The sequence below is a fragment of the Nitratidesulfovibrio sp. genome, assembly GCF_040373385.1.
GTDB lineage: Bacteria > Desulfobacterota > Desulfovibrionia > Desulfovibrionales > Desulfovibrionaceae > Cupidesulfovibrio.
Genome location: NZ_JBDXXH010000004.1, coordinates 115,952 through 231,294 on the forward strand (window position 1 = coordinate 115,952; position 115,343 = coordinate 231,294).

Annotated in this window: 81 protein-coding genes, 2 tRNA genes, 1 pseudogene and 2 riboswitches (1 of these 86 cut by a window edge); of the genes and pseudogenes, 57 read left to right on the forward strand and 27 right to left on the reverse strand. The window is 64.4% G+C overall.

Annotated features, from left to right (window positions below):
- Window positions 1–328: 328 nt before the first annotated feature.
- The 6 genes from ABWO17_RS08885 to glpK all read left to right on the forward strand — a co-directional run bounded on the left by ABWO17_RS08885 (window position 329) and on the right by glpK (window position 13,119).
- Window positions 329–874: a single-stranded DNA-binding protein gene (locus ABWO17_RS08885; protein WP_353117688.1), complete on the forward strand. Its 546-nt coding sequence runs from the start codon at window positions 329–331 to the stop codon at window positions 872–874.
- A gap of 205 nt (window positions 875–1,079) precedes the next feature.
- Window positions 1,080–7,256 (forward strand): P-loop NTPase family protein, encoded by a 6,177-nt coding sequence (locus ABWO17_RS08890; protein WP_353117690.1) that lies wholly within the window; start codon window positions 1,080–1,082, stop codon window positions 7,254–7,256.
- 475 nt (window positions 7,257–7,731) lie between these two features.
- Window positions 7,732–8,694, forward strand: coding sequence for a sugar-binding transcriptional regulator (locus tag ABWO17_RS08895; RefSeq protein ID WP_353117692.1), 963 nt, complete (start codon window positions 7,732–7,734; stop codon window positions 8,692–8,694).
- On the forward strand, window positions 8,691–10,319 hold the full coding sequence (locus tag ABWO17_RS08900; protein WP_353117694.1) for a glycerol-3-phosphate dehydrogenase/oxidase: 1,629 nt from the start codon (window positions 8,691–8,693) through the stop codon (window positions 10,317–10,319). Before ABWO17_RS08895 ends, ABWO17_RS08900 begins: the two co-directional genes overlap by 4 nt.
- Before the next feature lie 386 nt (window positions 10,320–10,705).
- Complete coding sequence (locus ABWO17_RS08905; RefSeq protein WP_353117696.1) at window positions 10,706–11,464, forward strand: MIP/aquaporin family protein; 759 nt, start codon at window positions 10,706–10,708, stop codon at window positions 11,462–11,464.
- Window positions 11,465–11,625: 161 nt separating this feature from the next.
- The gene (glpK, locus tag ABWO17_RS08910; protein ID WP_353117698.1) at window positions 11,626–13,119 is read left to right on the forward strand and encodes a glycerol kinase GlpK; all 1,494 of its coding nucleotides are present in this window, start codon (window positions 11,626–11,628) and stop codon (window positions 13,117–13,119) included.
- Window positions 13,120–13,395: 276 nt separating this feature from the next.
- On the opposite strand, the gene ABWO17_RS08915 is transcribed toward glpK, so the two are convergent.
- Complete coding sequence (locus ABWO17_RS08915) at window positions 13,396–14,190, reverse strand: AraC family transcriptional regulator (protein ID WP_353117700.1); 795 nt, start codon at window positions 14,188–14,190, stop codon at window positions 13,396–13,398.
- Between the two features lie 237 nt (window positions 14,191–14,427).
- Between ABWO17_RS08915 and ABWO17_RS08920 the strand changes: the two are divergent.
- The 9 genes and pseudogenes from ABWO17_RS08920 (at window position 14,428) to thiE (ending at window position 23,466) form a co-directional block, all read left to right on the forward strand.
- A pseudogene (locus ABWO17_RS08920) lies at window positions 14,428–15,461 on the forward strand (bile acid:sodium symporter family protein).
- 232 nt (window positions 15,462–15,693) lie between these two features.
- A complete protein-coding gene (locus ABWO17_RS08925) occupies window positions 15,694–16,731 on the forward strand; it encodes an AraC family transcriptional regulator (protein WP_353117702.1) in 1,038 nt (345 codons plus the stop codon).
- A complete protein-coding gene (locus ABWO17_RS08930) occupies window positions 16,637–17,839 on the forward strand; it encodes a DMT family transporter (protein ID WP_353117704.1) in 1,203 nt (400 codons plus the stop codon). Before ABWO17_RS08925 ends, ABWO17_RS08930 begins: the two co-directional genes overlap by 95 nt.
- Before the next feature lie 573 nt (window positions 17,840–18,412).
- Window positions 18,413–18,829: a universal stress protein gene (locus ABWO17_RS08935; protein ID WP_353117706.1), complete on the forward strand. Its 417-nt coding sequence runs from the start codon at window positions 18,413–18,415 to the stop codon at window positions 18,827–18,829.
- A 262-nt stretch (window positions 18,830–19,091) separates the two neighbouring features.
- Window positions 19,092–19,195: riboswitch (TPP riboswitch) on the forward strand.
- Window positions 19,196–19,291: 96 nt separating this feature from the next.
- A riboswitch (TPP riboswitch) is annotated at window positions 19,292–19,397 on the forward strand.
- A gap of 74 nt (window positions 19,398–19,471) precedes the next feature.
- Window positions 19,472–19,672, forward strand: coding sequence for a sulfur carrier protein ThiS (gene thiS / locus ABWO17_RS08940; protein WP_353117707.1), 201 nt, complete (start codon window positions 19,472–19,474; stop codon window positions 19,670–19,672).
- Window positions 19,672–20,463 (forward strand): thiazole synthase, encoded by a 792-nt coding sequence (locus ABWO17_RS08945; protein ID WP_353117709.1) that lies wholly within the window; start codon window positions 19,672–19,674, stop codon window positions 20,461–20,463. Before thiS ends, ABWO17_RS08945 begins: the two co-directional genes overlap by 1 nt.
- A 126-nt stretch (window positions 20,464–20,589) precedes the next feature.
- Complete coding sequence (thiH, locus tag ABWO17_RS08950; RefSeq protein ID WP_353117711.1) at window positions 20,590–21,834, forward strand: 2-iminoacetate synthase ThiH; 1,245 nt, start codon at window positions 20,590–20,592, stop codon at window positions 21,832–21,834.
- A 115-nt stretch (window positions 21,835–21,949) separates the two neighbouring features.
- Window positions 21,950–22,573 carry a sulfur carrier protein ThiS adenylyltransferase ThiF gene (gene thiF, locus ABWO17_RS08955; RefSeq protein WP_353117713.1) on the forward strand — a complete coding sequence of 208 codons (624 nt, stop codon included), beginning with the start codon at window positions 21,950–21,952 and terminating at the stop codon, window positions 22,571–22,573.
- A gap of 239 nt (window positions 22,574–22,812) precedes the next feature.
- Complete coding sequence (thiE, locus tag ABWO17_RS08960; protein ID WP_353117715.1) at window positions 22,813–23,466, forward strand: thiamine phosphate synthase; 654 nt, start codon at window positions 22,813–22,815, stop codon at window positions 23,464–23,466.
- Window positions 23,467–23,649: 183 nt separating this feature from the next.
- Here thiE and ABWO17_RS08965 read toward each other — a convergent pair whose 3' ends face one another.
- From ABWO17_RS08965 to ABWO17_RS08975, 3 genes are all read right to left on the reverse strand, one after another.
- Window positions 23,650–24,612, reverse strand: a complete 963-nt coding sequence (locus ABWO17_RS08965) for an EF-hand domain-containing protein (protein WP_353117717.1) — start codon at window positions 24,610–24,612, stop codon at window positions 23,650–23,652.
- Window positions 24,613–24,902: 290 nt separating this feature from the next.
- Window positions 24,903–26,093, reverse strand: coding sequence for an EF-hand domain-containing protein (locus tag ABWO17_RS08970; protein WP_353117719.1), 1,191 nt, complete (start codon window positions 26,091–26,093; stop codon window positions 24,903–24,905).
- 289 nt (window positions 26,094–26,382) lie between these two features.
- Entirely contained in the window at window positions 26,383–26,691 is a 309-nt protein-coding gene (locus ABWO17_RS08975; RefSeq protein ID WP_353117721.1) for a helix-turn-helix domain-containing protein, read from the reverse strand.
- A gap of 503 nt (window positions 26,692–27,194) precedes the next feature.
- Here ABWO17_RS08975 and ABWO17_RS08980 point away from each other — a divergent pair.
- Entirely contained in the window at window positions 27,195–28,943 is a 1,749-nt protein-coding gene (locus ABWO17_RS08980; protein ID WP_353117723.1) for a HAMP domain-containing methyl-accepting chemotaxis protein, read from the forward strand.
- A 7-nt stretch (window positions 28,944–28,950) separates the two neighbouring features.
- Window positions 28,951–29,496 carry a chemotaxis protein CheW gene (locus ABWO17_RS08985; protein ID WP_353117725.1) on the forward strand — a complete coding sequence of 182 codons (546 nt, stop codon included), beginning with the start codon at window positions 28,951–28,953 and terminating at the stop codon, window positions 29,494–29,496.
- Between the two features lie 482 nt (window positions 29,497–29,978).
- Here the strand turns inward: ABWO17_RS08985 and ABWO17_RS08990 are convergent, their stop codons facing one another.
- A complete protein-coding gene (locus ABWO17_RS08990) occupies window positions 29,979–33,188 on the reverse strand; it encodes a DEAD/DEAH box helicase (protein ID WP_353117727.1) in 3,210 nt (1,069 codons plus the stop codon).
- A 278-nt stretch (window positions 33,189–33,466) separates the two neighbouring features.
- Between ABWO17_RS08990 and ABWO17_RS08995 the strand changes: the two genes are divergently transcribed.
- Both ABWO17_RS08995 and ABWO17_RS09000 read left to right on the forward strand, forming a co-directional pair.
- The gene (locus ABWO17_RS08995) at window positions 33,467–35,197 is read left to right on the forward strand and encodes a peptide-binding protein (RefSeq protein ID WP_353117729.1); all 1,731 of its coding nucleotides are present in this window, start codon (window positions 33,467–33,469) and stop codon (window positions 35,195–35,197) included.
- A 182-nt stretch (window positions 35,198–35,379) separates the two neighbouring features.
- On the forward strand, window positions 35,380–37,548 hold the full coding sequence (locus tag ABWO17_RS09000; RefSeq protein ID WP_353117731.1) for a RelA/SpoT family protein: 2,169 nt from the start codon (window positions 35,380–35,382) through the stop codon (window positions 37,546–37,548).
- A 365-nt stretch (window positions 37,549–37,913) separates the two neighbouring features.
- Here the strand turns inward: ABWO17_RS09000 and ABWO17_RS09005 are convergent, their stop codons facing one another.
- The 8 genes from ABWO17_RS09005 to ABWO17_RS09040 all read right to left on the reverse strand — a co-directional run bounded on the left by ABWO17_RS09005 (window position 37,914) and on the right by ABWO17_RS09040 (window position 44,683).
- Complete coding sequence (locus ABWO17_RS09005) at window positions 37,914–38,801, reverse strand: flagellin N-terminal helical domain-containing protein (RefSeq protein ID WP_035065360.1); 888 nt, start codon at window positions 38,799–38,801, stop codon at window positions 37,914–37,916.
- Window positions 38,802–39,281: 480 nt separating this feature from the next.
- On the reverse strand, window positions 39,282–39,776 hold the full coding sequence (locus tag ABWO17_RS09010) for a YidH family protein (RefSeq protein ID WP_353117732.1): 495 nt from the start codon (window positions 39,774–39,776) through the stop codon (window positions 39,282–39,284).
- Between the two features lie 553 nt (window positions 39,777–40,329).
- Entirely contained in the window at window positions 40,330–41,673 is a 1,344-nt protein-coding gene (locus ABWO17_RS09015; protein WP_353117734.1) for a PQQ-dependent sugar dehydrogenase, read from the reverse strand.
- Between the two features lie 368 nt (window positions 41,674–42,041).
- Window positions 42,042–42,584: a GNAT family N-acetyltransferase gene (locus tag ABWO17_RS09020; protein WP_353117736.1), complete on the reverse strand. Its 543-nt coding sequence runs from the start codon at window positions 42,582–42,584 to the stop codon at window positions 42,042–42,044.
- Between the two features lie 224 nt (window positions 42,585–42,808).
- Entirely contained in the window at window positions 42,809–43,600 is a 792-nt protein-coding gene (locus ABWO17_RS09025; protein WP_353117738.1) for a C40 family peptidase, read from the reverse strand.
- 269 nt (window positions 43,601–43,869) lie between these two features.
- Window positions 43,870–44,187 carry a HigA family addiction module antitoxin gene (locus ABWO17_RS09030; protein WP_353117740.1) on the reverse strand — a complete coding sequence of 106 codons (318 nt, stop codon included), beginning with the start codon at window positions 44,185–44,187 and terminating at the stop codon, window positions 43,870–43,872.
- A 10-nt stretch (window positions 44,188–44,197) separates the two neighbouring features.
- The gene (locus ABWO17_RS09035) at window positions 44,198–44,476 is read right to left on the reverse strand and encodes a type II toxin-antitoxin system RelE/ParE family toxin (protein WP_353117742.1); all 279 of its coding nucleotides are present in this window, start codon (window positions 44,474–44,476) and stop codon (window positions 44,198–44,200) included.
- A 129-nt stretch (window positions 44,477–44,605) separates the two neighbouring features.
- A tRNA-Pro gene (locus ABWO17_RS09040) sits at window positions 44,606–44,683 on the reverse strand.
- 297 nt (window positions 44,684–44,980) lie between these two features.
- Between ABWO17_RS09040 and ABWO17_RS09045 the strand changes: the two genes are divergently transcribed.
- The 8 genes from ABWO17_RS09045 to ABWO17_RS09080 all read left to right on the forward strand — a co-directional run bounded on the left by ABWO17_RS09045 (window position 44,981) and on the right by ABWO17_RS09080 (window position 54,343).
- A complete protein-coding gene (locus ABWO17_RS09045) occupies window positions 44,981–46,087 on the forward strand; it encodes a protein-glutamate methylesterase/protein-glutamine glutaminase (RefSeq protein WP_353117744.1) in 1,107 nt (368 codons plus the stop codon).
- A gap of 169 nt (window positions 46,088–46,256) precedes the next feature.
- Window positions 46,257–48,182, forward strand: coding sequence for a HEAT repeat domain-containing protein (locus ABWO17_RS09050; protein WP_353117746.1), 1,926 nt, complete (start codon window positions 46,257–46,259; stop codon window positions 48,180–48,182).
- Entirely contained in the window at window positions 48,182–49,060 is an 879-nt protein-coding gene (locus tag ABWO17_RS09055) for a CheR family methyltransferase (protein WP_353117747.1), read from the forward strand. The genes ABWO17_RS09050 and ABWO17_RS09055 overlap by 1 nt, the downstream gene beginning before the upstream one ends.
- 46 nt (window positions 49,061–49,106) lie before the next feature.
- Window positions 49,107–49,256 carry a hypothetical protein gene (locus ABWO17_RS09060; protein ID WP_353117749.1) on the forward strand — a complete coding sequence of 50 codons (150 nt, stop codon included), beginning with the start codon at window positions 49,107–49,109 and terminating at the stop codon, window positions 49,254–49,256.
- Window positions 49,241–50,014, forward strand: a complete 774-nt coding sequence (locus ABWO17_RS09065; protein ID WP_353117751.1) for a ParA family protein — start codon at window positions 49,241–49,243, stop codon at window positions 50,012–50,014. Before ABWO17_RS09060 ends, ABWO17_RS09065 begins: the two co-directional genes overlap by 16 nt.
- Window positions 50,011–50,691 (forward strand): chemotaxis protein CheW, encoded by a 681-nt coding sequence (locus tag ABWO17_RS09070; RefSeq protein ID WP_353117753.1) that lies wholly within the window; start codon window positions 50,011–50,013, stop codon window positions 50,689–50,691. The genes ABWO17_RS09065 and ABWO17_RS09070 overlap by 4 nt, the downstream gene beginning before the upstream one ends.
- Window positions 50,692–50,701: 10 nt before the next feature.
- Window positions 50,702–51,070 (forward strand): response regulator, encoded by a 369-nt coding sequence (locus ABWO17_RS09075; protein WP_353117755.1) that lies wholly within the window; start codon window positions 50,702–50,704, stop codon window positions 51,068–51,070.
- 159 nt (window positions 51,071–51,229) lie between these two features.
- Window positions 51,230–54,343, forward strand: a complete 3,114-nt coding sequence (locus ABWO17_RS09080) for a chemotaxis protein CheA (protein ID WP_353117757.1) — start codon at window positions 51,230–51,232, stop codon at window positions 54,341–54,343.
- Between the two features lie 88 nt (window positions 54,344–54,431).
- Here the strand turns inward: ABWO17_RS09080 and ABWO17_RS09085 are convergent, their stop codons facing one another.
- Window positions 54,432–55,388, reverse strand: a complete 957-nt coding sequence (locus tag ABWO17_RS09085; RefSeq protein WP_353117759.1) for a hypothetical protein — start codon at window positions 55,386–55,388, stop codon at window positions 54,432–54,434.
- Between the two features lie 376 nt (window positions 55,389–55,764).
- Here ABWO17_RS09085 and ybgF point away from each other — a divergent pair, with 376 nt between their 5' ends.
- The 6 genes from ybgF to ABWO17_RS09115 all read left to right on the forward strand — a co-directional run bounded on the left by ybgF (window position 55,765) and on the right by ABWO17_RS09115 (window position 62,331).
- Window positions 55,765–56,643, forward strand: a complete 879-nt coding sequence (gene ybgF / locus ABWO17_RS09090) for a tol-pal system protein YbgF (protein WP_353117761.1) — start codon at window positions 55,765–55,767, stop codon at window positions 56,641–56,643.
- Between the two features lie 17 nt (window positions 56,644–56,660).
- Window positions 56,661–58,346 (forward strand): DNA-processing protein DprA, encoded by a 1,686-nt coding sequence (dprA, locus tag ABWO17_RS09095; protein ID WP_353117763.1) that lies wholly within the window; start codon window positions 56,661–56,663, stop codon window positions 58,344–58,346.
- Window positions 58,347–58,400: 54 nt separating this feature from the next.
- Complete coding sequence (locus ABWO17_RS09100) at window positions 58,401–58,904, forward strand: hypothetical protein (RefSeq protein ID WP_353117765.1); 504 nt, start codon at window positions 58,401–58,403, stop codon at window positions 58,902–58,904.
- On the forward strand, window positions 58,901–59,740 hold the full coding sequence (locus ABWO17_RS09105; protein WP_353117767.1) for an HDOD domain-containing protein: 840 nt from the start codon (window positions 58,901–58,903) through the stop codon (window positions 59,738–59,740). Before ABWO17_RS09100 ends, ABWO17_RS09105 begins: the two co-directional genes overlap by 4 nt.
- 232 nt (window positions 59,741–59,972) lie before the next feature.
- Window positions 59,973–61,046 (forward strand): diguanylate cyclase, encoded by a 1,074-nt coding sequence (locus tag ABWO17_RS09110; protein ID WP_353117769.1) that lies wholly within the window; start codon window positions 59,973–59,975, stop codon window positions 61,044–61,046.
- A 175-nt stretch (window positions 61,047–61,221) separates the two neighbouring features.
- Window positions 61,222–62,331, forward strand: coding sequence for a tyrosine recombinase XerC (locus ABWO17_RS09115; protein ID WP_502914906.1), 1,110 nt, complete (start codon window positions 61,222–61,224; stop codon window positions 62,329–62,331).
- A 213-nt stretch (window positions 62,332–62,544) separates the two neighbouring features.
- On the opposite strand, the gene ABWO17_RS09120 is transcribed toward ABWO17_RS09115, so the two are convergent.
- From ABWO17_RS09120 to ABWO17_RS09145, 6 genes are all read right to left on the reverse strand, one after another.
- Window positions 62,545–63,666 carry an NAD(P)H-dependent flavin oxidoreductase gene (locus tag ABWO17_RS09120; protein ID WP_353117773.1) on the reverse strand — a complete coding sequence of 374 codons (1,122 nt, stop codon included), beginning with the start codon at window positions 63,664–63,666 and terminating at the stop codon, window positions 62,545–62,547.
- A 342-nt stretch (window positions 63,667–64,008) separates the two neighbouring features.
- A complete protein-coding gene (locus tag ABWO17_RS09125; protein ID WP_353117775.1) occupies window positions 64,009–67,356 on the reverse strand; it encodes a PD-(D/E)XK nuclease family protein in 3,348 nt (1,115 codons plus the stop codon).
- A complete protein-coding gene (locus ABWO17_RS09130) occupies window positions 67,353–70,757 on the reverse strand; it encodes a UvrD-helicase domain-containing protein (RefSeq protein WP_353117777.1) in 3,405 nt (1,134 codons plus the stop codon). The genes ABWO17_RS09125 and ABWO17_RS09130 overlap by 4 nt, the downstream gene beginning before the upstream one ends.
- 295 nt (window positions 70,758–71,052) lie before the next feature.
- Window positions 71,053–72,399 (reverse strand): ATP-dependent 6-phosphofructokinase, encoded by a 1,347-nt coding sequence (locus ABWO17_RS09135; protein WP_353117779.1) that lies wholly within the window; start codon window positions 72,397–72,399, stop codon window positions 71,053–71,055.
- A gap of 440 nt (window positions 72,400–72,839) precedes the next feature.
- The gene (locus ABWO17_RS09140) at window positions 72,840–73,835 is read right to left on the reverse strand and encodes a glycosyltransferase family 2 protein (RefSeq protein WP_353117781.1); all 996 of its coding nucleotides are present in this window, start codon (window positions 73,833–73,835) and stop codon (window positions 72,840–72,842) included.
- Between the two features lie 145 nt (window positions 73,836–73,980).
- A complete protein-coding gene (locus ABWO17_RS09145) occupies window positions 73,981–74,538 on the reverse strand; it encodes an HDIG domain-containing metalloprotein (protein WP_353117783.1) in 558 nt (185 codons plus the stop codon).
- A gap of 299 nt (window positions 74,539–74,837) precedes the next feature.
- On the opposite strand from ABWO17_RS09145, the gene ABWO17_RS09150 reads away from it, so the two are divergent.
- Window positions 74,838–76,520 (forward strand): regulatory iron-sulfur-containing complex subunit RicT, encoded by a 1,683-nt coding sequence (locus ABWO17_RS09150; protein ID WP_353117785.1) that lies wholly within the window; start codon window positions 74,838–74,840, stop codon window positions 76,518–76,520.
- Window positions 76,521–76,683: 163 nt separating this feature from the next.
- Window positions 76,684–78,669 carry a methionine--tRNA ligase gene (metG, locus tag ABWO17_RS09155; protein WP_353117787.1) on the forward strand — a complete coding sequence of 662 codons (1,986 nt, stop codon included), beginning with the start codon at window positions 76,684–76,686 and terminating at the stop codon, window positions 78,667–78,669.
- A gap of 206 nt (window positions 78,670–78,875) precedes the next feature.
- On the opposite strand, the gene ABWO17_RS09160 is transcribed toward metG, so the two are convergent.
- From ABWO17_RS09160 to ABWO17_RS09170, 3 genes are all read right to left on the reverse strand, one after another.
- Window positions 78,876–79,625 carry a TVP38/TMEM64 family protein gene (locus ABWO17_RS09160; RefSeq protein WP_353117789.1) on the reverse strand — a complete coding sequence of 250 codons (750 nt, stop codon included), beginning with the start codon at window positions 79,623–79,625 and terminating at the stop codon, window positions 78,876–78,878.
- A 175-nt stretch (window positions 79,626–79,800) separates the two neighbouring features.
- Window positions 79,801–80,223 carry a hypothetical protein gene (locus ABWO17_RS09165; protein ID WP_353117791.1) on the reverse strand — a complete coding sequence of 141 codons (423 nt, stop codon included), beginning with the start codon at window positions 80,221–80,223 and terminating at the stop codon, window positions 79,801–79,803.
- Between the two features lie 70 nt (window positions 80,224–80,293).
- On the reverse strand, window positions 80,294–81,016 hold the full coding sequence (locus ABWO17_RS09170) for a glycosyltransferase family 2 protein (protein ID WP_353117793.1): 723 nt from the start codon (window positions 81,014–81,016) through the stop codon (window positions 80,294–80,296).
- 111 nt (window positions 81,017–81,127) lie between these two features.
- On the opposite strand from ABWO17_RS09170, the gene ABWO17_RS09175 reads away from it, so the two are divergent.
- Window positions 81,128–81,204, forward strand: a tRNA-Met gene (locus ABWO17_RS09175).
- Window positions 81,205–81,844: 640 nt separating this feature from the next.
- Here ABWO17_RS09175 and ABWO17_RS09180 read toward each other — a convergent pair.
- Both ABWO17_RS09180 and ABWO17_RS09185 read right to left on the reverse strand, forming a co-directional pair.
- Window positions 81,845–82,666 carry an alpha/beta fold hydrolase gene (locus ABWO17_RS09180; protein ID WP_353117795.1) on the reverse strand — a complete coding sequence of 274 codons (822 nt, stop codon included), beginning with the start codon at window positions 82,664–82,666 and terminating at the stop codon, window positions 81,845–81,847.
- 968 nt (window positions 82,667–83,634) lie between these two features.
- Window positions 83,635–84,045 (reverse strand): hypothetical protein, encoded by a 411-nt coding sequence (locus tag ABWO17_RS09185; protein ID WP_353117797.1) that lies wholly within the window; start codon window positions 84,043–84,045, stop codon window positions 83,635–83,637.
- Between the two features lie 228 nt (window positions 84,046–84,273).
- On the opposite strand from ABWO17_RS09185, the gene ABWO17_RS09190 reads away from it, so the two are divergent.
- From ABWO17_RS09190 to ABWO17_RS09210, 5 genes are all read left to right on the forward strand, one after another.
- Window positions 84,274–85,884, forward strand: a complete 1,611-nt coding sequence (locus ABWO17_RS09190; protein WP_353117799.1) for a sigma 54-interacting transcriptional regulator — start codon at window positions 84,274–84,276, stop codon at window positions 85,882–85,884.
- Between the two features lie 80 nt (window positions 85,885–85,964).
- Window positions 85,965–87,095 (forward strand): FtsX-like permease family protein, encoded by a 1,131-nt coding sequence (locus ABWO17_RS09195; RefSeq protein WP_353117801.1) that lies wholly within the window; start codon window positions 85,965–85,967, stop codon window positions 87,093–87,095.
- The gene (locus ABWO17_RS09200) at window positions 87,095–87,790 is read left to right on the forward strand and encodes an ABC transporter ATP-binding protein (RefSeq protein ID WP_353117803.1); all 696 of its coding nucleotides are present in this window, start codon (window positions 87,095–87,097) and stop codon (window positions 87,788–87,790) included. The genes ABWO17_RS09195 and ABWO17_RS09200 overlap by 1 nt, the downstream gene beginning before the upstream one ends.
- Entirely contained in the window at window positions 87,787–88,848 is a 1,062-nt protein-coding gene (locus ABWO17_RS09205; protein ID WP_353117805.1) for an HlyD family secretion protein, read from the forward strand. The genes ABWO17_RS09200 and ABWO17_RS09205 overlap by 4 nt, the downstream gene beginning before the upstream one ends.
- A 49-nt stretch (window positions 88,849–88,897) precedes the next feature.
- Complete coding sequence (locus ABWO17_RS09210) at window positions 88,898–89,590, forward strand: CAAX prenyl protease-related protein (RefSeq protein ID WP_353117807.1); 693 nt, start codon at window positions 88,898–88,900, stop codon at window positions 89,588–89,590.
- Window positions 89,591–89,841: 251 nt separating this feature from the next.
- On the opposite strand, the gene ABWO17_RS09215 is transcribed toward ABWO17_RS09210, so the two are convergent.
- Window positions 89,842–90,705, reverse strand: a complete 864-nt coding sequence (locus ABWO17_RS09215) for a THxN family PEP-CTERM protein (RefSeq protein ID WP_353117809.1) — start codon at window positions 90,703–90,705, stop codon at window positions 89,842–89,844.
- Between the two features lie 306 nt (window positions 90,706–91,011).
- Window positions 91,012–94,053 carry an N-acyl amino acid synthase FeeM domain-containing protein gene (locus tag ABWO17_RS09220; RefSeq protein ID WP_353117811.1) on the reverse strand — a complete coding sequence of 1,014 codons (3,042 nt, stop codon included), beginning with the start codon at window positions 94,051–94,053 and terminating at the stop codon, window positions 91,012–91,014.
- Window positions 94,054–94,101: 48 nt separating this feature from the next.
- On the opposite strand from ABWO17_RS09220, the gene ABWO17_RS09225 reads away from it, so the two are divergent.
- From ABWO17_RS09225 to ABWO17_RS09300, 16 genes are all read left to right on the forward strand, one after another.
- Window positions 94,102–94,785 (forward strand): PilZ domain-containing protein, encoded by a 684-nt coding sequence (locus ABWO17_RS09225; RefSeq protein WP_353117813.1) that lies wholly within the window; start codon window positions 94,102–94,104, stop codon window positions 94,783–94,785.
- 820 nt (window positions 94,786–95,605) lie between these two features.
- Complete coding sequence (locus ABWO17_RS09230; protein ID WP_353118220.1) at window positions 95,606–98,218, forward strand: tetratricopeptide repeat protein; 2,613 nt, start codon at window positions 95,606–95,608, stop codon at window positions 98,216–98,218.
- A gap of 20 nt (window positions 98,219–98,238) precedes the next feature.
- Complete coding sequence (locus ABWO17_RS09235; protein ID WP_353117815.1) at window positions 98,239–99,633, forward strand: TIGR03013 family XrtA/PEP-CTERM system glycosyltransferase; 1,395 nt, start codon at window positions 98,239–98,241, stop codon at window positions 99,631–99,633.
- 1 nt (window position 99,634) lies between these two features.
- A complete protein-coding gene (locus ABWO17_RS09240) occupies window positions 99,635–100,441 on the forward strand; it encodes a polysaccharide biosynthesis/export family protein (protein ID WP_353117817.1) in 807 nt (268 codons plus the stop codon).
- Between the two features lies 1 nt (window position 100,442).
- Entirely contained in the window at window positions 100,443–101,948 is a 1,506-nt protein-coding gene (locus ABWO17_RS09245; RefSeq protein WP_353117818.1) for an XrtA system polysaccharide chain length determinant, read from the forward strand.
- A 13-nt stretch (window positions 101,949–101,961) separates the two neighbouring features.
- Window positions 101,962–102,864 carry an XrtA-associated tyrosine autokinase gene (locus ABWO17_RS09250; protein ID WP_353117820.1) on the forward strand — a complete coding sequence of 301 codons (903 nt, stop codon included), beginning with the start codon at window positions 101,962–101,964 and terminating at the stop codon, window positions 102,862–102,864.
- Window positions 102,865–102,876: 12 nt separating this feature from the next.
- Complete coding sequence (locus ABWO17_RS09255) at window positions 102,877–104,070, forward strand: XrtA/PEP-CTERM system-associated ATPase (RefSeq protein WP_353117822.1); 1,194 nt, start codon at window positions 102,877–102,879, stop codon at window positions 104,068–104,070.
- A gap of 69 nt (window positions 104,071–104,139) precedes the next feature.
- Window positions 104,140–105,504 carry a TIGR03016 family PEP-CTERM system-associated outer membrane protein gene (locus tag ABWO17_RS09260; protein WP_353117824.1) on the forward strand — a complete coding sequence of 455 codons (1,365 nt, stop codon included), beginning with the start codon at window positions 104,140–104,142 and terminating at the stop codon, window positions 105,502–105,504.
- A gap of 54 nt (window positions 105,505–105,558) precedes the next feature.
- Entirely contained in the window at window positions 105,559–106,410 is an 852-nt protein-coding gene (locus tag ABWO17_RS09265) for an XrtA system polysaccharide deacetylase (protein WP_353117826.1), read from the forward strand.
- Window positions 106,403–107,449 carry a FemAB family XrtA/PEP-CTERM system-associated protein gene (locus ABWO17_RS09270; RefSeq protein WP_353117828.1) on the forward strand — a complete coding sequence of 349 codons (1,047 nt, stop codon included), beginning with the start codon at window positions 106,403–106,405 and terminating at the stop codon, window positions 107,447–107,449. The genes ABWO17_RS09265 and ABWO17_RS09270 overlap by 8 nt, the downstream gene beginning before the upstream one ends.
- A 104-nt stretch (window positions 107,450–107,553) precedes the next feature.
- Window positions 107,554–108,909, forward strand: a complete 1,356-nt coding sequence (locus ABWO17_RS09275; protein ID WP_353117830.1) for a DegT/DnrJ/EryC1/StrS family aminotransferase — start codon at window positions 107,554–107,556, stop codon at window positions 108,907–108,909.
- Complete coding sequence (locus ABWO17_RS09280) at window positions 108,906–110,099, forward strand: glycosyltransferase family 2 protein (RefSeq protein ID WP_353117832.1); 1,194 nt, start codon at window positions 108,906–108,908, stop codon at window positions 110,097–110,099. Before ABWO17_RS09275 ends, ABWO17_RS09280 begins: the two co-directional genes overlap by 4 nt.
- 230 nt (window positions 110,100–110,329) lie before the next feature.
- A complete protein-coding gene (locus tag ABWO17_RS09285; protein WP_353117834.1) occupies window positions 110,330–111,565 on the forward strand; it encodes a sugar-transfer associated ATP-grasp domain-containing protein in 1,236 nt (411 codons plus the stop codon).
- Window positions 111,566–111,644: 79 nt separating this feature from the next.
- Entirely contained in the window at window positions 111,645–112,925 is a 1,281-nt protein-coding gene (locus ABWO17_RS09290; RefSeq protein WP_353117836.1) for an O-antigen ligase family protein, read from the forward strand.
- Window positions 112,922–114,391: a lipopolysaccharide biosynthesis protein gene (locus ABWO17_RS09295; protein ID WP_353117838.1), complete on the forward strand. Its 1,470-nt coding sequence runs from the start codon at window positions 112,922–112,924 to the stop codon at window positions 114,389–114,391. Before ABWO17_RS09290 ends, ABWO17_RS09295 begins: the two co-directional genes overlap by 4 nt.
- 31 nt (window positions 114,392–114,422) lie before the next feature.
- Window positions 114,423–115,343: the 5' portion of a glycosyltransferase gene (locus tag ABWO17_RS09300; RefSeq protein ID WP_353117840.1), read on the forward strand. Its footprint extends 264 nt past the window's final position; 921 of the gene's 1,185 nt are visible here — the first part of the coding sequence; its start codon is at window positions 114,423–114,425; the stop codon falls past the right edge of the window.

The following is a 115,343-nucleotide window of genomic DNA, read 5'->3' on the forward strand; positions in this document are numbered from 1 at the left end:
CCCTTCCCCTCCCACAAACTTTTTGGTTGGGGGTAGGGGGGCGGAAAGGGCGGGCAGTAAGCATTCAGGCCGGTGTGCGGCCCCGCTCGGGCAGAGCGGGAGGGGGGACTGAAGCCCGTGGCGCGGCGCGAAGTGTGCCGTGGCATGTATTCCCCGCAGCGCGTGTCCCAGGGGCGTCGCCGCCGGAACGTCGCCGCCGATTCCCCGGCCCGTCTTCGCCGCGCATCACGGTTGCGACAAAACGCATCCCACGGTATCACCCCATAGGGATGGCGCACGCCGTCCCGCCCCCCACGCATACAAAGCAGACCATCGCAAGGAAATACGCATGCTCAACAAGGTCATGATCATAGGACGTCTCGGCCGCGACCCCGAACTGCGCTACGCCCAGAACGGCACCCCCATCGCCAACCTGCGCATCGCCACCGACGAATCGTACACCGACCGCGACGGCAACAAGGTCGACCGCGTGGAGTGGCACACCGTGGTGGTCTTTCAGCGCGCGGCGGAAAACTGCGCCAACTACCTCGGCAAGGGCAGCCTTGTCTTTGTCGAAGGCAGCCTGCAAACCCGCAAGTGGCAGGACCAGAGCGGCCAGGACCGCTACTCCACCGAAATCAAGGCCCAGCGCGTCCAGTTCCTCGACCGGCGCAGCGAAGGCGCGGGTGCCCAGCCCGCCGAAGGCGGCGGTGCTCCCCGGCGGTCCTATCAGCAGCCCGCCGGTCAGGGTGGCCAGGGCGGTGCCCAGGCCGGTCAGGCCGGGCAGGGTGGCCAGCGCCGCCAGGCCCCGCAGGGCGACCCCTACGGCGCGGACGAGGATCTCGGCCCGGCCTTCCCCTCCGAAGCCAGCGGCATGGACGACGTGCCGTTCTAACCCAACGCGCCAAGATGTTGGTTGATAAATCAGGCGAAGCCATGTTCATGGCTTCGCCTGATTTTTTGTGTCATTGTTAAATGTATCTAGTGTGTTGCTAATGTGTTCGTAGAAGGATGGATCGCTTATGAAAAGGTCAGACTTCGTGCGGCCAAGTCGCGACGGGGACCAGTTCCATTATCATTGGGCAGCTCGGCAATGCCTAATGCTATTGTCAGAAGCGAGTGGTTTGGTCGCTGTAACTGTAGAGGGTGCTTCGGCTATTGAGTCCGATGGAGTCGTCAATGAGGGGGATGAGCTAATTGACGTTGGACTTTATTATGGGTCTGAATATTTTTCCGATGCAAAACTTGTGCGTTATATCCAGTTAAAACATTCTACTCGGCGACAATCTGTCGCATGGGGCCTGCGAGATATTGAGAAGACATTGCAGGGTTTCGCAAGAAGATATGCGGAACTTTTAAATTTTTTTTCTTCAGAATATCTGGCGCAAAAGGTGCGATTCGAGTTCACGACAAATCGACCCATCGCGGCTGATCTGTTGGCGTTTCTCAAGAGTCTTACGACAGGAGATGAAATCTGCCCTCATGCGCTCCATGATATTGTGGGTGATTGCGTTGGTCTTGATGAAAAGCAGAGTGTTGCATTTTTGCACACTTTATCTCTTTGCGGTGGTGAGCCAGATCTTTGGAATCAGCGTAATTTGCTTGCTGGAGATATTGGAGCATATCTTCCAGGTGCAGATTCTGATTCACCTATACAACTCAAGGAGCTGGTAACGCGTAAGGCGACGACGGAATTTGAGTCAAATCCGTCAATCAGGCGGCATGATGTCTTAAGGGTGCTTAAGGTGACCGAGGAGGATCTTTTTCCTGCCCCAAACCGTATCGAACCGGTCAGTGCTGCATTGCCTCGCGAGAGGGAGGCGGAAATTCTTGAGGAGATACTTGTTGAAGATCGACCGGTAGTCATTCATGCGGAGGGCGGTGTTGGAAAGTCGATGCTCGTATCGCGGCTTGCGACTATGATGCCCCTTGGTTCTGTGGCTATTGTATATGACTGTTTTGGTAATGGATTGTATAGAAATTCGCTACATCTTAGGCATCGGCATTGCGATGTCTTAGTTCAAATTGCAAATGAGCTTGCGTCGCTAGGGCTTTGTTACCCTCTGATTCCATCGTGCAAGTGTGATGTTAAACAATATATGCGTGCTTTTGTTAGTAGGTTGAATCAGGCCGTAGGCTTTTTGCGTGCGAGTAATTCTGACGCAAGTATTTGTATTTTTATAGATGCTGCGGATAACGCTGTTTTGGCAGCTGCTGAACGCCATGAGCCTAGCTTTGTTCGTGATTTGATAAGGGAGGCTCTCCCAAAAGGAGTTCGAATAGCGTTCACCTGCAGGACGCATAGACGTGAGAGCTTGAATGCGCCTCCAGGAACGCGCGAAATTGAGCTTTTGCCTTTTAATGAAAGTGAAACGGCAAGTCATCTGCGCTCATTCTATCCTGATGCTAGTCAAAAAAATGTAGAAGAGTTTGCATTCCTCACAAGCTCAAATCCGCGCGTTCAAGCCTTGGCCCTTATGCGTGATTTGCCGCTTGATAACATGCTAAGATTATTAGGGCCTGAGCCAACAACTGTAGATGGAGCGATAGGAGAACTGCTTCAGCGTGCAGTGGATAATATTAAAGATCAGGTTGGTGAAGCTGAATCAGCACAAATTGATATGATATGTCGTGGATTGGCTGTATTGCGACCATTAATTCCGATCGCGGTGTTAGCACATATTTCTGGAGTGTCTGAGAGTGCCGTGCGCAGCTTCGCGCTTGATTTTGGGCGCCCTTTACTTGTGAAGGGTAGTAGTCTCCACTTTTTTGATGAACCAGCAGAAACTTGGTTTCGTGAAAAGTTTGGATCTGACCGCGAGGGCTTGCGAACCTTTGCTAAACACCTCAGGACGATAGCGGCAAGCAGTGCTTACGCGGCTTCGGCATTGCCACAATTGCTTTTGTCCGCAGGTCAGATTGATGAGCTTGTCGAGTTGGCTCTTTCAGGTGGTGAATTGCCGACAGATAGCCCCCTTGAGAAGAGAGACGTAGAGTTACAACGGGTCTTATTCGCCTTGAAGGCCTGTCTTGACCAAGGTCGCTACGTGGCGGCCGCAAAGTTGGCGCTTAAAGCCGGTGGAGAAGCTGCTGGGCAGTCGCGTCAGAATGGGCTCATTCGGGAAAATACCGATATCGCAGCCATACTGCTTTCTCCTGATCGTATCGATGAACTGGTTTCAAGGCGTACGTTTGATACAGGTTGGATTGGGTCTCATCACACCTATGACGCAGGCTTGCTTTCGGGACGTGGTGAGTTTGCTGCTGAGGCAATGAGTAGGCTGCGCATGGCCATTGATTGGCTATATGCATGGGCGGGGCAGCCTCATGACCAAGGAACACATGAAAAGTTTGATGATCGTGATCGAGTCGAGCTTGCGATGGCTCTTTTGCGTTTGCGAGGGGCCAGGGCCGCAGCAAATTTTTTAAGAGGGTGGAGGTATCGGCCTATTGCCTTCACATGTGGAAAGCTTCTAGCCCGGCGCCTTATGGATATTGGTGAACATGAGCGGTTTGATGAACTTGCCCTTGCAGCGGGCAACGATGTTTGGCTCCTTCTTGGTTTGGCGGTTGAGGGTGAACGTGTCGGGCGTCACTTGCCTGTTGTGTCCTTGGCGCGACTCCTGCGGCTGCTTGCGGACCGGCGCGTAAGGTTGGCAGAATTTAAGAGCTGTACAGAGGGCTGGGATATCCTTTGCTCGGTGCGTGCGGTGGTCGCATCCGCAGTTCGTGTGTTTCCAGATAAAGCGGAGCGTTGGTGCAAGGTCTTGCAGCGCTATCTTCCTGTCGCGCCGCCAGCAACCCTAGCTGGGCGATTCGGGTTTGATCGAATGCCATTGTTACGGGCTTATGCCTTGGAATCGGTATTGCTCGGCAAGTCACTTGTCTTGCTTGACGTTGCCCCGCCCGAAGTACGTAAGGAACTAGAGGATAAGAGTGGATTTCTGCGGAGTGGTGATGCGAGCACCTTTGCAAATGAGATGGGCGGCCTATTGCCGTGGCTTGTGCTCTCCGCTGAGATTATGTGTGGTCACCTCGTCTCTGGCTTGCATGAGCGCATTAGCGCCGCTGTAAAGGCGACTGCCGCTGCTGAGCGTGCTGACTACTATCAGCGTTATAATTTCCAGAGGGATGCTGCGTTAGAATGGCTCCAAATATTGCGGGGAGTAGGTGCGACCGACAGTGTCACGATAGATGCTTACCGCGCATGGTTGAAAGACCGAGACCAAGCGTTAGGAGTAACAACCCTAACAACAATATGCCGGGGCGCTGCCAGAGCCAAGGGGTTAGAGGGCCTTGCCACGGATATTGCCCTGGCGGTCTATGGCTCTCTGGAGAGGTCACGCGAGGATGCAGAAACTAGGGCGAATTTGTATCTGGAGCTGGCACGGGCAATTTTTCCTGTAAACAACGCCGAGGCTGCTGTGTATTTCAATCGCGCTGTTGAAATATCTAGCCGGATTGGTGAGGAAAACTTAGCCCGATGGGATGCGCTGCTAAATCTAGCAGAGGCTGCCGCTCAAAAGGAATGCCCGCGTCCACAATCTGCCTATCGCTTGGCCAGGGCTGCGGAGTTAACCTATGAATATGTGGTTCGTGATAAACACTTTGCCTGGATAGGAACGGTAGACGCGTTGACAGGCCTCTGTGGTGCCTCCGCGTTAGCAATCTTGAGTCGTTGGCGGGACCGGCGGTTTGGGCAAATTGAGCGCCTCCTGCCGGTGGCAGTGTATCATCTCAGGGAAAATGGTCTTCTGCCGAGTCATGTGCCGATCGTGTTGTCCGGGCTTGATGTTGAGTGGGCTAGGTTGGCTGATCTGGAACATGCCTTGGCCGGTGAGAGCCAGGTGCTCAAGCAGCGCCTGCTCGCCCTGGTTGCGTATCGGTATATGCGCTGTCAGGCACACAAGCCCTCGACCTGGGAGCGGCTAGGTCAAATTGGCGACAGTTTGGAAGTCGATTTTCCTGAGATTAAACGATTGGCCTGCCTTAGCCAGTCCACGGTGTCGTCGGATCAGGCGGAATCCTACGGTGGCAATAAGGCAGTAGATCGGAATAAGCCAGATTGGGAGAGGTTCTTTGATGGCGTTGATATGACAGATTCTGTTGCGCTCAAGGTGGCTTATGACAGTTTAAGGAAATACGATCCACCGTATGAGTTTGAAGAGTTTTTCAAGGTTGGGGTAGCTCGTTGTGGGGTTGGCGCAGCGCCAGCATTTGTCAATGCAGTTGCGGGTTGGTGTGATTTTGGAGTTTTCACGCTGCGTAATCTTCTTGATGCTGTTTTGAATTCTTCAGTCATGATGATCTCAATGCGCAATGCAATTCGTAATGCTGTGTTGGCAGGGTGTCGGGAGGAACCATGGCTTGCGGTGAGAGACGGGTGGGGGGCTCTTTTGCCTTTCAAGGATCTTTATAATGAGGGCATCGTTACGGAGCGTGATGTTGTAAAAGCCAGCCTTGACGGGTTTTCAGAGTGTGTGGAGTTTCTTGGCGCCGAGAAGATATTTCAAATTATTGACCCATTGGCCGCATGCCTTTCGCCTTGTGACGCGAATGAAGTTTTGAATTTTGGCCTTGATTTGCTGGAAGACGCACTTCTTCCCGAAGATGGTGACGGTGTTTGGCATGATGCGCTCCAACCCCCGACTTCGTGTGTTGATGCGCTTGCTGGCTTTGTTTGGGCAGGGCTCGGGTCGCCGATAGTTGCAACGCGTTGGGAGCACGCACATGTAGTGAGAATTGGTGTCGAGCTTGAGTGGACTGACTTTTTAGTTGCTTTGGCCCGACGCGCTGTAGAAAGAAAGGCATTTCCGTTTGTTGATAGTGGGTTTGTGTTTTATGAATGGGATGCCCGTCAGTGGCTGCTTCTTGGGCTTGCGAGGGGCGCGCTTGATCAGAAGGTGGCTTTGTTGCCATTCTTGCCATTTCTTAAGGACGCGGTTGCGGAGGAGCATGTTGTTATAAGAGAAATAGCATCGAGAATTTTGAGTGCTTTTCTTGAATCTGAAGTGGTAGACTCGAAAGATGTGGTGTGTGTTGATGCTGTTAATGTTTCGCCTTTTCCGAATAAGAAATATAAAAAATGGGCTATAACAACGTATGATAAAGATGTTTCTGATGAATTTGATGGCAGGGGTGAGGAGTGTTTTTATTTTGGGATAGACGTGGCGGCTTATTGGTTTGCCCCATTGGGGGATGCTTTTGGAGTTAGTCGAGACAGTATAAAGGCGTATGCTAGTCGGGTGTTGCGAGAAAGGTTTGATACTGGTCGCGGGGGGGGGCAGGATGATGCACGGCATAAAAAGGGTATATTTCAAGCTGGTGAGGCATGGCATTCTCATGGAGCTTTGCCACGTACCTATGATCTTGCCACGTATCAGGCTTACCATGCGATGATGATAGTGGCCGCTAGGTTGTTAGCTAATCGCCCAGTTCGTAAACGTGTAGGGGGTTCCGCTAATGATTTTCAAGTTTGGCTCCGGGAATATTTGATCACATGCCCTAGCGGGCGTTGGCTGGCCGATTGGCGAGGCCCGCGATTTGTTTGCGACCCTCCTAAAAAAAATAACTATAACGACAAAACCTGGTGCTGGGGCGTTACAGCGGATTATTTGGACAAGCAATTGATTACAGATGACGGGCTCTTTGTATTTTGGGGTAACTGGAGCAGTGGCTACGGGCGTGATGCTGAATCGGTTAGTGTTCGCAGTTCGTTAGTTCCACGAACAAAAGCGCTTGGACTGCTGCGCAAACTCCAAGCAAGGCAGGAGGTTGATGATATTCTGTTACCTAGCGCTGCTCCCCATGAGCGTCCGAGAGGTTGCTATTCTTCCATGGTTGGCTGGGTTGACGATGAAGATGAAATGCGTGGAGTTGATCGAGATGATCCTTGGGCGGTCGGCTTACACTATCCAGGACCACGACCATGTATTGAGGCTGTAAAGCGACTCGGAATCATTCAGTCGGGGACAGGGCAGGTCTGGGAGGCAGGGGGAGGCGAACTCCTTCGCAGGGAGCTGTGGGCGGATGTTGTGGGATATGGCCGTGAAAAAAGTGCTGTTTTAGGTTCTCGCTTAAGTGGAAATTTGGCATTTGTGCGACTGCTGCGTGAAACGTATCCTGATGATTCTCTCGTTCTGAGTGTGTCAATCCGGCGTGCGCTGCCGGATGATCTCCCTAGCAGGGATGAGTGTTGGCGCTATTGGAAGCCGTATGTGCAATATTATGTGATGGGGAATGATGGGGTGATCCGTTCGATATCATGCGTGGAATAGTTTTTAATTTGTTTTTTAGTTCAGAGGCTGTGGTTCCTAAGTTATAGCGGACTGCTGTTGTGCTGAGCTAGATTGCTTGCTTCCGGGGCCGCCGCAAGGCGGCCCTTTCACATTTCCAGTCCCGGCGGCTTTCCGGAGCCTCCGGGATTTTTTTTGTGATTTGCACGCCAACACCGTAGACGCATTCAGGAATAAGAGTAGGTGCACTCGTTGCGGTTTGGTGGGATGGATGCTGCAACATGCTAAAAACAGGATGTTTTAACTTTTATGTCAAAAAAAACTTGTGCGCCGTTCCAAGTTTTTTATTGCCATGACACAGAAAGGTGACATATGTACATTCCGTGAACAAAAGTGCCGGGCAGGCCGCGCGCCATGACGAAAGCCGGTGTTTCGCACCGCTTCCGGACCAGCAACAGGGAACGCGCGCAGGGTCTGCGGTACCACCTTCCGCCGCCGTGCGCGGCAGGAGACGCAGATGATGCACGACCCCATGGAACGCGCGCTGCTCAGCCGCATAGCCTGGGCCTATTACGTCGAGGGCATGACCCAGTCCGACGTGGCCGACTGGCTGGGCATCAGCCGGGTGCGCGTCAACAGGCTGCTTCAGGTCTGCCGCGACGAAGGCTACGTGCAGATTCTGGTCAACGCCGACCGGGCCGTCTGCTACGAGCTTGAGCGCAGCATGGAGGCCGCCTTCGGCCTGCGCCGCGCCGTTGTCATACCCACCCCGCCTTCGCAGAAATCGCTCAATCGCAATCTTGGCCACGCCGCCGCCCAGTACCTTTCCGGGGTGCTGCGTGATGGTCTGTCGTTGGGCCTCGGCTGGGGCACCACCGTTGCCGCCGCCGCCACCTCCGTGCCGCGCAAGCCCGCCCAGGGCCTTACCGTGGTTTCGCTGTATGGCGGCCTGCCCTACAGCGTGGTGATCAATCCCTATGAAATCGTGGCCACCTTCGCGCGGCGCCTGTCCGCCTCGCAGACCTACTACATTGCCGCGCCCATGTTCGCCCCCAGCCCGGAATCGTGCCGCCTGCTGAAGTCGCAGGAGCTGTTCCGTTCCGTGTACGCACGGGCGGTGCGGGTGGACGTGGCGCTCATCGGCATTGGCCAGCTTGCCACCGACGCCACCAACGTGGTGCTCGGCGCCATAACCCAGGATGACGTGCGCTCGTTGCAGCGCACCACGGCCGTCGGCGAGGTGTTCGGCACCTTCGTCGACGCTTCCGGCGTGCCCGTCGAACACCCCATGAACGCCTGCTTCATGGGGCCCAGCCTCGACGAGGTGCGCTCCATACCGATGACCATCGCCGCCGCGGGCGGCGAGAACAAGACTGCGATCATAAAGGCGGCGCTTACCGGTGGTTTCGTCAACGTGCTGGTCACGGACGAGGGCACCGCGCTGCGCCTGCTCGATCGGGAACACGGAGGAGATGCATGAACAGGTCAGGGTTGCTGGAACGACTGAAGTCCGGTCGCGAATTCGATCTTCTGGTGATCGGCGGCGGGGCTACCGGTTGCGGCGTGGCCGTGGATGCGGCAACGCGCGGGCTGGACGTCGCGCTGGTCGATCGGGCCGATTTCGCGCAGGGCACCAGCAGCCGCAGCACCAAACTGGTGCACGGCGGGGTGCGCTACCTGGAAAAGGCGGTGCTGCAATGCGACCGCGAACAGTTCGGCCTGGTGCGCGAAGGCCTGCGCGAACGCGGCTTTCTGCTGGCCAACGCCCCCCATCTGGCCCACGCGGTGCGCCTGCTGACGCCCGTGCCTAGCTGGAAGGACGCGGGCTACATGTTCGCGGGGCTTACCCTGTACGACCTGCTGGCCGGGCGCCTTGGGCTTGGGCACAGCAGGTTCGTGAGCAAGCGGGCGGCGGAACGCATGTTCCCCACCTTGCGCATGGGCGACTACAAGGCCGCCGTCACCTACTGGGATGGCCAGTTCAACGACGCGCGCATGGCCGTGGCCCTGGCCCGCACCGCCAACGCCCACGGCGCCACCTGCTGCAACCACGTGGAAGTCACCCACCTGATCAAGGAAGGCGGGCGGCTGCGCGGCGCGGAACTGCGCGACATGCTGACCGGCGAAACGTGGACCCTGCGCGCCAGGGGCATCATCAACGCCACCGGTCCCATGGCCGACACCGTGCGCCGCATGGACGACCCCGGCGCGGATGAAATCCTCAAGGTCAGCTCGGGCATCCACATCGTGCTCGAGGCGGGCTTTACCCCGCCGGACCTGTCGCTGATGATTCCCAAGACCGAAGACGGCCGCGTGCTGTTCATGATACCATGGCAGAATCACGTGGTGTTCGGCACCACCGACGAGCACGCCAACCCCGAGCACGACCCCGTGCCCGACGTGGCCGACATCGACTACCTGCTGCGCTACGCCAGCAAGTACCTGTCGCGGCCCGTCACGCGCGGCGATGTGCGCGCGGTGTGGAGCGGGCTGCGGCCACTGGTGTTTGCGCCCGGCAAGGGCAGCACCCAGGAACTGGCCCGCACCCACGTCATCGAGGTCTCGCCCGCCGGGCTGCTGACCATAGCGGGCGGCAAGTGGACCAGCTATCGCATGATGGCCCAGGACACCGTGGACCGCGCCGACGTGGCCTTCGGCCTGAACCTGACGCGCCCCTGCGTGACCCGCCACCTGAAGGTTGTCGGCGCGCGCGGGTTCATCCCCGGCGGCCACACCGAAATCGCGCGCGAATACGGCGTGCCGGTGGAACTGGCCAAGGCGCTGCACGGTACCTACGGCGACGAGACCGGGCAGGTGCTGGCCATTGCCCGCGACGAGAACCTTGGCGACCGGGTGCACCCCGACCACCCGCACATCATGGCCGAGGTTGCCTTCATCGTGCGCAACGAACTGGCCATGCGCCTGGTGGACGTGCTGGTGCGCCGCCTGCCCATGGGCCTGCTGGACGTGGAACACACGCTTCAGGCCGCACCGGGCGTTGCCCGGATCATGGCCGCCGAACTCGGTTGGGATGCAGCCCGGACCGACGCGGAATTGCAATACCTCGAAACGTATCTTTCGGGGTGGCGCGCGCCCAGGGATTAAGGTTTGCCACGCGGGGCGGGGGAAGGGATGGGCCCTGCCCGCCCCGCGATACGGAAGATGCGCGCGGCGCAAGGGTCGCCACGGGACAGTCACCGTGCCATGCCAGGCAGAACATTCCGGGCGGTTGTCCGGAACATGGCACGAGGCGGCCCGCCCCGCCGCGCAGGCGAGGTTCGAACTGTCAACGGATTCACCGGGTTGGTGCAGACCCGGCGTGTCGCAAGGAGGGACGCAACTCCCAGGCCGCCTAACCCGCCCGACATCCTCGACATCAGATTTCACGGATGGACGAGGCGGGATGCGCACCCGCAAGGGTGCCGACCACAGCGCGGAGAACGCAGGGTACTCCGCGTATCCAAGAGAGGGTGTACCATCAGGAGGATTCTATGAAGGAGCTTTCGCTGGGACGGGAAATGGTGTCCGAATTCATGGGCACCATGGTCCTGATCATCTTCGGTGCAGGCAACGTGGCCATGACCGTGCTTTTCGGCAAGGGCCTGAACATCACCTGGGACAACATAACCTTCGGCTGGGGTCTCGCCGTGCTGCTGGGCATCATGGCTGGCCTGCCCTCGGGCGCGCACATCAACCCCGCCGTAACCCTGGCGCTGGCGGCCACCGGCCGCTTCCCCTGGAAGAAGGTGCTGCCTTTCTCCATCGCGCAGGTGGCGGGCGGCTTTGTCGGCGCAGCCATCGTGTTCATCGACTTCCACGCCAAATGGATTGGTGCCGACCCGCAACTGGCCAGCACGGCGGGCATCTTCTGCACCTTCCCGGCCATCACCACGTCCTACCTGCCGGGCTTCATCGACCAGATCATCGGCACTGCCGTGCTGATGTTCGGCATCCTCGCCATCGGCGACTTCGCGGGCAAGAACAACATCGGCTGGATCGGCGGCATCCTGGTGGCGCTGCTGGTGGTGGCCATCGGCATGAGCCTTGGCGCCATGCACGGGTACGCCATCAACCCCGCGCGCGACTTCGGTCCGCGCTTCTTCGCCCTGGTGGCGGGTTTCACCCAGCCCAACCTGATGGAACCCGGCATCGTGCTGGTGCCCATCGTCGGCCCGCTGATCGGCGGCCCGCTCGGTGCGTTCATCTACGATTGGACCACGGGTGCCGTGCACAAGGCCCAGTCTGCCTGATGGTGGTGCAAACCGCCCTTTTTCCGCCATGCCAGGCCGGTTCGTTCTGGCAGCGGAGAGAAATTCCGGTTTGCATTCGTTGAAAGTGTTTCCGGCGGGCGGCCGGGTACAACCCCCGAGCCGCCCGTGCCGCAATCCCCCAACCCAGGGAGTAGCACGACATGACCAAGTACGTTCTCGCACTTGACCAGGGCACCACCAGCTCTCGCGCCATCCTTTTCTCGCGCGAAGGCGACATCATCCAGATTTCCCAGAAGGAATTCACCCAGATATACCCGCAGCCGGGCTGGGTGGAACACAACGCCAACGAGATTTTCGACACCGAATCGTGGGTCATGCGCGACTGCCTGAAGCAGGCGGGCATCGACGGTTCGCAGGTGGTGGCCGCAGGCATCACCAACCAGCGTGAAACCACGGTGGTCTGGGACAAGGCCAGCGGCGCGCCGGTGTACAACGCCATCGTGTGGCAGGACCGCCGCACGGCGGGCTTCTGCGACGAACTGAAGGCGCGCGGCCTGGCCGATACCTTCCGCCAGAAGACCGGCCTTGTGCTCGACGCCTACTTCTCCGGCACCAAGGTGCGCTGGATTCTCGAAAACGTGCCCGGCGCCCGCGCCAAGGCCGAAAAGGGCGAGCTGCTGTTCGGCACCATCGACACCTGGCTCATCTGGAACCTGACCAAGGGCAAGGTGCACGCCACCGACGAATCCAACGCCAGCCGGACCCTGATGTTCAACATCAACACCGGCCAGTGGGACGACGAACTGCTCGGCATTCTCGGTGTGCCGCGCTCCATGCTGCCCACGGTGACCCGCTCGTCCGAAGTGGTGGGCGAGATTCATCCGGAATTCCTGGGCAAGGCCATCCCCATCGCCGGCAACGCGGGCGACCAGCAGGCCGCCACCTACGGCAACGCCTGCCTGAAGCCCGGCATGGCCAAGAACACCTATGGCACCGGTTGCTTCATGCTCATGAACACCGGCAAGGAAGTGCACGCCAGCAAGAACAACCTGCTGACCACCGTGGCCTGGGCCACCCCTTCGGGGCGCTATTTCGCCCTTGAAGGCAGCGTGTTCATCGCCGGTGCGGTGGTGCAGTGGCTGCGCGACGGCCTTGGCATCATCAAGGACGCCCCCGAGGTGGAACAGCTGGCCCTGAGCGTGCCGGACAACGGCGGCGTGTACCTGGTGCCCGCCTTTGCGGGCCTTGGCGCGCCGCATTGGGACCAGTACGCGCGCGGTACCATGGTGGGCATCACCCGTGGCTCCACCAAGGCGCACATCGCTCGCGCGGCGCTGGAATCCATCGCCCTGCAAACCCTGGACATCATGGATTGCATGCAGAAGGATGCGGGCATCAAGCTGGCGGCCCTGCGCGCCGACGGCGGCGCCACCCGCAACAACCTGCTGATGCAGTTCCAGGCCGACGTGCTGGGCGTGCCGGTGGAACGGCCCAAGGTGACGGAAACCACGGCGCTGGGCGCGGCCTACCTGGCCGGTCTGGCCGTGGGCTTCTGGAAGAGCGAAGAGGAAATCGAAGCCATGTGGCAGCTCGACCGCCGCTTCGAACCCAACATGTCCGCCGAGACCCGTGAAAAGCTGGTGTACGACTGGCAGCGGGCTGTGGAGCGGGCCAAGGCCTGGGCGCAGGAATAGGGACCGTTTCTAAATTGTCTTTTCGCCCGTTGGCGTCGTCAAACGTCGCCTACCATGTCGGTCGAATACGATAAGAGTATACTCCCTCATGGCAGGCTAGTTTTCCTCGCCAACGAACGAAAATCCTGCTTTAGAAACAGCCCCTGAAGACAAAGCTGCATAGGCGCCAACGTATGAACGACGCCGGGAAGGGTACCCTTCCCGGCGTTTTCGATTTGTTGGCAGGGCTTGTTGTTGGAGGCCGCCGACCTTCGCATTCAGTCTTGGCGGGCGCGACTATTCCCGTGCCGTAGGGCTGAAGAATTCTCCCGGCGTGCGGCCCATCAACTGGCGGAAGGCGGCGATGAACGCCGAGGTGGAATCGTAGCCCATCTCCAGGGCCACGGCGGTAACCCCGCGTCCGCGCTCCAGTTCCGGCAGGGCGGCCAGCATGCGCGCCCGCTGGCGCCATTCGCGCAGCGATAGTCCCGTCTCTGCCCGGAACAGCCGGGTCAGGGTGCGGTCGCTCATGCCTGCCCGCGCGGCCAGGCGCGGCAGCGAATGGTCTTCGCCGGGGGCGTCCAGCATGGCCTCGCACAGGGCGGCCAGCCGGGCATCGGTGGGCAGCGGCAGCGACAGTCCGGCCTCCGGCAAGGCCACCAGTTCGTCCAGCAGCACCCGCACCAGCCGCCCCGGTGCGCTGCGTTCGTCATAGTCCGCGCGCAGCCGGGTGAAGGCCAGCACCAGTTCGCGGGCCAGCGGCGTCACCTCCACCACCCGGCAGTGGTCGGGGGCGGTGCCCCACAGCGGGGACAGCGCGACGGGGTCGATGTACAGGCTGCGCTGCTCCGCCGGGCCGCTGGTCATCACCTCGTGCGGCAGACCGGCCGGTATCCAGATGGCCCGCTGCGGCGGGGCCATGTGGCTGCCCTGGCGGGTGCGCACCTCCAGCACGCCGTGCACGGCATAGCTGAACTGCACCCAGTCATGGCTGTGCGGATGGGTCCACGACCCGGCGGACAGCGATTCCGCACGGGCGAACACCGGGCGGGGCAATGCGGCGATGTCGGGTATGGCGCGGGGGATGGTCATGAGCGGTCCGTGGGGTGGTTGCGATGCGTTGCGTGGGGTGGGGGGAGAGGGAGAAACCATGCGTTGGCGTATTTTCGACATATCTTGTCCCCGTGTCGATAGCAGGAAGACGCACGGGCGGCTAGATGTCTGGTGCGGGCGGCGCAATGGCCGCCACCTACCCACAGACTTCATGGAGAGACGACCATGTTTGCGAAGTACGCACGACGAATGGCCAGGGACTGGTTTCTGGCTGGCATGCTGGGCGCCGTGGCCCTGGCCACGCTGCTGCCCGGTCTGGGGGCCAGCGGCGGCACCCTGCACGCCGACATGCTGGGCAACGCGGGGATATTCCTGATCTTCCTGTTCCACGGGGCGGGCATTTCACCCGAAAGCATGCGCCACGGCATGTCCCGCTGGAAGCTGCACACCATGGTGCAGTTGACCACCTTCGTGGTATTCCCGCTGTTGTGGTTCGGCTTCCGCTTCGCCTTCGACGACCTGATTCCGGCAGACCTGATGCTGGGCTTCCTGTACCTGTGCGGCTGCCGTCCACCATTTCCTCGTCGGTGGCCATGACGGCCATCGCCCACGGCAACGTGCCGGGGGCCATCTTCAACGCCACCCTGTCCAGCCTGCTGGGCATCTTTTTGACGCCGGTCATCATCGCCCTGGCTGCCGGGGCGCAGGGCGGGGCGCTGTCGCTCACCGACGCCATGATCAACATCGCCGGATTGCTGTTCCTGCCCTTCGTGCTGGGGCAGTTGGCCCGCCCGTGGCTGGGCACCTTCATGGCCCGCCACAAGAAGAAGGTGAATACCTTCGACAAGGTGGCCATCCTGATCCTGGTCTACAACTCGTTCTGCGATTCCGTGCTGGGCGGCCTGTGGCGCGACCACGGCATGGACCTGCTGGCCCTGACCATCGGCGGCGCGGCCCTGATCCTGCTGGTGGTGCTGGCGCTGAACACCGTGGTGGCCCGCGCGCTGGGTTTCGACAAGCCCGACGAGATCGCCGCCGTGTTCTGCGGCTCCAAGAAGACCCTGGCCTCCGGCGTGCCCATGGCGCGGCTGCTGTTCGGCGCGCATCCGGCGCTGGGGGTCATCGTGCTGCCCATCATGTTCTACCACCAGTTGCAGTTGTTCGTGTGCTCCATTCTGGCCGAACGCTACGCCCGTACCATGCTGCAACTGGAACGGGAGGGGCGCGACGCTGCGGCGGGCCGGGCGGAAGGGACCGCTGTGGCCGCAGCTCCCGTTGCCGCCGCCATGGAAGCCGCCAGCCGTTCATAGGCGTTCGTACAGATGTCTGCCGGAGCCGCAAGGCCTCGGCACGGGGCGGGACCACGGACCCGGGGAGAACCGCGCGATACTTACCCCGCGCGGCGTGGCCCGCCCCACCACATCGGCCTCGACGGCCGATGTTCCCTGCCTTCTCCCTCCGCCTCATCCCCCTTGCAGCCCCTCTGCGTGCCCGCACGCGGAGGGGCTTGCGTTTCCGCGCCGTCTGCCGCACAGGAGGGATATGCGTACCCGCACCGCCATATCCGATGCTTTGCCCGCACCCCGTGCCCCACGGGACGATGTGACCTGGACAGCCGCCTCGCGCCTGCCGGGGCTGGACCTGCTGCGGGCGCGCTACACGCGGCAGGTGTTCGCCCGGCACTTTCACGAGGGCTACGCACTGGGCGTCATCGAAGGCGGGGCCTTGCGCTTTCGCTATCTGGGGCGCGACCATGTGGCCGTGCGCGGCGCGGTGAACCTGGTGGCCCCCGGAGAGACGCACGACGGGCATGGCGTTGGCGATGCGGGCTGGGCCTACCGGATGTTCTACCTCGACCCGGACATCGTGCGCATGGCCGGAGAAGAGGCGGGCCTGCCGCACGGCGCGTTGCCCGATTTCGCCAGCGGCGTGCTGGATGACCCGGAACTTGCGGCGGCCATCGATGCCCTGCACCGCGACATGGAACGCGCCGGACCCTGCATGCCCACCCTGGCGCAGGAAACGCGCCTTTCCGCCGTGCTGGCCCGCTGGATAGCCCGCCACGCGGCCCAGCGCGTGCCCGCCGCCCGCCCGCTGCGTACAGGGGGAGAACAGGCGGCGGTACGCCGCGCCCGCGACTATCTGGACGCCCATTGCGCCGACGACGTGCGGCTGGCGGACCTGGCCGGGGTGGCCTGTCTCAGCCCGTTCCACCTTGCCCGCGCCTTTGCCGCCGCCGTGGGGCTGCCCCCGCACGCCTATCTGGTGCAGGCGCGGGTGCGCCGGGCCCGGCAACTGTTGTCCGCAGGCTCCACGCCCGCCGATGCGGCGGCAGCGACGGGCTTTGCCGACCAGAGCCACCTTACCCGCGCCTTTCGGGCGCAGGTGGGGGTAACCCCGGCCAGATTCCGCAAGATGCTTCAAGACGCGCACGGCACATGGGCCGTAGCCTTCGTGGAAAATCGCCTTTCCACGGAGGATTCCCATGACCACGCAAACACCGCGCCGAATGGCAGGGCAGGCGCAGACGCCTGCCGCCCCGGTGCCGGAGACGGCGGGGGCAACGTCACACGCCGCTGATATCCGGACTTCGGGCGCCGCGCCTGGCGATGCCGCCCCTGCCGTCGCCACGCTGTGCTCGACGCCTGATGCCGTGGCCGTTGTCACGTGCCCAGCCACGTCCCCCCCGGCGCTCACGCCATCGGTCCCCACGTCATCGGCCCCCGCCTCCGCACCCACGCCCCGCGTCACCGTGTGCCTGCCGCAGTCCGCTGCCGCGCCTTCACACGGTCCCGCATGGCGCGCCTATCTCGACCTTACCGCCGCCATGGTCATCGTGGGTTCGTCGGTGGCAGCGGCGCGTTTCGTCTCCCTGACGTTGCCGCCGCATCTGGTGCAGGAACTGCGCTTTCTGGTGGCCGCGTGCATCGCCGTGCCGCTGCTGTACCGGCGCGAAGGCGGCCTGCCGCGCCTGCCCGCGCGCGACTGGGGCGTGCTGTTCCTGCAGGCCGCCGCCGGTTCGCTGCTGTTCAACGTGCTGCTGCTGGCCGGGGTGGCCCGGCTGGATGCGGCGGCGGCGGGGGTGGTTACCAGCACGACCCCTGCGGTGATGGCGCTGGCCTCGCTGGTGCTGCTGCGCGAACGCCCCGGCCCGCGCACACTGGCGGGCATTGCCTGTTGCGTGGCGGGTGTGCTGGTATTGCGGCTGGCGCCCGTTTCCGGCGCGGCGGCTGCGAATGCGCCCGGTGGGGCGGGCACGTCCGGGGTGGACGGCCTGGGCCTTTTGCTGGTGCTGGGCGCGGTGTGCTGCGAAACCCTGTTCCTGCTGCTGGGGCGCACCCTGCGCACGCCCGTGTCGCCGCTGGCCGCGTCCACGGCGTGCACCCTGTTCGGCGCTGTGCAGTTTCTGCCCCTGGCCCTGCCACAGGCGCACCGCGTGGCGGAACTGGACGTCACCGGCTGGCTGTTGGTGGGCTACTATGGCGCGGTGATCACCGTTGCCGCGTACATCTTCTGGTTCAGGGGCGTTGCCCGCGTCAACGCCGGGACGGCGGGGGCCTTCACCGCCGTGCTGCCGGTGAGCGCGTTGGGCTTTTCCGCGTTGCTGCTGGGCGAGCCGGTGGGCTGGGCGCATCTGGCCGGGGTGGCCTGCGTGCTGTGCGGCATCTGGTGCGTGACGCGGCGCTGATGCCGTGCCGATGCTGTGGGTGACGCGCCCCCCAGGCTGTGCTGACGCGGCGCACGGCGAAGAATGGCGCCCGGTGCCGGGTACCATCCCTCGCCGTGCATCCCTCTGTTACGCATCGCATTGCCATGATGGCATGCCACGGTGGTGCGTCCTTCTCGCTGCTGTTCCGATGTCGGCTCGCTGCTGTTCCGATGGCGGCCCGCCGCTGTTCCGATGTCGGCCCGCCGCCGTTCCGATGCCGGCCCGCTGTTGGCTGGACGTTGGCGTCGCCGGTCTTTGGCGGAAAGATGCGGGCGCAGCGCGAAAACCCATTGCCGCTGGCGGCATCACGTCATATACGAAGAGTGAGGGAGAGTGTTTACTTTCTCCTTGCGTCCGCGCTTGTTCTTGTTGTCACAAGATCGGCCTGCCCGCTCCGCCACTGTCCGCCCCGCCACTGTTCGCCCTGACAAGGCCCCGCCGACACCCACTCCGCCTGACGCATCACGGACGCTTCCTCCGCTGCCACGCGGGCCGCCCGTTGGGGTGCGGTCCGCTTAGACCGGAACGCCGGAACATCGGAAAGGAGGAGCCATGAAGATTCTCGTTGCCGTAGATTCGTCGCAGTTTTCCGAAAAGGCCCTGGCCAAGGCGGTGGAACTCGCCCAGAAGGGCGGCGCGGAACTGATTGCCCTTGCCGTGGCCGAACAGCCCCTGGACATGGGCGAGATCGCCGTACCCGTCGATCTTTCCACCCATTACAAGGCCGTGGCCGCCAAGGCGCTGGAAAAGGCCGCCGAAGTCGCCAAGTCCAAGGGCGTTGCACTGCGCCCGGTGCTGGAAGGCGGCAGTTCGCCCGCCGACAACATCATCGAACTGGCGAAGAAGGAAGGCGCGGACCTGATCGTCACCGGCAGCCGTGGCCGCACTGGGCTGGAAAAGTTCCTGCTGGGCAGCGTGGCCTCCAAGGTGGTGTCGCACGCCGCCTGCTCGGTGCTGGTGGTGCGGTAGGTTCGTTCCGCGCGCCCGGGTGCATTCGGGAGCATTCGGGTGCATTCGGCCTGCCGCCCTGTCTGGTCATGATTTGCAGGAGGCGGGCGCGCTTGTCGCGCCCGCCTCGATTACACGCCCCGGGAACGGCGAACGTTTTTTTCGCGCGCACCATGCCGGATGCATTGGCAATATTTGCCAGTACGGCGCAGCGGGGCGCCACAGGCGCGCCGCCGTCGCCACTTGTGACTTTACATCCCCCCGCACCGGGGGTATTGATCGCTCATTCAGCTAGGGGAGCCCGTAGGGCTGAGAGTGGAGCACGCCTCCAGACCCTCTGAACCTGAAGCAGTTCACACTGCCGTAGGGAAGCTGAGCGTACCGCGCCCGAAATGCCGGAAACGCCCGTCCACCCTGCGACGGGCGTTTTTTGTTCGCCCGCCGCAGGCGAATGCCGACAGGCCGCACGGTGGGTGCGCCATAACGCGAAGCTGGGGGAGCCCGTACGGGCTGAGAGGGAAGGGCAGCCTTCCGACCCCGAGAACCTGATGCAGGTCATCCTGCCGTAGGGAAGCTTCCTCGCCTTCGGGCATCAAAAGGGGAGCTTGCCATTCGCAGGCTCCCTTCGCTTTCTCGAACGTCGCGGCAGCGGAGATTACGGCAATGACGATACGCGTGAACGGACAGCAGATGGAATGCGAAACCGGCACGACGCTGCTCCAGTTGCTGGAGCGGATGACCCTGCGGCCCGAGGCCGTGGTGGTCGAGCGCAACGGCGCCATCGTGAAGTCCGGGGAGTACGGGGCCACCCGGCTCGATCAGGGAGACGAACTCGAACTACTGCACTTCGTGGGAGGGGGCTAGTGACGCACGACACACACGACAACGACACGCTGGTGATCGGAGGGACGGCCCTGACGAGCCGACTCTTCATCGGCACCGGCAAGTACGGCACCGACTCCCTCATCCCTGACGTGGCCGGGGCCTCGGGCTCCCAGGTCATCACCGTGGCGCTGCGGCGCGTGGACCTGGCCAACCCCAGGTCCAACGTGCTGGCCCACATTCCGCCGCACATGCGGCTGCTGCCGAACACCTCCGGCGCGCGGACGGCCGAAGAGGCCGTCCGCATCGCCCGGCTGGCGCAGGCCGCCGGGTGCGGCAACTGGATCAAGATCGAGGTCATTTCCGACAGCCGCTTCCTGCTGCCGGACGGCTACGCCACGGCCCGCGCCACGGAAACGCTGGCGAAAGAAGGCTTTGTGGTGCTGCCGTACATGAACCCCGACCTGTACGTGGCGCGCGACCTGGTCAACGCCGGGGCCGCCGCCGTCATGCCGCTGGGCGCGCCCATCGGCACCAACCGGGGGCTGCGCACCGCAGAGATGATCGGCGTGCTCATCGAGGAAATCGACCTGCCGGTCATCGTGGACGCGGGCATCGGCAAGCCCTCGCAAGCCTGCGAGGCCATGGAGATGGGCGCTGCCGCGTGCCTCGTGAACACGGCCATCGCCACGGCGGGCAACCCGGTGACCATGGCCCGCGCCTTTGGAGAGGCGGTACGCGCCGGGCGCGCGGCATACCTTTCGGGCGCGGGGCCGGTAGCCACGGGCGAGGCCAGCGCCTCGTCGCCGCTGACGGGTTTTCTGGGGGAATAGCGCACCGGGGCGGGCGTCGGGACATGCCCGGCGTGCCCGAATGCCGGCCTGTCTGCGGGCCTGTCTGGCCGATTTGGCTTACCCGCGTCCGCCGTCCCCCGCGTCTTCCCGCACAAGGAGCAGGACATGAGCATGTACGACGTGGTCCGTGAATGGACCCCCCGCGTGGCGGACGCCCCCCTGCGCGCGGTGATGGAATCGGCCACGGCGGACGATGTTGCCCGCGTGCTGCGCAAGGGGCGCCTTTCGCCGCACGACCTGCTGACCCTGCTTTCTCCGGCGGCGGCCACCCAGCTGGAGGCCATGGCCCGACGCGCCCGCGAGCTGACGGTGCGTCACTTCGGGCGCACCATCCAGTTGTTCACCCCGCTGTACCTTTCCAACCACTGTACCAACCAGTGCCGGTACTGCGGCTTCAACGCGCGCAACCACATTCCCCGTCAGCGCCTGACGGATCAGGAAATCGTGGCCGAGGGCCGGGCCATTGCCGCCACCGGGCTGCGCCACCTGCTGCTGCTGACCGGCGATGCGCGGCAGGTTTCCGGGCCGGAGTACATCGCCCATGCCGCGCGGTTGCTGGCGCCGCTGTTTCCCTCGCTGTCGGTGGAGGTCTATTCGCTGACGGACGCGGAATACGCGCTGCTGGTGGAGGCGGGCATCGAGGGCATGACCATGTTCCAGGAAACCTACAACGAGGCCCTGTACCCGGAACTGCACCCCGCAGGCCCCAAGCGCGACTATCATTTCCGTCTGGGCGCGCCGGAGCGCGCCGCCCGCGCGGGCATGCGTGCCGTGGGCCTTGGCGCGTTGCTGGGGTTGGACGACTGGCGGCGCGACGCCTTTTTCACCGCCCTGCACGGCCACTGGCTGCAACGCAATTATCCCCATGTGGACGTAAGCTTTTCCGTGCCGCGCCTGCGCCCCCACGCCGGGGCCTTTCAGCCCGCGCACACGGTGTCCGACCATGAACTGGTACAGGTCATCCTGGCCTACCGCATCTTCATGCCCAGCGCGGGCATTACCGTTTCCACCCGCGAACGGGCAGACCTGCGCGACAACCTGATCCCCCTTGGGGTCACCCGCATGTCCGCAGGGGTCAGCACCGCAGTTGGCGGTCACGCCACGCATACGGATGCGGACGGGCAGGGGGATGGGGACGGCGCCACCCCGCAGTTCGAAATCTCCGACCCGCGCAGTGCCGATGCCATGGCCAGCGCCATCGCCGCGCGCGGCTACCAGCCGGTGTACAAGGACTGGGAATCGGTGCTGGACGGCGGGTACGGGTGTGGGATAGCGTGCGCCGCGCGACGCACCCCGTCCGGTGAACGTGCCGGGGCACCCACCCCGGCAGCCCCCCACGCCACGGCCTGATTTTCGGAACGGCACCATCCCCCCGGAACTGCCAGCATTCTTCGGAACAGGCCCCTGCGCGCGGGACAGGCACGGTGGGCATTCGCCGTCGCAATTCCCTCCTTCAGGAGCTTTCGTGAGCATTCTTTCCGATGGTCTTGCCCGGTATCTCGAACATGACCACCTTGAACGCATGGCCGCGGCCCGCGTGGGCATCGCGGGGGCAGGGGGCCTTGGCTCCAACTGCGCCGCCATGCTGGTGCGCAGCGGTCTGCGCCGTCTTGTGGTGGCCGACCGCGACGTGGTCGAACCCTCCAATCTCAACCGCCAGCAGTATCAGCCGTTCCACCTCGGCAAGTCCAAGGTGGACGCGCTTGCCGAAAGCCTGCGCGTCATCGAGCCCCGCCTTGTGGTCACCGCCCGGCGCGTGGACCTGACCCCCACCAACGTGGCCGATGTGTTCGTGGGCTGCGACATTCTGGTGGAAGCCCTGGACGAACCCGAGGCCAAGCGCATGTTCGTGGAAGCCGCGCTGGAAATGGGCGCCTTCGTGGTGTCCGCCTCCGGCATGGGCGGCTGGGGCGGCCCGGCCATGCAGATGCGCCGCATGGGCGACCGCATGGTGCTGGTGGGCGACTTCACCAGCGAGGTGGGCCACGACCTGCCGCCGCTGGCCCCGCGTGTGACCATGGCGGCGGCCATGCAGGCGGATGCCGTCCTTAGCCACATACTCGGACCTTGCCCCGGCTTCATGGCATAACGCGCGGGGCGGGACCATATGCTGCGTCAAGCCGCGTCTCCGCTCGGGTCACGTACCAAAGAGTACGCTCCCCTCGCGGAAACGCGGCTTTCCTTGCCTCTGACCCCGCCGCGCGCGTTACGCGGTTGTGCCGAAGCTAGGGGGGGACAGTGCTCGGCAAAATGCACTTTTGGCTTTGATGCTATTAACGGCTTAATGAAGCAGGAATATTCAGCTTCCCCAAACCCAAGGAGCATCCCATGCCGCGCATCCTTCCCGGCAGCACGCCGGAAGCCGACATCTACTGCCTGACCGACGACGGGCTGTCGCGGGGGCGGTCCGCCGTGGACGTGGTGGGCGCCATGCTGCGCGGGGGCGCGCGCATCGTGCAGTACCGCGAAAAGGACAAGCACGCCGGGGACATGCTGCGCGAGTGCATGGAGTTGCGCCGCATGACCCGCGAGGCCGGGGCCTGCTTCATCGTCAACGACCATGTGGACATCGCCGTGCTGTGCGATGCCGACGGCGTGCACGTGGGGCAGGAGGACCTGCCCGTTCAGGCGGTGCGGCAGTTGGTGGGGCCGGGGCGCATCATCGGGTTGTCCACCCATTCGCCGGAGCAGGCCCGCGCCGCCGTGGCGAGCGGGGCGGACTACATCGGGGTGGGGCCGATCTTCGCCACAAAGACCAAGAAGGACGTCTGCGCGCCGGTGGGCTTTGAATACCTGGACTGGGTGGTGGGCAACATTGCGCTGCCGTTCGTGGCCATTGGCGGCATCAAGCTGCACAACATCGGGCAGGTGGCCGCACACGGCGCGCGGTGCTGCGCGCTGGTCTCTGAAATCGTGGGCGCGGACGATGTTGCCGCCTGCTTCGCGGACGCGCGCGCGGCCATGCGGGCTGGGCGGGGGTAACCCGTTCCAACTCCTGAACTGCGTGCGCGCGACGACTGTCCCCCCTGGCCTCCGTCTGTTCCCGTCTTTCTCCGTCCTTCTGCATGTGGCACGCAAAAACGCGGCGCTCCCGAAAGGGCAGCGCCGCGTTGTTCATTGCACGCGGCAACGTTGCGGTGGCTTCGCCAGACAGGGTGCCGCCGGTCAGGCGATTTCCTCCAGCAGGCCGGAGACACCAGCGGACGTGGTCGTCGAATCGCCAGAGGAGAACAGGCTGGCGAAATCGAAGCCGCCCGAGCTGCCGTAGGCGTTCATGGCCCGCCGCAGTTCGGAGGTGGAAGAATCGGACCCGCTCTCGCCGCGCGCCAGGCGCAGGGCCTCGGCATAGCCGGGAATGGCGGCGGCCAGTTCCTCGGTGGAAACCGTGCCGTCCTTGTTGGTGTCCAACTCGTCGTATTCTTCCTCTTCCTCGTCTTCGCTCGATGAACTGCTGGCCGCCGAGCTGGAAGCCGCTGCGGTCAGGCTGGAATCGGACGAAGAGGCCACGCCGTTCTCGATGGCGGTGGACAATTCGTCACCGGTGATCACGCCGTCGCCGTCGAGGTCGAACTGGTTGAAGGTATCTTCATCCAGCCCGGATTCCTCCTGGGTCAGGTCGCCGCTCTGGTCGGAATCCGCAAGGCCCATGATCATGGCAGTGAGCGATGCATAGGCCTGCGTGGCGGCGTCGGACGCGGCAGAGGCATCCACCGAGAGGGTGCCGTCATCACCGATGCTGGCAACGCCCGAGTTCAGGGCGTCTTCCAGTTCGAAGCCGGTCACCGTGCCGTCGCCGTCTGCGTCAAGCGCGTCGAACGACTCCTGCTCCAGCCCCGATTCCTCCAGCGAAAGCCCGCCGTTGATGTCCGTGTCCAACTGCCCCAGCAGCGAGGCGGTCTGGGCGAAGGCCGAGCCCTCGTCCCCCTCGCCCAGCATGGCGATGAGCTTGTCGCGGTTGCTGAACAGTCCGGTGGCCTGGGTGGTGCTTTCGCTGTCGTCCGACTCGCCGAACAGGCTGGTCAGCGACGACGTGCCCCCCTGGGTAATCTGCGACGTCTGGTCGCTGCCCCAGGACGCCAGCAGTTCCTGTAGCGTGGAACTGCTGGAACTTATCCCTGATATGCTCATGAGTACCTCCTATCGTACCTCATGTGCGCAGCGCCGTGCTCGCCCGCAGCCCGAGGGCAGGAAAAGCGTGCCGCACCATGCGGCACGGTCGCGAAGAAGCAAGAATCGCACCAGCGGCAAAGCTTGCCGGGTGGTGCGAAGGGGGGCGCGGGGGATGTGCATGATGGCGCGGGCGACAAGCATGCGGGGCGGGCATGCGTTTGTCCGCATGACCCGCCGGGCGGCATGGCGTGATGGGCCGCAACGAGCCCGCCCGGCAGGCGATGTGTGTGCGAGGCCAGGGCCCCGTGCTAGGCAGCGCTTTCGGCAGCCCCGGTGGCGGCCCCCATGCCTGTCTGACCAGCTTCGGCGGCGGCTGCGTCCGCCAGCACGTCGGCAATGTCACCCACGGCATCGGAAGAGGCATCGGTGGTGGTGCCCGCGTCACCCGACGCCGAGCCGCCGGTGGCGGCAACGGCACCGGATGAGTCGGTGGTGGTGCCCGTGCTGCCGGTGGGCGCGGTTTCGAACAGGGCGGTCATCAGGCCGCCCATGTTGCCCTCGTACCGGTCCATGGCATCGCGTGTTGCCATGCCGTAGGCCCTGCGGCCGTAGTTGTTGCGCGCCACGGAACTCAGCGCGTGCAGGGCGCCCATGACGTCCAGCATCTGCTGCAACGATCCGCCGAATTCGCTGGCGGTGACGCTGCCGTCGCCGTCCGTGTCGATCTGCGCGAAGCGGTCCTGGTCAAGGCCCGATTCCGACTGCGACAGGCCGCCGCTGTCATCGGCGTCCAGCGTTTCCACGATGCGCTGGGCAATGCGCGAGGCCATGGCCCCAACCGTGCCCGCCTGGGTGGACGCGGTGTCGGTGGCTGTAGCCCCGGCGGCGGTGGTGTCGGTGCCCCCGTCGGTTGCGTCGGTGGTGTCGGCATCCTGCTGGGCGGCGGGAACCGTCAGGCGCACGGCCAGCTTGCCGTCCAGGGTGGCGGCGATGGTGCCCGCCAACGCGGCGCTGGAAAGCTCGCCGGAAGAGAGCAGCCCGTCGCCGTCGGTGTCCAGGCTGGTGAACACGTCGCCCGCAAGGCCGGTTTCCGTGGCGGAGAGCGCGCCGTCGCCGTCGGCATCGCCCTTTTCCACAAGCAGTCCGGCCATGGCCGCCGCCTGTTCCGCCGTGGGGCCAGCGGGAGCGGGCGTTTCATCCGTACCGGGTTCGGCGCTGGTTTCGGAGTTCATCAGGTCAATCAGTTCGTCGCGTTTGCTGCGCAAACCGGCGCGCAGTTCACGGTTGGTAACGGCGCCGTCGCCGTTCTTGTCCAGTGCGGCGAACGCCGATTCGGACAGTTGCGACTCGGTGGCGGAAAGGCTGCCGTCGTCGTCGGCATCCAGTTCCTCCATCATGGCGTTGGCCAGGCGGGCAGTGGCCTTGCCCATCCTTCTGCCCCTGCCGTGCCACGGGTCCCACCCGGTGCTGGAGATTCCTCCGTAGTTCTCGATGCTCATGCGTCCTCCGTCTGCCCTCCCAGGTCTGCCCGGGGCATGGCCCCGGGTATCAAGCCGCAACACGAACGGCGGCGGAAGGTTTTGCCCGGTCTTCGGGCTGCGTGGGAAGGGGCAAGTTTCGTACCGGGGGCGTTATTTGCCGACCCCGCGCGCAGGGCGCAATGGGCGTGGCCTGATTGGAAGTACCCCCGCCAGAAGGCCTGAGGGCAGCCGGAAGGATGGGCATGGCCAAGGCGGAGGCCGCAGGGGGCTCTCCATGGAATGGCGGGAGCGGGCGCGGCGGGTGGGCTCAGCCCTGGTCCGCTCCGCCATCGGGTGCCGTGTCATCGGGGCAGCCGGAAGTTGTAGCAGCGGTGCTGGCGGGAAAGGCCCTGTCGATGAGCCTGCCCGGCGATATTCCCATGGCCTCGGCTATGGCAAGAATGTTCAGCAGGCAGAGATTGCGTTCTCCCCGCTCCACACCGCCGATGTAGGTGCGGTGCAGTTCCACTCTTTCGGCCAACTGTTCCTGTGACCAGCCGAGTGCTTCACGAATCTGGCGAATGGCCGTTCCTAGCGCGACAAGGTGCTGTTTTTCTTGAGCAGAATATCCTGGCATGGTTTCCTCCGGTGGCTGCGGGAATCCATTCAGGTTCTGCGTTGACGACTATAAGTCTACAGACTATAAGTATCACACACCATCTTTGATCCCATGCGCCGAGTATCCAGTGTCCTATTTTTTGTGTTGCTGTGACGGTGTATGGTGACGTGGCACGAGTGTAAGTGCATGCTTACTTTTGGCGGTGTTGCGGTCGTTTTGCAGCATGCTGTGCAGGTAAGATGTCCTGCTTTTTTTATGTGGTGTGCGGTATGATGATGTGACGGAATGATATTTGTTGATCTTGTTTATGCAGGCGTGTCGATTTTGAATGCTTTTATTGGGTTATGTTTGCGTTTTCATTGCGTGTTTTGACAATAGAAATCGGATGTCTTGCTGATATCTTTACGATGATGCTTGCTTTTTTTGTATGAGTTGAAATGACCTTGGTTTTCTGAGTGGATGTCAAAAGTTTGTGTCAGGGGCGCGTGATATGTTGTGATGAAGCTGCTGTGGGGTTTGAAATGACGTTGAAAGCAAAGTTGATCTCAAGTTTTGCGGTTCTCATTGTTCTTCTTGCAAGCGTTGGTGGGTATTCGTCTGTTCAGTTGCGTGCGATCCTTGGCGATGTCATGCATCTTACACAGAACTGGATACCCAGCATAAAGGTTGTTGGAGATATTCGCGAAAACCTTAGCGAGGTGCGCAGGCAGCAATTGCAGCACGTGATTTCGGATGAAGCTTCCGAAATGGAAGAGATTGAACGCAATCTGAAGGCGATCAACGGTCGGCGACTGGCCAACAGCACCACGTACGAGAAGTTGATTTCTTCACCCGAGGAACGTGCGGCGTTCAGGGAGTACACGGCAAATTTCGATAAATATCTTGAAGGACTGGATAAGATGATAGTCCTTTCGCGTCAGAACCGCACCGACGAGGTTGTGGCTCTGGATGCGAAGGAGTTGCGCCCAGCGTTCGCGGCCGCCGCAGCCGCCTTGCGCCGCTGCGTGGAGATGAACGACAAGGGGTCCAAGGATTCCGGCGATGCGGCCAGTGAGCGCGTTGCCACTACCCAGCAGGTCAACATCACGCTGGTTGCCATGGCCTTGTTGATCGGCGTGGGGGCCGCCATGTTCCTGATCCGCTCCACCCTCAACCAGCTTGGCGAAGACCCTGGCTATCTGCAGGGTGTTTCGACAGAGATCGCCGCCGGCAACCTGAACGTGAGCTTCCGCGCCGACAGACCCTTGTCCGGCGTGTACCAGGCCATGCAGGCCATGGTGGCCACCCTCAAGGGCAAGATAGCCGAGGCAGACGAAAAGACCGTTCTGGCCGAGGCCAAGGAGCGCGAGGCCATGGCCGCCACCGCAGCGGCGGAAGAAGCCCGCAAGCAGGCGGAAAACGCCAAGCGCGAAGGCATGATCCAGGCCGCCCAGAAGCTGGAAGGCGTGGTGGAAGTGGTGTCATCCGCCTCCGAAGAGCTTTCCGCGCAGATCGAACAGTCCGACCGGGGCGCGGAAGAACAGTCCAAGCGCGTGGCCGAAACCGCCACCTCCATGGAAGAAATGAACGCCTCGGTGCTGGAAGTGGCCCGCAACGCGGGCACCGCCGCCACCTCGTCCGAAAACGCCCGTAACAAGGCCGAATCGGGTGCGGACATCGTGAACAACGTGGTGCGCGAAATATCGCAGGTGCAGCAGCAGTCCATGGACCTGAAGCGCGACATGGAAGACCTGGGCCGCCAGGCCGAGGCCATTGGCCAGATCATGAACGTCATTTCCGACATTGCCGACCAGACCAACCTGCTGGCGCTGAATGCCGCCATCGAGGCGGCCCGCGCCGGTGATGCCGGGCGCGGCTTTGCCGTGGTGGCCGACGAGGTGCGCAAGCTGGCCGAAAAGACCATGCAGGCCACCAGCGAAGTGGGCAGCGCCATCCGGGGCATTCAGCAGGGCGCCCAGAAGAACATGGACAACGTGGACCGTTCGGTGCGCGCCATCGAGGAAACCACCCGCCTGGCCCAGGAATCGGGCGCATCGCTGAAGGAAATCGTGGCGCTGGTGGATTCGGCCACCGACCAGGTGCGCGGCATCGCCACCGCGTCGGAGCAGCAGTCCGCCGCCAGCGAAGAGATCAACCGTGCGGTGGAGCAGGTCAGCACCATCTCTGCCGAGACGGCGCAAGCCATGCGCGAGGCGGCCAAGGCGGTGTCCGAGCTGTCCAATCAGGCCCAGGTGCTGCGTCGCCTGGTTGAAGAGCTGAAGCAGGCATAGGCGCGCCATGGAAACCACCCACGAGACCATTGCGTCCGCCGTATCTGGTGCGTCCGCCGTATCCGGTGCGTCGGGCCAGTTCCGGCTGGGCCAGGAAGACGGCGGGTTGCTGCAACTCGTCACCTTCACCCTGGGCGAAGAGGAATTCGGCGTGGACATCCTGCGGGTGCAGGAGATCATCCGCATGATGCCGGTCACCCGCGTGCCCGCCGCGCCCACGTTCGTCGAAGGCATCATCAACCTGCGGGGCAAGGTCATCCCCGTCATCGACATGCGGGCGCGCTTCGGCCTGCTGGCCGGGCCAGCGGACGAAAAGACCCGCATCATGGTGGTGGAGATGGAAGGCCGCGTGGCCGGATTCATCGTGGATTCGGTGTCGCAGGTGCTGCGCCTGCCTGCCTCCACGGTAGAGGCGCCTCCCGCCGTCATCGAGGGGGGCGGGTCCGACTTCATTCGCGGCGTGGGCAAGCTGGAAGGGCGGCTGTTGCTGCTGCTCGACCTTGATCTGCTGCTGGGCGAAACCGAAAAGGCGGTGCTGGACGGCATCAGGTAGGCTGGAAGCGGCTTCGCGATCGAAGCGCCCCGCGCCGGGCACTCCGTACCGTGGCCTGAGCCCGAGTGGGCAGGGCACAAGTGCGGCCCGGCTGGCGGAGCCGCATCAATAACTGCTCCGTGGGCAAGCCGCGTGCTGCGGCGCGCCAAGCGATCCCCCGCCGTGCCCGGAGGCGCGGCAACGCCCACGCTGCATGGCGGCCCGTCGCCGCCCCGCCACCTTCCCCGACATGGCGGGTCCCCCCAAGGGCGACAGGCTGGCCACGAAGGCGTGGGGGCATAGGACATGCCCCCCGCCTTCGTCCACTTTCGGGCGGATGAAAACGGCGCGCTTCCCGTGGGAGGCGCGCCGTTGTCTTGGTCGTGCGGATGGCGGTACCGAATCGGAGCTGGTCGGAACTGGGCGGAACTGGTCGGAACTGGCCGGAGCCGGGCGCTAAACCGGTGCTGCAACGAGAGGGGGGGGGGCAATTGCCCGGCCAGCTATACGTCGAACAGCATTTCCAGGTCTTCGCGGGTCAGCGACTTCCAGGCCTCCTGGCCGGGTATGATGGCCTCGGCCACGCCGCGCTTCATGTCCTGCAACTTCAGGATCTTTTCTTCCACCGTGTTTTCGCAGATCAGCTTGTAGCTGAACACCTGGCGGGTCTGGCCGATGCGGTGCGTGCGGTCGGTGGCCTGGCTTTCCACGGCGGGGTTCCACCACGGGTCGTAGTGGATGACGTAGTCGGCCGAGGTCAGGTTAAGGCCCGTGCCGCCCGCCTTCAGCGAAATGAGGAAGATGGGGATTTCGGGCGTGTTGTTGAAGCGGTCCACCTGCTCGAAGCGGTCCTTGCTGGTGCCGTCCAGATAGCAGAAGGGAATGGCGTTGATTTGCAGCCACGAGCGGATGATGTGCAGCATCTGCACGAACTGCGAGAACACCAGCACCTTGTGGCCTTCCTCCACGATGTCGGTGATCATGTCCTTGAAGGCGTCGAACTTGCCCGAGGGCAGGTTGGTGGTCAGCCCCGGCATGTCCAGCTTCAGCAGGCGCGGGTGGCAGCATATCTGGCGCAGCTTCAGCAGGGCGTCCAGAATGGACATCTGGCTTCTGGCAATGCCCTTCTCGTCCACGTCGGCCATCACCTGCTCCTTCAGCTTGCGGGCAAGGGCGGTGTACAGTTCCGCCTGCTCTTCGGCCAGGGCGCAGTAGTAGGTGTTCTCGATCTTGGGCGGCAGGTCTTTGGCCACCTCGGACTTGGTGCGCCGCAGGATGAACGGGCGCACGCGCGTGCGCAGGTAGTCCAGCGTTTCGCTGTCGCCGTCCTTGATGGGCTTGATGATGCCCCGCTGGAAGGCGTGCTGCGAACCCAGGAAGCCCGGCATCAGGAACTCGAACAGCGACCACAGCTCGAACAGGTTGTTCTCTATGGGCGTGCCCGACAGGCACAGCCGCATGCGGGCGTTGATGCGCCGCACGGAGCGGGCCGTGATGGTATTGGGGTTCTTGATGTTCTGCGCTTCGTCCAGGATGATCGAGTTGAACTCGTGCTCCTGCAATTCTTCCAGGTCGCGCCGCAACAGGGCGTAGGTGGTGACGACAAGGTCCGATTCGTCGATGCGGCGGAACATGCCCTCGCGCCGGGTGCCGTAGATGATCAGGCGGCGCAGCTCGGGCACGAACTTCTGGGCTTCGCGGTCCCAGTTGGGCAGCACCGAGGTGGGCACCACGATCAGGTTTGGCCCCACGGCCCCGCGCTCCACCATGTGCTGGATGAACGACAGGGTCTGGATGGTCTTGCCGAGGCCCATTTCGTCGGCAAGGATGCCGCCGAACCCGTATTCGCGCAAAAAGTTGAGGTACGACAGGCCCTGCTGCTGGTAGCCGCGCAACGAGGCGGTAAGCCCCCTGGGCGGATCGATGGACCTGATCTCGCGGAAGTTGCGGATCTTGTCGCGCAGGCTGTTCCAGAACGGGTCGGTCTGGGCGTCGGGCAGGTCGTCCAGCAGGCTGTCCAGCACCGGGGCCTCGAACTGCTGGAACTGCTTCTGCGGCGGCTTTTCCGGGTCAAGGCCAAGGGCCTGCAACTTGTGGGCGATGCGCTTCAGCCAGGCCTCGGGCAGGCTGGTGTACGAGCCGTCCTTCAGCTGCACGTAGCGCTTGCCCTGGCTCCACGCCTTCCAGATCTTGTCGATGGGTACCTTCTGGCCATCGTATTCCACGGTGATGTCGAGCGAGAACCACTTGTCTTCCTCGCTCGTTTCCACCTTTGCCGTGATGATGGGCTGCGACAGGCGCACCTTGTAGCGCGACAGGGCCTTTTCGCCGTACACGCGGTACAGTTCCACCAGCTTGGGGTAGGCGTCGAGCAGGAAGTTGATGGCCTCTTCCGGCTCCAGGAACCACATGCGGTTGCTGCGCGGCTGAAAGCGCATTTCGGCCAGCAGCGCGGTAAGCGATGCCTCTTCTTCCTGATGGCGGCGGATGAGGCAGGTGTGGCCGTCGATGGTGTAGCTGCCGGTCTGGAATTCCGGGTTGGGGCCGGGCAGGTAGAATTCGCCGTGCACCGTCTCGTAGATGTTCTGGATTTCCAGCGTCAGCAGGCTGCCTTCCTCGTCCAGGAACAGCTTGGGGTTGTACGTGGCCGGCTGGAAGATGGGTTCCATGTGCTTCAGGAACTCTTCCTGCCCGTACAGGTCGCTGGTGGGCAGCTTGGTCCACACCCGGTCGAGGAATTCGGAAATGTCTTCCTGCGGGATGACCGGGGGCTGGCGGACGAGGTCCTGCACCAGTTGCGAGTTGAGGCTGGTGTGCACGGGGTAGAACCCCTTGTTCCAGCACACCCACAGCGGCATCTGGCCGTGAAAGGTCACCTCGCTGCCGATGATGGAGAACGGCTGCTTGCCCTCGCGGTGCAGCATCACGTCGAACGACAGCCCTTCGTCGGCCAGTTGTGGCTTCAGTTTCAGGCGCATGGAGGTGCGCTCGATGCGGCAGGGCTGGTCGGTGTCGCCCCAGAACAGGTAGTATTCGTTGCGGATGGCCCACAAAAACCAGGTCAGCAGACCGTCCGGCACCTCGATGCGGTGGCCGTAGTAGTCCACGATCTGGCCGATCTGCTGCGCCACCTGCGCGAGCTGGGGCGAAAGCTCGCACCAGTCGGGGTTGCGCAGCACCTGTTCCAGCGTGATTTCATTATGTACCGTGGACAGGCCCGACTTGTTCTGGCGGCCCCGGAACAGTGAAACCAAGAGGCGCCCCGGTTCGGGGTGAAAGCGGAAGATCAGGTAGTGCTGGCCCGCCTCCGGCTCTATGGCGGTGGAGAAGAAGGCGCGAAAGTTCTGCCGCCATTCGGTCTTGGGCCGGGCGGGTTCCTCGCCGCCGGGGCGCGTTTCCAGCGACGCCAGCAGCTTGAGGGCGGTGGCACCCACGTGCCTGCACACGCCGGAAAACGAATCCGGGCAGTTGCAATGGCAGGTGGTGGTGCCTTCGCCAAGGCTGATGGACAGCTTTGGCGAATATATCTGGAAGTCCTCCCCCTGGATGCTCCCTTCAACTTCCCAATAGCCGTCGGCCTTCTTGAGGCTCAATTTCTGCACGCCGCCTTCGGCGAGAATGTCCTGCGATCCGTCCAGGATGTATTCCGGGATGGAATCATGGACGAAGTCCTGCAGGAGCGAACGGACGGATTGCTCCTCGTTCAGTTCCATATGCTCGTGTGCTCCTCTGGAGTCGCAACCGGAGGGAGGGCGCGCATGCCGGATGTGGCCGGGGCGCGCTTCGAATGTGACCCCCCGTACGAAGCGCAATTGACTAGTTTAGTCCAAAATTGCGCCATTATCAATAGCAAGGGCGTTTGCTCACGGCGCGGGACAATGATATCCAACGCGCTCGGGGAAAATCCGGCGCGCCACGCGCTGGGATGTGCCCATGCCATCTTGAAATCATACCCCATCCACGGGAATAGGCAATAGCCGGAGGCAATCGCATGAACCGCACCGCTCCGTCCGCGCCGCGCGCCGCGCGTACCGGCCTGTACCTTCTGGCGCTTCTGCTGTGCCTGCTGTTGTCCGCCTGCGGCGATTCCGCCCCCACTGGCGGCGGCAAGGGCGGCGACAAGAACGGCACCACGGGCGCCAACGCCACCGCCGCCGGGGGCAACGCGCCCCTCCCGCAAGCCTCGCCCGGAGAGCCGGTAACCGGCGACCGCATCATCCTCGGCACCATCGGCGAACCGTCCAACCTCTTGCCGTTCATCGCCTCCGACGCCTCGTCGCACGAGGTCAGCGAGCAGTTGTTCGTGGCCCCGTTGCGCTACGACAAGGACCTGAACATCGAGAAGTGGGCCGCCGCCTCGTACGAAGTGCTGGAGAACGGCACCCTGTTGCGCTTCACCCTGCGCGACGACATCCGCTGGGAAGACGGCAAGCCCCTGACCGCCGACGATGTGGAGTTCACCTACAAGCTGATGGTGGACCCCAAAACCCCCACCCCCTACGCCGAGGACTACCTGGCCATACAGGCATTCCGCAAGACGGGGCCGCTGTCGTTCGAGGTGCGCTACGCCAAGCCCTTTGCCCGCTCGCTGATCACCTGGATGCACGGCATCATGCCCAGGCACCTGCTGGAAGGGCAGGACCTGATGAGCACGCCCTTCTCGCGCAAGCCCGTAGGCGCCGGGCCATACCGGCTGAAGGAATGGGAGGCGGGCACCCGCCTGACGCTGGAGGCCAGCCCCACCTATTTCCTGGGCCGCCCGTACATCGACGAGGTGGTCTACCGGGTCATCCCCGACCTTTCCACCATGTTCCTGGAACTGAAGGCCCAGCGCCTGGACATGATGAGCCTGAGCCCGCAGCAGTATCTGCACCAGACCAACGGGGCCGAGTGGGACCTGGCCTGGCGCAAGTTCCAGTACCTGTCCTTTGGCTACAGCTACCTTGGCTACAACCTGGCGCTGCCCATGTTCAAGGATGTGGCGGTGCGCCAGGCGCTTACCTGCGCCATCGACCGCAAGGCGCTGGTGGCCGGGGTGCTGTTGGGGCAGGGCATGCCCACCGTGGGGCCGTACAAGCCGGGCACCTGGGTATACAATGACAAAATTGATGATTATCCATATGATCCTGCCAAGGCCCGGGAACTGCTGGCCCAGGCAGGCTGGGCCGACACCAACGGCGACGGGGTCATCGACCGGGACGGCGCCCCCTTCGCGTTCACCATCCTGACCAACCAGGGCAACGACCAGCGCATCAAGGCCGCCACCATCATCCAGAGCCAGCTGAAGTCCGTGGGTATCGACGTGAAGATACGTACGGTGGAATGGGCGGCGTTCATTAAGGAATTCGTGGACAAGGGGCGCTTCGACGCCGTGCTGCTGGGCTGGAACATCCTGCAAGACCCCGACCTGTACGACGTGTGGCATTCGTCCAAGGCAGTGCCCGGCGGGCTGAACTTCGTGGGCTACAAGAACCCCGAGGTGGACGACCTGCTGGAGCGCGCCCGCTCCACCTTCGACCAAGCCGAGCGCAAGAAGCTGTACGACCGGTTCCAGCAAATCCTGCATCGCGACCAGCCGTACTGCTTCCTGTACACGCCGTATTCGCTGCCCATCGTCAGTGCGCGCTTTCAGGGGCTGGAACCCGCCCCGGCGGGGCTGACCCACAACTTCACCCGCTGGTGGACGCCGCGCGAGCAGCAGCGGTATCGCATGCAACAGTAATGGCGTGATTCCGGGGCCTTTTTCGGAAACAGCCCCTTAAGAGCGTACATTCAGCTTCTTCCACCGCACCCGGCCCCGCCGCCGGGTGCGCGCGATTTCGCGGTAGTGACCGGCGGGAACACACAGCCAACTCCGGCCATGGCGTCATCCCGCCCTGGCCGACGCACACGGGCCAGAATCGCATGATCCGCATCCAGGACGTTCTCGACAAGGTGGCGTCGGTCAACAAGAACGCCGATCTTGCCCTCATACAGAAGGCCTACGTGTACGCGGCCGCCGCGCACGCGGGTCAGACGCGCCTTTCGGGCGAGCCGTACCTTTCGCACCCGCTGGCGGTGGCTTACACCCTGGCGGAAATGCGCTTCGACGAGGCGGCCATTGCTGCCGGGCTGCTGCACGACACGGTGGAAGACACCACCGTGAACATCGAGGACATCGACACCCTGTTCGGCGAAGAAGTGGCCGACGTGGTGGATGGCGTCACCAAGATCAGCCAGATGACCTTCGAGAGCAAGGAAGAGGCCCAGGCCGAGAACATCCGCAAGATGATCCTGGCCATGGCGCATGACATCCGGGTGCTCATCGTCAAGCTGGCCGACCGCCTGCACAACATGCGCACCCTGGGCTTCCAGAAGTCGCACAAGCAGAAGCTGATCGCCCAGGAAACCATGGACATCTATGCCCCGCTGGCCAACCGGCTGGGGCTGCACCGCATCAAGCTGGAACTCGAGGACCTGAGCTTCCGCTACCTGAAGCCCGATGTCTACGCCCAGATCGACGAATGGCTGGACACCAACCAGGTGGTGGAAAGCCACTACATCGAGCGGGTCATCACCCGCATCCGCGAGATACTGGAGAAGAACGAGATCAAGGGCGAGGTGCGCGGGCGCATCAAGCACAAGTACAGCATCTACAAGAAGATGGTGCAGCAGGACCTGACGCTGGACGACATGCACGACATCATCGCCTTTCGGGTGATCGTGGACGACCTGCGCGACTGCTATGCCGTGCTCGGCCTGATGCACGCCCAGTGGAAGCCGGTGCACGGGCGGTTCAAGGACTACATCTCCATGCCCAAGGCCAACGGGTACCGCAGCCTGCACACCACGGTCATCGGGCCGGAAGGCGAGCGCATGGAAATCCAGATCCGCACCGAGGAAATGCACCGCCTGGCGGAACACGGCGTGGCCTCGCACTGGCTGTACAAGGAAGGCGGCCGGGTGAACCCGCGCGACCTCGAGCAGTTCACCTGGCTGCACGAGATCCTGGACCGCCAGAAGCTGGAGACGGATTCCAAGGAGTTCATGCAGTCGCTGCGCCTCGACCTGTTCAAGGACGAGGTGTACGTGTTCACCCCGCGCGGCGACGTGAAGGAACTGCCGGAAGGGGCAACCCCCATAGATTTCGCCTACCTGATCCATACCGAGGTGGGCAACCACTGTGCCGGCGCCAAGGTCAACGGCAAGCTGGTGCCGCTGGGCACCGCCCTGAAGAGCGGCGACACCATAGAGGTCATCACCGACAATGGTCGGCGGCCCAGCCGCGACTGGCTGAAGTTCGTCAAGACGGCCAAGGCCCGCAGCCGCATCCAGCACTACATCCGCACCGAGGAGCGCGAACGGTCCATCGCGCTGGGGCGCGAGATGCTGGAAAAGGAAGGGCGGCGCATGGGCATCAACATCATGAAGGCCCTGCGCGACGGCGACCTGCTGCCCATTATCAAGGAACTTTCGCTGGGCAGCGTGGAGGACCTGCTGTCCAACGTGGGCTATGCCCGCTACACCCCCAAGAAGGTGCTGAAGCGCCTGTTGCCCAAGGACGAGGAAGCCGCGGCGGAAGAAGCCGCCAAGGCAGCCGAGGCCAGCGCCGCCAGCGCCGCCACGCGCGAGGCCAACCGCCGGGCGGACAGCGTGAGCATCAAGGGGGTGGACGACATCCTGGTGCGCTTTGCCCGCTGCTGCAACCCGCTGCCGGGCGATCCCATCATCGGCTTCATCAGCCGGGGGCGCGGGGTGACGGTACACACCTCGGACTGTGCCAACGTGCAGACCATGGAGCCGGAACGGCTCATCTCGGTGTTCTGGGACGGGCAGGAGGACAAGCCCTATCCGGCGCGCATCCACTTAGTGTGCCGTAACGAAAAGGGTGTGCTGGCCCAGATTACCGCACTGCTGGCCGAAGAGAACGTCAACATTGATTCCGGCAACATGCGTTCCATGGTGGACGGCAAGTCGGAAGTGGACTTTACCGTGGAGGTGCGCGACGTGGCGCACCTGTACCGGGCGCTGGACAAGCTGCGCAAGCTGCCCGAGGTGGTGGAGGTGCTGCGTTCCACCTCGACCATGGAATAGAAACGGGGCGGGCACGGAAGGCATGGTTCCGTGCGTTCCACGCCGGGCTTTTCGCACCGCGTGCGACAAAAGAGGGGCCTCCTTGCGGAGGCCCCTTTTGCTGGCGCTTGTGAGTGGAGAGGCTGGCCGTTTCCCTTGGGTGTGTATGCCCGCGGCCCCGGCATGGTCAGGAAGTCTCGTCGGGATTGACGGGGTCCTTGTCTTTCCCCTGCATCGGGCGTGCTGCAAACCGTCCTTTTCCCCGCTGGCTGCGTCAGGCTTCACCGTCCATTTCGGTCGAATACGGAAAGAGTATACTCCCTCATGCCCGGTTCGCTTTCCTTGCCAGCGGATGAAAAATCCTGGTTTGCCGTCCCGCCCTCCTATTACGTGCCCAACAGGTTCAACGCGAGACGGGGCAGCGAGTTGGCCTGCGAAAGCATGGCCACGGCCGACTGGGACAGAATCTGCTGGCGCACAAATTCCGTCATTTCCATCGACACGTCCACGTCCGATATGCGCGACTCGGCGGCCTGAAGGTTTTCGGCCTGGATCTGCAGGTTGCTGATGGTGTTTTCCAGACGGTTCTGGAGGGCGCCGAGCGAGGCGCGGATCTTGTCCTTGGAGATGATGGCGTTGGTCAGGCCCTCCAGGGCGGCCTGCGCCGCCGACTGGGTGGAGATGGACTTGCCCTTGCCGTCGGCGGCCTGGGCACCCACACCAAGGGCGGACGCGGTCGCGTTGCCGATCTTGATGTAGTAGTAGTCTTCCGCGCAGTCGTTGGCCGAGCCGAAGTGCACCTTGAGCTTGCCGGAGGCTTCGATGCCCGAGCCGTCGTGGGCGCCCGAAAGGTGCCCGTTCAGCAGGTGCACACCGTTGAAGTCGGTGGAGTTGGCGATTCGGGTGATTTCCGAGGCCATGGCCTGGTATTCCGAATCGATGATCAGGCGCTGGTCCGAGGTGTAGGTGCCGGTGGCAGCCTGTTCGGCCAGTTCCTTCATGCGGATCAGCTTTTCGTCGATGACGCCCAGGGCGCCGTCGGCGGTCTGGATCAGCGAGATGGCGTCGTTGGCGTTGCGCGCGCCCTGGTTGAGCGACGCGATGTCGGCACGCATCAATTCGCGGATGGCGAGACCGGCGGCGTCGTCGGCAGCCGTGCCCACGCGCAGGCCCGAAGAGAGCCGACGCACGGAGGTGGCGAGCTTGCCGTACGACAGGCTCAGGTTGTTTGTGGCGTTCATCGCCATCAAGTTGTGATTGATAACCAGTGACATGACCATTCCTCCTTGAATGTGTCGTCACGACTTCCATTGCCAACTAGGGGGACGCGGCCTTGCGCCTGTGGCGCGGAAATCACCTCCGGATGGCCGTAGATTCTCCCCTCCCCACTCGCATGTCGTATCGGCGGCTATAAAAACCCCTTTAGGGCTGGGCGGTAACTTTTTTTGTTTTATCCTGTGGTTTTTGCGTATCATGCTGTGATTGCACATATTATTTGCCGCGTTATTTTCTGAAAAAAGGGGGTGCCAGCGTGCGGGAAAGGTTGTAGGCCGCTCCCCTCGCTTCCCCAGAAGCCACGGGCGCGGCGCGCAGGCATGGGCGTAGCATCCTGCGCCGGGGCAGGGGGGGCGCGCGCTTACCGGCATGCCCTGGCAGATGCAGGAAGGCCCGCACGGCGGATGCCGAACGGGCCGGGTACGGACGGGCAGGCAGGGGAATACGGACGATGTGGCTGCTGGCGGGAGCCGGGTGCGCTATTTCAGGAATTCGGCCAGGGCGCCGTTGCGTTCCTTGAGCAGGCGCAGCATCTGTTCCTGCTGGCGCAGGCGGCGCACGGCCCGCAGCGACAGCCACGTGCCCAGCACCAGCAGGGCCAGGTTCAGTCCGCCCACGGGCAGCAGGAAGTGCAGCACATCTGCGGTGTCGTAGTAGCGCGAGGTGGCGATGAGAAAGGTGGTCAGCGACATGGGCAGGGCCACGATGGCGATGCCGGTGCGCAACGCGGCCAGCGACGTGCGCTTTTCCGCCAGGATAAGTTGCGCCTCGTTGATGATGATGGGCGCGGGGGGCGGCGGGCAGGCAGGCTCGTCATGCCCTGCGGGCGGGGCCGGGGCAACGGCCTGAAAGTCCATGGGGGCGGGCTGTCTGGTCGGGGTGGCGGGCTGGCCTGCGGCAGGGATGGGCGCTGCGGCGTGTTCGCCGCTACGTCCGGATTGTTCGGATTGGGCGGGGTGTGCGGGCTTGGTCATGGTGCGTCCGGCGGGTGCAGGCGTGGCGTGTGAAAGGGTGCTTGTCCGGTGGTGTGGGCGCGGTCAGGAGCGGGAAGTCTTGCCCACGCTTACGTCATACTGGCCGCGTGAGCGCACGACGCAGCCCGGCGCGAGCGCGAGGGCCAGCGCCAACGCGCAGACCAGCACCAACCGGAACCGGCGCGCAGGCCCTTCGGACGCCCCGGCCCCGTGGCGCGGGCCGCAAGCCGAACCACGGGCTGTGCCCGAGGCCATGCCGGACGCCGCTCTGGGCGCGGGGTCTGCCGAACAGGCGGATGCGGGCAGGGTAGCCATGCAAAACCTCTGGTCGTTGCGGTGACGTTTGCGACCCTTGGATAGTAGCGCGCGCCGGGAAAATGGCAACCCCACGCGCTGTCGGTGGCGGCGGCACTCCTCATCCCTTATGCGCTCCGCGCCATGCCTTTTCGTGTCGGGCCGGATTCGGTCCGGAGCCTGTCCGGAGTCATAACGCCACCGGGGCGATACCGGCTGGTATCCGGTGACCCGGCAATCAGGATGCATTCAGGGGGATTCAGCGCCCGGCGTAGCGGATGCGGTAGATGGCCCCGGCATAGTCGTCGGCCACCAGCAGCGAGCCGTCCGGCAGCATCAGCAGGGCTGCGGGCCTTCCCCACGGGGAGCCGCCGCGCAGCCAGCCTTCCGCGAAGGGTTCGTAGGACACGGCCCGCCCCCCTTCCAGCCGCACCAGCGTCACCCGATAGCCGATGCGCGCGGAACGGTTCCAGGAACCATGTTCCGCGATGAACACCTGCCCCCGATATTCGGCGGGAAACTGCCGCCCGGTGTAGAAGACCATGCCCAGCGAGGCCACGTGCGGCCCAAGGTTGCGCGCGGGGGGCGTGGCGGCGGCGCAGCTGCCGAGGCTGCCATATTCCGGATCGGCAATGGTGCCGCCGTGGCAGTACGGAAAGCCGAAGTCCAGCCCCGCCGCGGGGGCGTGGTTCAGTTCGTCGGGGGGCAGATCGTCACCCAGCCAGTCGCGACCATTGTCGGTGAACCACAGTTCGCGGGTTTCCGGGTGCCAGTCGAACCCCACGGTGTTGCGCACCCCGCGCGCGAACACCTCTTCGTCGGTGCCGTCGGGCCGCATGCGCAGGATGACGCCGTGGCGCGGGCCGGTGCGGCAGATGTTGCAGGGCGCGCCCACGGGTACGTAGAGCAGGCCGTCCGGCCCGAAGCCCAGCACCTTGGCGCCGTGGTGCGTTTCCGACGGCAGGTCGGCGCGCACGACGGTCGGTGACGGCGGCGGGGAGGTCCGGTCGGATGCCGGGGCGGCAAGGACGGTCGACGGGGAGCCGGTCTGGGCATGCGCCCATTCCTCCACCCGGTCGTAGCGCAGCAGGCGCGACACGGCGGACACGTACAGCGCCCCCTTGTGAAAGGCCACCCCGGCGGGCAGCGCCAGCCCCTCCGCAAGGCGCAACACGCGCATGGGGCGCAGCGTGTCATCCAGGGGAAGGGCGTGCACCTGCCCCGCGCGCATGGAGCCAACGAACAGGGTGCGCGTGCCAAGGGCCATCTGCCGGCCGTTGGGCACCCGGGCGTACAGTTCCACCGTGAAGCCCGGCGGCAGGCGCAGTTCCCCCAGGGGCAGGTCGTCGGGCACGGCCAGCGCGGCCGGGGCCGGGGGCGCCACGGAAAGGGCCACCAGGGGGCGCGGGGCGGCAAGGGGCAACCCGGTCCGGACCGGGTCGGAAGTGGTGGCCCATGCGCTGCCGGGCGGCGTCATCAGCCAGAACACCGCCACCAGCCAGATGGCCATGGCCGGCATGATGCAGACGGCCAGCCTGTTCGGACGGAGCCGCCCGAGCAGCCCGATCAGCCTCGTCAGTCGGATCAGCCCGAGCAGCCTCATCAGTCGGAGCAGCCCGATCGGGCGGAGCAGCCGGACCGGCACGGACGGCACGGGGCGTCGATGCGGGATGGCGTGTCCGGTGGGCCACGCCGGAGTTGCGGGGTGAGCCTGGCCCGGTGGGCGGATGCATGGGAAAGGGGCGGATGGGGCGGTCACGGTGCGCATGCGGCCTCCCTGCGGGGTGACGGGTGCTGTGCGTGGACGTGATCGGCGGGCGGCACCCGGCACCGGGCGCGCGATACGCGGCGCGGCCCCGTGCGGGGGACCGGTCCGTATGCGTCACCCTTGCAGGGCCGCGTGAAAATGGCAAGCACCGTCGTGCGGGAAAGAACGGCGCGGAAGATCGAGGGGGAGCGGCGCGGAATGCGTCAGCGTTGCAGCGGCAGGGGGCGCCACCAGAAGTCGGTGCCCGGCAGGGCCGCATAGCCGATGCGCTGGTAGAACCTGGTCAGGCTGACCAGCGAGCGCTTGGGGTCCACCCCTATGCACTGCGGGCCGATGAGGGCCAGGTCTTCCGGGCACAGCCAGTCCAGGCAGAATTGCAAGGGGCATGGGCGCAGCAGCGATGCGCCGCAGTCGGCATGCAGCCACGAGCGCTCCAGCATCTGGCGGGCCAGGCCGTAGCCCCGGTAGGCGGGGGCCACCAGCAGCACGTCCACGTACGAGATGGGGGCATCGTGGGTGGCGGCCATGGCGAAGCGTACGGCGTTCACGGCCTCGCGCAGGTCGTCGTGGTTCAGTCCGGCCAGCGCGGCCACGCCTTCGAGGTTGTGGTATTCAAGGACAAAGCCCCGCAGCCGTCCCACCACGCGCCCGTCGTGCAGCGCATCAATGGTATAGGGATGGATTTCCGGGTCGGCAGCGGGTTCGACGGTCAGGTGGGTTACGCAACTGGCGTGTGTGGGGTGCATGGGGGGGAGGGTTTGGGTTGCGGGCGGCGGATGCCGCGCGGTTTCGGCGTATCAGAGCGCGGCCCGGCCCGCAACAACACGATGAAGGCGGGCAGGTTGCGGATGCGCGCGGGCGTGGTGCGGGGGCCGCCCGGCAACGGATGCGGGGGCCGTTGCGGCGTTACCAAAAACGAACGCGCCGGGCAGGCCCGGCGCGCAGGGGTGCGATATGAAAGGCGGCTCGCCTAGAACACCCGCTTGGCCCCGGCCCACTGGTTGCACCACGGCTTGGCGTTCAGTTTCGAGATGACCACGCCGTCGGACGAACTGCTGTGGATGAACTTGCCGTCTTCCAGATAGATGCCCACGTGGTGAATGCGCCGCTTCTTGTTGCGCTTGAAGAACACCAGATCTCCGGTTTGCAGTTGCTCGCGGCGGATGGAGCGCCCTTCCAGAAACTGTGATTGCGAACTGCGCGGCAGATCAACGCCCACGTTCTCGTACACCCAGCCGGTGAAGCCGGAGCAGTCGAAGCCGGTTTCGCCAACGCCACCCCTGCGGTAGCGGGTGCCCAGCTTGGACATGGCCACGTTGACCAGCCGCATGCGGGCATCGATGGCGCTCATGTCGTCGTCGGCTTCTTCCGCCTTGGGGTGAAGTCCGTCGGCTTCGTCCATGGCGGCCAGGGCTTCGTCCAGTTCGGCGATGTCGCTGAGCACGCCGTCGGCCAGGGTGTCGTCGCCGTCCTCCTCGTCCTCGGAAAACCGGGAATCGGTGTCGTCGAGATGGGCGGAAGCCTCGGCGCGGGATGTGATTTCGCAGGATGCCCCGGCCCCCTCGTTGGAGAGGGCGGATTCTGCCGTGGCGGCGGACTGGCCTGCGTCTTGCGCGGCCCGATCGGCCTGAACGGGCTGCCTGGGCTGCCCGAGCTGACGGACACAAGCAGGACCGGCCAGGGCCAGGGCAAGCAGCAGCGGCAAAATGCGGGCGCAGGCGCGGAATAGCGGCGACGGTCCGTGCTTTGTCGTCATGTGCATGGCGGCTCGGTGGTGTTGGCGGTGGTGGTGGCTTGCAGGTCGAATTCGCCGTGTGCGGCGGCACGCCCTGCATTGCTGGGGCCTGCGGCCAACCGGCGTTCTGTGGAGTCGGACAAGGTCAGGCGTACCTACGCGGCAGCGGAACACGGGTGTTTCATGCCGTCGCCTTCTTGGTGCCAAGAAAACGACGTTTTGGCAACCCGCTCGTGACGGGGGGCGCAAGGTGTCTGCCAACGCGCGGGTGAATTCTGAAGAAAAACAGGGGGGTGTTATTGGGGAGGGCAGCACGCCGGGGACGCGCCTGCGGAAGGGTGGGGGCGTATGTGCAGCAGGTCGTCGCCCTTGTCGCGTTCCACTATGGACAGATCGTACGCCGCCTGAAGGTTCATCCAGAACGCGGCGCTGGTGCCGAAGAAGCGCGAGAGCCGTGCCGCCGTGTCGGCGGTGACGCCACGCCGCAGGTGGACGATATCCGAGATGCGCGTGGCGGGCACGCCAAGGGCAACGGCAAGGGCATGTGGCGTGATGCCCAGAGGAGTCAGGAATTCTTCGCGCAGGATTTCGCCGGGGTGGGTACGGGTGCGCATGGCGGCCTCCTTAATGGTAATCCACGATTTCTACAGCGTGGGCTGTTCCGTCTCGCCAGACGAAGCAGATGCGCCACTGGTCGTTGATCCGTATGCTGTGCTGCCCTTGCCGGTCGCCTTTGAGTGTTTCGAGGCGGTTGGCGGGCGGAATGCGCAGGTCGTCAAGGCAGGCAGCGGCGTCGAGCATGTCGAGCTTGCGCAGGGCGACGCTGGCGAAGGCGGTGAATCTGCGGATTGGTGCCCCCTCAAAGAGAGCCCGTGTTTCCTTGCACTTGAATGACGAGATCATTATCCGCCCGGCGTTTACCGTTTAACGGTAAACTAGGCTGTGTGGCCCGGCCTGTCAATCCTGTCCGGCGTGCACGCGCACCAACGGAAAAAGGGCTTGTGGCGGTAACCACAAGCCCTTCGACCATTCTGGTCGGGATGAGAGGATTCGAACCTCCGGCCTCAGCGTCCCGAACGCTGCGCTCTAGCCAAGCTGAGCCACATCCCGTCGAGGAAGTGGTGTTTAGCGCGGGCGGAAGGTAATGGCAAGCGTTTTTATGGGCGGTTGTCAAAAAGAGTGCGTTCACCTATTGTACATACGGCCAAGTTTACTGGCGGCTTCGTGGCCCAGAGGCGCGCAGCGCGGGCGCATCGCCCCGAACGCATCGTGCCTGGGCGGCAGCACCGGGATGCTTGGCCCACGATACGGATAGCCACTGCGAATCGCACGCAAGTTCCGGGGCCGGAACATGTCGTTCCGGTAGAGGGAGGAACCCGACGCCCGGACGTTCCCTAGGAGACCCGAGTGATCACGGTTGTCGTTGTCGATGATTCCGCCTTCATGCGCAAGGCGCTTTCCAGCATGCTCGAAAAAGACCCCGAAATCAGCGTGGTGGCCGTGGGCCGCGACGGTGAGGAAGGGCTTGAACTGGTGCGCAAGCACAACCCGGACGTGGTGACCCTGGACATCGAAATGCCGCGCATGGACGGGCTTACCGCGTTGCGCCGCATCATGATGGAAATGCCCCGTCCGGTGCTGATGGTCAGCTCGCTGACCACGGAAGGGGCGGAGTCCACCCTGAAGGCCCTTGAACTGGGCGCCGTGGATTTCATCCCCAAGCAGTTGTCCAAGGTTTCCCTGGACATCGTGCGCATAGAGGATGAGCTGCGAGAGAAGGTGAAGGAAATTTCGCGCCGCAAGTTTCTGCGTACCCCCCGCTCGTTTCGCGCCCCCCGCCCCGTGGGCGATGGGGGCGCTTTCGCGTCTTCTTCCACGGGTTCCACGGCCACGGGTGGCGACGGTTCGCGCCCGGTGCTTACCCCGCGTACGGGGCGCCCGGTGCGAGACATCGTGGCCATCGGCGTTTCCACCGGCGGACCGCCCGCCGTGCAGAAGGTGCTGTCGCGGCTTCCGGCGGACTTTCCCGCCAGCATCCTCATTGCCCAGCACATGCCCGCCGCGTTCACCGGCCCCTTCGCCAAGCGGCTGGACGGCGTGTGCAGCATAGCGGTGAAGGAAGCGGAAAACGGAGAGCGCCTGCGCCCCGGCACCGCCTACATCGCGCCGGGCGGCAAGCATTTGCGGGTGGACCAGAAGATCAGCATGGTAGAGGTGGTGGTTACCCCCGAACCGACGGAGGCGCTGTACAAGCCCTCGGCCAACGTGCTCATCGAGTCGGTGGCGCAGGCCATGGGCCGCCGTACTCTGGGGGTCATCCTTACCGGCATGGGCAGCGATGGCCTGGAAGGCGTGCGCGTGCTGAAGCAGAAGGGTGGCCGGGCATTGGCCCAGAGTGACGCCACCTGCGTGGTCTACGGCATGCCCAAGGCCATCGTGGATGCCGGACTGGCCGATGAAATCATAGACATAGATGACATGGCCTCTGCCATAATGGCGGGACTGTACAAGTAGCCCAGGCAGGACACCGCGCTGGCGCGGTGCTGCAGGGTGCCCGGTGGGCACGGCGCCGAACGCGACCGGACCAAGACCGATGCGTTCGGGTGCCGGAACAGGGCGGAAAGGCCGCAGGGCGGCACCGGGTCAGGCAATAGGGCCAGCCATTCCACGGAAGGACGGGAGTATGTCCGAACAGCAGATCATCGAGCAACTCCAGGGCGACGACGTCGAGGCAATCCGCGAGGCGGCCTATGCCGCCGGGAACCTTCGGCTGGAAAGCGCCGTACCGCATCTGGTGGCGCACATCCAAAGCCACAACATCGGGGTGCAGGAAGCGGCCGACCGGGCCCTGCGCAAGATCGGCGGGGTAGCCGCCGTGCGCGGGGTGCTGCCCCTGTTGCGGTCGGACGACGCGCCAATCCGCAACATCGCCATGGACGTGCTGCGCGAGATCGGGGCCGACGACTTCGACTCGCTGAAGCAGCTGTTGCATGACGACGACCCCGACATGCGCATCTTCGCATCCGACATCCTCGGCACCTCGGAAAGCATCCTCGCGGTGCCTTCGCTGTGCGACGCCCTGCTGCGCGACCCAGAGGTCAACGTGCGCTATCAGGCCGCCGTCAGCCTTGGCACCCTGGCCTTTCCAGAGGCGGCGGAATGCCTGAACAAGGCCATGATGGACGAGGAATGGGTGCAATTCTCGGTCATCGAGGCGCTGACAAAGATCCGGGCCGAATCGTCGGTCAATGCGCTGGTCAAGGCGCTGGACGCGGCCTCGGACCTGGTGGCCTCCATGATCGTGGACGCCCTTGGCGAGATGGGCAACATCAAGGCCGTGCCGCTGCTGCTCAAACGCCTGGACAAGTCGCCCGGGCCGCTGCGCAACAAGATCGCCAAGGCCATCGTCAACGTGCTGGGCGGCAAGTCGCTGTCCCTGCTGGGCGAGAAGGAGCGGTTGCGCCTGCGCGACTACCTGCTGGCCGCCATGGACGACGAGGACGAGGACGTGCAGAACGCCGCCATGCGCGGCCTTGCCAGCATCGGCGGGGCAGAGGCGACGGAGGCCGTGCTGAAGGTGGCCGTGGCGCTGGACCCCGACCGCGACCACGAGCGCCTGGTGGCCTGCGTGCGCAGCCTGGCCGACATCGGCTTCAACAGCGCGGTGGACCGCCACGTGCGCAGCGACGACGAGCACACCCTGCTCATCCTCGTCGAGGCCATCCGGAGCATGCCCAGCCGCCACGGCATAGACGTGCTGCGCGGGGTGTTCTGGGACAAGCCGCGCGACGCGCAGCGGTCCATGTCCACGGTGCTGGCCGAACGTTGCGACCCCAGCGACCGCGACTTCTTCATCGACGTGCTGGACCGGCACAACGATGCCCACGTGCTGAAGGCGGCGCTGCACTACCTGGGCCGCCGGGCCAAGGCGGTGGAGGCGGGCGAGCGCATGCTGGCCCTGCTGGAACACCCCTACGACGACGTGAAGGAAGCCGCGCTCGACGCGTGCATCGCCCTGAACAACCCCGCCATGAACGCCCGCTTCCGCGAATCGTTTCGCAGCCCCGACCCGCTGCATCGCATGATGGCCGTGTACGCCATGGGGCGCTTTGACGTGGATGAGAACCTGGCCGAACTCACCGAAGCGCTGGAGGACGAAGTGCCCGACGTGCGCAAGGTGGCGCTGGAGGCGGTGGCCAACGTCTGCCCCTTCACCAGCGCGCGGCTGGAACTGGTGGTGCCCCGGCTGCACGACGAAAACCGCGAGGTGCGCCTGGCCCTCATCGAACTGCTGGGCAACTGCGGCGAAGGCAACGTCTTTCCCTACCTGATCCAGGCCCTGGACGACCCCGACGATTGGGTGCGGGTGCGGGCCATCGAGGCGCTGGGTTCGCTGAAGGATGCCGACGCCGTGCCGCAACTGGTGGCCCTGACGGATAGCGCCGGGCACCTGGTGCTGCTGAAGGTGGTGGAGGCGCTGGGCGCCATAGGGGGCAATGTCGCGTTCCGGGCGCTGCTGCACCTGATGGAATCGGATGACCCCGAAGTCCAGCAGGCCGCCGAGTCGGCGGCTGCCCGCATCCACGACGAACAAGGAGTGGATGACTGATGTCCTCGCTGTTCTCCAACTCCATCACGCTGCGCAAGGAACAGAAGATCTCCGACGAGGAGTTCGTGCAACTGCGCGACTTCATCTACCAGCAATGCGGCATCTACATCGCGGAAAACCGCAAGTACCTGGTAGAGAACCGCCTGTCGAACCGCCTCAAGGAACTGAACCTCAAGAATTTCGGCGAATACTATTACTACCTGCGCTACGACGCCAACAAGCGGACGGAGCTCAACCGGCTGTTCGAGGTGGTGACCACCAACGAAACCAGCTTCTACAGAAATCCCCCGCAGTTGCAGATTTTTCAGGAACACGTGCTGAAGACCACCCTGAACGAGCTGCGCGCCAAGGGGCAGAAGCGGTTGCGCATCTGGTCGGCCGGGTGCTCCACGGGTGAAGAGCCTTACACCATGGCCATCATCCTGCACGAGGTGCTGAAGAACGAGCTTGCCAGCTGGGACATCAAGATCACCGCGAACGACCTGTCGGAGGCGGTGCTGGCCTCTGCCCGGCGCGGCGTCTATTCCGACTACGCCCTGCGCACCACCCCCAAGGAGATCGTCGACCGCTACTTCATCAAGGAGGGCACCCAGTTCAAGGTGGACCCCAAGCTGAAGCAGATGGTGAACTTCGGGCAGATCAACCTCAGCGACCGCATGGGGCTGAAGCGGGTGGAGCGCTCGCACATCGTGTTCTGCCGCAACGTGATCATCTATTTCGACGACGAGATGAAGAAGCAGGTCATCGGTTCGTTCTACGACAACCTGTTGCAGGGCGGCTTTCTGCTCATCGGGCATTCGGAATCGCTGCACAACATCACCCGCGCCTTCAAGCCGGAACATCACACCGGCGCCATCATTTACCGCAAGCTTGAGTGACGGCGGCGGCAAGGGAGACGGCAACGTGACGGAACGGAACCTATCCATGCCCAGAGCGGTGGGCATGGCCGGAAAGCCCCCGGCGGACATGGGCGACACGAGCGACACGAGCGACATGGACGACATGGACGACATGGACGACATGGATGACATGGATGACATGGGCGCAAGGGATGGTCGATGGGCGCGCGGGTAGTGGCCATCGCCAACCAGAAGGGAGGAGTGGGCAAGACCACCTCCACCCTGACGCTTGGCGCGGCGCTTGCGCGTCGGGGCAAGCGTGTGTTGATCATGGACCTTGATCCGCACGCCAACGCCTCGGTGCACCTTCGGTTCTATCCGGAGGACCTGGACGTGACCATGTACGATCTGTTCATGGTCGAGGAAACGGCCTGGCCCGGCCTGTGGAAGCGCCTGGTGCGCCGCAACGAAGGGCAGGCCTGGGACGTGGCCCCGGCAAGCATCCAGCTTGCCGAACTGGATGTGGACCTGAAGGGCCGCAAGGGCAAGGGAGCGATACTGCAACAGGCCATCGTGCACGTGCGCGACGACTACGACTTCATCATCATCGACTGCCCGCCGCATGTGGGCATCCTGCTGGTGAACGCGCTGGTGGCCTGCGATTTGCTTGTCATTCCCATCCAGACGGATTTTCTGGCGCTGCATGGCCTGAAGCTGTTGTTCGACACCATCCGGGTGCTCAACAAGGTGCTGCCGCAGCCCATACGGTACAGGGCCCTGGCCACCATGTTCGACAGGCGTGCCAAGGCGTGCAACAGGGTGCTCGAACTGCTGGCACAGAAGATGGGGCCGAAGATGTTCAACACGGTGGTCGGCATGGATACCCGCTTTCGCGAGGCCAGCGCGCAGGGCAGGGTGATCTACGATCTCGACCCCGACAGCCGGGGGGCGCGTGCCTACGACGCGCTGGCCGAAGAGATGCTGCAATCATGACCCAGCGTTCACCCGAGGAGTACTTCCGCCAGCATGATTTCGGCTCGGAAACGGGCACGGGCGGCGGGGGCGAGTTCACCGCCGCCGAACGGGCCTTCATGCAGAAGTATCTTGGTGTAGAGGAAGGCGACATCCTGCGCCGCATCGGCATTGATCCTGCCCGCGCGGGCGGGGCGGGCGTTGCCGCCGGGTTTGAGGACGAGCCGGAATCTCTGGACGCCCGTCTGCGCAACGAGCCGGTGTTGCAGATGGTAGGCTTTTTCCTGGGTGCCCAGGAATTCGCCGTGCCCACGGAAGCCGTGCAGGAAGTGATCAAGTATGCAGCTCCCACGCGCCTGCCTGCCGCCCCGTCGTTCGTGGCGGGCATCGTCAACCTTCGCGGGCGCGTCACGCCGCTGGTGCGGCTGCGCGAACTGCTGGGCGTGTACGAAGGCGGCGATGGCGGCGAGAGCGAGGACAAGTTCATCATCGTCTGCCGCAGGCGCGGCCTGCAAATGGGCATGATGATCGAGCGCGTGCACACCATGTACCGGGTGCCGCAACAGGATATTGACTGGGCCATCGAATCGCATCTCGGTATCAGCGTTGATTTCGTGTCCGGCCTGCTCAAGGCGGACGAGCGCCTGGTGAGCATCGTTTCGGTGGACAAGATACTCGACTGTGTTCTGAAACGCTGAGGAGGCACGCATGAGCAAGCATATATTGATCGTGGACGACTCCAAGACCGTTCGCAACCTGGTTGCCTTCATAATGAAAAAAGAAGGCTTCAAGGTTACCACGGCAGAGGACGGACTCGACGGTCTGGAGAAACTGTACTCCTCCGAAAAGGTCGATCTGATCATCTCCGACGTGAACATGCCGCGCATGGACGGGTTCACCTTCATCAAGACGGTGCGCGAGCAGGATGCCTATCGCGACCTGCCCATCGTGGTGTTGTCCACCGAAGGCCAGGAAAAGGACATCCAACTGGGCATGAGCCTTGGCGCCAACCTGTACATGGTCAAGCCCGCCCAGCCGGAAAAGATGGTCAAGAACATAAAGATGCTGCTCGGTTGACCGATACGTTGCAATGTAGTGGTTCTGAACGCGCGGCACGGCGCCGCGACAAGGCTTACTGGGGGCCCGGGGAAACCGATGGATGCGGCCAGGGCGCCGCGCCGGACGGCTTCACGGCTATCGAGCACGGCCACGCCCCGGCCTACCTGAGGTGAGGGTATGAGTCAGGATTTCATGGATCCGGAAATATTCGCCGATTTCATCGTCGAAGCCAAAGAGCACCTCGAGACCATCGAGCCGAACCTGCTCGAACTCGAGAAGGCACCGGACAATCTCGCGCTGTTGAACGAGATATTTCGCCCCATGCATTCGCTGAAGGGCGCGTCCGGCTTTCTGGGGCTGAACCGGATCAACGGCCTTGCGCACCGTGCCGAAAACATCATGGACGAGTTGCGCAAGGGGGACATGACCGTCACCTCCGAGATCATGGACGTCATCCTCTCGGCCACCGATGCGTTGCGCCAGATGGTGGACAACCTTGATTCCACCGGCGGCGAGGGCGACGTGGAGACGGAATCCATCATCGTCACCATCGATGCCATCATGGCTGGCGGCGCTCCGCCCGTGGCCCCGCGCGCAGCGCCCGCCCCGGTGCCCGCCCCGGCGCCCGATCCGGTGCCCGAACCCGTCACCGTGTCGGCCCCGGAGCCTGCGCCCACGCCAGCACCGGCCCCGGCCCCTGCGCCAGAACCCGCAGCTGCAGTGCCGCCGTCCCAGCCGGAACGCGAAACCTCGGTGGCAGGCAGTGCAGCAGAGTGGATCGCCACGCTGGAGCCCCAGGAGTCCTACGCGCTCACCGCCTTCGGCGAAGGGCACCTCAAGGACTTCATCGACGAGGCCCGCGAGATGGCGGAAAATCTCAGCTCCGGGCTGCTTGAACTGGAGCGCAACCCCACCGAGCAGGGCGAGCTGGTCAACGACCTGTTCCGCTTCTTTCACAACCTCAAGGGAAACAGTGGCATCATCGGCTTTGCCGAACTGAACAGCCTGACCCACGAGGCGGAAACCCTGCTCAACAACGTGCGCCGGGGCGAAATGACCGGCTCGCACGAACTGGTGGACCTGCTGTTGCTGGTGGTGGACCTGCTGGAGGCCCTGGTGGCGCGCATCGACCCCGCGTCCGGCAACGTCACTCCGTTCGACATTTCAGTCATCCTCGACTGCCTGCGCAAGGCCGTGGCTGGCGGTGATATCACCCTGCCCGAAGGCCTTGGCGGTCGCCGCAACGGCGGACCCGCGCCGGAAGCCGCCTTGGCGGCCAGCGCGGACAGCGCGCCCGGTGCGACCGGTGCAGATGACGATGAAGACGCCCCGTCGCCTCCCGTGGCCCCCGGCTACGACCCCGACGACGTGGCCCTGTTCGTCAACACGGTGCGCCAGCAGATGGACAACGTGGGCGTGGCCCTGAAGACCCTTGCCGCCGACGGTACCCAGCGCGAGTACGTCGACGCCCTGTACCGGTGCCTGGTCACCATCCAGAATTCATCCGGCTACATGGGGCTCGACGATATCCGCGTCTACGCCGAACGCACGGCGGGACTGGTGGACCAGGCGCGCTTTTCGGGCATGGATTTCAGCCTGATGGTGGACCTGATGGAGCAGGAAGCCTCCATCATCGGCGACATGCTGGAAAAGCAGATTGCCCGCATCAGCACGCCCCCCCCGGGTTCGGCACCCGCAGCCGCCCCGGCCCCCGCTCCGGTACCGGCACCCGAGGCCAAGGCCGAGTCCGCCCCTGCACCGCAAGCCAAGGCTGATCCCAAGGTCGATTCCAGCGCCGATTCCAGCGCCGATTCCGAAGACGAGGACGCAGAGGACGAAGATACGGCGGTGGTCACCATTTCCTCGGTGACCGGAACCCCCGCGCCCGCCACGGCGGTGAAGCCCGCCGCGTCCGCCGGGGCCGCACCCGCCGCCCCGGCCACGCCGCCCAAGCCCGCCGCTCCGGCGAAGCCCGCCGCCCCGTCCGCCCCGTCCGCGCCTTCGGCTCCGGCAACCCCGCCTGCCCCGTCCGCCCCCTCGGGTGGTCAGGGTGCAGCCGCGGCGGCGCAGGCCCAGCCGGCCGGCACGGCCAAGGCCTCGTCCACCATCCGCGTGGACCACGAGAAGCTGGACCACCTGATGAACCTCATCGGCGAACTGATCATCAACCGCAACCGCTACACCATGCTGGCCCGCAGGCTGGAGGACGACACCAACGTCGTCATCGCGGAAGTGGCCCAGGACCTGTCCGAAACCACCTACGCCATGGCGCGCATTTCGGACGACCTGCAGGACACCATCATGAAGGTGCGCATGGTGCCGGTGTCGTCGGTGTTCTCGCGCTTTCCGCGCCTGGTGCGCGACCTGTCGCGCAAGAGTGGCAAGGAAGTGGACCTGATCCTGGAAGGCGAGGAAACGGAACTCGACAAGAGCGTGGTTGAAGTCATCGGCGACCCGCTGGTGCACCTCATCCGTAACGCGGTGGACCACGGCGTGGAGTCCGAGGACGAGCGCGTGGCCAAGGGCAAGAAGGCCAAGGGCAAGGTGGTCCTGCGCGCCTACCACAAGGGCAACTCCGTCGCCATCGAGATCGAGGACGACGGCAAGGGCATCGACCCGGAAAAGATGCGCGAAGTGGCCGTGCGCAAGGGCATCATCACCCCCGACGAAGCAAAGGCCATGGACGACCGCGAAGCCATGGAACTCATTTTCGCCCCCGGTTTTTCCTCTGCGGAAAAGATCACCGACATCTCCGGGCGCGGCGTGGGCATGGACGTGGTGCGCACCAACATCAAGAACCTGAAGGGCAGCGTCAGCATCCATTCGGAGATCGGCAAGGGCACCCGTTTCACCCTGTCCCTGCCGCTGACGCTGGCCATCATCGACGCGCTGATGGTCAACGTGGCGGGCGAGATGTACGCCATCCCGCTGGACGCCGTGTCGGAAACCACCAAGATCGAGGCGCGCCGCCTGACGGACGTCAAGGGCCGCAAGGCCGTGACCCTGCGCGGCGAAGTGCTGGGCATCGCCTCGCTGTCCGAACTGCTGGGCCTGCCCAAGGGCGACAAGCAGGAAGTGCTGTCCGTGGTGGTCATTCACGACAACGACCGTCGCCTGGGCCTGGTGGTGGACCGCCTGCTGGAACGGCAGGAAATCGTCATCAAGCCCCTGGGCGCCTACCTTGGCGACCTCAAGGGCATCTCGGGCGCGACCATCATGGGCGACGGCAGCGTCATCCTGATCCTGGACCCGCACGAGGTGTACATGATGGCCACTTCCAAGGCCATCTAGTTCCCGCCCAGCCGTTGCCGCGAAATAAGAACGCCCCCGTCCGGAAGCACCGGGCGGGGGCGTTTGTCTTCGGGATCGGGAGGATGCGTCACATGGGCGCGTGCAAACGCACCACATGGGCCAGGGTGCTGGCCTCGCAGCCGCAGGCCACCATCAGCAGCACCAGGGCGGTAACGATGCCCACCTTGTGGCGCAGCGGCGTGGCGGAGCGGATCACCGTGCCCCACAGGCCGCAGGCGGCCAGCGGCAGTACCAGGGTGCCGATCAGGGGCAGCAACGGGGGCAGGACGGTCAGGTCCGGGCTGGTCAATGTGGCGGCGCGGTACAGCACGTACACGCCCACCGGCAGGGCGCACAGGGTGCCGCCCAGGGCCCAGCGGGCGCATACGCCAAGGGCGTAGTTGTAATAGTCGCGGCCAAAGTCGTCCTTGTCGCGGCGGGTCAGCAGCCAGGCCAGGCACAGCGCCCCGGCGGCACCCGCGGCCACGAAGGCCGACTGCCCCAGCACCGGCCACAGCAGCGAATTGACGGGGGCGGCGAGCAGGGCGTTCATGGTGTCTGCGGGGGGCGCGGCGGAAGGCAGGGGATGCCCCGGCAGCAGCAGGGCGCGGGTCAGGGCGAAGCTGGTCACCGTGGCCTCCAGGCCGCCGATGCCCGCAGCAAGACCCACGAAGCGGTGCATGACCGATCCCCGGATGTGCCGCCACCCGAACAGGTAGATGCCCGCGCAGGCCAGGGTACCCGCCAGCAGGGCGGGCGGGGCCAGCAGGGGCACCCGGAACGGTCCTTCCATCAACTCGGGCTGCATCTGGACCATGCGGACCATGATGGCCCCGGACACCGCCAGCAACACGGCGACGGCAAGGACGGCCAGCAGGGCGCCCTGACGGGCCAGCTTGTCGGGGAATGCGGTGCGCTTGGCCACGGACATGCGCTGCCAGGCCAGGCACAGGAACGGCATGCCGGTGACGGCCAGCAGCAGGCAGGCCAGAATGCCGCCCGGCAGTGCCAGCGACCAGACGGCGGCATCGGGAAACAGGATCATTCGCGAACGCTCCGTTGGGGTGATGCGGCGGCGCGCAAGGGCGTTGCCGCACCGGTCTTTTGCCCCAAAACCGCTTGGGGCGCAAGGCGCGGGCCGGGCGCACCCGCTGCGTGCAGCCGTTTGCGTGTGTGGGGCAGTTGGTCGGGGGGCAGCGGGCCAGGCGGGCCGTCGGTCCGGGCCTTGTGCCCCGTGTGCGCGTCCGGTATGGCCGCCCCGTGTGGCCACGAACGGGGCGGGCCGGTGCCGCTGGCGCGGGCGATACCGCGCGCTGCCCGTCCGGAGCGCGGCGGCGCGTGGATTTCCTTGAAAAAATGGCGGCCATCGCCTATGGAAGGTACAGTTCCGTCAACGTACACGGCCAGTTCGGAGATTCCTCATGCAGCATCGGCGGCTTCGCGCATCGGCGGCATTGCTTGTTCCGGCCCTTCTTTTCGCCATGGTCCTTTGCTCCGGCTGCGCCGGACAGGGCGCGGCGCAGGGCAGTACCGAATGGCGGCTGCGCATGCTGGAGGAAAAGTACCTCTCCTACGAAGAGGCCCGGAAGGCCCGCGACGGCGCGGTGGACGAGCGCCTGCGGGCGCTGGAGGAAAAGCAGGCCGCGCTGTCCGCCCGCGTGGACGGCGACCGCGAATCCGACGGCCGCAGGCTGGACGCGCTGGAAGGCGCACTGGTGAGCGGACGGGGGACTTCTCCTGCATCCACTGCGGCATCGGCCCAGGCTTCATCCGTGGCATCGTCAGGCGATGCCACGGCGGTACCGACTGTCGATGCCGACGACCTTGGCGCAGGCGGACGCCGCATCCAGCCGGAACCCGCCAAGGCCGCATCGCCTGCACCCGCCGCCAAAGCCGCGCAAAAGCCGGAGCCAAAGCCCGCCAAGGGCGTCTCGGACAAGGCCGCCTACGAGTCCGCCCTGAACCTGCTGCAACGCGGCAAGACCGACGAGGCCCGCGTCCGCTTCGAAGGGTTTCTGGGCGACTATCCCAACAGTTCGCTGGTGCCCAACGCCCTGTACTGGAAGGGCGAGGCCCTGTACGCCCAGCGCCGCTACGCCGACGCCATCGTGGCCTTCAAGGAGGTCACGGCGCGCTTTCCCAAGCATCACAAGGCGGCGGATTCGTTGCTCAAGACGGCGCTGGCCTACAAACAGCTGGGCGACGACGAGAACGTGCGCTTCCACCTGAAGGCGCTGCGCGAAGACCACCCGGATTCCACGGCCGCCAAGCTGGCCCGGCAGCGCTTCCCCAACGGGTAGCCTGCCCACGACCCGCCATGGCTTCCCAGCCGCCCGCCCCCGAACGCCCGGATAGCGTGGGCTTTAATACCATGACGCCCGGCCCCGTCAGGCTGCCCGCCTTTGCCGATCTGGATGCGGCGGGCCGCGCCGAATTGTGGGCCGCCCTGGCTTTGCGCCACAGCCCCGGCATCGGGCCGCGCACGGTGCGTCGCCTGCTGGCGGGGCTGGGGTCCGCGCTGGCCGCCGTGCAGGCGGCAGACCGGGGCGGGCACGACTGGGCCGGTGCGGGCGTGCGGCCACACATGGCCGCGCCAGTGGCACGCGGCGCATGGCGCGACACGGCCCGGCAGGAATGGGATGCGGTACGCGCCTGCCGCTGCGGTGTCCTGCTGTGGACCGACCCGCGCTACCCCGCCCGCCTGCGCGAAATTTCCGATGCCCCCGCCGTGCTGTACTGCCGGGGCGATGCCTCTTTGCTGGCCAACCACGCCGTGGCGGTGGTGGGTTCGCGCCTGTCTTCTCGTGCCGGGCGCGGTGTGGCCGCCGACATCGCCTACAGCCTTTCGGCGGCGGGCGTCACCGTGGTTTCCGGCCTTGCACGGGGCATCGACCGCGAGGCCCACGTGGCCGCGCTGGAAGAGGTGGGCTCCACCATCGGCGTGCTGGGCACGGGCATCGACGTGGTCTACCCGCCGGAGCACGCGGAACTCTTCGAGCGCATGGAGGCCACGGGGCTGCTGGTGTCGGAATACGCCCCCGGCACGCTGCCCCTGCCCGCGCATTTTCCCGTGCGCAATCGGATCATCAGCGGGTTTTCCGTGGGGGTGCTGGTGGTGGAGGCGGCGGCCCGCAGCGGCAGCCTGATCACGGCGCGCCTGGCCCTGGAGCAGGGCCGCGAGGTATACGCCGTGCCCGGCCCGGCCACGGCCCAGTATACCTGCGGCTGCCGGGGGCTCATCGAGCAGGGCGCGCGGCCCGTTGCCACGGCGGAAGACATGCTGGTGGACCTGGCCCCGGTGCTGGGCATGGAACTGGCCGCGTTGGCCGCACCGTGCCCGCCTCCGGGTTGGAACGGTTGGGACGACGATCCGCTGGACGAGATATTTCCCCCGGCTGCGTCCGATGATCCAGTTCCTCCATCTGCCCCGTCTGCACCATCTGTCATGACCGGCCCGAATGCGTCGGATGTGCCAGTCATCCCAGTCAGCCCGGTCACCCCAGTCATCCCTGTCATCCCAGTCATGCCTGATAGGCCGGGCACGCCAGACATGCCCGGTACGCCATACACGCCGGGCGGTCCGGAAGCCCAGAGCCCTCCCGTCGTCCTGGACGGTATGGCTGGCAGGGATGTTGTCCGCCCTCCGCTGGAGATTTCCGGCGACAGCGCCGATGTTTCCGCAGGGCAGGACGTGCGGGCACCTTTGGAGCCCGCCGCCGTGCCCGCGCCTGTGGTCCGCCCGGCACCGCGCCCCGCGCGCCCCCGCAGGGCAAGCGCACCCGCTCCGTGCCCGGCCTGTATCGGCGGCGGCATCAGCGGCAGCATCGGCGACGGTCCGGATGACGCCATCCTGGCCTTTCTGCACGGTCGCCCCGGTGCCCACGTGGACGACATCTGCCGTGCGCTGTCCATGGGCGCGGCGGACGTCAGCTGCCGTCTCGTGTTGCTGGAGGTAAAGGGCGGGGTGCGCCGGTTGCCCGGCATGCGCTACGAGCGTATGTAGGGAAACGCGCACCATGTATCCAAACGGCGGGCAGGCGCCCGACCGGGGAAGAATATGCAGAAGATACCGCTCGACCTTGCCACGCCCGGCATGAAACTGGCCAAGCCCGTCACCAAGTCCGACGGGCTGGTGCTGGTGGGCGCCGGCGTTGAACTGACCACCACCATCCTCTCGCGCTTCCGCGCCAGCGGAGTGCAGGCGCTTACCGTACAGGGCCGCCCCGTGGACCTTGGCGACGATGGCGGCAACGATCTGGAACGCATCGCCGGTCGGCTGGACCACCTGTTCCGCAAGCACGGGCAGGACCGGTTCATGGTTACCCTGCGCAACATGCTGCGCCGCTTCTTTGCCGAACGCATCGCCGCCGCCAGGGCGGCGGAAGAGGCCGAGGCCGCCGCCCTCGCCGCCGCCGCAGAGGCCGCGCGCGAAGAGGCGGAGGCCCTGGCCGCGCAGAACCGCATTTCGCTGGTGCCGCTGGTTGATGACGAGCCGGAAGGCGTGCCCGCCAGGCCGGAGCTTTCGGACGGCAACGGCGCGCCGAGGGAGAACGGGCGATGAGCGACGATTTGCGCACCACCTACAAGGGGCGGCTGCTGGCGGTGAAGGACCTGCCCACGCTCCCCACGGCGTTGCAGGAAGTCTCGCGCCTGCTGGAGTTGCCCAACACCACCACCGATCAGGTGGCCAAGGTCATTTCCTTCGATCAGGTGTTGGCGGCCAAGGTGCTGAAGATGGTCAACTCGCCCATCTACGGTTTTCCGGGGCGCATCGGCACGGTAAAGCACGCCCTGGTGCTGCTGGGGTTCAACGTCATCCGGGGGTTGATCATCTCTACCTCGGTCTACGACGACATGAACCGCGCCATGCGCGGCCTGTGGGACCACAGCGTGGGGTGCTCGCTGGCCTGCGGCGAACTGGCCCGCGCGCTGGGCATGAAGGACCCCGAGGAATACGCCGTGGCCGGGCTGCTGCACGACCTCGGCAAGGTGGTGTCGGCCCTGCAATTGCCCGAGGCCAAGGCCAGGGTGGACGCGCTGGTGCAGGAACAGGACCTGCCCTACATCGATGCGGAAACGCAGGTGCTCGGCTTCGGGCACGACCGTATCAACGCCTGGCTGGCGGAACACTGGAACCTGCCCCCGGCCATCCGGGAGGGCATGGCCTTCCACCACAAGCCCATGGGCGCGCGGATATACCCGCAGATGGCCTGCGTGGTGCATGTGGGCAATTTCATGGCCCGGCTGTTCGAATACGGCTCCGGCGGCGACGACAACGTGCCGCAGCTTTCGCCCCACGCGCTGAAGCTGCTGGGCATGAACCAGAGTTCGCTGGAAGCGCTGCTGGACACCCTGTGCGAGAAGTTCGCCGACGCCGGTGAGTTGGGGTTTGCATGACCCGTGACGCCGCCCCGTCGCCTGCCCCGTCACCTGACCAGTCACCCGGGCAGGCGCCCAAGCAATCACCTGACCAGGCGCCCGAGCAATCACCTGACCAGGCGCCCGAGCAATCACCTGACCAGGCGCCCGAGCAATCACCTGACCAGGCGCCCGTGCAGGCTCCTGGCCAGGCGTTGCACCAGTCGTCGGCTTCGTGCCCGCGCCTGGCCCGCGTAACGGGGAGCGCATCGTGAGCACGCGTCCACTGGGGTTCGGCGATACCGCATCGTCGGGCGTGCCGCGCTGCTGGCTGGTCACGGCGGATGTCTGTCTGGCCGCCACGGTGCGCAGCCTGTGGTCAGTTGGAGGCGGCCCGGCGGGGCTGCACCCGGCACCGTCCCGTTCGATGGACTGGCGGGTGTTCGACAACGGGCGGGCCGTGCTGGAGCAGTTCTTTCTCGATCCGCCAGACCTGCTGCTGGTTTCCGCCGCGCTGCCGGACATGTCCGGCGTGTCCCTGATCCAGTTGGTGAAGGGCGAGAACGTGTACCGCCAGGTGGCCACGCTGCTGGCCCTGAACGCGCACGACGTGGCCGGGGTGGACTGGCCGGGCGTGGAGGCCGACGATTTCATGGTGCTGCCCGCCGCCCCGGTGCCGGTTGCCGGTGCGCCGGAGGGCGCGGGGTGCACGCCCCTGCCGCCCCCGCTGGCCACGGAACTCTCGGCGCGCATCGAATTGGCCCTGACCCGCGCGGGCCGCGCCCTGGATGCCAGTCCGCTGACCAGGCTGCCGGGCAACACCTCGATCATCAAGTTCATTCAGGGGCTCATCGACCGGCGCATGGATTTCGCGCTGGCCTACGCCGACCTCGACAACTTCAAGGCCTTCAACGACAAGTACGGTTTTTCGCGCGGCGACGAGGTGCTCATGCTCACCGCACGGCTGCTGGCCACCACGGTGCGCGAGGTGCGGGGCCAACCCGCCTTTGTGGGCCACGTGGGCGGCGACGACTATGTGTTCGTGACGCCCGTGGACGAGGCGGAAGACGCCTGCCGCCGGGTGGTGGGGGCCTTTGACGCCATCGTGCCCGGCTTCTACGATGCGGATGATCGCGAGCGCGGGGCCATCGTGGCCCACGACAGGCAGGGGCAGGTGCGCACCTTTCCGTTGATGGCCGTGTCCATCGCCGTGGTGTGCAACCGGCCCAGTGCGGGGCTTTCGCTGGCCCACTACGGCGAGGCCTCGTACCGGGCCAGCCAGGTCAAGAAGCTGGCCAAGGACAGGACGGGCAGTTGCTATGTCTTCGACCGGCGACAGGCGTGACGGCAGCGGGCGTGTTCGGGGCGCCGCCGACCCGTTGACGCGGGGAGGCAAGGCGGCTTCCCGCGAATTGTCCCCCGTTGCCGCCCGGTCCGCCCACTTTTCCGACGCCGCTTCTCCCGGCACCGTTTCTCCGGGCGACGGTCCGCTTTCTGCCGCCCGCGCGGAACTGCTGGAGATGTTCCTGGCCCATCTGGGCATGGAAAAGGGCTACGCCGATGCCACCGTGACCGCCTACGGTACGGACATGGACCAGTTCGCGGCGTTTCTGGAGGGCATGGGCGACGGCCCGGCCATACCCGGCAGGCCGCCCTTGCCGATTCCCGCGTCGTCCGCTGCCTCTCTCTCGCTGGATACCCCGGAACACATCACCAAGCGGCACGTGCAGCGGTTTTTGGCCGAACTGCACCGCCAGCGCATCGCCAAGTCCAGCGTGTCGCGCAAGCTGTCGGCATTGCGGGCGTTCTTCCGCTTTCTGCTGCGGCTGCGGCGGCTCACGGCGGACCCCACGGCGGGGGTGCACAATCCCAAACAGGAACAGCGCCACCCCCACGCCCTGAACGTGGACCAGGCCTTTGCCCTGCTGGACGAGCGGCGGCAGCGCAAGGCCCTGACCGCTGCCCATGCCACGGATCGCGCCGGACAGGCCGGTGATTTCGGCCCCGCCGACGCGGCCTTGCTGACGCGCGACCTGGCGCTGGCCGAACTGTTGTACGGCTCCGGCTTGCGCGTGTCCGAGGCGCTGGACCTGAATGTGCTGGATGCGGACCCGGCATCGGGCGTGGTGCGGGTGATGGGCAAGGGCGGGCGCGAACGCATGAGCCCGCTCAGCGATACCGCCCGCAACGCGCTGGCGGCCTGGCTGGCGGTGCGCCACTTGGTGGACGAGAGCCGGGGAGAACCCGCCCTGTTCCTGGGTGCGCGGGGTGGCCGCCTGAACCGGCGGCAGGCCGCACGGATCATCGAGGCGTTGTGCCTGCGGGCCGGGCTGCCGCAGGCCATATCCCCGCACGGGCTGCGCCACTCTTTCGCCACCCATCTGCTGGAGGCCGGGGCAGACCTGCGCAGCGTGCAGGAACTGCTGGGCCATGCCCGGCTTTCCACCACCCAGCGCTACACCCACCTGACCCTTTCGCGCCTGGTGGACGTGTACGACCGGGCGCACCCCCGTTCCGACCTTGCGTCGCCAGCGGGCAAGACGTCGCAACCAAAGTCCGCCGCTGCGCCGGAAAAACCGGCCCGCGCCGCCACGCCCCGCAAGGGCGAAAAGGCCACGCCCAAGCGGTAGGGGTTTTTTCCCCTTTTCCGTTCGCCAACGAAAAAGGGCCGGAACCTTGCGGGGTTCCGGCCCGATGTATTTGGGCAGGGGCACATTGTGGGCGTTGCGGAAATTCCGCCCACCGGCAAGGTTGCCGAGCCGGTTGCGTCGGGACGCACGCATGGTGCGTGACCGGGGCAGGCGGTGCCGCCTGGCGCCCTCCGGGAGCGAAGGCCGCAACGCCTACGCGCGCAGCATGCCCAGGCGCTTGGAGATGGCTTCCTCGAACTCCTGCTGGAGCGAGGACACCAGTTCGTGCACCGACAGGATGCGGTCCACGCGGAACACGTTGGCGCCGGAGAAGGCAAACCCCTTCTCCAGGTTGCCCCTCATGGCGTTGATCAGCGCGGCGGCGATGCAGTACGGGGTCTGTTCCTGCTCGCAGGTGCTGATGCACTTGAACACGCACTTGAAGGGCTTTTTCGCGCCTTCGCGCATGGCGTCGATGAACGAGTTGCCGATGGCGCGGCCAGGCATGCCCACGGGGCTCTTGATGATGGTCACGTCCTGTTCGGTGGCGTCCACGTAGGCCTGCTTGAAGCGGTCGTCGGCATCGCATTCGTGGGTGGCCACGAAGCGGGTGCCCATCTGCACGCCGGCGGCGCCCAGTTCCATGAACCGGGTGATGTCTTCACCGGTGTACACGCCGCCTGCGGCGATGACCGGAATGCGGCGGCCCTTCTGGTCCTCGAAGGGTTTCACCGCCTCCACCACCTGCGGGATGACCGCTTCCAGCGAATGGCCGGGGTCGTCAATCTCCTCGGCCTTGAAGCCGAGGTGCCCGCCCGCCTTGGGGCCTTCCACCACGAAGGCGTCGGGCATGTAGTCGAAGCGGGATATCCACTTCTTGGCGATGACCGAGGCCGCACGGGCGGACGACACGATGGGCACGAGCTTGGTGCGGAATTCTTCCTTCTTCTGGTCGCAGGCCTCGCGCAGGTGTCTGGGCAGGTCCAGCGGCAGGCCAGCGCCGGAGAAGATGATGTCGGCCCTCTCCTCGATGGAGGTGCGGACCATTTCGCCAAAGGTGGTCAGGGCCACCATGATGTTCACGCCCACGATGCCCTGGGTCAGTTCGCGGGCTTTCTGCAACTCGCGGCGCAGGGCGCGGACATTGGCTTCGATGGGGTTCTTGGCAACGTCGGGCTCTTTCATCCCGATCATGGCGGCGGCGATGACGCCGATGCCGCCTTCGTTGGCCACTGCGGACGCCAGGCGCGACAGCGAGATGCCGACGCCCATGCCGCCTTGCACGATAGGTATGCGGGCGACCAGGTCGCCGATGTTCAGGGTCGGAAAAGGCATGATTCAGTCCTCCGGTGCGGTGCGTGCGTGCCGGTGAAGGCACGCGGTATGAACCGGGCCCGCGTGCATGCCGGTGGCATGGGAGTGGGCGCTCCGGTGTGCCGCCATGCGCGGGCGGCGCGCGGAAGACGCACGATCCGGCGGCATGGCCGGATTTCACGCGGTCTCCGTGGGCTGCATCGGAGGCTTTCGGGCAGCAAACGCTGGGTGGCGTCGTGCGGTACGGTGGCGGCGGTGCGTTTTTTCCCGTGCAGTCCCCACTGCACGGGCGCATGCGCCGCCGGGCCGTGACCGGGCGGACGCCGCGCTGGCGGCGCGGAAGGGCCGATGCGGCCCGTTCCCTCAGGCACGCATTTTACACAGTTTCGTGCAAGAGCACCAGTCGCAATGTTTGCCGTCGCGCGGCAGCAGCAACGGCGCTTCGGCCATGTGCCGCAACAGAAAGGCGAGCAGGGCGGGAATGCGGGTGGTGATGGCCGCATCGCGGGTTTCGTCGTCCACGCCGTCGCCGAACAGGGGCAGTTCCTGCCCGGCATCCCGCAGGATGACCCAGGCGGCGTCGTGCACGTCACGCCCGGACTGCTGGCCGTACATGTGGACATATGCCGGAAGCTGCACGCCGTGCAGGGCGGCGGCCACGTCGGCCAGCAGGTCGGGGTCGCGGTCGGGGGTCCATATCTCCATGCGTTCCCACAGCGCCTCGTCGGACCATGCGGAGGGCTTCCATTCCACCTTGCCGGTCTTGTAGTCCAGGATCACCGCGCCTTCACCGTCCTCGAATCCGCGCAGGTCCACCCGGTCCACCCGGCCATGCAGGCGGCGCACGCGACGCCCCGCGCTGCCCGGCACGTCGATGGTGGCCTCCACCGATTCCTCCAGTTCCAGCACGGTGAACCGTTCCGGCTGGCGGGACAGGTAGCGGCCAAGGCGTTCCGGCCCGGCCACTTCCAGCATCAGCAGGGCGTCGGGCGGCAACTGGGCGGAAAGGCCCGAGGCCCCCAGCCGTTGCAGGAACAGGCGGGTGAGGTGTTCGGCGGAAAGTTCGTTGCGGCGCACCTCGCGCCCCTTGTGGGACAGGTGGAAGTCCAGCAGCACCTTGTGCAGCAGGTCGCCCACGGCAATGGGGTCGTCGCCTTCGTTCACCTCGTCCGGCGGGGCCAGCCCGGCCAGCCGCTCGTGAAAGAAGCGCACCGGGCAGGTCAGCCAGGCGTCGAGGGTGGAAGGCGATACGGGCGCGTCCAGCAGCCGCTCCAGCGCATCGTTGATGGCGGGGGTGCGTTCCATGGGGCGCGGCGCGGAACGGAACGGGCGCACCGTGCACGCCACGGCATGCAGCGGGGGCTGGCCTGGTGAAAGCAGTCCGCCTCGCGCGCGTTCCTCGCGCCACAGCAGTTCTTCCACGAAGCGGCTGCGGATCTTCTTTTCGTCCAGCAGGCCGCTGCGGTCCACGCCGGTCTGGTAGCACAGCACTGCCTGTTCCGCCCCGGCCAGCAGGCGGTGGAAGTTGTGCGCGGCCACCCGCTCGCGGCGGCGCGAATCGGGCAGCCCGGCCATGGCGCGCAGGCTGTCGGGCAGCAGCGGGTCGTGCCCCGGCGCGCCGGGCAGGCGGTCTTCGGTGGCGTCCAGCACGATGACCCGGCGAAAGCGCAGCAGGCGGGTTTCCAGCATGCCCAGCACCTGCAACCCGGCCAGCGGCGTGGCCTCGAAGGGTACGCGCTCCTCGCGCAGGGTTTCGCGCAGGATGGTGTGCAGCACCTCGCGCGGGAAGGGCGTGTCCGCCAGTTCGCAGTCGCGCAGGGCGGGAATGACCCGCTGCATGAGCCGGAACAGGCATTCCGCGTCGATGGGAAAGCGCTCCCACAGGGTGCCGCCGTGGGCCAGCAGCAGGTCGCACAGCGCACCCACCACATCGGCCACGCGGGCCGGGGTGTCCGCCGTTTCCCAGCGGGTCAGGCACAGGTCCAGCACGCGGTGCAGCAGGTCGGCTGCCGGGCCGTGTTCGCCGCCGGGGGCCTTCTGGGCCACCTGGCGGGCCAGCGCGCGCGGGTCCACGAAGCTGGCCCCGCCGCGCACCACGTTTTCCATGAGGTGGAACAGGTCGCGCAGGGGGCGTTCGCCGTCCAGTTCCAGCATCTTCAGGTACGGGTGGCGGATGCACTCGATGACCGTGCGCCAGTGGTAGCACAGGACGGACGGCGCGGTGCCCGCACCGCCCAAGGTGGGGACGAACATTTCATCCGATCCTGCCTCCGGCCCTTCTTCCAGCCCTTCTTCCGGCAAGGACAGTGAGGTGGCGGGCCGGGCGGTCTCCTGCAGGCGCATCAGGGTTTCCACCAGCCGCACCAGCGTGGAGCGCACCAGCGGGTACCCCATGGAGATGTTCACGTCCTTGTCCGGCAGGTGGTGCAGCACGGGCATGAGCAGCCCGGTGTCGGGCAGCACCACCGCCGTGCCCGCCAGTTCGTCGGCGTCCGGCGCGGGAAGGGCAGAACCTTCGGTGCTTTCGATTGCTGGCGTTAGACTCGATTCCTTCAAATTGCCGGATCGGGCCGCGTTGTCGGAAGAAGTGCCCCCGCCATCGTTGCCGGGGCCGCGCGTCCCTTGCTTTTCGGCGCGCAGTTCCTTTTCCATGACCAGCAATTGCGAATGCAGGTCGTAACCTTCATGAAAGGTGATCGACGGGGTGTGCCCGGACGACGGGCAGGCCAGTGCGGCCCCGGCCCGCCACGCGGTCAGCCAGCGCACGTGATCCTCGCAGGTCCAGTGCACCGGGCGCGCGCCCAGTTCCGCAACGGCTGCGTCGGTGTGCAGGCACACCGTGGCCTCTTCGTGCCGCCACAGGTGCAGGAACAGCGCTTCTTCCGTGCCGGTGAGGGTGGAGAACCCGGCCACGAACAGCCGTTTGCCCGCCAGCAGCGGGGGCAGGGTGAAGCCGTCGGGGCGTTCGGCGGCGCGGCCCGTTTCGGCGGGGCCGGGCAGCAGGCGCACGGAGCGAAAGGCGTCGAAGCCCGGCGTGGTCCAGCCGCGCTCGGTCAGTGCCGTTGCGTATGCCTCGTGGATGCGGCCCAGCGCGCCCAGCAGGGCGGCGGCAAAGGGGGCCACCTGGCCTTCCATGTACTGGTAGTCTTCCGGCACGCGGTCCTGAACGAAGAATTCCTCCATCAGCGCGGCAAGGCGCACGCCCCACGGAAAGAACCGGCGCTGGTCCGTGGCGGCCAGGTGCTCGTACAGTTCATCGCCGGGGCGGGCCAGGCCGCGCACGCAGTCCATGAGCAGGCCCACCCGGTCCAGCAGGGGGATGGGCCGGGCCGGGCGCGCCGTGGGGTCTTCTGCGTGGGCGCGCAGCAGGGTGAACATCTGGCGCACCGTGAACACGCGGGGCAGCAGGCAGGGCCGGGCAATGCCGGGGGCGCGGCGGATGCGGTCCACAAGGTAGCGGCCCGGGCGACCATGCGGAAAGACGAACACGGCATCGCCGGGGCGACCGCCGGTGACCTCGATGAGCGTATCGGTAAGCCCGGCCAGGAAGTCCGTATCCCACGGAAAGATCAGGAACGGGCGCGGGCCCCTGCTAGCATGGGCAGCATGCGGAGCATGGGGTGCGCGCGGCGCGGTGCGCCGGGCGGTGGTGCGCTTGGGCCGGGAGGCGGACGGTACGCCGGGCATGAGGATATCGTCTGGACCGGTCACGGGCGGTGTCCTTCATTGGGATCGTTCCGGGTGGCGTCGTTCCGGGTGGCGTCGGTGGTGCGCAGTTCCACGGGCCGCACCGTGCGCCCGTCAAGGTACACCAGCACGCCGCGCACACCGCCGGGGCCGCGTCCGGTGCCCTCGGCCAGCAGGCCGAGGTAGCGGCGCACCTGGGCCACGTGGTCGTCGGAGGGGCGGCCCGTCTTCCATTCCACCACGGTGCAGGTTTCCCCGTCGTCCACCATGAGGTCGGTGCGGTGGATGCTGCCCTGCGCGTCCATGATGGACTGTTCCGGCACGCCATGGGTGAACCAGTGCCCGGCCTGCGGCAGCGCCGCCAGCCACGCCAGCATGGCGGTGAGTTCGCCCGCGGTGGCCTCCGGTTCCGGCACCGGCAGGGGGAAGGCGCGCATGCCGTGGGCCACGGCGCGGGCGGCGTCCTGGTCCGGGGCGCCGGTAAGGCGCAGCTGTTCCAGGCAGGCGTGTACCAGCATGCCGCGCCGTCGCTCGGTGAAGGTGAATTCCTCCAGCTGGTTGCGGAAAATCTTCAGGCGCGGCAGCCATTGCATGGGCCGCCACGGGGCGGCGTCCGGCAGAGGTGTCGGCGTTGCCTCGGACGATGCGGGCGGTACGTCCTGCCCATTTTCTTCCTGCTGCGCCACCGGCCGAGCCGTTTCCTCCTGCGATGCTTCCCGCGCCGGGGGCACCGCGCCTGCCACGTACGCCTGCTCCGTGTCGATGTCGCACCCGGTCAGCAGGGCGCGCACTCCGGCCAGCAGCGAAGAGTTCCGTTCCGCGAACGGGGTGGAGGTAACGTAGGCATGCAGTTCGTCCACGGGCCGCGTCCAGCCCACGTAGAGCAGGTGCAGCTTTTCGGCTGCTGCTGCCGCCTGCGCGTGGTGATAGCGGTCGCCCATTTCCGGGCACAGCGGGGCCAGCAGCGGCTGGCCGTCCAGTTCCGCCACCACCAGCGGCGGGTCGGTGCGGTCCGGCTGATGATGGAAGGGGATGACCACCACCGGAAATTCCAGCCCTTTGGACTTGTGCATGGTCATCACCCGCACGGCGTCCATGGCTTCCGGCATGGGCACCTTTTCCTCGCCGCCGCTTTCGACCCAGAACTCCAGAAAGGTGGCCAGCGAGGTGAGCCCGCGCGACTCCGCATTGTGCACCACCTCCAGAAAGCGGCGCACGTAGCCGATGTCCTCCGGGTGGCGTTGCGCCACGCGGAAGCGCTCGAAGATTTCGCGTACCGTGTCATAGGGGCCCATCAGTCCGGCACGGGCGTAGAACGGGGCCAGCCACGTTTCCCATGCCACGGGGAAGGTGGCGCGAAAATCGGCCAGCAGCCCCTTGCCGCCGCGCGGGTCGTCGGCGGGACGGGCGCAGCGGTCGGCCAGCCAGTCGCGCAGCGCACGGTCGGAAAGGCCGCTGATGCCGCCGAACAACTCGCAGCCGGTCAGCACTTCCCACAGGGCCAGCGCGTTGGGCGGGTAGTCCAGGAATGTCAGCAGGGCCACGGTCTGCGTCACCAGCGGATGGTCGGCCAGACGCAGGCTGTTTTCGGTCACCACCGGTACGCCCCAGTCCATGAGCCACGAGGCCACCAGCGCGGATTCGTCGTTCTTGCGCACCAGCACGGCCACGTCGCGCCACGGGCGGCGGGCGGCCAGATCGTCCATGAACAGCGCCCGCAGTTGCTGGCGCACCTTGTCGCGTAGGTCTCCGTTGTCCTCGCCGTGCACGGGGACGATGCGCACCAGCCCGCCCTGGGCCGATGCCCTGTCCGGAACCCCCTGCGCCGCCCCGGCAAAGGCCCGCGCCACCGACGCGGCGGCCTCGTCCAGCACGTGGGCTGGCGTCTTGTCGCCCAGCATGGCCGACAGCACCCCCCGTGCGCGCAGCGGGTCGTCCAGTTGCGCGAACACGGTGTTGTTGTGCTGCACGATGGCCACGCGGCTGCGCCAGTTGCGGGGCAGGGTTTCCTGCCGGGGATCGGGCACGATGGCGGTGAGCGCGGGCGATGCCAGAATGTCGTCGAACAGGTCGGAATCGCCGCCGCGCCAGCCGTAGATGGCCTGCTTCACGTCGCCCACCCAGGTCAGCCCGCCGCCGCGCGACAGGCATTCCACGGCCAGCGGCTCGATGGCGGCCCACTGGTCGCGGCTGGTGTCCTGAAATTCGTCGACAAGGATGTGCGCAAGGCGCGTGCCCATGCGGCAGAAGGCTTCCGACACGCCGAACTCGCCGTTCAGCACGTCGCGGGCGTGCAGGGGGATGAGCGGTTGGGGCAGCTTGCCCTCGCGCCGCTGGAAGTCGGGCAGGTGCGCGGCCATGGCCCGGGCCAGACCGGCCAGCGGGGCCACCTGCAAGGCGCGCTGGATGAGCCGCCCGCGCACGGCAAAGTCGTTGCAGGCGTCGCGCCAGGCGTCGAAGGCCGCGCGGGCCTCGTCGCTGCCCTTGCCTTTTGACGCCTTCAGCAGGCAGTCGTCCAGCCCGCCCTTGTCCAGATAGGCAGACTTGGACAGTGGGGAAAAGGCGCTGTTTTCCACGCACTTGTCCAGAAATTTGTGCAGGTTGGCGGCGGCGGAAAGTTGTTCATCGGCCAGGATGCGCGACAGGGTTGCGGTGGCGTCCTGCATGTCCGCGTGGATGGCAACCAGCTTGGCCGCCAGAGCCTCGGTGTCCACATCGGGTAGGCCGCCCCGGTGAGGGATGCCGGGGCTTTCATCGAAGGGGTCTGGGCCGGCAGTTAAGAGGGCTGGGCCAGACATGCCACCCTCCGCCAGATGCAACTGCAAGAGCTGCGAAAGGCGCACCCGCAGCCCCGCCCCAACGGTGAAGCCCTTGAGGTCGGTGTGGAACAGCAGCAGGCGGCAGGCGTCGCGCACGTCGTCGCGCAACTGCACATCGCCCCGGCGGGCGCGGTCCAGAATCAGGTCGTACAGCGGCTCGAAGTATTCGTCGGGCGAGAAGGCGGGCTCGAAGTCGGGCGGCAGGGACAGTTCCAGCGCAGCCAGACGCACCAGCATGGTCAGCAGGCTGTCGATGGTGCGGATGTTCAGCGCGCCGTAGCGCCGCAGGATGATGTCCACCCAGCGGGCCGCGCGGGCCGGGGGCCACGCCCCGTCGTTTCCGTCTTTCCGGGCCTGGGCCGGATCGGCCAGGGCATGTTCCTTGAGCAGGCGGATGACCCGCTCCTTCATCTCCGACGCGGCCTTGTTGGTGAAGGTCACTGCCAGGATGTCCGGCCAGCAGTGCCCGCCCTCCACGGCCAGCGCACAGGCCCGTCCGTCCTCGTCGCGGGCGTCCGCCAGCAACGACAGGAATCGCCGGGTCAGGGTGTAGGTTTTTCCCGATCCGGCGGAGGCCTTGATCTGCGTCAGCGTTGGCGTGGGCATGGGTGGGATTCTTGACTATTGGGAATTAGCGATTTGGAAAAGGCAGACAAGGTTATTGTGTATGAGCGCGCCACCGTTTCCGGGCGGGGATTTCGTCGTCTGGCAAGGAAGCCCCGTGTTCCGCGGCAATAGGTCACACCGCTGCCTTTCTGACCGTGCCCGGACGACAGGATTTCGGGCCTCCGGCAAGGAAGATGAGCCTTCCGCGACGGGAGCGTACTCTTCCCGTACGTGACCGGAGCGGAAGGCGAAATCTGACGCCGCCGGAGGTCCGAAGGACGGAGTACGGGCGCGGTCAAATGGGGCAGGCTCGGGTGGTATCCGGCACCATCCCCGCCAGATCCACCTGACCGGTGGACTCCAGCACCGCCCGCCAGTAGTCGGACGCCACGTTCAGCTTGCGCCGGGTGCGCGTCACCAGATCCAGCGGCAGGTGCACGTACCGGTCCATCAGCTTGGACACCACCATGCCGGTGCGCCCGGCCATGGCGGCATGCACGGCGTGCTGGCCCAGAAAGCCGCAGTATACGCGGTCGTTGGCATTGGCGGGCACGGAACGGATGATGTAGCTGGGGTCGATGTACTTCAGCGAGTAGGGCAGCGCCCGTTCATCGCAGTAGCGCTTGATTTCGGTGCGCAGCAGGGTGGCAATGTCCCCGAGGATGGGGTTGCCCGAGGCGTCGGTTTCTCCGGTGCCTTCCAGCAGGTGCTGGCCCGCGCCTTCGGCCACCACGATGACGGCATGGGCGCGCGAGCGCAGCCGCTTTTCCAGCGCGGGCAAAAGCCCCCCTTCGCCGTGCAGCGAAAAGCGCACCTCGGGAATGAGCACGAAGTTCACTTCCTTCAGCGAAAGGGTGGCGTGCGCGGCGATGAAGCCCGACTCGCGCCCCATCAGCTTGACCAGGCCCACGCCGTTCATGGCCCCCAGCGCCTCGACGTGGGCGCACTGGATGGCTTCCGTGGCCTTGTACACGGCGGTTTCGAAGCCGAACGACTGGCTGATGAAATTGATGTCGTTGTCGATGGTCTTGGGGATGCCGATGACCGAGATGCGCAGGTTGCGCCGCGCGATTTCGGCCACGATGCCCGATGCCGCGCGCATGGTGCCGTCGCCGCCGATCATGAACAGGGCGCTGACGTTCATGCGTTCCAGCGCGTCCACCACTTCTTCGGGCGACTGCGGCCCGCGCGACGAGGCCAGGATGGTGCCGCCGAACTGGTGGATGTCCGACACCTTGTCCGGGGTCAGTTCCATGAATTCGTGGCGGTACTTGGGGATGAACCCTTCAAGCCCGTAGCGGATGCCGATGACGGCGGGCACGTTGTAGGCGTGGTACGCCTCCATGACGATGGCCCGGATCACGTCGTTGATGCCGGGGCACAGGCCGCCGCAGGTGACGATGGCGCACTTGGTCTTGGAAGAGTCGAAATACAGGTGGCTGCGCGGCCCGGCGGATTCGAACAGCAGGGGCACCGATTCCGCGCCCAGTTCGGCGATGTGCTCGCGGTCGAGAAACAGGGGGATGCCCTGTTCGTCGGCGTAATTGCCGTAGCAGAGCGGCGTGGGAATCTTGGCCTGCCCCAGGACGGGGATGGAGGTATCCAGTTGCAGGGTGCCGTTGTCGTAAAGGGTCGAGGGCATGCGGTCTGTCCTCCAGTGAGGGCAATGAGGGCAATTGGGAAGATTGGCGCGTTTGGAACGATCGAGGCGGATGGGAGCGGCCTGGGCGGTTTGGCGGGTGTGGCCGAAACCGCGCGATGTGACGGCGTGGGCCGCGTGGGGGCGCGTTTTCGTGCGCCATGCACCGGGTATACCCCTACAAGGTAGCACGGCGGGGAACATAAGGCCAGTCCGCGCGATCGGCGCATCCGACCGTCACGGGCGCGCAACGGGGACGCGACAGGGCGTGGCCGTCCCCGCTCCGGCGGACGGAGCAAACGGGGAGGGCCAGACAGGCAGGGACAGGCAGGCAGGGCCAGACAGGCAGGGGCGGCCAGCCAGTGCCGTCCGCCCCGTTGCATGCTTCGGTCAGCCAGCCCTTCCGTGCGGGAAAGGCCGCGTTTGCCGAACTGTCGCCGTGATTACCAGGGGGTCGTGGGGTACTGCATGCCAAGCTGGGTATCCAGCATGGCCCGCGATGTTTCGCGCAGCACGACCGCGTTGTGCCGGGCGCACTTGTCGCAGCCGATGCCGGGCAGCGCGGACACCGCGTAGCGCACGCAGCTTCCGGCCAGTTCCAGCAGGCTGTTGCCCAGAGAGGTGAGCACGCAGTAGTTCTTCCACACGTACAGCATTTCGTCGCGCACGCGGGTGCGCACCACGCCGTCGCCGTTCAGGTCGAAGTCCTCGATTTCGGGCCGCAGGACAAAGGCGTCCTGCGCGCAGGCGCGGGCCTGCGGCACCACGGCTACGTTCCAGTCGAACATCACCGCGCGGCGGATGCGGCGGCACAGGTCGTGCCCGGTGAAGGCGTCGCCGTGAAAGCGTTCATCCAGCGGACCCAGCTTGCGCAGGGCAGCGGTCTTCACGGCGGCGAAGGCCAGCGAGACGGCCTGCACGCGGGTGGGCTGCTGGAAGTGCTTTTCGCCGTAGGCGGGCCAGTTGAACCAGGTGCGCGGCAGGCGGCCCGGCAGCCCGCTGAGGCGGGCCAGCTTCACGATCAGGCCGGGCAGGCGGGCGGCGCCGCGCAACACGGCGTCCTTGGGGCCGGTGACCATGCCGCCCGCCACCATGCAGGCGGGGGTGGTATCCATATGCTCCGCCAGGCGGCGGGCCGCGCCGGGGCACAGGGTGACGGCGGGGTCCACGAAAATGATCACGTCGCCGCTGGCGCGGGCCACGCCCAGGTTGGCGGCGGCGGCGAAACCGGTGCCCGCCGGGGCTTCGACGATGACGGCTTCGGGCGCGATGTCGCGCGCGTTGCGAATGGTGGCGTCGGTGGAGGCGCGGTCCACCACGATGATGTCGGCGGATTCGGCAAGGCCCGTCATTTCGGCCGCAGCGGCGCGGACCGAGGCAAGACAGTCGCCGATGTACTTCGCCGCGTTGGCGGCGACGATGACGAACGAGAGCTTCATGCGGGGTTCCTTCGGGGCTGTTGTGCGTTGGAGCGGTGTCGTCGTTGCCGCAAGGGCGCGCGTCGGGCGTGGCCCGACTGGCCGGTCTGGCCGATCTGGCCGGTCGGGCTGGTCGGCTTGGCCCGTGCGGGCGGAGGCTGGCCGACTAGCGGGCCAGGCCCAACTCGGCTGCGCGCTGCGTCATGGCCTCGATGGCGATGGTCAGGAACTCGCCAAGCTCAAGGCCGATGGCCTCGCACTCGCGGATCCTTTCGCGGCTGACGCTGGCGGCGAACGCCTTGTCCTTCATCTTCTTCTTCAGGCTGGAGGCCTGCATGCCGTCCATGCCGGTGGGGCGCACCAGCGCGGCGGCGCTGACCAGGCCGGTCACGCTTTCGCCGCAGCGCAGGGCACGGTCAAACAGGCTGGCCGGTTCGCGCCCGGTGCATTCGCTGTTGTGGGCCACGATGGCCTGCACGGCCTCTGGCGGCAGTCCGTCGCCAATGAGGTCCACGGCCACAAGGCCGTGTCGTTCGGGGGTATCCTTGGTGAGCGGGTAGTCGATGTCGTGCAGCAGCCCGGCCAGGCCCCACAGGTCGGCGTCCTGCCCGAAACGGGCGGCCAGGCCGCGCATGACGGCTTCGGTGGCCAGGGCATGCTGGACAAGGTGGGGTTCCGGGTTGTGCGAACGCAGCAGGTCGATGGCTTCGGCGCGAGGGAGCATGGCGGCCTCCGGAAAACAGGCTTCGTGAAACGGGTCACATGGTCTGTGGACCTTGTACGGTACGAGCACGGGCGTTGCAACAGCCGGGAACTCGCACAGGCCGAAGGGGGGCGCCGCCGCCGGGGCCGCGCGGGGCGCGGCTTTGTTGACACGTGCCCCATAAAAGCGGAAAAGAGGAGGTTATTTCGCCAAGGAAGGCGGAGATGGCCGCCACGCGGCCATGCGGCGTAATCCGTTCGCACCCCCTTCCGCCGGAATGTTTCCGGACGGGCGTCAACCGGCTGAAACCGGCGAGCACGATGGAACGAATACTCGGCATCAAGTTCCGTGAATACGGACAGATATACTATTTTCTTTGTGGTGGTCAGCCCGTTGCCGTGAGCGACAGGGTGATCGTGGAAACCGACCAGGGCCAGGGCATCGGCGAGGTTGTTGCCCTGCGCGACGACCTGCCCGAAGACGCGGGCGAGACCGAGGGCGACCTTCGCCCCATCATGCGCGTGGCGAGCGGCGAGGACCTGGAGCAGGCGGCGGAGAACGAGAAGCTGGGCGACGAGGCCCGCGCCTTCTGCAACGAATGCATCCGGGGCCGCGACCTGGAGATGAAGCTGGTGGACGTGGAGGTGTTCTTCGACCGCAGCAAGATCATCTTCTATTTCACCGCGCCGACCCGCATCGACTTCCGCGAACTGGTCAAGGACCTGGTCAAGAACTACCGCACCCGCATAGAGCTGCGCCAGATCGGCGTGCGCCACGAAACGCAGATGATCGGCGCGGTGGGCAACTGCGGCATGGTCTGCTGCTGCCGCCGGTTCTTGCGCAAGTTTGCCCCGGTAACCATCAAGATGGCCAAGGAGCAGAACCTGTTCCTGAACCCGGCCAAGATTTCGGGCATTTGCGGGCGCCTGCTGTGCTGCCTGAGCTACGAGCAGGAAAACTACGAGGAATTCCACCGGCGTTGCCCGCGCCTTGGCAAGAAGTACCTGACCTCGCGCGGCGCGGTGAAGGTGCTGCGGGCCAACATGTTCCGGAGCAGCCTGGCCCTGCTGACCGAGTCCAACGAAGAGGTCGAGGTCACGCTGGAAGAATGGCAGCAGATGGAGCCGCGTCGGCCCGATCAGGGGGGCGGCGGCCCCGGTGGCAACATGACGCGCCCCGAGGGACACCCCGAGCGCCGCGTGGACGGGCCGGAAGGCCAGCCGCGTGAAGGTCGTGATGGGCGCAGGCCCGAGCGTGGGGACCGCCCCGAGCGCTCTGATCGTCCTGACCGTCCTGACCGGGGTGACCGTCAGGAGCGAGCGGATCGCCCAGATCGCCCAGATCGCCCAGACCGGCCAGACCGGCCCGACCGGCGCGATGGCCGTGCCCCGCAGGCTCCATCCGACCTGCCTGTTGCCCATGGCGCCCTGCGCCCCATGGGCGAGGCCGCCCCGGCGGGCAGCATCGCCCAGGCCGAGTTTTCCGCAACCTTCGATACATTCATGAGCGGCGGCCCCGCCCCACAGGCTCAAGGGGCGGATGCCCCGCAGACCGTCGCGGAGCCCCCCGTGCCCCTTGCGGGTGACGGCGTGGCGCCTGTTCCGGCGGACGCGGCTGGCCCGGTGGCTTCGGCCTCGGGTGGCGAAGAGGTTGCCCCTGCGGCAGCGATGCCAGATGCCTCAGCCGGTACCGTCAGCGGCGTTGCGCCGCAGGCCCCCGGCGTGGGGGCGGCGGCGTCCGACGCGGTTGAGCCCGCGCCTCCTGCCGCGTCGGCGCCTTCCGCACCGGCTGCGGAAGTGGCCCCCCCCGTGGCGGGAGCACCGGCGGCCATCGCGATGCCGCGCGCGCGCGGCCCGCTGAAAAACACCGATCCGGCCACCTTGCGTTCCAGCCGGGGGCGGCGCAAGCGCAAGCGGCGTCCTTCCGGACCTCGCAATGAGGGTGACGGGGGCGGCGGGGGCGGCTCCGGGGGCGGTCCTGTCGGCGGCTCCGGCAGCGAATAACTGACGGCACCCGCAGATTCCGGCCTCCACCCGTCAGGGGCAGGGGCCGACGACCTTACAGGCAACAGTTTCCGCCCCCGGCGCGTGCCGGGGGCGGCCATCATATCGGAACAGCGGCGCGGCAGGCCCGCGCCGCCCGCAGCGCCCGAATCGGGAGACTCACGTGGACCGTTTCTACATCACCACACCCATCTACTACGTCAACGCCAAGCCGCATCTCGGCCATGCCTACACCACCATCGTGGCCGATTCGCTGCGCCGCTTCCACCGCCTGCTGGGCAAGGACACCTATTTTCTTACCGGCACCGACGAGCACGGCGACAAGATCGTGCAGGCCGCCGAAAAGGCCGGGTGTTCGCCGCAGGAATTCGTGGACGGCGTGAGCACGCAGTTTCGCGACCTGTGGCCGCATCTTGGCGTGGAGTACGACCAGTTCATCCGCACCACCGACGCGGAGCACAAGAAGTGCGTGCAGGACGTGCTGCAGAAGGTCTACGACAGCGGCGACATCTACTTCGGCGAATACGGCGGGCACTACTGTTACGGGTGCGAGCGGTTCTACACCGAGAAGGAACTGGAAAACGGCCTGTGCCCCCAGCATCAGGTGAAGCCGGAATACATCAGCGAAAAGAACTACTTCTTCCGCATGTCCAAGTACCAGGGCTGGCTGCGCCAGTACATCCTGGACAACCCCGACTTCATCCGGCCCGAACGCTACCGCAGCGAAGTGCTGGGCATTCTGGACAGCGGCGCGCTGGAAGACCTGTGCATCTCGCGGCCCAAGTCCCGCCTGACCTGGGGCATCGAACTGCCGTTCGACAAGGACTACGTGTGCTACGTGTGGTTCGACGCGCTGATCAACTACATTTCCGCGCTGGGTTGGCCCGAAGGCGAGAAGTTCGGCCGCTTCTGGCCCGGCGTGCAGCACCTGGTGGCCAAGGACATCCTGAAGCCCCACGCGGTGTTCTGGCCCACCATGCTGAAGGCGGCAGGGCTTGAGCCCTACAACAACCTGAACGTGCACGGCTACTGGCTGGTGCGCGACACCAAGATGTCCAAATCGCTGGGCAACGTGGTGGACCCGCTGTCCATGATCGACAAGTACGGCCTGAGCGCCTTCCGCTACTTCCTGCTGCGCGAAATGCACTTCGGCAGCGATGCCAGCTTCTCGGAAGACGCGCTGGTGGCCCGCCTGAACGCGGACCTGGCCAACGACCTCGGCAACCTGTTCAGCCGCGTGCTGTCCATGACCGCCAAGTACTTCGGCGGCGTGGTGCCCGCGCAGGGGGCGCTGACCGAGGAAGACGAGGCCATCCGCACCCTGGCGGAAGAGGCCCAGCGCAACTACGTGCGGCTGTTCGAGCGGGTGCGTTTTTCCAATGCCCTTGAATCGTTGTGGGAACTGGTGCGTGCCCTGAACCGCTACGTGGACCATGCCGCGCCGTGGGCCCTGTTCAAGCAGGGCGACACGGAGCGCCTTGGCACCGTCATGTACGTGATGCTGGAATGCATGCGCAAGGTTGCCGTGCACCTGTGGCCGGTGATGCCCGAGGCGTCCGCCGTGCTGCTGGGGCAGCTGGGCCAGACGCTGGACCCGGCCACCGTGCAGTTGGCTGAAGAGGCCGACCGCTGGGGCGGGCTGGCCGCCGGTACCACGGTGGCGGCATCGTCCAACCTGTTCCCCCGCGTGGAACTGGAAAAGACGGAAGAGGCCAGGCCTGCCAAGGCGGAAGGCAAGAAGAAGGACAAGGCGGCCGCGCCCGCGCAGGCTGCGGCCCAATCCGCCACGCCTGCCGCCGCTCCTGCAACTGGCGACGTGCCCGCCACCATAGATTTCGCCGATTTCCAGAAACTGGACATCCGCTTCGGCACGGTGGTTGTGGTGGAACGCCATCCCAACGCCGACAAGCTGCTGCGTGTGGAGGTGGACCTTGGTGAAGCGGCCCCGCGCCAGATCGTGGCCGGGCTTGCCGAATACTTCGAGCCGGATTTTCTGCTGGGGCGCCAGGTGGCCGTGGTGGCCAACCTTGCCCCGCGCAAGTTGCGCGGGCTGGAATCGCAGGGGATGATCCTTGCGGTGCGTACCGAAAGCGGCATGCAACTGGTGGCTGCCTCCGGCCCGGTGGCCAACGGGGCCAAGGTGTCGTAGCCGTGATCGGGTAACCGCTCTGGGTTTTTGAAACGCAAACCGCCCGCCGATGCATGTCGGCGGGCGGTTTTTTTCGGGCGGGAAACAGGGTGGGCAGGGCCGAGCGAAGGTGCGCGAGGCGTGGTCGCCGGGCAGCGTGGAAAAGGGGGGGGATGCCCCGCACACGCCACCAGCCGGGGGGGGGCGGGGGGGCCGGGGCCTTGCGGCTATGCGTCGTTGCGATCAGCGGGGATGCTGCCGCCGTCGGTGTTGGCCTTGCCGTCCTCCGGTTCGTCCTCCGGTGCCTCCAGGGTGTCGTCCACCCGGTAGCGGCGGTACAGCAGGTAGCCAAGCAGGCTGGATACCACGAACAGCACGGCGCTGGCGGTGGTGCGCAACTCTGGCGAAACGCGCACGCCGCTGCCCAGCAGGGCAAAGATGAAGGTTTGCGGCACGTATCCGGCGGAGGACCCGGCAAAGAAGGGCAGCGCGGGAATGGCGCTGACTCCGGCCAGCAGGTTGGTCAGCATGTTGTTGCCCACGGGCAGGCAGCGGATGATGAACGACATGGCGAACGGGTCGCGCCCGAGAAAGGCGTTGATCTTGGCCACCCTGCGGCTGAAGCGGCGCGCCACGAACGATTGTCCGCCGAGGCGCGCGTAGTAGAAGGTGACCACGCAACCCAGAACCGTGGCCAGCGTGCCCCACACCGTGCCCAGCACCGCGCCGAAGGCGTAGCCGCCCAGAAAGCTGACAACTTGCCGAGGCATGCCTACGGCGGTGAGCAGGCAGCTCACGCCAAGGTACAGGGCCAGCCCGGACACGCCGTGGTCGCGGATGTTGGCGTCTACCCAGGCAGTGTCGAGGGCGTCGTGCAGGCCGGAAAGGCGCAGCAGCGCGATGGCGGCGGCAAGGCCGAGAAAGACGAACGCACCCTTGAGCACGCGTTTGAGCAGTCGGGCGGGGCTGTGGGTCATGCGGGGCGGTGGCAGGGGCCGGGTGAGGGTGGATGGATGGGGCGGCGCGGCATGCCTGCGGCCACAGCCGTCGTGCGGGGCGGCGGCATGCGCCGCATGTGGGCAGTAGCGGCAACGGGCCGCAACGTCAAGGTGTCGCGACGTCAAGGTGTCGCGACGTCAAGGCGCCGGGGCGTCAGCGCAGGCGCGGCCAGAGCAAAGGCAAGGCCAGCAGTTGCCCGGTCAGCAGCAGCATGTCGCGTTCCAGCAGGGCAAAAAGGGTGACAAGGCAGCTCCCGGCCAGCAACAGCCCGCGAGCGATGCGGAAAACGCTGACGCTGGGGGCCGGAGTTTCACCGGGATATGCGTCGGGCTTTGCCCTATGCGGACTTGCCGATGGACCGGTGGCTGTGGTCGCAACGGGTGCGGAAGCATGGGCAGGTCCGGGGTCGGGCGGGGGAGCGCTTTCGGGCTGGCGAGCGGGCCGGGATGCCGGTGCGGGGCAGGCCCGCGCGGCCTCCCGGCGCACGGCCAGCGCCAGCGCGGCGACCTGCACCAGCAGGCCCGCCGCAAGGATGGCCCAGCGGGCGGGCCAGAGCATCCATTCCAGCGTGTCCATTCCCGCAAGCCCTTGGAAAGATGAGGCCAGTCCGGCCAAGAACATGGCGGCGGTGTGCCCCGCCCTGAAATCAGTTGCGCTCGGCGATGTCGTAATTGATGTAGCGGCGCTTCATCCACGCCACGGCCAGCAGGTCGAAGGCGGCGGTCTTGGCGCGGCTGAAGGCCCCGTACTTGGAAACGCCGTGCAGGCGCGGGCGGTGGTTCACCTTCAGTTCGGCCACGGTGGCGCCCTGCATCTTCATCAGGGTGGGCAGAAAGCGGTGCATGCCGGTGAACATGGGGATGCGCCGGGCCATGGTGGTGCGCAGCACCTTCAGCGAGCAGCCGGTGTCCTTCACCGTCTCGCCGGTCAGGCGGTTGCGGATGGCGTTGGCCCACCTGGAGGCGATGCGCTTGGCAAAGGTGTCCTTGCGCTTGGCGCGCCAGCCGATGACCATGTCGTACCCGCGTTCGAATTCGATGAGCATGGCGGGGATGTCGGCGGGGTCGTTCTGCAGGTCGGCGTCCATGGTCACGATGACCTCGTGGCGCGCGGCCTGGAACCCGGCGGCAAAGGCGGCGGACTGCCCGCAGTTCTTGCGGAACGACAGGTAGCGAATCTGGGGATGTTCCGCCGCAAGGGCCTTGATGACCTCGAGGCTGCGGTCCTTGCTGCCGTCGTCCACGAACAGCACTTCCCACTCCTTGCCAAGGTTGGCGATGGAGCGGCGGATTTCCTCGAACAGGGCGGGCAGGTTGTCCTGTTCGTTGTACACGGGCAGCACGACGGAAAGAGAGGTAATGTTCTGCATGGCCCGCACTACATAAGGAATTTGCCCGGCGATGTAAATGCGCTGTTGACAGCCCGACCACCCCCGCGTATACACACCTTCTTCGCTGGGGAGGCAGTCCCCACATCGTGTCGCGGGGTGGAGCAGCTCGGTAGCTCGTCGGGCTCATAACCCGAAGGTCGTCGGTTCAAATCCGGCCCCCGCAACCAGAAAGACAAGCCCTTATGGAAATCTTCCATAAGGGCTTTTTCTTTTTCCTACCCTATTCCTATCCCAGGTTTGTTAGACGGTGGCATTTGACTTGTGCTTTTCGTGTGAGTTGTCGCCATAGTCGAGAAATTTCGCCACCTGAGTTGAGAACGGCGATTTCTCAGGTTGGTGGGCTGGCCTCGTGGCTGCCACGAGCAGGCGCGCTGTGTGAGCCTTCGGGACTGGCCGCGATATCAAGATCATATGCCGTGAGCGACACTTGAAATCGCGGGGCTGGTTGTGATGCTGGCCCCGTTTTCGCCATGCATTCACTGGCAGTTGCCAGCTTTCGGGCCAAGTCAGGAAGGTTTTCTTTTGTCTGGTCACCTTCGCTTTTGCTTCACCATGCTCCCCCATGGAAATTGCGTGTCCTTCCCGGCATGACACGTCGCATGCGCACGGCGTGCACGCGACAGGATGGCTTCGGGGGGTTCCGGGCATGGGGCCCTGTGCCCCGGCGGCAGGGCAGCGTCGTGACGTCCCCGTTTCCGTCGCGAGAGCATCAGACTGTGACCCCACGAAACGGAGTCCATCATGACACCTTTTCGTGGGGCGATCCGGGGGGGCCGCAAGAGGGCTGGCCTCGTGCACCAGGTCGTGTCAGGCCTTGAGGAAGGTCAGCAGGTCGGTGTTGAGTTGAACCTTGTGCGTATCGGCAAGGCCATGGGATCCGCCCGGATAGATTTTCAACGTAGCGTTTCTGATGAGTTTCGACGAAAGCATGGCCGAGGTGGCAAGGGGAACTATCTGGTCGTCATCGCCATGGATGACAAGCGTCGGAACGTCGAACTTTGCCAGATCTTCGGTAAAATCCGTCTCGGAGAAGGCCTTGATGCATTCGAGTTCATTTTTGAGGCCGCCCTGCATTCCCCGCCACCGAAAGGTGTCCAACATGCCCTGCGTAACCCTGTGCCCCATGCGCGTCGCGCTGTAGAACGCACTGGCCAGATCCATGAAGAATTGCGCCCTGTCTTCGGTGACACCGGCGCGGATCTTGTCGAAGGCCTCCATCGGCAGGCCGTCGGGGTTGGCTTTGGTCTTTAGCATCAGTGGCGGTACCGCGCTCAGCAGGACGGTTTTGGCGATACGTGATGTTCCGTGGCGACCGACGTAACGGGCGATTTCGCCGCCGCCAGCGGAGTGACCGATCAGGGTAACGTCGTCAAGCGACAGAGTGTCGAGCAGTTCTGCCAGGTCGTCTGCGTAGGTATCCATGGTGTTGCCTTGATCCGGCTGACTGGAGCGCCCGTGACCGCGACGGTCGTGGGCGATGCAGCGATAGCCGTGAGCGGCCAGGAAGACCATCTGGGATTCCCAGGCATCCCCATTGAGCGGCCACCCGTGGCTGAAGACCACGGGTGGTCCCGATCCCCAATCCTTGAAGTAGATTTGCGTGCCGTCCTTGGTGGTGAACGTACTCATGGTCGTCCCCTTTGCCGGTGCTTTGCCGGCGTGGTGTTACTGTGGAAAGTCGGTTGGCCTGGGCAGGGAAGGGGAGCGCTTGCAACAGCCAGAACCTGAAAATGATGCCTGCCGTGGCAACCCTGTCTGCGGCGAGCGTGCAGTTTCGATGGCGGAATCCGGCTGTGGCGTTCAGCCCTTGTGGTCGGTTGCCATCCTTTCGGGTTGACCACAGGCGCCATGGTCAGGGATGGCTGCCAATTTCTCGTGCGGCAGCCTTGCGAGATGCGGAGAGGCATTGGCGGCAATTGTGTCGAGTGAGATTTTTCACGCAGATAACGCGAAAGAGATGGGCCTGTTGTCTGCAAGCATGTGGAGCATGCGCACAAATGCATGGTGCCTCCGTGCGGTTGCTATGCGTTCCAGTATGACATTGGCAGTGTCGTTTCGGGGTGTCGGTGCGCTCTCACACATATTGCATCCAAGGATGCGCCATGCTGTCCTGGTGGCGTGATGACGCATCAGAATGCGCCGGGAGAGGGGCGATGAATCACGAGCGCGATCGGCAGAACCCTGGCGTCGGGTTTTTGTCTGGTTTTTTTGCCAGGTGGCGCGCAAAAAAAGAGTCGAAGCTTCGGATAGCGCGCAGTGGCCGCCCGCAGGGCGGACTTGGCTGGGGGTCCGGGAGCAGGGGGGGCATCAGGCTTGGCCGAAGGGGCGACTACTGCTTGCCGAGATCAGCTGAGATTCTGGCGGCGGTGAAGAGCGCCGAGCGGCAAGCCTGGGGGTATGTGGGATGGCGAACAGACAATCGGACAGTGGTCAATCAATCTGCGAGAAAGGGAATCCCCTTTGCTCTCGTGCTGTCGTCTGCGTCTTAGGCACCAATGCAAGAGTCGTTGCGCGGTGCAGGGAAGGCTCTGATGAACAGGTGGGGCATTGTCATGCACGCCAAGCCGACCATCGTGCAGGTTTGCAGCGTGAGTGTCTCAGACGTTGTCTGTTGCCACGTTCCGGTGGGAAATCTTGAGGCGTCTGCACCAGTCCCGCAGCGCGTCATCATCGCGAAACAGACGTTCGGTAAAGGCTATCCCCACGAATTTGTGGTATATCCACTCGACACTGCCGGGTATCCGGTTGAGTGTGTGATAGCAGGGTGGCAGCATGTCGGTGACTGTGCAGCAAGTTCCTTCATCCACATCGTCCAGTCCGAACTCCGTTTGAAATTCCACAAGCATGCCTCCTGTCCCGATATTTCGAACAATAGCAACTACATCAGGATAATCCTTGAATTTTATGGAACATACAATCGGACTCATGAGTTCGAGTCGTTGTGTATTTCGTTTTTCAATATGACTTTTTGACAATATATTGTCACAATTGTGGTCATTAAGAGTCATTATTTCTCCTGTTTTTGATTATCTATTTGATTTGTAAATATTTACGTATTTCTTATGGGAGTTTTTATGAGTTTTTTTGGTGTTCGAGTTTCTTTATAGTATAATAAGGTGTAGTGCCATAAATACTTGTTGTATATTTTTGTTTGTCAGTTGATGGTGGTTTAAAGTGTCCGCATGTGTGCCATTTGATTTTATAGAGTAAGCTAGCACCCGCTGCGGAGGTAATGTATGGCAAATGTTCTGGTTATTGGCAATCAAACGGACCTGCACACGCATCTGGTCCGCATGCTTGTGCCAAACGGGCATTCGCTGACGGCGGTGTCGTCGGTCTCCGAGGGTATTCATTACTGCGGCAAGGGCGCGTGTGATCTTGTGGTCATCGAGGATGACCTCGCGGCACAGGTGCCAACGGGGGTTGCATCTTTTCGGGCCACCGGGGCCTCGCCCCAGGTCGTTGTCGTTACCGAAAAGGCCGACCCGAAGCTTGGGGAAAACGCCCTGCTCGAAGGCGCGCTCAATTACATGCGCAAAGGGGCGGCTCCCCGCGCCATCAGCACTCTGCTCGACAGGATGGCCGTCAAGACAGTCGGTTCCGACATCGATGACGCGCCGCCCACTTCCGATTTCGGCATCTATGGCAGTTCCCCCCGGCTTCGGAGCGTGTTCGACCTTATCTACCGTTCTCGCGCCTCGGATATAAGCGTGCTTATTCAAGGCGAAACGGGCACCGGCAAGGAGTTGTTCGCCAAGGCCATCCACAAGCTGAGCCTGCGGCGCGATGGGCCGTTGGTGACCGTGGATTGCGCATCGTTGCCAGAACAACTCGTTGAAAGCCTGCTGTTCGGCTATTCCCAAGGTGCGTTTACCGGTGCGGCCCGTTCGCGCGAAGGGCTTATCAAACAGGCGGATGGCGGCACCCTTTTTCTGGACGAAGTGGGTGAATTGCCCTTGTCGCTACAGAAGAAGTTCTTGCGGGTATTGCAGGAGCGGCGCTTTCGCCCCGTTGGGGGCGGGCAGGAAGTCCATAGCGATTTCCGTCTCATTGCCGCAACGAACAGGGACCTGCATGAAATGATCCGCCAGAAGCTGTTTCGTGACGATCTGCTGTATCGGTTGCGGACGCTGAAGATCGAACTGCCGCTTCTGCGCGAGAGGGGGCACGACGTCATTGAAATTGCCGAACAGTTGCTTCGTGACCGTGCCCAGGCGGCAGGTACCGCGCCCAGGCAAATGTCGGCGGAATTCAAGGCGCGCCTGCTTGCCTATGACTGGCCCGGTAATGTCCGAGAACTCGTCAATGTCATCGAAAGCACGCTTGCGGTGGCGCAAGACGGGGAAACGTTGTTTGTCGAGCAATTGCCGTCGGGCATACATGCGCGGATGATTCAGTCGAGCTGCATCCGCTGGAGTCAGGACGGCACCGACCCCATGCCCGAGGCGGAACACAGCCCGTCTTCGAACGGGGCAGCAAGCGCTGAAGGCGCTTTCCAGCACGCGGAGCCGCCAGTTGCTGTCGCCGAACGCGGGCCCCGGCGTGGCCCCAAACGCGGAGACGGACGCAGGGTGACACCCGAAGCTTCTCTGCCATCGCCGCAGGATCTGGGTGGGGTATCCGATTCGCCCAAAGCTCGACCGCAGCCCATGGAAAAGAACCCGGCGATGCTGCCGCTGCCGTCGTTTCGTGAAGGTCGCCGCGAGGCGCTGGAGGCCTTCGAGCAGACCTATCTCGCCAATCTGCACGCAGTGGCCAAGGCAGACATCCGCCAGGCCGGCGCGTTGTCCAACCTGTCACGGGCACGGGTTTACGAGCTTTACCGCAAGTACAACATCGCGCGTTGACGCCCGATAGCCGTCAGCTGTCCACCTGGCCGCAGGTGTGCGTGCCGACCAGTGCGGGGGCGCGAAACGGAACCCATCCGATGATCATCGAAATCGCCTGCCGCAACCTGTTTCACGATCGCGTACGACTGGCGGTGACGCTGACCGGCATCGTGTTCGCGGTGGTGCTTGTCGCCATTCAGAGCGGGCTGTTTCTCGGATTCATCACTACCATATCCGGTGTTGTGGACAACAGCAGGGCCGACGTGTGGGTGACATCTCGCGGCGTGAAGACGTTCGATATCGCCATGCCCATGCCGGAAAGCCGTGTGCAGCAGGTGCTGTCCGTACCGGGTGTTGCGGATGCTGGCCGCATGGTTGTAGATTTTTCGTTTTGGAAAAAGTTTGGTGGGGGGCAGGAATCCATAGAAATTGTGGCCTTCGACAGCAGGAAAGGCCTTGGTGGTCCATGGAACATGGTCCGAGGTGGGGTGGACATGCTTGACGCGGACGGCGCTGTGATCATGGACGCCCTTTACATGGATAAATTGGGAGTGCGGAATTTTGGAGAAGAGGTAGAGATTGTATCGAGCCGTGCGCGGGTGATGGGATTTACGCTTGGTATACGTTCGTTCACAACGTCGCCGTATGTGTTCACGGATTACCGAAACAGCCATTTGTATTCACGCTTCGCCCAGGGGCAGGTCACCTACGTGCTGGCCACTGCGGTACCCGGCCTTGCCGCTCAGGCGTTGCGTGACCGTATCGCTGCGCAGGTGCCTGACGTGGACGTGTTCACCACCAGCGAATTCAGCCGCAAGACCAGAGAATACTGGATGCTGAGCACGGGTGCCGGGGGGGCGCTTGTGTTGGCGGCGGTGCTGGGGCTTGTGGTGGGCATGGTCGTCGTCGCCCAGACGCTGTACGCCACCACCATGGATCACCTGCCGGAATTTGCCACGTTGAAGGCCATGGGGGCGCCGGACGGGTATATTCTGCGCATCCTGTTGGCGCAGGCGCTGATCAGCGCCGTGCTCGGGTACGGCACGGGCATGTGCGTGTGTTACGCGGTCGCCTACCTGCGCCGTTACGGCGAAACAGCCATCGTGCTGCCGTGGCAGACGGCTGCGGGCATGTTCGCGCTGACGCTGGCCATGTGTGTCGGCGCTTCGTTCATTTCCATCCGCAAGGTGCTGCATATCGACCCTGCCGTGGTCTTCAGGGGGCGTTGATGGCGGCGTCCATTCTCGAGGCCCGCGACATCGGCATGGTGTTCGGCAGTGGCGACAGCGTGCAGCACGCACTGCGCGGCGTCTGCCTTTCGGTGAGCGCGGGCGAGGTGCTGATGCTGCGCGGGCCGTCTGGCAGCGGCAAAACCACGCTGCTTTCCATCATGGGTGGCATCCTTTCACCCACGCAAGGCGAACTGTACATCGACGGCCACCCGATGACGGGTCTCTCCCCGCGTGAACGTTCCCGCTTGCGATTGCGTTACTTCGGCTTCATCTTTCAGGAATACAACCTTTTTACCACCCTTTCATGCGTGCAGAACGTGCAGGTGGCGCTCGACCTGCGCGGTGTGCCCCGTGAACAGGCGCGAAAGCTGGCTGCCGATACCCTGCGCGAGGTGGGGCTTGGCGCAAAGCTGCACGAAAGCCCTGCCCGGCTCAGCGGCGGGCAGAAGCAGCGCCTTGCCGTGGCCCGTGCGCTGGCGGGCGACCCGCTGGTGTTACTGGCCGACGAACCCACGGCAGCACTGGATTCGGTGAACGGCCTCATGATCATGGCACTTCTGCGCGATCTTGCCCACGCACGGGGCCGAGCCGTCATCGTCGTTACCCACGACGATCGCATCACGCCCTATGCAGACAGGGTGGTCCATATCGAAGACGGGCGGATTTCGCCCGTGGGAGAGGTAACCGCATGAAGCGCCCCCTGCTGATCGTGTTGGTGATTGCCGCCGCGGGAATCCTGTTCGCCTTCGCCCGGACGGCGGAGGGGCCGCAGGTGGAATCACTGCCCGGCACGGCAGCGGCGATCAGCGTGGAAGGGCGCCCGGCAGGCTGGATCGTTGCGTCGGGCGTGGTGGAGCCGGTGACCAAGGAGTTGGTGCTCGGCTTTGAAATGAGCGGCGTGGTGGAAGAGGTGATGGTTGCCGAAGGCGCCGTTGTCGACAAGGGGCAACCCCTTGCGCGGCTGCGCCATGAAGCGGAACTGGGCCAGTTGGACGCGGCACGGGCACAGGCACTGGTGGCGCTTGCCGAGTACGAGAAGGTGACCACAGGTGCGCGGCCTTCCGAAAAGAGCGAGGCGCTGGCCCGGGTGCGGCGCACGCGCGCGGTCATGGAGCAGATGCAGCACGAGGCGGAACGACGCAGGCGTCTGGTCCGCCAGCGAACCATTTCCGCAGAAGAGGGGGAGCGCGCCTGGCTCGACCTGCGCGTGGCGCAGGAGCAGCATGAAGAGGCCTTGCAGCAGTATTCCCTTGTGGCGGATATGTTCCGCCGCGAAGACATCATCAAGGCCGAGCAGCAATTGGCGGCGGCCAATGCGAACGTGCGCGTGGCAGAGGCCGTGTTGCGCAAGACCGTGCTGCGCGCCCCGGTGGCGGGCAGGGTGTTGCGTGTGCATGGCGAGCCGGGCGAGGTGTTTTCCATCTTCGCGCCCGCCCCCGTCATCAGCATCGGCGACGTATCATCGCTCAACGTGCGCGTTGAGGTGGATGAACGGGACATCGGGCGCGTGCTGCTCGGCCAGTCCGCCTATGTCATGGCCGATGCCTTCGGTTCGTCGCGTTTCCAGGGCAAGGTGACGCGTATCGTGCTCAGCCTTACCCCCAAACGCCTTCGTACCGGCAATCCGGCAGAGCCGGTGGACCGCAGCGTGCTTGAAGTGCTGGTGACGCTGGACGCCCCCGGCCCCCTGTTGAGCGGGTTACGCATGGACGCCCACATCGACGCCAGCGCCGTGCCCCTGCCCGAATGATTTCCCGCTTATCTGCCCGGATTCGGCATGCGGAAAGGAAACCCGCGCCATGACACATCGTGTGCCTTCCGCGCCGCTTTCTGCCATGCTGCCCAGGATAGTTCCGTATCTCGCGTACATGGGTTTTGTCTTCGTGACGGAGGTCGCCGGGCTGCTGGGCCTGCCGGTGGCAGGTGCGTCAAGCCTGCTGTACCCGGTGAAGGCCGTCTGCGTTGCCGTGGCCCTGTGGGTATGCCTGCCCCGGTGCGGCGAGTTGCGCGTGGCGGACCTTGCACGCCTGCCGGACACGGTGTTCGCCGTGGCGGTCGGCGTTATCGTGTTCGTGGCATGGAGGTACCTCGACGTTCCGTGGGCACGCCTGGGCACGCCGGAACCGTTCGACCCCGATGCGTTGGGAGAGAAGGCGCGCACGGCGATGATCGGCATGCGTCTGTTCGGCGGTGGGGTGCTGGTGCCGCTGGCGGAGGAACTGTTCTGGCGTTCCTTTCTTATCCGCTACCTGCAGGGTGGCGATTTTCGTGATATCCGCCCTGGGCGGCTCCATGCGTTGTCGTTCGTGATCGTGGCGGTACTTTTCGGCCTGGAGCATCACCTTGTGGTGGCGGGTATGCTGGCAGGGGTTGCCTACAACGTCGTGTTGTACCGCACCGGCAGCGTGGCGCAGTGCGTGCTGTCGCATGCCGTGACCAACTCGTTGCTGGGGCTGTGGGTGCTGCTGACCGGAGCATGGACGTTCATGTAGTGTGGTGCCGGGACGCCCGGGAGTTCCGGTTTTTCCGGCAGGGGTGGAAGTAATGTCGAAGCAGGGCAGGGATGCATGCACCCCTGCCCTGCTTCGTTTGTATGTCCGCGCGGACCAGCAGGGGCGGTCCCCACGGTGGCCGTGCGCACGGTTATCCGGACGGCGGATGGGGAGTGCTGGAATGCCGGGAGCCGCAATGAAAGGAGCAGGGCCTGTTTCGGCCCTGCTCCCGCATGCTGGAGATGAAGTGGCTACAGTCTGGCGCGGCGCCGGGCCAGGCCGGCAAGGCCGATCAGGCCAAGGCCCATCAGGATGACCGAGGTCGGTTCCGGGGTAGGCAGGGCCGTGATGGAGACGAAGGTATCCTGGATGTTGAACAGGCCTTCCTCGGTGATCCAGCCCACTGCGCCTTCCGGCAGCCCGAGCAAGACGCGGTAGACTTCGGGGATCAGGCTGAAGGAGTTTTCGAAGCTGAACACGTAGTCGATTCCTTCGTAATGGAACGTTTCGGTGGTCGCTTCTGGGTTCAGCAGTACGAAGACGTCGTCTTCGGTGGCCGCATCGCCGTTGGTGGTCTCGAAGAAGGCGAATTCGAGCAGGGTGGAGAATACCGGCAACGTGACGCCACCCTCGGGCGTCAGGGTCAGAATGGCGCGCAGGATGCCCGATTCGAGTTGGATGGAGCCGCCGGTGATGACGTTGTTGTCATGGGTCAACTGCATGCCGAGTTCGTTGGGGCCATCAGTGATCAGGGTGCCGGACGTGGCGATAATGCCGATGGAGCTGACCGGGGCGTTGGGGGACAGCGAGTAGACCGGACCCGGGCCGGACCAGATGTAGTTGCCCCATGAAAGGCTGCTGTATCCTTCGACGGTTGCGGGCGGGTCCACCGGGATGCCCTGGTCGAAGCTGTACGTGAGCAGCTTGGCGCCGGTGCCGGTGATGCCCTGGGTCGGATTGTCGTAGTCGCCCGACGTGCCGACGGTTGTCTGCCAACTGACGAATGCGCCGTCGACCGTGTAGTCCCACGACGTGATGGGGCTTGCCGAGGCGCTTACGACCATCAGGGCCGTCAATATGAACGCACCGCAAAGGGGTATGAGCCTGCTCTTCATCATGCTGCTCCTTCTCGTAGATGAAATATCCCCGGACACGGGGAATGCCCTGTATAAGCAAGGGGCATTCCAAGACGGTACTTGCGTTTGTTGCCGGTGTATTATTGCAGCTTTCAAGGCAGGTCACATTGCGGAAGTGTTAAAGTGTCCGACAGGTGCGAAGGTTGTGCGAGCCATTGGCCCTGCGTGGCCGCCAAGGGGAGTGGAATGCGGCTGTCGGGCATGTGTCGCTTTTACCGACAGGTGTCGGAAATCGGCAAGGCGCAGGAGAAGGGCGACACGCGGGGAACGCGGGGGCTGGGTGCGTCAGGCCCGCATGATGCGGGCGAGGGGATGGCGGAATGTCCTGTTCCGGATGGGCCGGGCAAGCCCCACGCGGAACAGCATGAGCGGTGTCATGCCATCTGGGTGGGGCAGGGCGGAGCGGACAATGCCCCATGCCTTATCCAGCAACGCGGCATGGGTTGGTGAAAGGGTCTCCCGTTCGCCCAGCAGCAGCCGCAGGTTGAGCAGGGGCAGCGCTGCCAGGGGCTGCATGGCGTAGCCCATGTGCTCAAGGCCGCACCACACGCGTTGCCACGCCATGCCCGCCCGCAGCCATGCGGGGTCATCGGTTCCGTGGGCCAGCAGCAATGCGACTCCGCCGCTTTGCAGCACGCCGCGCGCGCTGTGCAACGGCATCAGCCTGCCGAGTCCCGTCATGTTGGCGACGTGCATGACGGCCCACGGCCTGATCAGGCGCAGGTATGCCTCGCCTGCAAACCCGGCATGCAGATTGCGCAACGGCAGGCCGTCGCCGTAAGGGCCGGTTTTCGGGGCGAAGCGGATGAACCGCATCAGGTGCTCGTGCATGTCGCGCCGTTCGACGCGCACCCTGTCGGCCAGATACACGGCGTGGGCCAGTCGGCGCAGTTGCCTGCGGTCCGTGGTCCATGCAAGGGCGGCGTCCCGGTTTTCGCCAGCCATGTGGTCCAGCCGTTCCCGCACCTCTTCCGGCACGGGGCGGGTGGCATACATGCGGCGATTGGTATGACGGCGCCAGAGCGCGGCATCCATGATCTCGTGAAAGGCTCCCCCCAGGGGGGTGCAGTGCAGCGTGGCGACAAGGTCGTTGTCGCCTTCGTCCGGAAAAATGTCGGGGGTCGTGTCAAGGCCAAGGCTGCCCGCAGCATACACGGCATTCTGCACGGCCGCCCCGCAAGCCAGAAGCGTTGCCACCTGTCTGTAGTTGAAGAACGACGTGTCCTCTGCGCGTGCGGCGTAGATGTGCAGGTCGGCCTCGTGCATGTGGATGCGCCACGGCTGCACGTTGTCGCCCGAAGGGGCCTGGCCTGCTGCGCGCGCCATGTAGGTCAGTGCTTCGTGCGATACGGGCTGCTGGATGGCGGCAACCCCAGGGTGCGAGGGGGGAACGGCCCCGACCGGCTGGGGCTCCAGGAATAGTGTCCGCGCCACCTTCAGCTTCAGGCGCTGCCACGGCGAACGCAGTCCGTGCGTAAGCCTGCCTTGCCGGAACGTGCGCGTGTACGGGTCGAATTGTCGGAAGCCTGGTGCGGCTGACAGGCCCTTCCTGCCCAGCAGGATGCGCATGGCCTCTGTCGCGGCCATGCCTGCGCAGATGTGGCAGGCGATGTCCAGCGAAGGGCCTCTGCGGTCTGGCAGGCTGACGAAGCGCCTGTCCATGTATCCGAGTTGCGTCGGGCGAGGGGCAAGCCCCATGCCAAAGCGCAAATACGCTTCCGTGCTGTCGGTTTCATCCGTTATGTCGAAATATTCGTCGAAGTTCATGCCGCCCGGCATGAACGCCAGCAGGGCGCAGGAATGCCCAAGCGGAGCGGCAGTGATCACTGGTATGCCAAGTTCGAGTGCTCGGTTGAACATCTTGCGGCGGGTATTCAACTCGAAGAAATCCAGGCCGTCGACAACGATATCCACGTCTTTGAGAAAAGTGTCCAGGTTGTCCGGAGTGATGCCCTCCGGAAAGGTGCGGATGTCGAGGAACGGGTTGACGCCGAGGCCGTGCTCGACCATGACGTCCAGCTTGCTCCGTCCGAAGCTGGCACTGTCGGCTCCGTACTGCCTGTTGACGTTTACCGGAGAGAACGCGTCGAATTCCGCAAGATTGAAATTTCCGATGCCAGTGCGGACCAGCGTCATGAGGTGCGAGCCACCCACCCCTCCAAGCCCGGCGATGGCTACGCGAGCCCGAAGCAGGCGCCGCTGTTCCGCATAGTTCACAAGCCCCAGGTTGCGGCAGAACGCGGTGTCCGCGTAGCTGTCGCGGTTTCCCAGTTTCAGCATGTCCAGTTGATGGCTTCGGGCAGGCTCTGGCGGGGGCGTGGAAAAGTGTTCGGATAGTGCCTGAGGGTAGACGGACTCCATGTAGTTGCGTTGCCCCTCATCAAGAGAATCCAGCAGCTCTGGGCGTTGTTGCAGCAGGTAATGGACACAGAGCGGATCAAGGGGGAGATTTTTTTGTGCCGAATTCCCTTCCTGTACCCGTGCCACGACGTTGTCCGTGTTATTCATGCGGACGAAGAAAGAATAGAGATTTGATGTTTCGAAGTCACCATCTGTCGAATATTTCTGCTTTAATTCATCAACTGCTTCGTCAAGATTAATGCGCAGTGCAACTGCTGGTGCGTTGACATAGTCGTAGTGTCGTGTTTCTCCGAATTCCTTGAACAAGAAAATATCTTTGTAAAATCTGACATGTTTGGGGTTTACGGTAATAACAATGTCGTTTGCGTTTATAATCATGGAATATTGAAACATTGCTTTTGCTAGATACATAAGCATGTTCGACCATCTTCGCATGCGTTGTGTGACAAGGGATCCGACTTCGATGATTTTACGTCCTTGCGCGCGCAGAGTGTCTATTTCTGGTTTGTATATGGAGTCCATAGGCAGTCCGAATGCTTCTGAGTCGACGATATGTGTCAGGGTGCAGACAACGTCCTGGGCGCTTTTGAAGATGAATACAGATGTCTTGGGGAGCATGCTCCAAATATTGTAGTGCATGCACGAATGGTGCGGGTGCGTGTAGTTCGATTGCAAGTATTCGTCGTATACCAGGCGAAACGCACGTGTGTACTCGTCGAGGGTTTCAGCGGTCTTGATGGCTGGCTTGTCCAGGCCCTCAAGGTTGCAGTCCAGCAGTGACGAACGTCGTATGCGTATGGTTCTGCGCTTGTCGATGGAGGCGGGCATGGCTGTCTCGATGGTTGGATGGCAGTTGCGGGTCGCGCTTGCCGTGGGTGAGAGAAAGCCAGTTTCGTGCCAGCGGGACGGTTGTGAGAGTTTTTTCGACAAATGTTGGATGTCCGATAAGGCTTGGATGTATAACATGCTAAATTGTAAGATTAAAATTATGGCACGAATGTGGCATGTCGTGCCGTGTATCCTTTTGATGCAAGCTTGGATGCGTGCGTGTCCGGCGCTGGGCAGATGTTGAGTTTTCACCCTGCAGCGCATGCAGGCAAAGTGTATTTACTTGTGAATGAGGGTGCTACTGTTATGAAGCTACACATTGGTGAATTCATGCGTGTGCAACTGTTGGGAGTATCTCAATATGCAAAATATAATACGAAGCATGTCGTAAAAGATGTTGGCATTCGCTATTCTTCTATTGATAGGTGCGAATGGATTTGCAGCCAACATGAGAAGAGGAAAACGCTTAGAAAAGGAGTATCGATAGATTCTGTAGTAAGAATAGAAAAAGGGTATAATGACATTTTCTATACAGCAGCGATAGTTAAAAATATATCGTTGTGCGGAATGCGTCTTGAAGTTCATTCCAAAAGCATTGATGAACATTCAGGAATGGAACACATAAGAAACATTGATGTTGTATTGAAATTTCCAAGTGGATGTGAGGTGTTAATATTCAAATGCGACGTTCGTTATGTTGAAATTTCAGGGGTAATGGTGGTGGGTGCAGAGTTTGTATTGCCAGACGAAGTAACATTGCGGCATGTAGTCCGGTTTTTGCTGACATCGTCATGCCAGAAGGTATCGCGACTAGATACATGTCGATCGTCTTTACAGATGTCGGGTTTCCCGACAGGCGTGCCCGTCTGAAGCCGCGTACTTTGGCATTGCAAGGGCCATGCGCCGTTCGCTGTTCGGGTACGCCCGACACTCGGCGTTCCGGCGCATGCCATGGCAGGCATGTGGACGCTGGCCCCGGTAAACAGTCGCAGTGAGCACCGGCGCGTGCTCCCCTGTGTTCATCGCCACCGATTTTCTGTACGCCCTGTGCCTGCCGGGGCTGCCGTTTCATTTCGTGGGATGCTGCATTGGTTGTTGTGGGCACTGTGGCGCCGCGTGACGCTGCGGAAGTGTCGTCCCTAGCAATCTCTCCTGTCGTGCTCCCCAGCCCTCCGTGCCATCCGTCTGGCGGGCAAGCCTGTCCGGCAGGTTTGCCCGCGCTTCTTCTTCTGCCATTCCCTGAGCCTCCCCCCTTATTCTTCCGGCCAATCGGTTGGTCGCGCCGCCTCCAATTCCCCGCGTGCTGTGGGTAAGGCGGATACCCCGCGCCTGGCCCCGGTCATCTATCTCGTCTTTATCCTCTTTCGCGCCCATTCCTGGGCCCCCCTCGATGCATGTTCGCCGTCGGGACATGGCCGTCCAGCTTTGCAATACAAAGTGTCCGGCTTGTTCATACGGCCCCTTCGAAAACAACGGCATTCCAGTTTTTCAATACGGATGGGCCGATCATGCGGTTGGCCTGAAGGCGTGAGGCTCAGGCGGGGCGTGGAGTTCTCTCCTTCCGACGGGCACGCGGCTCTTGGCATGCTTTTGGCTCTTTATGATCGCCGTGAATAGCGCGCCCGTTCTTTTGTGAGTCAGCGAGGAGGATTCAGTGAAGATCAGCAGAGATATCGCAATGTGTTGTCTGATGCTCTCCGCGTTGTTGTGTGGCTGCGGTTCCGATCGTAGCGACGATTTTCTCACAGAGGGACGTAAGCTCATGGAACAGGGCAACCCCGGCGGAGCGGTCGTCTTTTTCAAAAATGCCCTGGAAAATAATCCGGGTGATTACGGGATGCATCTGGAACTTGGGAAAGCATATCTCAAGCTTGGCAAGTTCAATCTTGCGGAGGTGGAACTGCAGAAGTGCTACCGTCAGCAACCCGGTGATCCGGGACTCAACCTTGCTCTGGGTGAGCTGTATGTGAAACGCAGCAATCCGGATGCTGCCCAGACGCATCTGGCGCAGTTCGAGTCGTCCGTGGGCGCTACCGCCGCATCGCGCGAATTCACGGGGGTTGCCCTGTATCAGCAGAAGCACAGCGATGAGGCCCGGCATGCACTGGAACAATCCATCGAGCTTGATCCTTCGCGTGTCTCGTCCCGGCTTGTTCTTGCCAGGCTGCACCAGGCCCGCGGCGATCTTGCGGCGGCACGGGCGGTTACCGACAAGGCCGTGGAAGTTGCTCCCACCAGCATCGAAGCGCTGAAGCAAAAGGCCGACCTGTTCATGCAGCAGGGCGACATGGAGCAGGCGCTTGCCACCTTCCGGCAGGTGACCGCGCAGTATCCGCACGAAGAATATTCCCGTTACATGGTGGGCGCCTTGCTGCTGCAGACGGGCAAGGTGGAGGAAGCGCGCGCCGCCCTGGACGCCATGCGCCTGGATTTCAAGGACAGTTCGCTCGCTTTCCTGTTGGGGGGCATGCTGGCTTCACAGGAGCACGACTACGCCGAAGCGGTGACGCTGTTTCAGCGTAGCGTGGCCTTGCGGCCAAGCGTTGACGGCTACTTCAAGCTGGGAGTCGCCCTGTACGCCAAAGGTGATCTGGAAATCGCCCTCAGCCAGTTTCAGAGGATTCTGGATGTAGCGCCCCGCCATTCTGCCGCACGCCGCATGGTGGCCACGACCCTGTTGCGGCAGAAGCGCACCGGCGAGGCTATCGAGGAAGCCAGACGTCTGCTTGCCGACCATCCCGGCGATGCGGCGGCCCATTTGCTGCTCGCCAACGCATACCTGGCCGAAGGCGACACCTCTGGGGCCGAAAAGGAGTTCGAGGCAAGCCTGGCCATCGATTCCGGACAGATCGGTGCATTATTGCAGATCAGTGCGTTGCGGCAGTCCGTAGGCCGCATGGATGAGGCGCTGGAGGACCTGAAAATGGCGGTGGTTGTCGCCCCGGCCAGTTTGGCGGCGCGCAATGCCATCTACAGCTTCTATCTGGCCCGTGGCGATCTCGCCAAGGCCGAGGTTGTGGTGCGTGAAGGCCTGAACGGCACCCCGCAGGACGCGGTGCTTTACAGCATGCTGGTGCCGCTTCATGCGCGCGAGAAGGACGACGCCAAGGCCCTGGATGCCATCGCCAAGGCGCATGTCGCAGATCCTGGCTTTGCCGAGGCCTACATGCTCGGCGCGCGCCTGCACGCGGCTGCGGGCAGAAACGGGCAGGCGCTGGCGGAATGTGATGCCTATCTTGCCTATGCTCCTGATGCACAAGGTTTTCTTGTGGCTTCTGGCGCGCTGCTGGACCTGCTTGGCCGTACAGAGGAGGCCGATGCGCGCTACGCGCGGGCGCTGCTTGGCAAGAACCCCCGGGTGGTGCTGCTGGCGGCCACCCGAGAGGCGGCTGCCGGGCGACCGGAAAAGAGCAGGAAACTGCTTGAAGCGGCGCTTGCGGTTCATGACATGGAGTCGCTGCGAGAGGCGTTGGCCGTGCTGTACGTGCGCTCCAGCCAGCCAGACAAGGCCATTGCGCTGTACGACGCACTTGAAATCACCAGGCCACACGAGGCAGCCATCGGCAGATACCGCCTGCTGATGTCGCTCGGCAAGAATGAGGATGCAGTGGCCGTGGGCCGCAAGATGATGCAGCGCGAACCTGCGTCGCCCCTCGGAGCCATACTGGTGGCCACGGCCTTCGAAAGCATGGGCAAGCGGAAGGATGGGCTGCGCGAGCTGGATGCCGCCTATAACCATGTGCCGTCACCGGATCTGCTTGTCGCCATGGGTGGCATGAGCGAACGCGACGGCGATCCCGTGAAGGCAGAGACATACTACCGCAAGGCCCTGAAACTGAAGGGCGACAGCCCCGCCATGATGGCCCTTGCAGGGCTGCACATGCGCCGCAACGAGTTGGCCCCGGCCATTGAATTGTACAGCAGCGTCGTATCGCTGCAACCGGACAATGTCGTGGCGCTGAACAACCTCGCCATGGCCTATTCGCGCAAGAACGGCGAGCAGCGACGGGCATTGCAGCTGTCACTCCAGGCGTACATGCGTTCGCCCGACAGCGTGGACGTGCTGGATACGCTGGGCACCTGCCTCATGCTCAACGACAGGGCGGACGATGCCTCGCGCGCATTCACGCGGGCCGTGGCCCTGTGGCCCGAAAACCCGACGCTGCGCTACCGCCTTGCCGAGTCGCACTTCAAGGCCGGACGCAAGGAACAGGCTGCGGAGCATGCCCGCGTGGCGCTTACGGCAACGGATTTTCCCGAGGCGGGCAAGGCGCGTGAACTGCTTGGCAAGGCAGGTAACTAGCATGGCGGAGGTGAAGACGCATGCTTGATGCTCCGGTCATGCGGCTGCTGCGCGATTCGGTCTGGCTGCTGCTGGCGCTGGGTTTTGGCCTTGTGCCTGCCTTTGCCAGCTTCGGCATCAGGGGCATCCCCCCCGCGCCGGACATGCTGGTACTGGCGGCGGTGGTGCTGCTGTGCGTCCATGGCGTGGAGAGGCTGGACCCGCCCGCAGCGCGTGAGGCTGGTCTTTTCCGGACCGCCGCAGCCGTGCTTGCAGCATCCGTAGTGCTGTATGCGCTGAACGTGGGGCAGGGGGTGCTGTTCCGGCACGAAACGCAAGGGCTTGCCGTGCTGGTCTGGTTTGCCCTGTTGCGTGGCGCCTGCATCGTGCTTTCTGGCTATTGGCGGTTTTTTCCGTCGCTGGCACCCGGGGTGCTGGTGCTCGGCAGCGGCGAGGGCCTGCGCGCCATGCGTCAACTGGTGGCGTCAACCGATGGCCGCTACCGGCTCAAGGGGGTCATTCCCTGCGCCAGTGAAGAGCGCGCCGGGGCCTGGGCGGGCCGCTGCGGGCCGGTGGACCCCGCTGCCGCGCTAGATGCCGCGATGCGTGCGGCTCTTGCGGGTGACGGGCTTGTCGCCGTCGTCCGGCGCGAAAAGGTGCGGATCATTGTCGTCTGTCTTGCCGAACGGCGCGGCACCTTTCCCGTCGATGCCGTGCTGCGCTGCCGCATGGCGGGGGTCGAGGTGTTGGATTCCTCCAGTTTCTACGAACGCGTGACCCGCAAGCTGTACATAGAGAACATGACGCCGAGCTGGCTCATTTTCGCGCCGGGGTTTCGCATCTCGCGGTGGCGCAACGCCATGAAGCGTCTGGCGGATATCGTGCTGGCGCTGCTGGCGCTTGCCGTCGTCGGGCCGTTCCTGCCGCTGGTGGCGCTGGCGGTCAGGCTCGAGTCCGCGGGACCGGTGTTTTTCCGGCAGGTGCGGGTAGGGCGAGGAGGCCGTGAATTCGTCATTTTCAAGTTTCGGACCATGCGTGACGGGGCGGAAAGGGACACCGGCCCCGTGTGGGCACGCATAGGCGACAGCCGTGTGACACCGCTGGGGGCCATGCTGCGCCGGTTCCGCATCGACGAGCTTGCGCAACTCGCCAATGTGCTGCGGGGCGACATGAGCTTCATCGGTCCACGTCCGGAGCGTCCCGAATTCGTGGAAGGCCTGAGCCGCGACATTCCGTTTTATTCGGAGCGGCACGCGGTAAAGCCGGGCCTCACCGGCTGGGCGCAGGTCCGGTACCCCTACGGCGCGAGCAGGGAGGATGCGTTGGAAAAGCTGCGGTACGACCTCTACTACATCAAGAACGGTTCATGGAAATTGGATGTGGAGATACTTTTCAGGACACTTGGCGTCATACTTCTAGGTTACGGAGCGAGATGACATGAAAGCGCTGCGCATTATTTTAATGGCGTTGACTGTCGCATGTACGGCAAGTTTTGGCATGTGTGCCGACTACATTATAGATATAGGTGATGTCCTGCATGTGCATGTGTGGGGTGAGAAAGAACTTGATGTGCAGACAAATGTACGCCCTGACGGAAAAATAACGCTTCCCGGCGTGGGTGATGTGGATGCTGCCGGAAATACCACGGTGCAGCTGCAGGAAAGAATTGCAGAAACACTCGGCACAATTGTCCGTGATCCCATGGTGACCGTATCCGTCAGCACCTCGCACAACAATGCCGTGGTGGTGCACGGAGCGGGTGTCAAGCCGGGGGTCGTGCCGCTTGAGGGGCGGACAACGTTGTTGCAGTTGCTGACGCGCATCGCGCCCGAAAGCACGGCGGATCTCGATGCCGCCACGCTTACACGCAACGGCACCGTGATGATGACCGGATTCCGTGATCTCTACGAGCGCGGGGCAACCGCCGCCGACATGAACCTGATGGGGGGCGACCGGATCTTCGTGCCCTTTCGGGAAAAGTGGAATGTCTACGTCATAGGGGCTGTCGAAAAACCGATGGCCATCCCCCACCACGAAGGCATGACCATGCTTGAGGCAGTGCTTGCCGCGGGTGGCTTCACCCGGTTTGCCGATCGCAACCAGACAGAGATTGTCCGCGACACGAAAGGGCAGCGGCAGGTCATGCGCGTGCGTGCGGGCGACCTTATCGACAAGGGCGACCTTGGCGAGAACAGGCTGTTGATGCCGGGGGACTATGTCATCGCGAAAAAGGGGCTCTTCTAGCATGCCGCCGGAAGGGCAACGCCAGGAGAGATCGTGTGCGCCTGCGGCAGAGGGGCCGGATATTCGGCGCCACCTGGCCCTGCTGCGCGAACGAGCCGTGCCGTTCTGCATCATCACCGTGGTCGTCACCCTGCTTGGCGTTGCCGCAAGCTATGTGCTGCCCAAAAGGTATCAGGCCAACTCCACCGTCTCCATCGAGCAGAACGTCATCAGCGACTTCGTCAAGGGCATTGCCATCACCCCTTCACTTGAAGCCAAGATGCGCATCATCAAGGTTTCGGTGCTCAGCCGTCGGACGCTGCTCCAGGTCATTCAGGACCTGGACATGGACCTCGATGCCAAGGGTGATGATCTGGAACGGCTCATAGAGACTACCCGCAACAACGTCGATATCGGGCACGACGAGAAAAAGGGGCTGTTCTACATCCACTATGTGAATTCCTCGCCCGTGCGGGCGCGCGACTTCGTGAACACCCTGACCCGGCGCTACATCGAGGAAAGCACGGCCTCCAAGCGCGAGGAATCGTACGAGGCCACCCGCTTTCTGTCCGACCAGATAGCGGTGTTCCAGAAGCGCATCGACACGGCGCAGCAGGGCATAGACGAATTCAAGTCGGACAAGGGGCTCATACTCAGCCTCAACGAGAACATCCTGCGCGAGGAAATCAAGGAAACGGAACACCGCCTTGGAGAAACGCGCATCCGCAAGAACGAGCGCCTCGCCCAGTTGAACATCATGGAGCACTCCTCGTCCGGCGGCGGGAAGCTGGCGGAGAAGGAGGCCACCTATCGGGCCATGTTGCGCACCTACACGGAACGCCACCCTGACATGGTGCGGGCGCGCAACGAGATAGAGGCCATGCGCGTCGGGCCGCCATCGGGTGGCGGGCGCACGGCCAGCCTTGAATACCAGCGGGTCAAGGTCGAACTGGACGCGCTTACGGAAATGGAGCGCGCCCAGCTTGAATTGCTGGAAAAGGACAAGCGGCTGCTGCAGGAACTGCCGGCCGTCCAGACGGAACTGAAGGTTCTCGAACAGACCCGCCAGAACGAGATGCTGATCTACGAGCAACTGGTTGCGCGCTACGGGCAGTCCGAAGTGTCGAAACAGATGGAGTTGCAGGACAAGGCCGTCAGCTTCCGCATCATTGAGCCGGCCATTCTGCCGCTGGTGCACAAGTTCCCCAACCGGCCGCTGATCATGATCGGGTCCATCTTCTTCGGCATGGCCCTGGCCGCCGGGAGCATCGTCGCCCACGATATCGCCGTGCGCCGCGTGCGCTCCCTGGAAGACCTGACCTCGCTCGGGTGCCAGGTGCTCGGCGTACTGCCGCGCATAGAGACGCTGCGGGACACGGCGCTGCTGCGGCGGCGCGCGTGGGCCATGGGCATCACGGCGGTGATCCTCCTGCTGGTGTCGGTGCTGGCGCTGGCCGAGTATCTCGGCTTTCACGGTGTGGATTCGTTGTTTGCACGCATCCGGGCCAGTCTTTTCAACAGCATCTGAAAGGGGAGAGGCCATGAGCAGAATCGAGGAAGCGCTCGAACGGGCGCGCAGGGAACAACAAAGACCAGCCGAAGGGGGAAGCGGGCCGCCTTCCGGGCCGCTATTGCCGGCGCTCATCCCCACGGTTCCTCCGCCCTTCCGGGAATCCACGCCCCCCCCTGACGCGCAGGCCGAGTCGCCCCGCAGGCAGGTGCGGCTGGACTCCAAGCTCATCGCGGCCGCAGGCTTCGGGTCTCCCCTGGGCGAAGAATACCGCAAGCTCAAGGAGCGGATCGTGCACATGGCCAGGCGCGGCGGCTCCATGAACATGTTCATGGTCACAAGCTCGGTCATGGGCGAAGGCAAGACGCTTGTCTCGGCCAACCTTGCCATCAGCCTTGCCCAGGAATTCGACAGCACGGTGCTGCTCGTCGATGCCGATCTGCGCGCGCCGAGCAGCCACCTTCTGTTCGGCGTGGATACCTCGCCGGGGCTTTCCGAGTGCCTGCTGGACAATGTTCCCCTCAGCCAGGCGCTGGTTCCCACCGGGGTGGGACGGTTGTCGTTCCTGCCCGCCGGGCGGCAGTTGCAGAACCCAGGAGAGTTGTTCGCTTCTTCGCGCATGGAGATCATGCTTCAGGAGATGAAGCGTCGTTATTCCGACCGCTACATCATCATCGACACCGCACCGGTGCTGCCCTTTGCGGAAACGCGCATCCTGAGCCGCATCGTGGACGGGGTACTGCTGGTGGCGCGGGAGAACATGGCCTCGGTGGACGGGTTGCGCAGCACGTTCGAGGCCATCGAAGGGGCCAACGTGCTTGGTGTCGTCTACAACGACGCAAGCCGTGTCTCGTGGCCGAGCTACCCCGGCTACGGCGACAGGTATGGCCTGGCCTGCGGCTATGGCCGGCGCGACCACCTTGGCAACCCGTAAACGGAGGCTGGGGTGTACACGGAATATTTCCGGTTTCGCGCGAAGCCGTTCGAACTGCTGCCGAACCCGGACTTCCTGTATCCGAGCAAGGCCCATCGGAAGGCCATCGCCTACCTTGAGTACGGGCTGCTGGAGAGAGCCGGATTCATTCTGCTGACCGGCGAGGTTGGTGCGGGCAAGACGACGCTCATTCGCGACCTGCTCAAGCGCACCACGGGTAACGTCCCCATGTCGAAGGTGTTCAACACCTGCGTGGACGCGACGCAACTGGTGGCCATGATCAACGATGATTTCGGGCTTGAGACGCAAGGCAGGGACAAGGTGACCATGCTGCGCGACCTGAATTCCTATCTCATCGAGCAGTTCGCCGCGCGAAAGCACCCCGTGCTGATCATCGACGAGGCGCAAAACCTGCCCCCCGAGGTGCTTGAGGAACTGCGCATGCTGTCGAATCTGGAGACGGACAACGCCAAGCTGCTTCAGATCATACTCGTCGGGCAGCCAGAGTTGCGCGACCGCATTCGTTCCCCGCAGCTTATCCAGTTGCGGCAACGCATTCTGGTGCAGTGCCATCTTTCGCCGCTCACTGCCGAGGAGACTGCGGAATATGTCCTCTTTCGGCTTGAACGCGCCGGCAACCGCGATGCGTTGCAGTGGGGGCCGGATGTCCTGGACATGATCCACAAGGCCACCCGCGGAGTGCCCCGCCTGGTCAACATCCTGTGCGGGTATGCCTTGCTTGATGCCTATGCCGCCGACCGCAGGCATGTGGCGGCGGAAATGCTGGACGACCTGCTGAAATCCATGGATTTCGAGCGCCAGTTCTGGCCCACGGCGGAAGCCATGCCCGATGCGGACGCCACGGTCGGCGTTTCTCCGGCCGGGGCAGCGCTGCCGCCAGCGGTCACCTCGCCCCGGCTTTCGCCCGCGTTGCAGCGGGTCAGCGCGCTGCTTTCCGGTGTGTTGCAACGGGTGGGCGAGTTGGAGCAGGCGCAGGCGCGCGCGGGCGAGGATGCGCACCTGCAACTGGCCGAGCGCCAGCGGTCGCTTGAACACCGTGTGGTGCAACTGGCCGAGTGCGTCGAACGGATGAACCTTGGCCAGGCGTTGCAGCAGGTGCAGGTAACGCGCGAAGTGGCGCCTTCGGTGGAGCGCAAGCCCGCGCGGCGGCAGGGGTGGATACGGCGGTGGCTTGCGGGCGGGTAGCTCTTGGCCCGTCCCGGGACGATGAAACCGATCGGGAGCAAAGCCTTCTCCCGGAGAGTGGTGGTGTTCATGAATCCGATGTCTTCCGTACTGTCCATGTTGCCAGGAGCCGCATATGCCTGCCTGTTCCAGGCTCTCCGGCGGTTGCGCGGGGCGGCGTTCATGCTCTCGATTGGCGTTGTATGCCTTTGCCCGGGAATGCTGCGCGCTGAAGCCGTGCAGAATGTTGAGACGGGTATTGGGTTTGGGCTGGAATACAACGACAACGTCAAGGAAGAAAAAAACGGCGAGGGTGACTTCATTACACACATAAAACCTTCTCTGAAATATGAATACGGAGCTGATCGCGTATCCGCAAACCTGTCCTACAAGGGCGACTACCAATACTACACGGGCGGAACATCTGCAGACGACTACGCGCACACGCTTGATGCGCGGCTGAGCCTTGCCATGGTGGAGAACCTGCTCTTTCTCGACATCTCGGAAAACCTGCGCCCCGTCTACCGGCAGGCATCACGCGGCGACGTGGTCGAATACGACACCCGGCGCGACCAGACAGACCAGAACATTTTTTCCGTATCACCCTACTTCACGCTTCATCCGGGTGAACGCACGAACATCAAGGCAGGCTACCGGTTCAGCGACATTCGCTACGCGGAAGAAAGCGCGCCGGGAGAGGGCAGCACCAGCATCGTTCCGGGCTGGAGCAGCGGTCAGTCGGCCATGGACAGCAACGTCAAGCAGCAGCACGAGTTGTTCGCCAATGCAGAACGCGATGTGACGGAGCTGTTCACCCTGTTGTTCGGTTACGAGCTGTTGCGGCAGGAGTCGGAGGAACAGACCGACTTCCATCGGCACAAGCCGTATCTGGGCGGCCGTTACGAATACAGCGATTCAGGCAGCGTGCAGGTCAGGGCTGGCCCCATGCTGACGGAAACCGACGACGGCGAGGAATCCACCAGCTTCTACTATTTGGCGGGGGTGGCCCAGAAACTCGGCCGTGCCGTGCTGACCTTCGATGCCCTGCGCGACTTCACGGAAGACCCGGAATCGGGGCGGAACATCCTGCGCACCTCGTATACGGCGGGCGTCGGCTTCACCTTCGACCGGTCCAGCCTGAACGCGAGTCTTGGCTATGCCGAGTACGAGCAGACGATCGACGCTGGAGGAACCAAGTTCTGGCGGCCCGGCATGCGCTACATCTACGAGCTGACCGATCGGCTGAAGGCCAACGTGGCGGTGAGCGCAGAGCTGGATGCAGGTTCATCGTCCCTGAAGTCCGATAGATACTATGCCAGTACGGGATTGAACTACGAGTTGTCAGAAACATCATGGGTAGGGATTACCTACCGTTTCAAGAACGTTGATACGGAAGGCCATGACGACGATTTTACAGTAAACCGCATCATGCTTGAATGGGGAATGACGTTCTGATGTGAATGCATGCAGCAATGAAGAAGACGTAACAGCCCGCAAGGGGAGAGAAATATGCGCAATGCCCTCACCATAGACGTGGAGGATTACTTCCACGTAAGCGCCTTTGAACGGTGCGTCGACCCAGATCAGTGGGACTCGCTGCCGCAACGGGCCCTGCGCAATACCAATCGTGTTCTCGACCTGCTTGACCAGTGGGGGCTGCGCGCCACCTTCTTCACGTTGGGGTGGGTGGCCAAGCGCCATCCCGAGCTGGTGCGCCGCATGGCGTCGGCGGGCCACGAGGTGGCGTGCCACGGCTATTCGCACCGTCGCATCACCACCATGACGCCCAAGTCATTCCGTGACGACGTGCAGCGTTCGCGCCTGCTGCTTCAGGACCTTTCGGGCCAGCCGGTAATAGGATACCGCGCCCCCAGCTATACCATCACGCATTCCACCATCTGGGCGCTTGATGTGCTGATAGAATTGGGTTTTTCCTACGATTCCAGTATTTTTCCCATTCATCACGACATCTACGGAATGCCGGGCAGCCAACGCTTTCCGCACGTCATCACCCGCGACGACGGCGTCATCAAGGAATTTCCGCCCACCACCTACCAGGTGGAGGTGCTTGGCCGCCGCGTTAACCTGCCCGTGGCGGGTGGAGGCTACCTGCGGCTGCTGCCCGCCCGCCTTGTCAGCAACGCCTTTCAGCGGTTGAACGCATCGGGCAGGCCATGCGTGCTCTATTTCCATCCATGGGAGATCGACCCCGGCCAGCCGCGCATCAAGGCCTCGCTCAAGTCGCGGGTGCGGCACTACCTCAACCTGGCGACCACCGAGTCCAAACTGCGGCACCTTTTTTCGGCGCACAGCTTCTGCACCATGGCATCCGTACTTTTCGGGCAGGCCGCGCATGTCTGACATCAATGTCGTACGCGTGGACCCGGCCGAAGGGCAGGCATCTGCGGCATGGGATGCCTACGTCGCCGTTGCCTCCGGGGCGGCGGGGTATCATCGCATGGGTTGGATGCGTGTTATCGCGCGGGCCTTCGGGCACAAGGTGCATCCGCTTGCGGCCTTCGAAGGGGAGCGCATCGTGGGCGTGCTGCCGTTGGTGTTCATGCGCAGCCGCCTGTTCGGCAGGTTTCTGGTTTCCCTTCCGTTCGTGAACTACGGCGGGCTGCTGGCGGATACCCCGCGGGCGGCGCAGGTACTGGTGGAAGCGGCGGACACCCTGATGCGCACCCTTGGTGCGAACAGCATAGAGCTGCGTCATGTGGGCTCGCCGCGCCTCGGCCTGTCGGCCAAAAGCCACAAGGTGACCATGCTGCTGGACCTGCCTTCGCAACCGCAGGAGTTGTGGCGCGGTTTCAAGGACAAGGTGCGCAACCAGGTGCGCAAGGCCGAAAAGTCGGGCCTGACTGTGGAAAAGGGCGGCTGCGAACTGCTGCGTGACTTTTACGACGTGTTCGCGGTGAACATGCGCGACCTTGGCACGCCGGTCCATGGCCGGGGCTTTTTTGAAGCGGTCATGGACGAGTTTCCGGCGCAGACGCGCATCGCCGTCGTGCGAAAGGCGGGCGCGGCCATCGCGGCGGCGTTCTGCTACGGGCACGGCGCGACGTTCGAGGTGCCATGGGCCTCATCGCTGCGGGCACACCGTCAATTCTGCCCGAACAACCTGCTGTATTGGGAATGCATCCGGACCGCCTGCACGGAAGGCTTCCTGGTGTTCGACTTCGGGCGTTCCTCGCCTGACAGCGGTGCCTGGCGTTTCAAGGTGCAGTGGGGCGCGCGCGAGGTGCCGCTAAGCTGGGAATACCTGCTGGCGGACGGGGCGCCCCTGCCGGACCTGAACCCCTCCAACGCAAAGTTCGGCCTGGCCATCCGCCTGTGGCGGCATCTGCCCGTGGCCTTCACGCGCCTTGTGGGGCCGCACATCGTGAGGAGCATACCATGAACATGCTCCCGGGTGCTTTTGCGGGGTTTGCGCGTGTGCTGCCCCCGGGCGGCGCGCCCCCGACAGGCGGCGATATCGCGATGGGAATTGCGGCGGCGCTTGGCGTGAGGACAGGGCGCGGGCGTGGTGGCGATGCGTGCGAGGCGTTCGGCCGCGCCCTGCGCGAAACCTTCGGCATGCGGCATGCCTTCCTGCATTGCACCGGCAGGGCTGCCCTGTCGGCTGCGTTCCGGGCCATGCGCGCCCTTGCGCCGACACGCGACGAGGTGCTGCTGCCCGCCTACACATCGTACTCGGTGGCCGCCGCCGCAGTGCACGCGGGAATGCGCGTGGCGCTGTATGATCTCGAACCGGATACCCTGGCGCCCAGCCACGACAGCGTTGCGGCGGCCATGGGCGAACGGACGCTGTGCGTCGTGGCCTGCCACCTGTTCGGCTACCCCGTGGATATCGCCGCGTTGCGCATCCTGTGCCAGCAGCACGGCGCATGGCTGCTGGACGACGCGGCGCAGGCCATGGGGGCCAGCATCGGCGGGCGACATGCGGGCACTTGCGGCGACGTGGGGTTGTTCAGCCTTGCGCGGGGCAAGAACATCACCGCCGTGGACGGCGGTGTCCTGATCACCGGCTCGGACGAACTTGCCCGGCAACTGGCGCAGGACGCGCCGTATGCCGTGTCCCATGCCATTACGGACAACGCCTCGCCGGACAACGCCTCGCCGGACAACGTCCCGCCGGACGACGCGCGCGGCGGAGTGGTCGCAAGGGGCGCAGGCGAAACCTTCTGCCGAGTCGATGCAGTGCTTGCGGCCAAGGCCGTGGTGCTGTGGGTATGCCAGCACCCACGCGCGTACTGGTTGCCTGCTTCGCTGCCGTTCCTGCACATCGGCGCCTCTCGCCTCGAACCACGCTTTGCGTCAGGCGGCCTGCGCCCGTTACAGGCCGCCATGGCCCTGCGAGCCCTTGGTCGGCTGGATGCCGTCAACGCCGGGCGGCGCGCGATGGCACACCGGATCGTGCAACGCCTGCGCGACGTGTGCGGCCTGCGCACGGTGGCCGCGCAACCGGGTGCAGACCCGGTGTTTACGCGCCTGCCCCTGCTGCCCGGTGCGGAAGGCTGGACCGGCGGCGGGCCCCCGCAAATGGGCGCGCTGGGCATGGTGCGGTCGTACCCGCAGTCCTTGCGGGATCTTGCCGCGCTGTCGCCGCACCGCGTCGCAGGGCAGGATTGTCCCGTGGCACGTTGGGTGGCGGCGTCTCTCATTACCCTGCCGACCCACGCCTTCGTGGAGCAGCGCGACATGGACGCCATGGTCGGCATTCTGGTTCGTGCAACCACGAAGGGGCCGGGGGGGCGCCTGCCCGTCGCCCAGTCTGCGGCGTTCCCCGGTCCACCGGCCACGTCCGGTCCGGCGGGCCCGGCGGCGTCAACGGCCATCGGCGGAGGGGGGGCGCGATGAAGGCACTGTTCTGGTCCTCCTTCTTCCTGCTGGCATATGCCTTTGCCGGGTATCCGGCGCTGCTGGCCCTTGGCACGCGCATCGCGCGGCGGCAGGGCCCGGCTCCAGGTCGTGCCAGCTCCGCCCCCACCCCCTCGACCACAGCACGCCCGGATGTCGCACCCCTTGCGGCGCACGCCGCCGACCTGCCCACGGTCAGCATCCTGCTTTCCGTCTACAACGAGGAAACGGTAATTGCACACAAGATAGCGAATTTCCATGCGTTGGAGTACCCGCATGACCGCATGGAACTCTGTATCGTGTCCGATGGCAGCACCGATGAGACCGATGCCATCGTCCAGGCCTGCGGTTCCCCGAGGGTAGGGCTGTTGCGGCAGGAGAGGCGCGGCGGCAAGACCCTGGCCCTCAACCGCGCGGCGCAGGCCGCCACGGGCGACATTCTGGTGTTCACCGACGCCAACGCCATGTTCCGCATCGATTGCGTGCGGATGCTGGTGCAACGTCTTGCCGATGCGGACATCGGCCTTGTCAGTGGCATCAGCGTCTACACCGATGCGCACGGGGCGGCTACGGCGGGCGGAATCTACCGCCGCTACGAGGAATGGATGAAGACCCGCGAGAGCGATCTTTTCTCCATCGTCGGGGCGGACGGCGCGGCCTACGCCCTGCGGCGGGGACTGTATGCGCCGTTGCGGCCCGAATACATCAACGACCTGATCCACCCGGTGCAGGTGGTGTTGCAGGGGCGGCGTGCCGTCAGCGAACCCCGCGCCGTGGTGCACGAAGAGACGGACGAGGGCAACGGCACCGCGCAAATGCGGCGGCAGACCCGCATCATGGCCCAGTCATGGCTGATTTTTCTGCGTTGTCTGCCTGACCTTGTCCGGGCGGGGCAGTGGGGCTTCGTGTGGCAGCTTGCGTCGCACAAGGTGCTGCGCTGGCTGGCACTGCCCCTGCTGGCGGTGTTGACGGTGTCCGCATTGGCGCTGGCCGGGGAAGGCGCCTGGTACGTCCTGGTCTTGGCCGGTATTGCGGCGGGCGCCGTGCTGGCCGTTCTGGGGGCGCGTGGGCAGGTCGGCCTGCCGCGCACGGCGTGGCTGTTCGTGGTGTTGCACGCCGCCGCCGTGGTGGGGCTGTTCAGGCTGCTGCGGGGTGAGACGTTCGTTACGTGGAACCCCAGGGGCACCTAGGCGTGTTTTCAAGCGGGCGGCTATCCGTGAAGTGCACGGCATTGCGGATGGATACGCTGGAAATGCTGTGTCTGCGCATGAGTTTTTTCCTTGTTGGCGAGCAAGGCGGTTCAGTTGCAACCCCCCGACAGGGAAGGAGGTGCCGAATGACGGCCATGAGTTCCTTGTTTTCCAAAATGCTGCGTGCTGCACGTTTTGTCGTGCGCGCGGGTCGCAAGGTTTCGCGCGCCATGCGCGCGGATTACTGCCCGCTGCCGCTGTCCACGTTCGCTTTCGTCAACGGCGATGGCGACATTGCGCGGTTGCACCGGGCATGCCACAGGCTGCTGATTTCGCGCTGCACCACCGTGCGCTCTTGGGGGCGGCTGCTCATCAGCACGCTGGCGTGGCCGTTCTCGTCGCTGTTGCGCAGCCTTGCCATGGCGGCCCGCCATGGCGGATCCGTGGCCCGGCGGCATGGGGTCTCGCGCTGGAGGCAGGTGGGGGGCAGCATGCGCGCGGCCATGCACCACAACATGAACGCCCGGCTTTTCTACTGGTTCGACCTGTTCCGGCCTGATGCGCCGGATCCCGGCACCTTCATCATGCCCCATGAACTGAAGGTGATAGCCGAGGTGCTGGCGACGACCAGCATGGTGCCGGATATTTCCACCAAAACCGGATTTCTGCGGTGCTGCAATGAACTGGGGCTGCCGCACGTGCCCATTCTGGCCAGCTTTTTTTCGGACGGGCGGTCGGAATGGGGCCATGGTGGACAGGATGCCGCCATCGGGAACGACCTGCTGCTGAAGCCCGCCGACTGGGCCGAAGGCCCGAGCGGCGAACTGTGGAAGTGGCAGGAAGGCAAGGGCAACTGGCAGCGGCAGGGCAAGGAGGCGGACCTGCGCGAGATCGAAGCGCGCGGGCGAGAACTGGCGGTGGGGCACATCATGCTCATGCAGCCGTTCGTCCCTGATCACCCGGTGCTGCGGCGTCTCGGCATGCTCGGCACCTGCACGTTGAGATTTTCCACCCTTGCGGTGCTGGGCGGTGAACCGCAGCCCCTCTATGCAAGCCTTCGCATTCCGGGCGGGTGGTGGCGGGCCGAAAGCGGACCGGAAACCGACATGGTGGCCCGCGTGGTCGATTTCTCCACGGGGGAACTGGGCGAAGCGGTGGCGCGCTGCTCGCACCGCCGCTGGAAGCGCCACCCCGATACAGGCGAGGCCATCGCCGGACTGCGCCTGCCCCTGTGGGATCAGGCCATGGCGTTGGCTGCGCGGGCCCACCGCAACATGCTGGGGTATCCCGTCATGGCATGGGACATCCTGATCGGCGTGAACGAAAGCCTGTTGCTCGACGCCTGCGTGGACCCCGCCATCGACCTTGCCCACGTGCCGCTTGGCGGTCCGGTGGGCGACAGGAAATTCGCCGCATCGGTGCTCGTCCATTGCGAGCGGCTCGGTTCCGTTACCGCCGTGGCCTGACCACGGAAAGGACCATGGCATGACGGGACACGAAATCTGGCAGGGCGCTTTGCCCCGATGCGGTGGGGGGGCATAGGCCATGTACACCGCCGCCATCCATCTGCTGACGTTGGTCGTCTTCACGCGCATCGGCGAGCTGTTTCCCGTGCTGATGCCGCTGCATCTCGGCAAGGTCGGCTTTGCCTTCAGCGCAATGGTGTTGCTTGCGGCGGGCGGACGAACGTTCGGCGAGCTGCCACGTATGCCGTTGCTGCGGCATGTGTTGCTGCTGCTGGCGATTGCCGCATGCGGCGTGCCGTTCAGCGTGTGGCGGGCGGGGGCGCTGGAAGGGCTCGAGGCATACGCCCAGACGGTCTACGTCTTTGTGGCGCTGGTGCTGCTGGCCGTGCGCGGCCGGGTAGGGGTGTTGCGGATGGGGCTGCTGCTGGGGGTGATGGTGCTTGGCACCTGCCTGTTGCTGGAAAGGGGATTTTCGCGGGCGTACGTAAGCACCACCTATGATGCCAACGATCTTGCGGTGCTGTTCGCCATGTTCATTCCCGTGCTGGTGGCAGAAGGCATGGCTGGCGTGGGTGGGATGCGCGTTGCGGGCTGGGTGGGGGCGGCCACTGCCTTTGTGGGCATGGCCATGACGCAGTCGCGCGGCGGGCTGATAGCCCTGGGAGTGATGGCGGTGCAGGTCGTGCTTTCATCGCGTCGCAGGGTGCCGCTGCTGGTGCTGCTGGTGGTGGCGGCGGTCGTCTTCTACCACTACGCCGATGCATCGTACTGGGATCGGTTCTCCATTCTGGGCGATGCCGAGGACGACTACAATGTCTCCGACAAGACCGGCAGGATCGAGTTGTGGAAAAGCGGGCTCGAGATGACGCTTGCCAAGCCGTTTCTCGGTGTGGGCATCGGGCAGTTTGCACCGGCCAATTTCATGTACGGCAACGGCGTGTATCTGACGGCGCACAATGCGTACATCCAGATTGCCGCAGAAACAGGGTTGGTGTCGTTGTGCATCTACCTGCTCATGCTGCGGGGCATGTCGCGCATCATTTCGCAGGGCGTGGCCCGTGCGGCGGACGATGTGCGGGCGCGGTCGCGCTGGCTTGGACTCCGGTACGGCCTCACCGCATTCATGACGGGCATCCTGTTCATTTCCAAGGCATACGGGGCGACGTTCTATTGTTTCGTCGCGCTGGTGGTTGCCATGGACATGACGGAGCGGGCCGCATCCGCCACGCGTGAAGCGGGTGAGCGGTGGGCGGAGCGGGCGGCCCAGGCGGGGCGTGTTCTTGTCGCGGCGCAGGGCGTGCCGCCATCCCGTCGCGGCACTGCCTTCACTTCGGGTTCGGCAAGGGGGGCGGCAGCGTGAGCACACTCCGGTACTTCGCCCGCAATTCCGTCATCCGGGTGCTGTCGTTCGCCGTGGGTGTGGGGTTTGCCCTGTTCGTCACGCCGAAGGTGGTCGGCACTCTCGGCAAGGCGACCTACGGCGTATGGGTGCTGATAAGTTCCGTCCTTTGCTACTACCTGCTGCTGGAAGGCGGCGTGATGCAGGCGGTGGCAAAATACGCCTCCGCAGCCTTCGCGCGGGGCGACCGGCGCGAGGTTGACAGGGTCTGCACGGCGGGCGTCGCGCTGCACGCCCTGTCGTGCGTGGCGGCGTTGTGCGTCACGGCGCTGCTGGCCTTCTTCGCTGGGGCGTTCGCCACGGAATTCGTATCGCCCGAACGGTTGCGCCTGTGCCTTGTGACATACAGCGCCTGCCTTGCCTTCATGTTCCTGTTCCGTACCTTCACCGGCATTCTCATGGCCGAGATGCGCTGGACATTCATCGCGCTGTTGTCCATGGCGCGCAGCGCACTGACCAGCATCACCGTCCTGATCTGGATACGCCCCGACAACGGGCTGCTGTTGCTTGCAGTAGTCAACGGGGCGGGATTTCTTCTGGAGGGCATGGTCTGCCTGTACTGCGTGCGCTGTGGAAGAATGGCATCCTTCCGGCCATCGCTGTTCGATCTTTCTCTTGCCAGGAATATGCTTGTCTACGGATTCACGTTTACCATGTCCGAGGTTGGAGATTCATTCCGTTATCGTTCACAGAACTATGTCATCGCATTGTTCATGGGCGTTCGGGAAGTTGCCATATTTTCAATAGCCATGCAATTTATAGGCTATTTCATAAGTCTCATGCAAAGCGCATTCGGAATAATGGTGCCATACTTCAGCAGAATGCAGGTTGGCAGCGATTCCATGAACATTGGGCCAACATTGTTGCACGCGCTGCGCCTCAGTTACGTCATGGCATCATTCATCGGGATGTGCCTTGTGTTTTACGGCAGGGACTTCATCGTGCTGTGGCTGGGGGAGGGGTTTTCCGCCTCCTATGATGCGTTGGTGCCGTTGACCATAGGGGCGGTGCTGTCGCTGGGCATGCTGCCTGCGGATGGATTTCTGCTGGGTACGGCGCGCCATCGCGTGCTTGCCCGGTGCGCCCTTGCCGAGGGCGGCTGCATCCTGCTGCTGTCGGTGGCCCTGGCCGGGCCCTTCGGCATGGCCGGGGTGGCGTGGGCGTATTGCATCGCGGCAACCGTTTTTCGCGCGGGCATCGTGCCGTACCTCGTCTTTACCCATGCGGGGCTTTCCATGGCGGATTACGGGCGTCTCGTGGCGGGGGTGCTGGCCACGCACGTGGTTCCGCAGGTTCTCTGCTATCTGGCGCTGCGCGGCAGCCTGGGCAACGGATACCTGCAACTGGCCCTGCTCGTCTGCACGCAGGCGCTGCTGGTGGTCGTCATACAGATGTCGATGCTGCGGCTGCACCGCAGTCCGGCATGACGCGGTTGACACGGCAAGGAGTGGAACGACCATGATGCACGGCAAGGATTTCATCGTGTTCTCGGACGACTGGGGCAGGCATCCCTTCAGTTGTCAGCACATATTGCGCCATTTCATGCCGGGTAACCGCGTGTTGTGGGTGAACACCATAGGCATGCGCCTGCCGCGCCTGTCGCTGTACGACGCGCGCCGCGCCGTGGAGAAGCTGTACGCGTGGATGGGGCCGTCACCGGGCGAGACACGGCCACTGCCTGAAGGGTTGCGGGTGATCGCGCCGGTGATGCTGCCCTTCGCGCCGTTGGCCCCCGTGCGGGAATTCAACCGCCGCAGCGTGGTGGGCGATGTGCGGCGCGCTGCCGCCGCGTGGGGCCTGCGCGACCCCATCCTGCTGGCAACGCTGCCCAATGCGGCGGACTACGTGGGCAGGTGCGGCGAGTCGCTGGTTGTCTACTACTGCGTTGACGAGTTCGCCGTCTGGCCGGGCATGAACCTGCCGGAGATGGTGCGTTCACTGGAAGCGGATCTGCTGCGTTCCGCAGACCTGGTGGTGGGGGTGTCCGATGCCCTTGTCGCACGCAAGGGCAACGGTCGCAGCCCCACGCATCTGCTGACGCACGGGGTGGACTTCGCGCACTTCCGTACGGCGTATGACTCGCAACCCGTTCCCCCGTTTCTTGCCGACCTGACCGGGCCGGTGATCGGCTTCTACGGGCTTATCGACACGCATCTCGATGTGGAGTTGCTGGCCGGTCTGCTGGACGCCAGGCCCGACTGGACGGTGGTGCTCATCGGGGTCAAGCGCATTCCGCTTGATGCGCTGGAACGTCGTCCCAACTTCCGCTGGCTGCCTGCGGTGCCCTATGCCGATCTGCCGCGCCATGCGGCACGCTTTGACGCAGCCATCATCCCCTATCGCGTCAACGAACATACCTGCACGGCCAACCCCTTGAAA

Bases quoted from the DNA above. Each gene is read 5' to 3' on its own strand.
- ABWO17_RS09050 (WP_353117746.1), top strand. From the start codon at position 46,257: ATGTCCGAACAGCAGATCATCGAGCAACTCCAGGGCGACGACGTCGAG.
- ABWO17_RS09020 (WP_353117736.1), bottom strand. From the start codon at position 42,584: ATGCACCCCACACACGCCAGTTGCGTAACCCACCTGACCGTCGAACCC.
- ABWO17_RS09260 (WP_353117824.1), top strand. From the start codon at position 104,140: ATGAATCCGATGTCTTCCGTACTGTCCATGTTGCCAGGAGCCGCATAT.
- ABWO17_RS09230 (WP_353118220.1), top strand. From the start codon at position 95,606: ATGCTCTCCGCGTTGTTGTGTGGCTGCGGTTCCGATCGTAGCGACGAT.
- ABWO17_RS08885 (WP_353117688.1), top strand. From the start codon at position 329: ATGCTCAACAAGGTCATGATCATAGGACGTCTCGGCCGCGACCCCGAA.
- ABWO17_RS09065 (WP_353117751.1), top strand. From the start codon at position 49,241: ATGGGCGCGCGGGTAGTGGCCATCGCCAACCAGAAGGGAGGAGTGGGC.
- ABWO17_RS09150 (WP_353117785.1), top strand. From the start codon at position 74,838: ATGGAACGAATACTCGGCATCAAGTTCCGTGAATACGGACAGATATAC.
- ABWO17_RS09060 (WP_353117749.1), top strand. From the start codon at position 49,107: ATGCCCAGAGCGGTGGGCATGGCCGGAAAGCCCCCGGCGGACATGGGC.
- ABWO17_RS08895 (WP_353117692.1), top strand. From the start codon at position 7,732: ATGATGCACGACCCCATGGAACGCGCGCTGCTCAGCCGCATAGCCTGG.
- ABWO17_RS09035 (WP_353117742.1), bottom strand. From the start codon at position 44,476: ATGATCTCGTCATTCAAGTGCAAGGAAACACGGGCTCTCTTTGAGGGG.
- glpK (WP_353117698.1), top strand. From the start codon at position 11,626: ATGACCAAGTACGTTCTCGCACTTGACCAGGGCACCACCAGCTCTCGC.
- ABWO17_RS09250 (WP_353117820.1), top strand. From the start codon at position 101,962: ATGAGCAGAATCGAGGAAGCGCTCGAACGGGCGCGCAGGGAACAACAA.
- ABWO17_RS09205 (WP_353117805.1), top strand. From the start codon at position 87,787: ATGAAGCGCCCCCTGCTGATCGTGTTGGTGATTGCCGCCGCGGGAATC.
- thiE (WP_353117715.1), top strand. From the start codon at position 22,813: ATGCCGCGCATCCTTCCCGGCAGCACGCCGGAAGCCGACATCTACTGC.
- ABWO17_RS09000 (WP_353117731.1), top strand. From the start codon at position 35,380: ATGATCCGCATCCAGGACGTTCTCGACAAGGTGGCGTCGGTCAACAAG.
- ABWO17_RS09170 (WP_353117793.1), bottom strand. From the start codon at position 81,016: ATGCAGAACATTACCTCTCTTTCCGTCGTGCTGCCCGTGTACAACGAA.
- ABWO17_RS09200 (WP_353117803.1), top strand. From the start codon at position 87,095: ATGGCGGCGTCCATTCTCGAGGCCCGCGACATCGGCATGGTGTTCGGC.
- ABWO17_RS08925 (WP_353117702.1), top strand. From the start codon at position 15,694: ATGCGTACCCGCACCGCCATATCCGATGCTTTGCCCGCACCCCGTGCC.
- ABWO17_RS09195 (WP_353117801.1), top strand. From the start codon at position 85,965: ATGATCATCGAAATCGCCTGCCGCAACCTGTTTCACGATCGCGTACGA.
- ABWO17_RS09145 (WP_353117783.1), bottom strand. From the start codon at position 74,538: ATGCTCCCTCGCGCCGAAGCCATCGACCTGCTGCGTTCGCACAACCCG.
- ABWO17_RS09135 (WP_353117779.1), bottom strand. From the start codon at position 72,399: ATGCCCTCGACCCTTTACGACAACGGCACCCTGCAACTGGATACCTCC.
- ABWO17_RS09160 (WP_353117789.1), bottom strand. From the start codon at position 79,625: ATGACCCACAGCCCCGCCCGACTGCTCAAACGCGTGCTCAAGGGTGCG.
- ABWO17_RS08900 (WP_353117694.1), top strand. From the start codon at position 8,691: ATGAACAGGTCAGGGTTGCTGGAACGACTGAAGTCCGGTCGCGAATTC.
- ABWO17_RS08915 (WP_353117700.1), bottom strand. From the start codon at position 14,190: ATGACCATCCCCCGCGCCATACCCGACATCGCCGCATTGCCCCGCCCG.
- ABWO17_RS09270 (WP_353117828.1), top strand. From the start codon at position 106,403: ATGTCTGACATCAATGTCGTACGCGTGGACCCGGCCGAAGGGCAGGCA.
- ABWO17_RS08995 (WP_353117729.1), top strand. From the start codon at position 33,467: ATGAACCGCACCGCTCCGTCCGCGCCGCGCGCCGCGCGTACCGGCCTG.
- ABWO17_RS09115 (WP_502914906.1), top strand. From the start codon at position 61,222: ATGTTCCTGGCCCATCTGGGCATGGAAAAGGGCTACGCCGATGCCACC.
- ABWO17_RS09010 (WP_353117732.1), bottom strand. From the start codon at position 39,776: ATGACCAAGCCCGCACACCCCGCCCAATCCGAACAATCCGGACGTAGC.
- ABWO17_RS09025 (WP_353117738.1), bottom strand. From the start codon at position 43,600: ATGCACATGACGACAAAGCACGGACCGTCGCCGCTATTCCGCGCCTGC.
- ABWO17_RS09265 (WP_353117826.1), top strand. From the start codon at position 105,559: ATGCGCAATGCCCTCACCATAGACGTGGAGGATTACTTCCACGTAAGC.
- ABWO17_RS08930 (WP_353117704.1), top strand. From the start codon at position 16,637: ATGACCACGCAAACACCGCGCCGAATGGCAGGGCAGGCGCAGACGCCT.
- ABWO17_RS09015 (WP_353117734.1), bottom strand. From the start codon at position 41,673: ATGAGGCTGCTCGGGCTGATCCGACTGACGAGGCTGATCGGGCTGCTC.
- ABWO17_RS08990 (WP_353117727.1), bottom strand. From the start codon at position 33,188: ATGGAACTGAACGAGGAGCAATCCGTCCGTTCGCTCCTGCAGGACTTC.
- ABWO17_RS08975 (WP_353117721.1), bottom strand. From the start codon at position 26,691: ATGCCAGGATATTCTGCTCAAGAAAAACAGCACCTTGTCGCGCTAGGA.
- ABWO17_RS09190 (WP_353117799.1), top strand. From the start codon at position 84,274: ATGGCAAATGTTCTGGTTATTGGCAATCAAACGGACCTGCACACGCAT.
- ABWO17_RS09215 (WP_353117809.1), bottom strand. From the start codon at position 90,705: ATGAAGAGCAGGCTCATACCCCTTTGCGGTGCGTTCATATTGACGGCC.
- ABWO17_RS08890 (WP_353117690.1), top strand. From the start codon at position 1,080: ATGCTATTGTCAGAAGCGAGTGGTTTGGTCGCTGTAACTGTAGAGGGT.
- thiS (WP_353117707.1), top strand. From the start codon at position 19,472: ATGACGATACGCGTGAACGGACAGCAGATGGAATGCGAAACCGGCACG.
- ABWO17_RS09180 (WP_353117795.1), bottom strand. From the start codon at position 82,666: ATGAGTACGTTCACCACCAAGGACGGCACGCAAATCTACTTCAAGGAT.
- ABWO17_RS09055 (WP_353117747.1), top strand. From the start codon at position 48,182: ATGTCCTCGCTGTTCTCCAACTCCATCACGCTGCGCAAGGAACAGAAG.
- ABWO17_RS09130 (WP_353117777.1), bottom strand. From the start codon at position 70,757: ATGCCCACGCCAACGCTGACGCAGATCAAGGCCTCCGCCGGATCGGGA.
- thiH (WP_353117711.1), top strand. From the start codon at position 20,590: ATGAGCATGTACGACGTGGTCCGTGAATGGACCCCCCGCGTGGCGGAC.
- ABWO17_RS09075 (WP_353117755.1), top strand. From the start codon at position 50,702: ATGAGCAAGCATATATTGATCGTGGACGACTCCAAGACCGTTCGCAAC.
- ABWO17_RS09245 (WP_353117818.1), top strand. From the start codon at position 100,443: ATGCCGCCGGAAGGGCAACGCCAGGAGAGATCGTGTGCGCCTGCGGCA.
- dprA (WP_353117763.1), top strand. From the start codon at position 56,661: ATGGCTTCCCAGCCGCCCGCCCCCGAACGCCCGGATAGCGTGGGCTTT.
- ABWO17_RS09120 (WP_353117773.1), bottom strand. From the start codon at position 63,666: ATGCCTTTTCCGACCCTGAACATCGGCGACCTGGTCGCCCGCATACCT.
- ABWO17_RS09165 (WP_353117791.1), bottom strand. From the start codon at position 80,223: ATGGACACGCTGGAATGGATGCTCTGGCCCGCCCGCTGGGCCATCCTT.
- ABWO17_RS09140 (WP_353117781.1), bottom strand. From the start codon at position 73,835: ATGAAGCTCTCGTTCGTCATCGTCGCCGCCAACGCGGCGAAGTACATC.
- ABWO17_RS08965 (WP_353117717.1), bottom strand. From the start codon at position 24,612: ATGAGCATATCAGGGATAAGTTCCAGCAGTTCCACGCTACAGGAACTG.
- ABWO17_RS09210 (WP_353117807.1), top strand. From the start codon at position 88,898: ATGACACATCGTGTGCCTTCCGCGCCGCTTTCTGCCATGCTGCCCAGG.
- ABWO17_RS09285 (WP_353117834.1), top strand. From the start codon at position 110,330: ATGCGCGCGGATTACTGCCCGCTGCCGCTGTCCACGTTCGCTTTCGTC.
- ABWO17_RS09280 (WP_353117832.1), top strand. From the start codon at position 108,906: ATGAAGGCACTGTTCTGGTCCTCCTTCTTCCTGCTGGCATATGCCTTT.
- ABWO17_RS09080 (WP_353117757.1), top strand. From the start codon at position 51,230: ATGAGTCAGGATTTCATGGATCCGGAAATATTCGCCGATTTCATCGTC.
- ABWO17_RS09085 (WP_353117759.1), bottom strand. From the start codon at position 55,388: ATGATCCTGTTTCCCGATGCCGCCGTCTGGTCGCTGGCACTGCCGGGC.
- ABWO17_RS09105 (WP_353117767.1), top strand. From the start codon at position 58,901: ATGAGCGACGATTTGCGCACCACCTACAAGGGGCGGCTGCTGGCGGTG.
- ABWO17_RS08985 (WP_353117725.1), top strand. From the start codon at position 28,951: ATGGAAACCACCCACGAGACCATTGCGTCCGCCGTATCTGGTGCGTCC.
- ABWO17_RS08970 (WP_353117719.1), bottom strand. From the start codon at position 26,093: ATGAGCATCGAGAACTACGGAGGAATCTCCAGCACCGGGTGGGACCCG.
- ABWO17_RS09185 (WP_353117797.1), bottom strand. From the start codon at position 84,045: ATGACTCTTAATGACCACAATTGTGACAATATATTGTCAAAAAGTCAT.
- ABWO17_RS09220 (WP_353117811.1), bottom strand. From the start codon at position 94,053: ATGTTATACATCCAAGCCTTATCGGACATCCAACATTTGTCGAAAAAA.
- ybgF (WP_353117761.1), top strand. From the start codon at position 55,765: ATGCAGCATCGGCGGCTTCGCGCATCGGCGGCATTGCTTGTTCCGGCC.
- ABWO17_RS08905 (WP_353117696.1), top strand. From the start codon at position 10,706: ATGAAGGAGCTTTCGCTGGGACGGGAAATGGTGTCCGAATTCATGGGC.
- ABWO17_RS08980 (WP_353117723.1), top strand. From the start codon at position 27,195: ATGACGTTGAAAGCAAAGTTGATCTCAAGTTTTGCGGTTCTCATTGTT.
- ABWO17_RS09070 (WP_353117753.1), top strand. From the start codon at position 50,011: ATGACCCAGCGTTCACCCGAGGAGTACTTCCGCCAGCATGATTTCGGC.
- ABWO17_RS09240 (WP_353117817.1), top strand. From the start codon at position 99,635: ATGAAAGCGCTGCGCATTATTTTAATGGCGTTGACTGTCGCATGTACG.
- ABWO17_RS09030 (WP_353117740.1), bottom strand. From the start codon at position 44,187: ATGCGCACCCGTACCCACCCCGGCGAAATCCTGCGCGAAGAATTCCTG.
- ABWO17_RS09005 (WP_035065360.1), bottom strand. From the start codon at position 38,801: ATGTCACTGGTTATCAATCACAACTTGATGGCGATGAACGCCACAAAC.
- ABWO17_RS08935 (WP_353117706.1), top strand. From the start codon at position 18,413: ATGAAGATTCTCGTTGCCGTAGATTCGTCGCAGTTTTCCGAAAAGGCC.
- ABWO17_RS09235 (WP_353117815.1), top strand. From the start codon at position 98,239: ATGCTTGATGCTCCGGTCATGCGGCTGCTGCGCGATTCGGTCTGGCTG.
- ABWO17_RS09290 (WP_353117836.1), top strand. From the start codon at position 111,645: ATGTACACCGCCGCCATCCATCTGCTGACGTTGGTCGTCTTCACGCGC.
- ABWO17_RS09100 (WP_353117765.1), top strand. From the start codon at position 58,401: ATGCAGAAGATACCGCTCGACCTTGCCACGCCCGGCATGAAACTGGCC.